At 62.9% G+C, this 115,343-nt stretch carries 98 protein-coding genes, 2 tRNA genes and 2 pseudogenes (1 of these 102 running past the window's edge); 61 read left to right on the forward strand and 41 right to left on the reverse strand.

Annotated elements, in window-relative coordinates:
- Nucleotides 1-235: 235 nt before the first annotated feature.
- Complete coding sequence (gene hutC, locus AC0L16_RS13500) at nucleotides 236-982, reverse strand: histidine utilization repressor (protein ID WP_473621299.1); 747 nt, start codon at nucleotides 980-982, stop codon at nucleotides 236-238.
- Nucleotides 979-2,331 (reverse strand): formimidoylglutamate deiminase, encoded by a 1,353-nt coding sequence (locus AC0L16_RS13505; RefSeq protein WP_473621300.1) that lies wholly within the window; start codon nucleotides 2,329-2,331, stop codon nucleotides 979-981. Before AC0L16_RS13505 ends, hutC begins: the two co-directional genes overlap by 4 nt.
- A 100-nt stretch (nucleotides 2,332-2,431) precedes the next feature.
- Here AC0L16_RS13505 and hutI point away from each other — a divergent pair, with 100 nt between their 5' ends.
- From hutI to AC0L16_RS13545, 8 genes are all read left to right on the forward strand, one after another.
- Nucleotides 2,432-3,667: an imidazolonepropionase gene (gene hutI, locus AC0L16_RS13510; RefSeq protein ID WP_473621301.1), complete on the forward strand. Its 1,236-nt coding sequence runs from the start codon at nucleotides 2,432-2,434 to the stop codon at nucleotides 3,665-3,667.
- The gene (gene hutH, locus AC0L16_RS13515) at nucleotides 3,664-5,199 is read left to right on the forward strand and encodes a histidine ammonia-lyase (RefSeq protein ID WP_473621303.1); all 1,536 of its coding nucleotides are present in this window, start codon (nucleotides 3,664-3,666) and stop codon (nucleotides 5,197-5,199) included. Before hutI ends, hutH begins: the two co-directional genes overlap by 4 nt.
- A gap of 220 nt (nucleotides 5,200-5,419) precedes the next feature.
- Nucleotides 5,420-6,238, forward strand: a complete 819-nt coding sequence (gene hutG, locus AC0L16_RS13520) for an N-formylglutamate deformylase (RefSeq protein WP_473621304.1) — start codon at nucleotides 5,420-5,422, stop codon at nucleotides 6,236-6,238.
- Between the two features lie 40 nt (nucleotides 6,239-6,278).
- On the forward strand, nucleotides 6,279-7,949 hold the full coding sequence (hutU, locus tag AC0L16_RS13525; RefSeq protein ID WP_473621305.1) for a urocanate hydratase: 1,671 nt from the start codon (nucleotides 6,279-6,281) through the stop codon (nucleotides 7,947-7,949).
- An 8-nt stretch (nucleotides 7,950-7,957) separates the two neighbouring features.
- Nucleotides 7,958-8,542 (forward strand): HutD/Ves family protein, encoded by a 585-nt coding sequence (locus AC0L16_RS13530; protein ID WP_473621306.1) that lies wholly within the window; start codon nucleotides 7,958-7,960, stop codon nucleotides 8,540-8,542.
- Between the two features lie 246 nt (nucleotides 8,543-8,788).
- A complete protein-coding gene (locus AC0L16_RS13535) occupies nucleotides 8,789-17,347 on the forward strand; it encodes a glycoside hydrolase family 94 protein (protein WP_473621307.1) in 8,559 nt (2,852 codons plus the stop codon).
- A gap of 363 nt (nucleotides 17,348-17,710) precedes the next feature.
- Nucleotides 17,711-19,483 (forward strand): glucan ABC transporter ATP-binding protein/ permease, encoded by a 1,773-nt coding sequence (locus AC0L16_RS13540; RefSeq protein ID WP_473621309.1) that lies wholly within the window; start codon nucleotides 17,711-17,713, stop codon nucleotides 19,481-19,483.
- Nucleotides 19,484-19,758: 275 nt separating this feature from the next.
- Entirely contained in the window at nucleotides 19,759-20,526 is a 768-nt protein-coding gene (locus tag AC0L16_RS13545) for a heme ABC transporter permease (RefSeq protein WP_473621311.1), read from the forward strand.
- A 91-nt stretch (nucleotides 20,527-20,617) separates the two neighbouring features.
- Here AC0L16_RS13545 and AC0L16_RS13550 read toward each other — a convergent pair whose 3' ends face one another.
- Nucleotides 20,618-21,676, reverse strand: a complete 1,059-nt coding sequence (locus AC0L16_RS13550; RefSeq protein ID WP_473621312.1) for a D-TA family PLP-dependent enzyme — start codon at nucleotides 21,674-21,676, stop codon at nucleotides 20,618-20,620.
- A gap of 151 nt (nucleotides 21,677-21,827) precedes the next feature.
- On the opposite strand from AC0L16_RS13550, the gene AC0L16_RS13555 reads away from it, so the two are divergent.
- On the forward strand, nucleotides 21,828-22,514 hold the full coding sequence (locus AC0L16_RS13555; protein WP_473621313.1) for a D-lyxose/D-mannose family sugar isomerase: 687 nt from the start codon (nucleotides 21,828-21,830) through the stop codon (nucleotides 22,512-22,514).
- Between the two features lie 42 nt (nucleotides 22,515-22,556).
- Here AC0L16_RS13555 and AC0L16_RS13560 read toward each other — a convergent pair whose 3' ends face one another.
- The 7 genes from AC0L16_RS13560 to AC0L16_RS13590 all read right to left on the reverse strand — a co-directional run bounded on the left by AC0L16_RS13560 (nucleotide 22,557) and on the right by AC0L16_RS13590 (nucleotide 28,960).
- Complete coding sequence (locus AC0L16_RS13560; protein ID WP_473621314.1) at nucleotides 22,557-22,895, reverse strand: hypothetical protein; 339 nt, start codon at nucleotides 22,893-22,895, stop codon at nucleotides 22,557-22,559.
- 18 nt (nucleotides 22,896-22,913) lie between these two features.
- Nucleotides 22,914-23,780, reverse strand: coding sequence for an RDD family protein (locus AC0L16_RS13565; protein WP_473621315.1), 867 nt, complete (start codon nucleotides 23,778-23,780; stop codon nucleotides 22,914-22,916).
- On the reverse strand, nucleotides 23,767-24,798 hold the full coding sequence (locus AC0L16_RS13570) for a stage II sporulation protein M (protein ID WP_473621316.1): 1,032 nt from the start codon (nucleotides 24,796-24,798) through the stop codon (nucleotides 23,767-23,769). Before AC0L16_RS13570 ends, AC0L16_RS13565 begins: the two co-directional genes overlap by 14 nt.
- Entirely contained in the window at nucleotides 24,795-26,105 is a 1,311-nt protein-coding gene (locus AC0L16_RS13575) for a DUF58 domain-containing protein (RefSeq protein WP_473621317.1), read from the reverse strand. The genes AC0L16_RS13570 and AC0L16_RS13575 overlap by 4 nt, the downstream gene beginning before the upstream one ends.
- The gene (locus AC0L16_RS13580; protein WP_473621318.1) at nucleotides 26,102-27,058 is read right to left on the reverse strand and encodes an AAA family ATPase; all 957 of its coding nucleotides are present in this window, start codon (nucleotides 27,056-27,058) and stop codon (nucleotides 26,102-26,104) included. Before AC0L16_RS13580 ends, AC0L16_RS13575 begins: the two co-directional genes overlap by 4 nt.
- Entirely contained in the window at nucleotides 27,045-28,076 is a 1,032-nt protein-coding gene (locus AC0L16_RS13585; RefSeq protein WP_473621319.1) for a DUF4350 domain-containing protein, read from the reverse strand. The genes AC0L16_RS13580 and AC0L16_RS13585 overlap by 14 nt, the downstream gene beginning before the upstream one ends.
- Nucleotides 28,077-28,333: 257 nt before the next feature.
- The gene (locus AC0L16_RS13590) at nucleotides 28,334-28,960 is read right to left on the reverse strand and encodes a DUF4129 domain-containing protein (protein WP_473621321.1); all 627 of its coding nucleotides are present in this window, start codon (nucleotides 28,958-28,960) and stop codon (nucleotides 28,334-28,336) included.
- Between the two features lie 152 nt (nucleotides 28,961-29,112).
- Between AC0L16_RS13590 and AC0L16_RS13595 the strand changes: the two genes are divergently transcribed.
- From AC0L16_RS13595 to AC0L16_RS13620, 6 genes and pseudogenes are all read left to right on the forward strand, one after another.
- A complete protein-coding gene (locus tag AC0L16_RS13595; protein WP_473621322.1) occupies nucleotides 29,113-29,895 on the forward strand; it encodes a hypothetical protein in 783 nt (260 codons plus the stop codon).
- Between the two features lie 331 nt (nucleotides 29,896-30,226).
- A complete protein-coding gene (gene metH / locus AC0L16_RS13600; protein WP_473621323.1) occupies nucleotides 30,227-34,036 on the forward strand; it encodes a methionine synthase in 3,810 nt (1,269 codons plus the stop codon).
- A 551-nt stretch (nucleotides 34,037-34,587) separates the two neighbouring features.
- Nucleotides 34,588-35,454 (forward strand): class I SAM-dependent methyltransferase, encoded by an 867-nt coding sequence (locus tag AC0L16_RS13605; protein ID WP_473621324.1) that lies wholly within the window; start codon nucleotides 34,588-34,590, stop codon nucleotides 35,452-35,454.
- A gap of 339 nt (nucleotides 35,455-35,793) precedes the next feature.
- Complete coding sequence (locus tag AC0L16_RS13610) at nucleotides 35,794-38,406, forward strand: bifunctional diguanylate cyclase/phosphodiesterase (RefSeq protein WP_473621463.1); 2,613 nt, start codon at nucleotides 35,794-35,796, stop codon at nucleotides 38,404-38,406.
- A 79-nt stretch (nucleotides 38,407-38,485) separates the two neighbouring features.
- Nucleotides 38,486-38,855: pseudogene (locus AC0L16_RS13615) on the forward strand (vitamin B12 dependent-methionine synthase activation domain-containing protein); the annotation flags it as partial.
- An 896-nt stretch (nucleotides 38,856-39,751) separates the two neighbouring features.
- Entirely contained in the window at nucleotides 39,752-40,036 is a 285-nt protein-coding gene (locus AC0L16_RS13620) for a hypothetical protein (RefSeq protein ID WP_473621325.1), read from the forward strand.
- 143 nt (nucleotides 40,037-40,179) lie between these two features.
- Here the strand turns inward: AC0L16_RS13620 and AC0L16_RS13625 are convergent.
- Together AC0L16_RS13625 and AC0L16_RS13630 are read right to left on the reverse strand one after the other, a co-directional pair.
- Nucleotides 40,180-40,253: transfer RNA gene (locus tag AC0L16_RS13625), tRNA-Gln, on the reverse strand.
- Nucleotides 40,254-40,352: 99 nt separating this feature from the next.
- Nucleotides 40,353-41,285, reverse strand: coding sequence for a lysylphosphatidylglycerol synthase domain-containing protein (locus tag AC0L16_RS13630; RefSeq protein ID WP_473621326.1), 933 nt, complete (start codon nucleotides 41,283-41,285; stop codon nucleotides 40,353-40,355).
- 482 nt (nucleotides 41,286-41,767) lie between these two features.
- Between AC0L16_RS13630 and AC0L16_RS13635 the strand changes: the two genes are divergently transcribed.
- Both AC0L16_RS13635 and AC0L16_RS13640 read left to right on the forward strand, forming a co-directional pair.
- Nucleotides 41,768-43,141: a Ppx/GppA phosphatase family protein gene (locus AC0L16_RS13635; RefSeq protein WP_473621327.1), complete on the forward strand. Its 1,374-nt coding sequence runs from the start codon at nucleotides 41,768-41,770 to the stop codon at nucleotides 43,139-43,141.
- A 79-nt stretch (nucleotides 43,142-43,220) separates the two neighbouring features.
- The gene (locus AC0L16_RS13640; protein WP_473621328.1) at nucleotides 43,221-43,916 is read left to right on the forward strand and encodes an RlmE family RNA methyltransferase; all 696 of its coding nucleotides are present in this window, start codon (nucleotides 43,221-43,223) and stop codon (nucleotides 43,914-43,916) included.
- A gap of 38 nt (nucleotides 43,917-43,954) precedes the next feature.
- Here the strand turns inward: AC0L16_RS13640 and AC0L16_RS13645 are convergent, their stop codons facing one another.
- Entirely contained in the window at nucleotides 43,955-45,373 is a 1,419-nt protein-coding gene (locus AC0L16_RS13645; protein WP_473621330.1) for an MFS transporter, read from the reverse strand.
- Nucleotides 45,374-45,815: 442 nt separating this feature from the next.
- Between AC0L16_RS13645 and guaB the strand changes: the two genes are divergently transcribed.
- Together guaB and AC0L16_RS13655 are read left to right on the forward strand one after the other, a co-directional pair.
- Nucleotides 45,816-47,318 (forward strand): IMP dehydrogenase, encoded by a 1,503-nt coding sequence (guaB, locus tag AC0L16_RS13650; protein WP_473621331.1) that lies wholly within the window; start codon nucleotides 45,816-45,818, stop codon nucleotides 47,316-47,318.
- A 25-nt stretch (nucleotides 47,319-47,343) separates the two neighbouring features.
- Nucleotides 47,344-47,883, forward strand: coding sequence for a hypothetical protein (locus AC0L16_RS13655; protein ID WP_473621333.1), 540 nt, complete (start codon nucleotides 47,344-47,346; stop codon nucleotides 47,881-47,883).
- 45 nt (nucleotides 47,884-47,928) lie between these two features.
- On the opposite strand, the gene rnd is transcribed toward AC0L16_RS13655, so the two are convergent.
- From rnd to AC0L16_RS13670, 3 genes are all read right to left on the reverse strand, one after another.
- A complete protein-coding gene (rnd, locus tag AC0L16_RS13660) occupies nucleotides 47,929-49,080 on the reverse strand; it encodes a ribonuclease D (protein ID WP_473621334.1) in 1,152 nt (383 codons plus the stop codon).
- Between the two features lie 97 nt (nucleotides 49,081-49,177).
- Nucleotides 49,178-50,422: an MFS transporter gene (locus AC0L16_RS13665; RefSeq protein ID WP_473621335.1), complete on the reverse strand. Its 1,245-nt coding sequence runs from the start codon at nucleotides 50,420-50,422 to the stop codon at nucleotides 49,178-49,180.
- A gap of 161 nt (nucleotides 50,423-50,583) precedes the next feature.
- Nucleotides 50,584-51,087 (reverse strand): DUF3280 domain-containing protein, encoded by a 504-nt coding sequence (locus AC0L16_RS13670; protein ID WP_473621336.1) that lies wholly within the window; start codon nucleotides 51,085-51,087, stop codon nucleotides 50,584-50,586.
- Between the two features lie 274 nt (nucleotides 51,088-51,361).
- Here AC0L16_RS13670 and aspS point away from each other — a divergent pair, with 274 nt between their 5' ends.
- Nucleotides 51,362-53,152, forward strand: coding sequence for an aspartate--tRNA ligase (gene aspS, locus AC0L16_RS13675; protein ID WP_473621465.1), 1,791 nt, complete (start codon nucleotides 51,362-51,364; stop codon nucleotides 53,150-53,152).
- A 284-nt stretch (nucleotides 53,153-53,436) separates the two neighbouring features.
- Here the strand turns inward: aspS and AC0L16_RS13680 are convergent, their stop codons facing one another.
- Nucleotides 53,437-54,627, reverse strand: a complete 1,191-nt coding sequence (locus AC0L16_RS13680) for a hypothetical protein (protein ID WP_473621338.1) — start codon at nucleotides 54,625-54,627, stop codon at nucleotides 53,437-53,439.
- Nucleotides 54,628-54,877: 250 nt separating this feature from the next.
- Here AC0L16_RS13680 and parC point away from each other — a divergent pair, with 250 nt between their 5' ends.
- Nucleotides 54,878-57,130, forward strand: coding sequence for a DNA topoisomerase IV subunit A (parC, locus tag AC0L16_RS13685; protein ID WP_473621339.1), 2,253 nt, complete (start codon nucleotides 54,878-54,880; stop codon nucleotides 57,128-57,130).
- 283 nt (nucleotides 57,131-57,413) lie between these two features.
- Entirely contained in the window at nucleotides 57,414-58,622 is a 1,209-nt protein-coding gene (locus AC0L16_RS13690) for an AI-2E family transporter (RefSeq protein ID WP_473621340.1), read from the forward strand.
- On the opposite strand, the gene AC0L16_RS13695 is transcribed toward AC0L16_RS13690, so the two are convergent.
- The 3 genes from AC0L16_RS13695 to AC0L16_RS13705 form a co-directional block, all read right to left on the reverse strand.
- The gene (locus AC0L16_RS13695; RefSeq protein WP_473621342.1) at nucleotides 58,610-59,506 is read right to left on the reverse strand and encodes a DMT family transporter; all 897 of its coding nucleotides are present in this window, start codon (nucleotides 59,504-59,506) and stop codon (nucleotides 58,610-58,612) included. The two genes, AC0L16_RS13690 and AC0L16_RS13695, sit on opposite strands and share 13 nt — an antisense overlap.
- Nucleotides 59,507-59,633: 127 nt before the next feature.
- Nucleotides 59,634-60,398 carry an arginyltransferase gene (locus tag AC0L16_RS13700; RefSeq protein ID WP_027154654.1) on the reverse strand — a complete coding sequence of 255 codons (765 nt, stop codon included), beginning with the start codon at nucleotides 60,396-60,398 and terminating at the stop codon, nucleotides 59,634-59,636.
- Between the two features lie 137 nt (nucleotides 60,399-60,535).
- The gene (locus tag AC0L16_RS13705; protein ID WP_473621343.1) at nucleotides 60,536-61,000 is read right to left on the reverse strand and encodes an RDD family protein; all 465 of its coding nucleotides are present in this window, start codon (nucleotides 60,998-61,000) and stop codon (nucleotides 60,536-60,538) included.
- A gap of 202 nt (nucleotides 61,001-61,202) precedes the next feature.
- On the opposite strand from AC0L16_RS13705, the gene sthA reads away from it, so the two are divergent.
- The gene (gene sthA / locus AC0L16_RS13710; RefSeq protein ID WP_473621344.1) at nucleotides 61,203-62,591 is read left to right on the forward strand and encodes a Si-specific NAD(P)(+) transhydrogenase; all 1,389 of its coding nucleotides are present in this window, start codon (nucleotides 61,203-61,205) and stop codon (nucleotides 62,589-62,591) included.
- A 13-nt stretch (nucleotides 62,592-62,604) separates the two neighbouring features.
- Here the strand turns inward: sthA and AC0L16_RS13715 are convergent, their stop codons facing one another.
- On the reverse strand, nucleotides 62,605-63,276 hold the full coding sequence (locus AC0L16_RS13715; protein ID WP_473621345.1) for an alpha/beta hydrolase: 672 nt from the start codon (nucleotides 63,274-63,276) through the stop codon (nucleotides 62,605-62,607).
- 203 nt (nucleotides 63,277-63,479) lie between these two features.
- On the opposite strand from AC0L16_RS13715, the gene AC0L16_RS13720 reads away from it, so the two are divergent.
- Nucleotides 63,480-64,673, forward strand: a complete 1,194-nt coding sequence (locus AC0L16_RS13720; RefSeq protein ID WP_473621346.1) for an OpgC family protein — start codon at nucleotides 63,480-63,482, stop codon at nucleotides 64,671-64,673.
- Nucleotides 64,674-64,681: 8 nt separating this feature from the next.
- Here AC0L16_RS13720 and AC0L16_RS13725 read toward each other — a convergent pair whose 3' ends face one another.
- Nucleotides 64,682-65,761 (reverse strand): LacI family DNA-binding transcriptional regulator, encoded by a 1,080-nt coding sequence (locus AC0L16_RS13725; RefSeq protein WP_473621347.1) that lies wholly within the window; start codon nucleotides 65,759-65,761, stop codon nucleotides 64,682-64,684.
- A 136-nt stretch (nucleotides 65,762-65,897) separates the two neighbouring features.
- On the opposite strand from AC0L16_RS13725, the gene AC0L16_RS13730 reads away from it, so the two are divergent.
- A complete protein-coding gene (locus AC0L16_RS13730; protein ID WP_473621348.1) occupies nucleotides 65,898-66,041 on the forward strand; it encodes a hypothetical protein in 144 nt (47 codons plus the stop codon).
- A gap of 69 nt (nucleotides 66,042-66,110) precedes the next feature.
- Nucleotides 66,111-66,275, forward strand: a complete 165-nt coding sequence (locus tag AC0L16_RS13735) for a hypothetical protein (protein ID WP_473621350.1) — start codon at nucleotides 66,111-66,113, stop codon at nucleotides 66,273-66,275.
- Nucleotides 66,276-66,307: 32 nt separating this feature from the next.
- Here AC0L16_RS13735 and AC0L16_RS13740 read toward each other — a convergent pair whose 3' ends face one another.
- Together AC0L16_RS13740 and AC0L16_RS13745 are read right to left on the reverse strand one after the other, a co-directional pair.
- On the reverse strand, nucleotides 66,308-66,682 hold the full coding sequence (locus AC0L16_RS13740) for a DUF423 domain-containing protein (RefSeq protein WP_473621351.1): 375 nt from the start codon (nucleotides 66,680-66,682) through the stop codon (nucleotides 66,308-66,310).
- 34 nt (nucleotides 66,683-66,716) lie between these two features.
- A complete protein-coding gene (locus AC0L16_RS13745; RefSeq protein ID WP_473621352.1) occupies nucleotides 66,717-67,973 on the reverse strand; it encodes a multidrug efflux MFS transporter in 1,257 nt (418 codons plus the stop codon).
- Between the two features lie 150 nt (nucleotides 67,974-68,123).
- Here AC0L16_RS13745 and AC0L16_RS13750 point away from each other — a divergent pair, with 150 nt between their 5' ends.
- Nucleotides 68,124-68,381 carry a DUF982 domain-containing protein gene (locus AC0L16_RS13750; protein WP_473621353.1) on the forward strand — a complete coding sequence of 86 codons (258 nt, stop codon included), beginning with the start codon at nucleotides 68,124-68,126 and terminating at the stop codon, nucleotides 68,379-68,381.
- A gap of 237 nt (nucleotides 68,382-68,618) precedes the next feature.
- Here the strand turns inward: AC0L16_RS13750 and AC0L16_RS13755 are convergent, their stop codons facing one another.
- Both AC0L16_RS13755 and AC0L16_RS13760 read right to left on the reverse strand, forming a co-directional pair.
- On the reverse strand, nucleotides 68,619-68,777 hold the full coding sequence (locus tag AC0L16_RS13755; RefSeq protein WP_023798419.1) for a hypothetical protein: 159 nt from the start codon (nucleotides 68,775-68,777) through the stop codon (nucleotides 68,619-68,621).
- Between the two features lie 157 nt (nucleotides 68,778-68,934).
- Nucleotides 68,935-69,978 (reverse strand): aldo/keto reductase, encoded by a 1,044-nt coding sequence (locus tag AC0L16_RS13760; RefSeq protein ID WP_473621355.1) that lies wholly within the window; start codon nucleotides 69,976-69,978, stop codon nucleotides 68,935-68,937.
- Between the two features lie 254 nt (nucleotides 69,979-70,232).
- Between AC0L16_RS13760 and ppk2 the strand changes: the two genes are divergently transcribed.
- On the forward strand, nucleotides 70,233-71,153 hold the full coding sequence (gene ppk2, locus AC0L16_RS13765) for a polyphosphate kinase 2 (RefSeq protein WP_473621356.1): 921 nt from the start codon (nucleotides 70,233-70,235) through the stop codon (nucleotides 71,151-71,153).
- 63 nt (nucleotides 71,154-71,216) lie between these two features.
- Here the strand turns inward: ppk2 and AC0L16_RS13770 are convergent, their stop codons facing one another.
- From AC0L16_RS13770 to hemB, 3 genes are all read right to left on the reverse strand, one after another.
- On the reverse strand, nucleotides 71,217-71,861 hold the full coding sequence (locus AC0L16_RS13770) for a dihydrofolate reductase family protein (RefSeq protein ID WP_473621358.1): 645 nt from the start codon (nucleotides 71,859-71,861) through the stop codon (nucleotides 71,217-71,219).
- 245 nt (nucleotides 71,862-72,106) lie between these two features.
- A complete protein-coding gene (locus AC0L16_RS13775) occupies nucleotides 72,107-72,403 on the reverse strand; it encodes a nucleotidyltransferase family protein (protein WP_473621359.1) in 297 nt (98 codons plus the stop codon).
- Nucleotides 72,404-72,451: 48 nt separating this feature from the next.
- Nucleotides 72,452-73,483, reverse strand: a complete 1,032-nt coding sequence (hemB, locus tag AC0L16_RS13780) for a porphobilinogen synthase (protein ID WP_473621360.1) — start codon at nucleotides 73,481-73,483, stop codon at nucleotides 72,452-72,454.
- A 206-nt stretch (nucleotides 73,484-73,689) separates the two neighbouring features.
- Between hemB and AC0L16_RS13785 the strand changes: the two genes are divergently transcribed.
- The 18 genes and pseudogenes from AC0L16_RS13785 to AC0L16_RS13870 all read left to right on the forward strand — a co-directional run bounded on the left by AC0L16_RS13785 (nucleotide 73,690) and on the right by AC0L16_RS13870 (nucleotide 90,797).
- Entirely contained in the window at nucleotides 73,690-74,733 is a 1,044-nt protein-coding gene (locus tag AC0L16_RS13785) for an enoyl-CoA hydratase/isomerase family protein (RefSeq protein WP_473621361.1), read from the forward strand.
- Entirely contained in the window at nucleotides 74,730-75,152 is a 423-nt protein-coding gene (locus tag AC0L16_RS13790) for a DUF6163 family protein (RefSeq protein ID WP_473621363.1), read from the forward strand. The genes AC0L16_RS13785 and AC0L16_RS13790 overlap by 4 nt, the downstream gene beginning before the upstream one ends.
- A 256-nt stretch (nucleotides 75,153-75,408) precedes the next feature.
- Complete coding sequence (gene ldtR / locus AC0L16_RS13795; RefSeq protein ID WP_027154640.1) at nucleotides 75,409-75,924, forward strand: transcriptional regulator LdtR; 516 nt, start codon at nucleotides 75,409-75,411, stop codon at nucleotides 75,922-75,924.
- A gap of 346 nt (nucleotides 75,925-76,270) precedes the next feature.
- Complete coding sequence (locus AC0L16_RS13800) at nucleotides 76,271-77,524, forward strand: L,D-transpeptidase family protein (RefSeq protein ID WP_473621364.1); 1,254 nt, start codon at nucleotides 76,271-76,273, stop codon at nucleotides 77,522-77,524.
- Between the two features lie 106 nt (nucleotides 77,525-77,630).
- Nucleotides 77,631-79,277: pseudogene (locus tag AC0L16_RS13805) on the forward strand (Na+/H+ antiporter).
- 119 nt (nucleotides 79,278-79,396) lie between these two features.
- A complete protein-coding gene (glyA, locus tag AC0L16_RS13810) occupies nucleotides 79,397-80,710 on the forward strand; it encodes a serine hydroxymethyltransferase (RefSeq protein ID WP_292544330.1) in 1,314 nt (437 codons plus the stop codon).
- 82 nt (nucleotides 80,711-80,792) lie between these two features.
- The gene (locus AC0L16_RS13815; RefSeq protein WP_473621366.1) at nucleotides 80,793-81,380 is read left to right on the forward strand and encodes a hypothetical protein; all 588 of its coding nucleotides are present in this window, start codon (nucleotides 80,793-80,795) and stop codon (nucleotides 81,378-81,380) included.
- A gap of 143 nt (nucleotides 81,381-81,523) precedes the next feature.
- Entirely contained in the window at nucleotides 81,524-82,000 is a 477-nt protein-coding gene (gene nrdR / locus AC0L16_RS13820) for a transcriptional regulator NrdR (protein WP_023798407.1), read from the forward strand.
- A gap of 2 nt (nucleotides 82,001-82,002) precedes the next feature.
- Entirely contained in the window at nucleotides 82,003-83,124 is a 1,122-nt protein-coding gene (gene ribD, locus AC0L16_RS13825; protein WP_473621367.1) for a bifunctional diaminohydroxyphosphoribosylaminopyrimidine deaminase/5-amino-6-(5-phosphoribosylamino)uracil reductase RibD, read from the forward strand.
- 117 nt (nucleotides 83,125-83,241) lie between these two features.
- Nucleotides 83,242-83,859: a riboflavin synthase gene (locus tag AC0L16_RS13830; protein ID WP_473621368.1), complete on the forward strand. Its 618-nt coding sequence runs from the start codon at nucleotides 83,242-83,244 to the stop codon at nucleotides 83,857-83,859.
- A complete protein-coding gene (locus AC0L16_RS13835; protein ID WP_441338812.1) occupies nucleotides 83,859-84,023 on the forward strand; it encodes a hypothetical protein in 165 nt (54 codons plus the stop codon). The genes AC0L16_RS13830 and AC0L16_RS13835 overlap by 1 nt, the downstream gene beginning before the upstream one ends.
- Before the next feature lie 88 nt (nucleotides 84,024-84,111).
- Entirely contained in the window at nucleotides 84,112-84,606 is a 495-nt protein-coding gene (ribH, locus tag AC0L16_RS13840; RefSeq protein WP_473621370.1) for a 6,7-dimethyl-8-ribityllumazine synthase, read from the forward strand.
- Nucleotides 84,603-85,103, forward strand: a complete 501-nt coding sequence (gene nusB / locus AC0L16_RS13845) for a transcription antitermination factor NusB (RefSeq protein WP_023798402.1) — start codon at nucleotides 84,603-84,605, stop codon at nucleotides 85,101-85,103. Before ribH ends, nusB begins: the two co-directional genes overlap by 4 nt.
- Nucleotides 85,100-86,317 (forward strand): MFS transporter, encoded by a 1,218-nt coding sequence (locus AC0L16_RS13850; RefSeq protein ID WP_473621371.1) that lies wholly within the window; start codon nucleotides 85,100-85,102, stop codon nucleotides 86,315-86,317. Before nusB ends, AC0L16_RS13850 begins: the two co-directional genes overlap by 4 nt.
- Before the next feature lie 342 nt (nucleotides 86,318-86,659).
- Nucleotides 86,660-87,571: a glycine betaine ABC transporter substrate-binding protein OsmF gene (gene osmF, locus AC0L16_RS13855; RefSeq protein ID WP_473621372.1), complete on the forward strand. Its 912-nt coding sequence runs from the start codon at nucleotides 86,660-86,662 to the stop codon at nucleotides 87,569-87,571.
- A gap of 363 nt (nucleotides 87,572-87,934) precedes the next feature.
- Nucleotides 87,935-89,101: an ABC transporter permease gene (locus tag AC0L16_RS13860; RefSeq protein ID WP_473621374.1), complete on the forward strand. Its 1,167-nt coding sequence runs from the start codon at nucleotides 87,935-87,937 to the stop codon at nucleotides 89,099-89,101.
- Nucleotides 89,098-90,036: an ABC transporter ATP-binding protein gene (locus AC0L16_RS13865; protein WP_473621376.1), complete on the forward strand. Its 939-nt coding sequence runs from the start codon at nucleotides 89,098-89,100 to the stop codon at nucleotides 90,034-90,036. The genes AC0L16_RS13860 and AC0L16_RS13865 overlap by 4 nt, the downstream gene beginning before the upstream one ends.
- Nucleotides 90,033-90,797 (forward strand): ABC transporter permease, encoded by a 765-nt coding sequence (locus AC0L16_RS13870; protein ID WP_473621377.1) that lies wholly within the window; start codon nucleotides 90,033-90,035, stop codon nucleotides 90,795-90,797. The genes AC0L16_RS13865 and AC0L16_RS13870 overlap by 4 nt, the downstream gene beginning before the upstream one ends.
- A gap of 46 nt (nucleotides 90,798-90,843) precedes the next feature.
- Here the strand turns inward: AC0L16_RS13870 and AC0L16_RS13875 are convergent, their stop codons facing one another.
- Nucleotides 90,844-91,035, reverse strand: a complete 192-nt coding sequence (locus tag AC0L16_RS13875; protein WP_473621378.1) for a type II toxin-antitoxin system HicB family antitoxin — start codon at nucleotides 91,033-91,035, stop codon at nucleotides 90,844-90,846.
- A 148-nt stretch (nucleotides 91,036-91,183) separates the two neighbouring features.
- On the opposite strand from AC0L16_RS13875, the gene AC0L16_RS13880 reads away from it, so the two are divergent.
- A complete protein-coding gene (locus AC0L16_RS13880) occupies nucleotides 91,184-91,510 on the forward strand; it encodes a hypothetical protein (RefSeq protein WP_473621380.1) in 327 nt (108 codons plus the stop codon).
- A complete protein-coding gene (locus AC0L16_RS13885; RefSeq protein ID WP_473621381.1) occupies nucleotides 91,507-93,648 on the forward strand; it encodes a sodium-translocating pyrophosphatase in 2,142 nt (713 codons plus the stop codon). Before AC0L16_RS13880 ends, AC0L16_RS13885 begins: the two co-directional genes overlap by 4 nt.
- Before the next feature lie 278 nt (nucleotides 93,649-93,926).
- Here AC0L16_RS13885 and AC0L16_RS13890 read toward each other — a convergent pair whose 3' ends face one another.
- The gene (locus AC0L16_RS13890; RefSeq protein WP_473621382.1) at nucleotides 93,927-94,472 is read right to left on the reverse strand and encodes an outer membrane protein assembly factor BamE; all 546 of its coding nucleotides are present in this window, start codon (nucleotides 94,470-94,472) and stop codon (nucleotides 93,927-93,929) included.
- 114 nt (nucleotides 94,473-94,586) lie between these two features.
- Here AC0L16_RS13890 and AC0L16_RS13895 point away from each other — a divergent pair, with 114 nt between their 5' ends.
- The 7 genes from AC0L16_RS13895 (at nucleotide 94,587) to AC0L16_RS13925 (ending at nucleotide 99,633) form a co-directional block, all read left to right on the forward strand.
- The gene (locus AC0L16_RS13895) at nucleotides 94,587-95,129 is read left to right on the forward strand and encodes a ubiquinol-cytochrome C chaperone family protein (protein ID WP_473621384.1); all 543 of its coding nucleotides are present in this window, start codon (nucleotides 94,587-94,589) and stop codon (nucleotides 95,127-95,129) included.
- 26 nt (nucleotides 95,130-95,155) lie between these two features.
- Nucleotides 95,156-95,719: a YceD family protein gene (locus tag AC0L16_RS13900; protein ID WP_473621385.1), complete on the forward strand. Its 564-nt coding sequence runs from the start codon at nucleotides 95,156-95,158 to the stop codon at nucleotides 95,717-95,719.
- Between the two features lie 131 nt (nucleotides 95,720-95,850).
- The gene (plsX, locus tag AC0L16_RS13905; RefSeq protein WP_473621387.1) at nucleotides 95,851-96,921 is read left to right on the forward strand and encodes a phosphate acyltransferase PlsX; all 1,071 of its coding nucleotides are present in this window, start codon (nucleotides 95,851-95,853) and stop codon (nucleotides 96,919-96,921) included.
- Nucleotides 96,922-96,930: 9 nt separating this feature from the next.
- Entirely contained in the window at nucleotides 96,931-97,902 is a 972-nt protein-coding gene (locus AC0L16_RS13910; protein ID WP_473621389.1) for a beta-ketoacyl-ACP synthase III, read from the forward strand.
- A 105-nt stretch (nucleotides 97,903-98,007) separates the two neighbouring features.
- Nucleotides 98,008-98,331: an integration host factor subunit alpha gene (locus tag AC0L16_RS13915; protein ID WP_473621466.1), complete on the forward strand. Its 324-nt coding sequence runs from the start codon at nucleotides 98,008-98,010 to the stop codon at nucleotides 98,329-98,331.
- Between the two features lie 195 nt (nucleotides 98,332-98,526).
- Nucleotides 98,527-99,069, forward strand: a complete 543-nt coding sequence (locus AC0L16_RS13920; RefSeq protein ID WP_473621390.1) for a MerR family transcriptional regulator — start codon at nucleotides 98,527-98,529, stop codon at nucleotides 99,067-99,069.
- A 225-nt stretch (nucleotides 99,070-99,294) separates the two neighbouring features.
- The gene (locus tag AC0L16_RS13925) at nucleotides 99,295-99,633 is read left to right on the forward strand and encodes a hypothetical protein (protein ID WP_473621392.1); all 339 of its coding nucleotides are present in this window, start codon (nucleotides 99,295-99,297) and stop codon (nucleotides 99,631-99,633) included.
- A gap of 52 nt (nucleotides 99,634-99,685) precedes the next feature.
- On the opposite strand, the gene AC0L16_RS13930 is transcribed toward AC0L16_RS13925, so the two are convergent.
- Nucleotides 99,686-99,961: a hypothetical protein gene (locus AC0L16_RS13930; RefSeq protein ID WP_473621393.1), complete on the reverse strand. Its 276-nt coding sequence runs from the start codon at nucleotides 99,959-99,961 to the stop codon at nucleotides 99,686-99,688.
- 377 nt (nucleotides 99,962-100,338) lie between these two features.
- On the reverse strand, nucleotides 100,339-100,785 hold the full coding sequence (locus AC0L16_RS13935) for a hypothetical protein (RefSeq protein ID WP_473621394.1): 447 nt from the start codon (nucleotides 100,783-100,785) through the stop codon (nucleotides 100,339-100,341).
- Nucleotides 100,786-100,884: 99 nt separating this feature from the next.
- On the opposite strand from AC0L16_RS13935, the gene AC0L16_RS13940 reads away from it, so the two are divergent.
- Nucleotides 100,885-100,961 (forward strand) — tRNA-Pro (locus tag AC0L16_RS13940).
- 432 nt (nucleotides 100,962-101,393) lie between these two features.
- Here the strand turns inward: AC0L16_RS13940 and AC0L16_RS13945 are convergent.
- Complete coding sequence (locus AC0L16_RS13945) at nucleotides 101,394-101,546, reverse strand: hypothetical protein (protein WP_473621395.1); 153 nt, start codon at nucleotides 101,544-101,546, stop codon at nucleotides 101,394-101,396.
- Between the two features lie 112 nt (nucleotides 101,547-101,658).
- Between AC0L16_RS13945 and AC0L16_RS13950 the strand changes: the two genes are divergently transcribed.
- Entirely contained in the window at nucleotides 101,659-101,838 is a 180-nt protein-coding gene (locus AC0L16_RS13950; protein ID WP_258117761.1) for a DUF3606 domain-containing protein, read from the forward strand.
- A gap of 36 nt (nucleotides 101,839-101,874) precedes the next feature.
- Here the strand turns inward: AC0L16_RS13950 and AC0L16_RS13955 are convergent, their stop codons facing one another.
- Nucleotides 101,875-102,126, reverse strand: coding sequence for a hypothetical protein (locus tag AC0L16_RS13955; RefSeq protein ID WP_473621396.1), 252 nt, complete (start codon nucleotides 102,124-102,126; stop codon nucleotides 101,875-101,877).
- A 502-nt stretch (nucleotides 102,127-102,628) separates the two neighbouring features.
- Between AC0L16_RS13955 and AC0L16_RS13960 the strand changes: the two genes are divergently transcribed.
- A complete protein-coding gene (locus tag AC0L16_RS13960; RefSeq protein WP_473621397.1) occupies nucleotides 102,629-103,030 on the forward strand; it encodes an ATP-dependent DNA ligase in 402 nt (133 codons plus the stop codon).
- A gap of 767 nt (nucleotides 103,031-103,797) precedes the next feature.
- Here AC0L16_RS13960 and AC0L16_RS13965 read toward each other — a convergent pair.
- From AC0L16_RS13965 to AC0L16_RS13980, 4 genes are all read right to left on the reverse strand, one after another.
- Nucleotides 103,798-105,051 (reverse strand): O-antigen ligase family protein, encoded by a 1,254-nt coding sequence (locus AC0L16_RS13965; RefSeq protein WP_473621399.1) that lies wholly within the window; start codon nucleotides 105,049-105,051, stop codon nucleotides 103,798-103,800.
- Complete coding sequence (locus tag AC0L16_RS13970) at nucleotides 105,048-106,583, reverse strand: undecaprenyl-phosphate glucose phosphotransferase (protein ID WP_473621401.1); 1,536 nt, start codon at nucleotides 106,581-106,583, stop codon at nucleotides 105,048-105,050. The genes AC0L16_RS13965 and AC0L16_RS13970 overlap by 4 nt, the downstream gene beginning before the upstream one ends.
- Nucleotides 106,584-106,707: 124 nt before the next feature.
- The gene (locus AC0L16_RS13975) at nucleotides 106,708-107,838 is read right to left on the reverse strand and encodes a glycosyltransferase family 4 protein (protein ID WP_473621403.1); all 1,131 of its coding nucleotides are present in this window, start codon (nucleotides 107,836-107,838) and stop codon (nucleotides 106,708-106,710) included.
- A 5-nt stretch (nucleotides 107,839-107,843) separates the two neighbouring features.
- Nucleotides 107,844-108,407, reverse strand: coding sequence for a polysaccharide biosynthesis/export family protein (locus AC0L16_RS13980; protein ID WP_473621405.1), 564 nt, complete (start codon nucleotides 108,405-108,407; stop codon nucleotides 107,844-107,846).
- Between the two features lie 360 nt (nucleotides 108,408-108,767).
- On the opposite strand from AC0L16_RS13980, the gene AC0L16_RS13985 reads away from it, so the two are divergent.
- Both AC0L16_RS13985 and AC0L16_RS13990 read left to right on the forward strand, forming a co-directional pair.
- Nucleotides 108,768-110,972 carry a GumC family protein gene (locus AC0L16_RS13985; protein WP_473621407.1) on the forward strand — a complete coding sequence of 735 codons (2,205 nt, stop codon included), beginning with the start codon at nucleotides 108,768-108,770 and terminating at the stop codon, nucleotides 110,970-110,972.
- Nucleotides 110,973-111,054: 82 nt separating this feature from the next.
- Nucleotides 111,055-111,312 (forward strand): type II toxin-antitoxin system Phd/YefM family antitoxin, encoded by a 258-nt coding sequence (locus tag AC0L16_RS13990; RefSeq protein ID WP_473621409.1) that lies wholly within the window; start codon nucleotides 111,055-111,057, stop codon nucleotides 111,310-111,312.
- Nucleotides 111,313-111,354: 42 nt separating this feature from the next.
- On the opposite strand, the gene AC0L16_RS13995 is transcribed toward AC0L16_RS13990, so the two are convergent.
- Complete coding sequence (locus AC0L16_RS13995) at nucleotides 111,355-112,566, reverse strand: GNAT family N-acetyltransferase (RefSeq protein WP_473621411.1); 1,212 nt, start codon at nucleotides 112,564-112,566, stop codon at nucleotides 111,355-111,357.
- Nucleotides 112,567-112,657: 91 nt separating this feature from the next.
- On the opposite strand from AC0L16_RS13995, the gene AC0L16_RS14000 reads away from it, so the two are divergent.
- A complete protein-coding gene (locus AC0L16_RS14000) occupies nucleotides 112,658-113,713 on the forward strand; it encodes a polysaccharide deacetylase family protein (RefSeq protein WP_473621413.1) in 1,056 nt (351 codons plus the stop codon).
- A gap of 221 nt (nucleotides 113,714-113,934) precedes the next feature.
- On the opposite strand, the gene AC0L16_RS14005 is transcribed toward AC0L16_RS14000, so the two are convergent.
- Nucleotides 113,935-115,343: the 3' portion of a CHASE2 domain-containing protein gene (locus AC0L16_RS14005; protein ID WP_473621414.1), read on the reverse strand. 457 nt of this gene lie beyond the right edge of the window; 1,409 of the gene's 1,866 nt are visible here — the last part of the coding sequence; the start codon falls outside the window, past its right edge; its stop codon occupies nucleotides 113,935-113,937.

Below are 115,343 nucleotides of genomic sequence, written 5' to 3' on the forward strand. Positions count from 1 at the left end.
TTTCGAGCCGACAGCAAAAAGGACACCATGCGTGGCAAAATGATGCGTGCAGGCTGGAACGATGCTTATCTCTTCCATCTCATGACTCAAATGCGATAGCCCTGCCCTCGAGGGGAGGGTCGCGGAGCAAATGCCGCATGGCGGCACTTTGCGGGGTGGGGTCGGTGCGACCACCCCGTCTCGCAATCTCCGCTGCGCTCCGACTGCTCGCCGACCCTCCCCTCAAGGGGGAGGGTTACCCCTGCGACGGCGTGAACCGCGCGACCAGCGTGTGGCTCTCGGCCGCATAGATGAAACGGACATGGGTGACCGGGTGCTCGGCGCTCCATGTCCGCCGCTCGACCACCAGGCAGGGGGCGCCGGCCTCGATATCGAGTGCAGCCGCACTGTGTCTGTCGGCGGCGACGGCGCGGATGCGGTGCTCGGCGGCACTCCATGGCACGCGGGCGATCAGCCACGGCCCAGGCGCAACGGCAAAAAATTCCTCGTTGGCGGCCTCGGCCACAGCGGCCAGGTTGATCAGCCGCTGTTCGTGAGCGAACGGCCGCTTGCCGGCGAAATGCCGGCATTCCAGCGCCAGCACTGGCCCGTTGGAGTCGAGTTCCAGCAAGGTGCGATCCTCGGCGCTGCTGCGCCTTTTATGTCGCGCCACACGCTCGTAGCGATAGGGCAGGCCGAGCGTCTCGACTTCGATCCTGATGTCATGGATTTCCAACACCGCGGCTTGCGACTGCGGCCGCCGGACAAAGCTGCCGGAGCGGCGGCGGCGCTCTATCAGCCCGGCCTTGGCAAGCTGCGACAGCGCCTTGTTCACCGTCATGCGCGAACATTTGTACTCGGCCGTCAATTCGTGCTCGAACGGGATGCGGTGGCCGGGCGCCCAGGCGCCGGACAGGATTCGTTCGCTGATGTCGGACAGGATGCGTTGATGCAGCGAGAGAGGCTCGCCGCCGTCCGCATCCATTGTCTGGATCATGCTCATGCCGAAAGCGCCGTCATCACCTTGCGAAAACGCTCGCCAATAGAATCGCGCCTTGCATGCCTGCCGCTGCTGACCAGTTTCTTGCCATGCACCCAGACACAATCGACCTGGGAACCGTTGGCGAAGATCCACGTGTCGAGCACTGCATCGCCCGTCTTGCCGGCAAGCGACGGGTGCTTGCCATCGAGCGAGATGAAATCGGCTGGGGCGCCAGCAGCGATCCGCGAGGGGCCTGCGCCAAGCGCAGCGCTGCCGCCGTCGAGCGCGGCATCGAACAGTGCGCGTCCGGTCGAACCGCCGGCGACCGCCAGCAGGTTGCGGGCACGGTGGGCGAGGCGCTGCGAATATTCGAGCTGCCGCAATTCGTCCGGCAGGCCGATCAGCACGTTGGAATCGGAGCCGACGCCGAAGCGGCCGCCATGCTGTTTGAACAAAGGTGCTGCAAAGGTGCCGTCGCCGAGATTGGCCTCGGTGATCGGGCAGAGGCCGGCGATTGCTCCGCTTTTCGCCATGGCCGCCGTCTCGGTTTCGGTCATGTGGGTGGCGTGGATCAGGCACCAGCGACTATCGACCCTGGCATTGGCGAGCAGCCATTCGACCGGCCGCGCCCCGGACCAGGCAAGGCAGTCCTCGACCTCCTTCACTTGCTCGGCGATATGGATGTGGATCGGTCCGCGCGGTGCCATTGTCGCGATGTTTTCCAACTGCTCAGGTGTCACGGCGCGCAGACTGTGCGGGGCGATGCCGACGACCGCGTGGTTCAAGGTGCGAACGGTTTCGTGACATTTCTCAACAAGCCGCGAGAACCGATTCATATCGTTGATGAATCGCCGCTGGCCTTCATTCGGCGCCGCGCCGCCGAAAGAGGAATGTGCATAGAAGACCGGCAGCAGCGTCAGCCCAATGCCGGCGTCGGCAGCCGCGGCGGTGATGCGGTCGGCCATTTCGGCGACGTTGGCGTAGGGCTGGCCGTCGCGGTCGTGATGCAGATAGTGAAACTCGCCGACGCGTGAGAACCCAGCCTCCAGCATCTCGACATAGAGCTGCGCGGCGACCGCCTCGACCTGATCCGGCGTCATCGACAGCGCGAAGCGATACATCACCTCGCGCCAGCTCCAGAAACTGTCGGCTGAAGGGCCGCGCAGCTCGGCTAGACCGGCCATGCCGCGCTGGAAGGCGTGGCTGTGCAGGTTCGGTATGCCTGGCAGCAGAATGGCATGGCGTTCGTCGCCGGGCTGGGATGCGGTGTTCGGCTCGACCTTGGCGATGTGGCCATCACTGACGACCATCCGGGTGTTGGAATGCCAGCCGTCGGGCAGAAGCGCCTGTTCCGCAAAGATCGCCGTCACGTTTTTCTCTCCGATCCCCTGTGTCCCGTGCAATGATACCACTTGCAGTCCGTTTCAATATGTATATACATAACCGCGGCCGATTGAAATGGAAAAGATGATGGCTGGAGAGAGCAAAAGCCGGGCAGGGGAGATCCGCCTCTGGCGCAATGCGCGTCTGGCGACCATGGCTGACGGCGCCGCCGGACTGGGTATCGTCGAAGACGGCGCGATCGCCGCGCGCGATGGCCTGATCGTCTATGCCGGCCCGGAAGCCGACATGCCGGCAGCCTTCAGCCAGAACGCCGAGATTGTCGATTGCGAAGGCCGCTGGATCACACCCGGCCTGATCGACTGCCATACTCATCTGGTCCATGCCGGCAATCGCGCCAATGAATTCGAGATGCGGCTGGCCGGCGCCACCTATGAAGAGGTCACCAAGGCCGGCGGCGGCATCGTCTCGTCGGTCAAGGCGCTGCGCGCTGCCAGCCAGCAGGAATTGGTTGCGCAGTCGCTGCCGCGCCTCGACGCGCTGATCGCTGAAGGCCTCACCACCATCGAGGTCAAGTCGGGCTACGGGCTCGATCTCGAAAACGAGAAGAAATCGCTGCGCGCCGCGCGGCTCCTGGGCGAAAACCGTCCAGTAACGGTAACAACGAGCTTCCTCGGCGCGCATGCCCTGCCGCCTGAAGCGAAAGGCGACAAGGACGCGTTTATCGATCTGGTCGCAAACGAGATTTTGCCGTCCGTCACCGCCGAGGGCCTGGCCGACGCGGTCGATGGATTTTGCGAAGGCATCGCCTTTTCGCCCGAGCAGATTTCTCGCGTGTTCGACGCGGCGAAAGCGGCAGGCCTGCCGGTAAAACTCCACGCTGACCAATTGTCCAATCTGCACGGCGCAGAACTTGCGGCGCGTTATGGCGCCCTGTCGGCCGACCATCTCGAATACACTGACGAGGCGGGTGCGGCGGCGATGGCGAGGGCCGGAACCGTGGCGACGATCCTGCCCGGCGCCTACTATTTCATCCGTGAGACCAAGAAGCCGCCGATCGGCCTGTTTCGCCAGCACGGCGTCAAAATGGCGGTCGCCACCGACTGCAATCCCGGCACCTCGCCGCTGACCTCGCTGCTGCTGACCATGAACATGGCGGCGACTTTGTTCGGTCTGACCGTTGACGAATGCCTTGCCGGTGTCACCCGCGAGGCCGCCCGCGCGCTCGGACGGCTCGGAAGAACCGGCACGCTGGAGGCTGGAAAATCAGCCGACCTGGCGATCTGGAACATCGAGCGCCCGGCCGAGCTCGTCTACCGCATGGGCTTCAACCCGCTACGTGCCCGCATCTGGAGGGGACAATGAGTGAACTCAAACTCAAGCCGGGCAACACGACGCTGGCCGACTGGCGCGAAATCTATCGTGGCGCGGTGCCGAAGCTGGACGCGGCCTGCTGGCCAAAGATCAAGGCCAGCGCCGAGGCCGTTGCCCGCATTGTAGCTAAGGGTGAGCCGGTCTATGGCATCAACACCGGTTTCGGCAAATTGGCCAGCGTCCGTATCCCCGCCGCCGATCTCGAGGTGCTTCAACGCAACATCGTGCTGTCGCATGCCGCCGGCGTCGGCGAACCGATGCCGGTCGCTGTTTGCCGGCTCATGATGGCACTGAAGCTGGCCGGCTTGGCGCAGGGCGCCTCCGGCGTACGGCCGCAGACCATTGAGCTGCTCGAAGCGATGCTCGCCAACGACGTCATTCCGGTGGTGCCGGCGCAAGGCTCGGTCGGCGCCTCCGGCGACCTTGCGCCACTGTCGCATATGACGGCGGTGATGATCGGTGTCGGCGAATGTTTTACCCCGCATGGCCGGTTCCCGGCCAAGGTCGCCTTTGTCTCGCATGGGCTGGAGCCGGTCACGCTTGGCGCCAAGGAAGGGTTGGCGCTGCTCAACGGCACACAGTTTTCGACCGCCTATGCGTTGGCCGCCTTGTTCGACGCCGAAGTGCTCTACCAGTCGGCGCTGGTCGCCGGTGCGCTTTCGACCGATGCCGCCAAGGGTTCCGACGCCCCATTCGATCCGCGCATCCATCTGCTGAGGAGGCATCCTGGCCAGATCGAGACGGCAGAGGCGCTGCGCAACCTGATGGCCGGCAGCGCCGTCCGTGAATCGCACCGGCTCGGCGACGAACGCGTGCAGGACCCGTACTGCTTGCGCTGCCAGCCGCAGGTGATGGGTGCGGCGCTCAGCGTGCTGCGCCAGGCCGCCGATACGTTGGGCACCGAGGCTAACGGCGTCACCGACAATCCGCTGATCTTCGCCGAGGACGACACCGCACTTTCCGGCGGCAATTTCCACGCCGAGCCAGTCGCCTTCGCCGCCGACATGATCGCGCTCGCCGTCTGCGAAATCGGCTCGCTGTCGGAACGGCGCATCGCCATGCTGGTCGACCCGGCGCTGTCGGGCATGCCGGCCTTCCTGACGCCGAAGCCAGGCTTGAATTCCGGCTTCATGATCCCGCAAGTGACGGCGGCGGCACTCGTCTCGGAAAACAAGCAAAAGGCCTATCCGGCCAGCGTCGATTCGATCCCGACCTCGGCCAATCAGGAAGACCACGTCTCGATGGCAGCGCATGGCGCGCGACGGCTGATCGGCATGATCGAAAATGCGACGGCCGTCATCGGCATCGAACTGCTGGCCGCCGCGCAAGGCTGCGACTTCCATGCACCGCTGGCATCGAGCGCGCCGCTCGAAGCGGTGCGCAGGCTGGTCAGGGCCGAAGTGCCGCATCTCGACAATGACCGGCATTTCCACCCCGACATGGAAAAGGCCATCGCCATGGTGCGTAGCGGCGCTGCCGTGAAGGCAGCGGGCGCGGTGGCGCTGCCGGGAATCGCGTCGTGAGAGCGCACACCTCGATAGGTCGCGATCCTTCGCGCCCCCCTCTTTCCTGCCGGACATCTCCCCCACGAGGGGGGAGATCGGCGGTCATCGACATTTTCGCCAATCTCCAACGTTGCCGGACTGAGCAAGGCGCCGCAGTTGCCAATCTCCCCCCAAGTGAGGGAGATGTCCGGCAGGACAGAGGGGGGCGACGTAGAGCGCCAAAGCAGGGAGGTCTCTCATGACTGTGCCCTCCTGGCTCACTGTAACGCCCGGCACCGCGCCGCTGCTGGTCTCGATCCCGCACACCGGCATCGATCTCGCAGGCCTTGAGAACCGGCTGGTGTCGCCTTGGCTCGGCCGCCGCGACGCCGACTGGTGGATCGACAAGCTCTATGACTTTGCCGAAGACCTCGGCGCGACGGTGGTGCATACCGCGATTTCACGCACCGTCATCGACGTCAATCGTGACCCATCTGGCGTCTCGCTCTATCCCGGCCAGGCGACGACCGGCTTGTGTCCGACCGAGACCTTCGATGGCGATCCGCTCTATCGCGAGGGTGAGGAGCCTGGACCGTCAGAGGTCGATGAACGCCGCGAAAAGTACTTTGTGCCTTACCATGCCGCCATGCAGGCCGAAATCGACAGGCTGCGCGCCGTGCACCGGAAGATCGTCCTCTATGACTGCCATTCGATCCGCTCGGTGCTGCCGCGGCTGTTTGAAGGCACGTTGCCGGTGTTTAATCTCGGCACCAATGACGGCAAGAGCGCCGATCCGGCCTTGCAGGCAATGGTCGACGAGATCCTCGCCGGAACCGGCGAGACATACGTGGTGAATGGCCGCTTCAAAGGCGGCTGGATCACGCGCCATTTCGGCCAGCCGCAAAACGGCATCCATGCGCTGCAGATGGAACTGTCCAACCGCGGCTATATGCGCGAGCCCAAAAGCAAGGGTGCGCCGGACAATTGGCCGGTGCCTTACGACCCCGCATTCGCCGCGCCGATCCGCGCCACGCTGAAGCGGATACTGGAAAGCGCGATTGCCTGGGCCGGGCGCTGACGCTTCGCCGCGCAGCTCATTCGAAAGGAAAAGTGACGCCATGACCGATCCTCGCCACAACATCCGCGAAGTCCGCAGTCCGCGTGGCAGCGAACTCAACGCCCGCACATGGCTGACTGAAGCGCCGTTGCGCATGCTGATGAACAATCTCGATCCCGACGTCGCCGAAAACCCTAACGAACTGGTCGTCTATGGCGGCATCGGCCGGGCGGCGCGCACCTGGAACGACTTTGATCGCATCGTCGCCTCTCTGAAGACGCTTGGAGACGACGAGACGCTGCTGGTGCAGTCCGGCAAGCCGGTCGGCGTGTTTCGGACCCACACCGATGCGCCGCGCGTCCTGATCGCCAATTCCAACCTCGTGCCGCACTGGGCGACATGGGAGAAATTCAACGAGCTCGATAAGAAGGGCCTGATGATGTACGGCCAGATGACGGCCGGCTCGTGGATCTACATCGGCACCCAAGGCATCGTGCAGGGCACCTACGAGACCTTCGTCGAGGCCGGCCGCCAGCATTACGGCGGCAACCTCAGGGGCAAATGGATCCTGACCGGCGGCCTCGGCGGTATGGGCGGCGCCCAGCCGTTGGCCGCGGTCATGGCCGGCGCCTGCTGCCTGGCGATCGAATGCGATCCCGACCGCATCGATTTCCGGCTGCGCACCCGCTATGTCGACGAACGCGCCGACACGCTCGACGAGGCGCTGGAAAAGATCGAGCGCTGGACCAGGGCCGGCGAGGCGAAATCGGTCGGCCTGGTCGGCAACACCGCAGACGTCGTGCCGGAACTGGTGCGGCGTGGCGTGCGCCCCGACCTGGTCACCGACCAGACGTCGGCGCATGATCCGCTCAACGGCTATCTGCCCAAAGGCTGGTCGCTCGCCGAATGGCGCGAGAAGCGCGCCAGCGACCCGAAGGCGGTCGAAAAGGCGGCGCGCGCGTCGATGCGCGAACATGTCGAGGCGATGGTGGCGTTCTGGAACGCCGGCGTGCCGACGCTCGACTATGGCAACAACATCCGCCAGGTGGCGAAGGAGGAAGGATTCGACAACGCCTTTGCCTTCCCGGGTTTCGTGCCGGCCTACATCCGGCCGCTGTTTTGTCGCGGGATCGGTCCGTTTCGCTGGGCAGCCCTCTCAGGCGATCCCGAGGACATCTACAAGACCGATGCCAAGGTGCGCGAGCTGACGCCCGGCAACACCCACCTGCACAGCTGGCTCGACATGGCGCGTGAGCGCATCGCGTTCCAGGGTCTGCCGGCGCGCATCTGCTGGGTTGGTCTCGGCGACCGCCACCGGCTCGGCCTCGCCTTCAACGAGATGGTGGCGAAAGGCGAGCTCAAGGCGCCGGTGGTCATCGGCCGCGATCATCTCGATTCAGGCTCGGTCGCCTCGCCGAACCGCGAGACGGAATCGATGAAGGACGGCTCGGACGCCGTGTCCGACTGGCCGCTGCTCAATGCGCTGCTCAACACCGCGTCCGGCGCAACCTGGGTATCGCTGCATCATGGCGGCGGCGTCGGCATGGGCTTTTCGCAACATGCCGGCATGGTCATCGTTGCCGACGGCACACGCGAAGCGGCCAAACGCCTGGAGCGGGTGCTATGGAACGACCCCGCAACCGGCGTCATGCGCCACGCCGATGCCGGCTATGACCTCGCCGTCGACTGCGCCAGGGAGCACCAGCTCAACCTGCCAGGCATCCTCGGCTGAATCGCGCCTTGCGCATTCTCCGGGCAGCCGAATACCGGTCCATGCCGTGGAAGAACGGCGGCGGGGTGACGATGGAAATCGCCGTCTCGCCCGCAGGTGCTGCGCTTGATGATTTCGACTGGCGCGTCTCCATGGCGCGCGTCGAAAGCGGTGGACCATTCTCCGAGTTTGCCGGAGTGGACCGAAGCTTGGCCGTGCTGGAAGGCGAGGGGATTGTCCTTGATATCGCCGGCCGCCCGGCGGCTACGGTGACCAAAACTTCCGCCCCGCTTTCCTTTCCGGCCGATGTGCCGACGCAAGCAGCGCTGATCACCGGTCCGATCACCGATCTCAACGTCATGACGCGGCGTGGGCGGATGACCCATGCCGTGGATCGCTTGGTGATTTCAGCCCCGACGGACATCCAGTCGGCCGATGCGACCCTCATCCTGTGTTTTGATGGCGAGATCACGGTGGCCGGCGCGGCGCCTGTCCGCATCGGACCGCGCGACGCGCTGTTGCTCGGGCCGGACGCTCTGTCACAGCGCCTGGAGCCTGCGCGACCGGCGACGCTGTTCGTGATCCGCATCGATCGCGTTGCTGCAAACGATTAACGCCTGTTTCGAAACATGATCACAACACCGCCGAAATATGCCGTAAGCTCAAGCCCAGATCACGAAAAAGCCTGAATCCTTCCGTCGATCAAGTCCCGGCGGGAGGGAGGTGGTTCGTCTGCAGGTCTTGGTGCGAAAATAAACTTTCGGCCCTTGTTTCGATGCAACCAATTCCATTTCAATCGGTTCTAGGGACATTGCCGTGGCGGTGACGCCGCTAACGCGTCCCCCCATGCGGAATTTTCAATGAAGATACAGACAGACCCCACCCAATTGGAAAAGACGAGCGCGAGCTTTCCGGCCATCACGGAAGAGCCGATACGCTCCAATTTCCTGCCGGAAGAGCGCCTGCGCACGCTGGGTGCAAGCCTCGCCAAGGGTGACGTCAAGGATCTGTTCGGCCTGGAGCCGTTCGATTTCCAGCCACGCGTCCGCGACAGCGCCAGCAAGATCCTCGAAGTCTACCGTTCGACCAATGCCGCGCAGGCGAGAGGCGAGACGATCACGCCGGCGGCGCAATGGCTGCTCGACAACAACTATCTGGTCGAGGAAACCATCTTCCAGGTCAAGCGCGACCTGCCACGCCGCTTCTATCGTCAGTTGCCGACACTGAAGCTGTCCGACGGCGCCAGCGTGCCGCGCGCGCTTGCGCTGGCCTGGACCTATGTCGCGCATTCGGACAGCTCCGTCTCGGCGGCGATGTTCAAGGCGATCGTCGAAGGCTTTCAGGCTGTCGAGCCGCTGAAGATCGGCGAGCTCTGGGCGCTGCCGTCACTGCTGCGCTTCGTTCTGATTGAAAATCTTCGCCGGATCGCGGTCCGGGTCAGTCGTACCCGGCAGATGCGCCAGATTGCCAACGAGGTCGCAGACCGCGTGCTGGCACTCGATGAAACCGCCGACCGTCAGGCGATCCTGTCGAACTACGTCGCCCATGCACAGGACACCACCTTCGCCACCCAATTGCTCTACCGCCTGCGCGACGGGTCGCAAAATGCCGGCAGGGCGCTGGAATGGCTGGAGGGCGAGCTTGAAAAGTCCGGCTCCGATGCCGAGGAAATCATCATCAGCGAGCATCGCACGCTGTCCGGCGGCAATGTAACCACCGGTAACATCATCCGCGGCCTCAGGCTTATCAACGATATCGACTGGACGGTTTGGTTCGAAGGTGTCAGCCGCATCGACACCTTGCTGCGCGAGCGCACCGATTTCGCCGCGCTCGATTTCTTCTCGCGCGACCAGTACCGGACCGCGATCGAGGAAATGGCGCGCCGCTCCGATCGTTCCGAATTCCGCGTTGCTGAAAAGGCGATCGAACTCGCCGGCCATGCCGCTGTCGCCGATACCACCGTCACCGGTCCGACCGCTCACACCGACGTCGGGTTCTTTCTGGTCGGCCCGCGCCGGCTGGAACTGGAAAAGGCGATCGGCTATCGGCCGACGGTCAGCGTCACGATCAAACGGGCGTTCGGCAAGACCGGATGGCTGGGCATTGTCGTGCCGGTGTTCGCGCTGACGGTCCTGCTTCTTGTCCTCTCCGGCAATGCCCTTGCCAGTCTCGGCCTGTCCATACCGTCGATCGTCCTGATGCTGGCGCTGTTCGCCGTGCCGGCCAGCGAAGGCGCGCTTGCCTTCTTCAACACCGTCGTATCGTTGTTCCTGAAGCCGACGCGCCTCGTCGGCTACGACTATAAACGCGACATGCCGCCGGAGGCGCGCACGCTGGTGGTGGTGCCGTCGCTGATCGGCTCGCGCGACGACGTCGAGGAGAACATCCGCAACATCGAAGTGCACCACCTGGCCAACACGGCGGACGAAATCCATTTCGCTCTGCTTTCGGACTGGCCGGACAGCAAAACCGAAATCGATGCAGCGGATATCGAGATCCTCCAATATGCTCGCGACGAGATCGCGCGGCTGAACGCCCGCTATCCCAGCGAAGGCGCGCCGCGTTTCTACGTCCTGCACCGCCGGCGGCTCTACAATCAATCCCAGGGCGCCTGGATGGGCTGGGAGCGCAAGCGCGGCAAGCTGCACGAACTGAATCTTCTGCTGCGTGGTGACAGCGACACCACCTTTCTGCCGCTGGACGTGCCGTTGCCGGAAAACGTCATCCATGTGATGACGCTGGATGCCGACACGCGCACCACCCGCGATGCCGTCGCCAGTTTGGTTGGCAAGCTTTGCCATCCGCTCAACCGCCCGCATTACGATGCGGCAAAGCGCGTCGTCAGCGCCGGCTACACCATCCTGCAGCCGCGCATCACCGCTTCGCTTACCAGCGGCGACGACGCATCCTTCTTCCAGCGGGTCTTTTCTGCCAATCGCGGCCTCGATCCCTACGTGTTTGCCGTCTCGGACATCTACCAGGACGTCTTCGGCGACGGCTCCTTCACCGGCAAGGGGCTCTATCACGTCGACGCCTTCGAGGCGGCGCTGAAGGGCCGCATCGAAGAAAACACCGTCCTCAGCCACGATCTGCTCGAAGGCGCGTTGGCGCGCGCGGCACTGGTCACTGACGTCGAACTGGTCGAGGACTATCCGACCCGCTATTCGGTCGACGCGTCGCGCCACCATCGTTGGGCGCGCGGCGACTGGCAGCTTCTGGGCTTCATTCTCAATCCGCGTTCCGCCGTGCCGGCGCTGTCGCGCTGGAAGATGGTCGACAATCTGCGCCGGTCGCTGACGCCGATCTTCTGGGTGATGGCCGCGATCGCCGGCTGGACGCTGCTGCCCTTCACCCAGGCCGCGCAATGGCAGGCGCTGCTGATCCTCACACTTTTCATGGCGCCGACATTCGACATCGTCCACGCCATCCTGCCGAAAAGCGGCGACCAGACGCCGCGCGGTCATTTCTCGGCGCTGGCGCGCGACGTCGTCTTCGGCACCGCCCTAGTGGCTCTGAAGATCGTGCTGATGGCGCATCTGGCCTGGATGATGGGCGATGCCATCATTCGCACGCTCTACCGCCTGTTCGTCAGCCGGAAGAACCTGCTCGAATGGCGCACTGCCTCGCAGGCTCACAAGAACGGTGACAACGATCTCGGCTCCTATTACGGCATCATGTACGGCGCGGTGATCGTTGGCCTCGTCGGCCTCGCCATCCCTGTTGTAGCCGATTCCACCGGAGCTTTCGTGGCCTTCTTCTTCGCGCTGTTCTGGATCGGCTCGCCGGCCTTCGCCTTCTTTATCAGCCGCTCGGCCGAAACCGAGGACCGTTTGCGCATATCGGCGGCCGACATCCATGCGCTGCGCACGATTGCGCGGCGCACATGGCACTATTTCGAGACCTTCGTGACGGCCGAGCATCACAATCTGCCGCCTGACAATTTCCAGGAAAGTCCGGCGCCCGTCGTGGCGCCCCGCACCTCACCGACCAATATCGGCGTCTATCTCCTGTCAGTGGTTTCGGCCCGCGATTTCGGCTGGATCAGCCTGTCCGACGCCACCACCCGCATCGACGCGACGATGTCGACGATCGAGAGCATGCCGCGTGAGCGCGGCCATCTCTTCAACTGGTATGACACGACGACGCTGAAGCCGCTCTATCCGCTGTACATTTCCGCAGTCGATAGCGGCAATCTCGCTGGTCATCTGGTGGCGGTGGCGGCAGCCTGTGCCGAATGGGCGGAAGCGCCTGCAGTCCACCTTCAGGGCGACTTCGAGGGTATCCTCGATACGGTGACGATCCTCGACGAAAGCCTAGCGGAGTTGCCTGACGACCGCCGTCAGTTGCGGCCGCTGCGCCAGCGACTTGCCGATCGCCTCGACGGCATGCGACGCGCGGTCGAATCGATCAAGGCACAGCCCGAGATGGCGTCGATCCGCACCATCAACCTGGCCGTTCTGGCCGGCGAGATCCGCAAGCTCGCCATCGCTATCCATACCGAGGCCGCATCGACGCAGAGCGACACCATCGCCGACTGGGCGGCGAGACTGGAAGCCACCTGCGAAGCGCATGTCCATGACGCCCATAGCGACGACAATGCCGTCGAGGCGCTGCGGGCCAAGCTTCTGTCGTTGCGCGAGCGCACGCGCCGCTTTGCCTTCGAGATGGATTTCTCCTTCCTCATGCGCAAGGAACGCAAGCTTCTGTCGATCGGCTACCGGGTCGAGGAGCATCAGCTCGACGAAAGTTGCTACGACCTGCTGGCTTCCGAGGCGCGGCTGACCAGCCTATTTGCCATAGCCAAGGGCGATCTGCCGACGGAGCACTGGTTCCACCTCGGCCGGCCGATCGTCGAGATCGGGTTCAAGGGCGCGCTGATGTCCTGGTCCGGCTCGATGTTCGAGTATTTGATGCCGCCGCTGGTGATGAAGGAACCGCAAGGCAGCATCCTCAACCAGACCAGCAAGCTCATCATCAAGCGCCAGATCCAGTACGGCCGCTCGAAGAACGTGCCCTGGGGGATTTCGGAAGCGGCCTACAACGCCCGCGATCGCGAACTGACCTACCAGTACACCAATTTCGGCGTGCCTGGGCTGGGCCTGAAGCGAGGTCTTGGCCAGAACACGGTGATTGCCCCTTATGCGACCGTGCTGGCGGCGCAGTTCACCCCGCGTGAATCGGTGCAGAACCTGGCCAGGCTGAGGCGGCTCGGCGCCCTTGGCCGGCACGGCTTCTACGATGCGGTCGATTTCACGCCGCAGCGCGTGCCGGAGGGCACTGACCATGTCGTGGTGCTGAACTACATGGCCCACCATTCCGGCATGTCGATCGCCGCGGTCGCCGACGCCATCTTCGAAGGACGCCTGCGCGACCGCTTCCACAGCGATCCGGTGATCGAGTCTGCCGAGTTGCTGCTGCAGGAAAGGGCGCCGCGCGACATCCCGACCGCCACCGTCAGAACCGAGGCCGACGAACGGTCGAAGGACGAAACGGAAGCCGAGAGCCCCGATACGCGCATCGTGCTCAACCCGCTCAAGGCGCTGCGTTCGACCAGCGTCATGTCCAATGGCCGCTACTCGGTCATGGTTACTGCGACCGGCTCCGGCTACAGTCGCTGGGGCGAGCTTGCTGTCACACGCTGGCAGCCGGATCCGACCGAGGATCGGCTTGGCTCCTATATCTTCCTGCGCGATTCCGGCACCGGCGACTGGTGGTCGGCCACCGCCGAGCCGAAGCGTGCCATCCACGAAGAGGTGCGGACGCTGTTCTCCGACGACAAGGCGAGCTTCGTCAAGTCAGTGGGATCACTGCGTTCGGAGGTCGAATGCATCGTCATTTCGGAGGGCAATGGCGAAGGCCGGCGGGTGACGCTCTACAATGACGGCTCGGTCGACCGGCATATCGAAGTGACCTCGTTCGCGGAACTGGTGCTGGGCTCCGAAGCATCCGACAACGCGCATCCGGCGTTCTCGAAAATGTTCGTGGAAACCGAAATCGCTTCGAATAACGCAGCGATCTTCGCCACCAGACGTAAGCGGGAAACGGACGAGCCTGATGTCGCCATGGTGCATTTCGTCACCGACCCGTCTGGGTCGACGCGCGACGCCGAGGCCGAAACCGACCGGCGCGCCTTCATAGGCCGCGGCCGCACCATTACCGAGGCCGCCGCCTTTGATCCAGGCGCCAAGCTTGGCGGCCATTCCGGCTTCACGCTGGATCCGGTCGCAGCACTTCGCCGACAGGTGCGCGTGCCGGCCAACAAGAAGATATCGCTGACCTTCTGGACTGCCGTCGGCGCCAACCGTGCCGAACTCGAAGAAGCCATTGCGCGGCTTGATCATCCGGAAGCCTTCGCGCGCCAGGCGATGCTCGCCTGGACCCGCTCGCAGGTGCAGACCCGGCATCTCGGTCTCAGCCTTGCCGATGCCGCCAATGTGCAGAACCTGGCGCGCTACCTGATCTATCCGGATCCGTTCCTGCGGCTTCCGGCCGAATCGATCGCTTCCGGGCTCGGTAGGCAATCGGGCCTATGGCCGACCAGCATATCCGGCGATTTTCCGATTTTCCTGGTCAGGATCGGCGATGTCGCCGATCTCGAAATCGTTGCTCAGGCGCTCCGCTTCCAGGAATACATGCGCGCCCGCGGCATGATGATCGACTTTGTCGTCGTCAACGAGCAGGCTTCGTCCTACGTGCAGGACCTGCAACGGGCGGTGGAGACGCTGTGCGAAAACAGCCGCCTGCGCGGTAAGGAGCTAGGACCCCGACAGCACATCTTCGCGGTGCGCCGCGACCTCATGGACGAGGCGACCTACAAGACGCTGCTGGCCACCGCGCGCGTCGTTCTGCACACGCGCAACGGCACCATCTTCGATCAGATCGAGCGCGCCGAGGCCGCTGCGCTGCAAGCGCGGGACGCCTTGCAGCCGGCGGGTGCAGCAGCGCTTCGTGAACCGTCTCTGCCGGCGCCACAGACGTGGACCCAAGCCCCGTTCGAAGGCAGTGCCGACGGCAGCGGGCTCAACCAATGGAACGGTTTTGGCGGCTTCGACGGCGACGGACGCCACTATGTCGTGCGCCTTGCTGGCCGGCGCACGACGCCGCAGCCCTGGATCAACGTCGTCTCCAACGCCTCGTTCGGTTTCCACGTTTCGGCTGAAGGCGCTGCCTTCACCTGGAGCCGGAACAGCCGCGACTATCAACTGACGCCGTGGGCGAACGACCCAGTCACCAACCGGCCAGGCGAGGGCATTTATATTTACGACCATGCCAGCGGCCGGGCGTTCTCGCCGCTGGCCGCCGTCGTCCGCGATCCCGCCATGACCTACGAAACATGGCACGGGCAGGGGTTTTCGACCTTCCGTTCGAAGCGCGGGCCGCTGTCGATGGACCTTACCCATGTGGTGGATTCCGTCGATCCGGTGAAAATCTCCCGGTTGCGCATCCAGAATTCCGGATCGGCGCCGGCGCGACTGCGCGTCTATGCCTATGCGGAATGGGTTCTTGGCAGCCATCGTTCGCGCACGGCGGCGACCATCGTTCCGTCCAGGGATGCCGCGACGGGCGCGTTGCTGGCGCAAAATCCCTACGGGCTCGATTTCAGCGAGCGGGTCGCCTTCCTGGCCGCCGACGGCGCGGCGCACTCGGTGACGGCCGACCGCGGCGAGTTCATTGGCCGCCACGGCACCAGCGAACTCCCGCAAGCCGTGCTCAGCGGCGCAAGCCTGTCGGGCCGCGTCGAGGCGGGCGACGATCCTTGTGCGGCAATTGCACGCGACGTCGACATTCCCGCCGGCGGCGACGTGACGCTGCTCTGGCTGCTCGGCGATGCGGCCTCTGCCGAGGAAGCCAGCGCGCTGGTACAGCATCATTGCAGCAAGGATTTCGATCAGCGGCTGGCTGACAATGAACGCACCTGGCGAGGGTTTCTCGACACCATCCAGGTCGAGACGCCGGACAGGGCGCTCAACGCGATGGTCAACCATTGGCTGCCCTATCAGAGCCTTGCCTGCCGCATCCGCGCCCGCTCGGCGTTTTACCAGGCGAGCGGCGCCTTTGGCTTCCGCGATCAGTTGCAGGACACGCTGGCTCTGCTTGTCCATGATCCGAAACTGGCGCGCGACCAGATCCTCAACGCGGCGCGGCGGCAATTCCCCGAAGGCGACGTGCAGCATTGGTGGCTGCCGCGAACCGAGGCAGGCGTCCGCACCATGATTTCCGACGACGTGGTCTGGCTCGCCCATGCCACGGCACACTACTTGCTGGTGACCGGCGATACCGCGATCCTCAGGGAACAACTGCCCTTCATCGAAGGGCCGCCGCTGGAAGAAGGCGAGCACGACGCGTTTTTCACGCCGGAGATATCGAAGAGGACTGCTTCACTCTACGATCATTGCGCGCGCGCACTTGACCTTGCCATCAAGCGCAGCAGCCCCGCCGGACTGCCGCTGATCCTCGGCGGTGACTGGAACGACGGCATGAACCGTGTCGGCGAGCGCGGCAAGGGCGAGAGCGTCTGGCTGGGTTGGTTCCTGCTGAAGACGCTGGGCGACTTTGCAGCTGTCGCCAAGGCGGAAGGCGACGCCAAGCGCGCGCAAGCCTGGACAAAACACGCCAGCGTGCTGAAGCGGGCGCTGGAAAGCACGGCCTGGGACGGTGAATGGTATCGTCGCGGCAGCTTCGACGACGGCACGCCGCTGGGGTCGCGCAGCTCGCAGGAATGCAAGATCGACTCGATTGCCCAGTCGTGGAGCGTGCTGTCGGGCGAGGGCGATCCGGCGCGATCGACGACGGCGATGCAGCAGGCGATGAAAATGCTCGTCGACGACGAGCTCAACATCGTCAAGCTTTTCACCCCGCCCTTTTCCAGGACGGAACAGAACCCAGGCTACATCAAGAGCTACCCGCCGGGTGTCCGTGAAAACGGCGGCCAGTACACCCACGCGGCGACGTGGTTCGTCATTGCGCTCGCCGAAATGGGGCGCGTCGACGACGCCTACCGCTGCTTCTCGATGCTCAACCCGGTCAACCATGCGCTCGACGAGGCCGCTGCCGAGCACTACCGCGTCGAGCCTTATGTCGTCGCGGCAGACGTCTACGCCGGGCAAGGCAAGGGCGGCCGCGGCGGCTGGACCTGGTATACCGGCTCGGCCGGCTGGCTTTATCGCGCGGCGGTCGAAGGCATCCTCGGCATCGAGCGCAGGGGCGAGCGCATCCAGTTCAGGCCGAAACTGCCCAGCCATTGGGATGGCTATGCGGCAACGCTCAAGGTGCTGGGGGCCGAGCTCAGGGTTCAGGTTGTCCGCGACAAGAAGGCCAAAGCCGTCTCGCTCGAGGTAAATGGTAAAAAGACGAAGGCTTCGTCTTTCGAACCGAAAGCCGGCGACAAGTCCGATCTGGTCGTCAGGATACCGGCGTAGCTTCGAGGATTTGGAGCGTCTTTGTACATCTTGATGATGTGCGTTATTTAAAGTTGCTCGAGAAATTCTATTGCGCATGAGATTTCCCAAAAGCCGATGCAGGCTTTTGGGATTCGTACATGCCCAGTTGCTGATTAAAATTTCGGCAGTGCTTCCAGCCTGCCACGATTTTGCCGCAAGGCTGACATTTTATCTTTCTTCTCAAACCGTTAGGTGATCACGACAGATTTCGCAGCGTCGCCATCTTTTGTTCGCGAATTGGGAACTGAAGGGGTACGAGGGCATTGTTTCGCGACACGTCAACGAGTACGAGTCAGAAAATGATGCAGTGCACAATAACAACAATTTGCCGGAGTAGCTGAAGTGTCCCTTCTGCAAATCTACTGGAGAGCGCTCGGTTATCTCGCTGCCGACAGAAAACGCGTCGCGTTTATCTGTGGGGCGAATGTCGCGCTTGCGATTATCGCCATCCTTGAGCCGATCATGTTCGGACGGGTGATCGATGCCATTTCGGACGGCGGCTCGGTCTTTTCGACGCTCGGCCTATGGGCCGGTATCGGCGTCTTCAACGTCATCGCCTTCGTTCTGGTGGCGCGCGGCGCGGACCGTTTTGCCCACGCCAGGCGCAGCGAGGTCCTTTGCCAGTCGTTCGAGCGCGTGATCACCATGCCGCTTGCCTGGCATCATCAGCGCGGCACCTCCAATTCCCTGCATACGCTGCTGCGCGCGGTCGAGACCTTGTTCAGCCTCTGGCTCGAGTTCATGAGGCAGCATTTGTCCACCGTTGTCGCGCTGGTTCTGCTGGTGCCGACGGCGCTCAGCATGGATATTCGCATGTCGATGGTCCTGCTGGCGCTGGGCGCGCTCTACGTCGGAATCGGCCGGCTGGTGATGCGTCGTACCAGGGAAGGCCAGGCGTCCGTGGAGCGGCACTTTCACCAGGTGTTCGCGCATGTGAGCGACTCGGTCAGCAATGTCGCCGTGCTGCAGAGCTACAATCGCATCGGCCACGAGACCGACGCCTTGAAGCGCTATGTCAAGAATCTGCTTGATGCCCAGTATCCGGTGCTCGACTGGTGGGCGTTGGCCAACGCTCTGCACCGTCTGTCGTCGACCATTTCGATGATGGTCGTGCTGTTGATCGGCTCCTATCTGGTCATGCATGGCCAATTGCGTATCGGTGACGTCATCGCGTTTACCGGCTTTGCCACGCTGCTGATCGCCCGGCTCGACCAGATGTCGGCCTTCGCCAACCAGATTTCGGAAGCCAGGGCCAAGCTCGAGGAATTTTATCGGCTTGAGGACTCCGCGGCCGACGCCGCCGAGCCGGACGGGTTGCGTGACCTGGTCAACGTCACTGGTCATGTGCGTTTTGAAAACGTCAATTTCGAATTCGCCAATTCGGGGCAGGGCGTGAACGACGTGTCGTTCGAGGTCCGCGCCGGCCAGACCGTGGCCATCGTCGGCCCGACGGGCGCAGGCAAGACCACGCTCATCAATCTTTTGCAGCGGGTCTTTTCGCCGTCCAGCGGCCGTATCCTGATTGATGGCATCGATACCCGCACGGTGACCCGCAAGTCGCTGCGCCACTCGATCGCCACCGTGTTCCAGGATGCGGGCCTGCTCAACCGCTCGATCGAGGACAATATCCGCGTCGGGCGCGCCGAGGCGACCTATGATGAGGTCCACGCCGCCGCCAATGCCGCTGCCGCGCAGGATTTCATCCTGTCGAAGAGCAACGGCTACGATACGGTCGTCGGCGAACGCGGCGGACAGCTTTCGGGCGGCGAGCGCCAGCGTATCGCAATCGCGCGCGCCGTGCTGAAGGATTCGCCGATCCTGGTGCTTGACGAAGCGACCAGCGCGCTTGACGTCGAGACGGAAGATCGCGTCAAGGAAGCGATCGACGAATTGCGGCGCGGCCGCACCACCTTCATCATCGCCCACCGCCTGACCACTGTTCGCGATGCCGATCTGGTCGTTTTCATGGACAAGGGCAAGGTGGTCGAAATGGGTGGCTTCGCCGAATTGTCGATGCGCAATGGCCGCTTCGCCAGCCTGTTGCGCGCCGGCGGCCTGCTCAACGACGAGGAAGTCCGCCGCCTCAGCCGCACCATCACGGACGCGGCCGCCTGAGCTGCCAGGCCCGCCCTTCTCCCCTTGTGGGAGAAGGTGGCCGAGCGAAGCTCGGTCGGGTGAGGGGTGTTCCAGCTTGGCGCAACCCTCCATCCAGAATCGAAATTCAGGCGCAAGGCAGATAGGATCTTTGCGCCTCACTCCTTCCAGCACCCCTCATCCGGCTCGGCGCTAACGCGCCGATCCACCTTCTCCCACAAGGGGAGAAGGGAACGCGCACCCGCGCCACGGTGCTGTAGTTGCCCCAAACGCGTCGCCGGTTTATGTAAAGCCGCATGAGTGACCTGACTTCACGCCTCAGCGGCTGGATGGATTTCGCCAACCCGACGCGGTTTGTCGGGTTGGCCGACAAGGTGGTGCCGTGGCTGGCAACCATCGCCACACTCCTCCTGACCGCCGGGCTCTACATGAGCTTCACGGCGCCGGAGGATTTCCAGCAAGGCATCACCGTACGTATCATGTACATCCATGTGCCCTTCGCATGGCTGGCCATGATGTGTTTCACGCTGATGGCGGTTTCCGCATTGGGCACGCTGGTATGGCGCCATCCGCTGGCCGATGTCGCGCTGAAATCGGCGGCACCCATCGGCGCCGTCTTTACAGCGCTCGCGCTGATCACCGGTTCGATCTGGGGCAAGCCGATGTGGGGCACCTGGTGGGTGTGGGATGCGCGGCTGACCTCGGTGTTCGTGCTGTTCCTGATGTATCTCGGCATCATCGCGCTGACGCGGGCCCTCGACGATGCGGCGCGCGCCGCCTGGGCCGCCGCAATCATCACCCTGGTCGGCTTCATCAACATCCCGATCATCAAATTTTCGGTCGACTGGTGGAACACGCTGCATCAGCCGGCTTCGGTGTTCCGGCTTGGCGGGCCGACCATCGATCCCAGCCTGTTGCGGCCGTTGCTGGTGATGGCTATGGGCTTTACCGTGCTGTTCTTCGCGCTGCATCTGATGGCGATGCGCACGGAAATCCGACGTCGCCGGGTCATTTCCATGCGCCGTGTCGCGGCGAGGCAGGCAGAACGGCAATCAGCTGACTAATTTGAGATTTGCCCGGCACTTCGCGGGCTCAGGGCGTTCGAAGCTCGAAAAGCCAAGCAATTGGCTTTCCGTCCGCTCCGCGGACCGCTTCTCACCCCATGCGGCCGCGCGCTGCCACCGGCAGCGTCTCCAGCACCCGTTCTCCGGCGATCAGGTGGACCTCGTCGAACAGATTGGTGACGACGCAGCAATGGTCGGGCACGACGCGCACGCGCTCGCCGATACGCAGCCGGGCGTCGCCGGAAAGCGTGACGTTGCCGTGCTCTTCGCTGAGGCTGGTGACGGTAGCGCGCGGAACGCCCAGCAATTCGCCGAAATCGGCCAGCCCCAGCGTGTCGCTGGACAAGGCCTTGCTGCCGGCATCGAGGATGGCCCGTGTCGGCGTCGGATGGCTGACCACCGTTGACAGCACCGTCAGCGCGCAATCGTCGAGGCTTCCGACGCCCTTGGCGACCTGGTATCGGTCGAGATAGATGTAGGTGCCGGGGCGGTACTCGGTGATAACGGAAGCCTCGCTCGAGCGCCACATATCCGGCGTGCCGCCGCTGGAGATGCGTTGGCAGGCGAGGCCGGATGCGGCGAGCGCCTGACGCGCACCGGCGAGCCACGCCTCAGCCTCGGCAGCGCGGCCTGCCGCCGGATAGGTCATCAGCCCGCCGAAGGCGAGCCCCCTGGCCTTGTCGATCTCTCTGGCCAATGCGACCGCCTCGCTGGCCGACTGGACGCCGCAGCGGCCCATGCCGGTGTCGCATTCCACCAGTACCTGTAGCGGCTGGCCTTGATCGGCGAAGGTTGCGTCGAGCCCGTTAAGCGTTTCCAGGCTGTCTGATGTAACCGACAGCGTCACACGTCCGTGCAGCGCCTTGAGGCGCTCCAGCTTGGCCCTGCCCAGAATGTTGTAAGGCAGAAAAATGTCGGTGAGGCCGGCATCGGCCATCACCTCGGCTTCACCGATCTTCTGGCAGGTGATGCCGACGGCGCCCGCAGCGATCTGCTTCTTTGCCCAGTAAGGCAGTTTGTGGGTCTTGATGTGCGGCCTGAGCTTCAGCCCTTGGCGGTCGGCGTGGGCCTGCGCCCGCGCGATGTTGGCTTCGGCACGGTCGACGTCGATCAGGATCGCCGGCGTATCGAGTTCGTCTATGCTCAGCATGGAATTGCCACCATCAGGAAACTGGTTGCCGTTATGAACTTGATCGGACCGGATGTCATGAGGCCAACTCATGCAGTTTACGTCGACACCGGATCGGCGTTCGGCTATTCGGTTTGGAGATCGCCTAGGCCGACTGGAAGGAACCACGACCATGAAACGCTCCGCAATCAACGACATCATCCGCGACGCCGATGCCTTCATCCGTTCGTTCGGCTACATCATGCCACCCTTCGCCTATTGGACCCCGGAACAGATGAAGGCGCGTCGGCAGGATTCGTCGGCCATCTTCTCCTCCCGGCTCGGCTGGGACATCACCGACTACGGCCAGGGCAAGTTCGACGAGCTCGGCCTCTTCCTGTTCACCGTTCGCAACGGTCGCTACGAGGACATGAAGAAGGGCATGGGCATGCTCTATGCCGAAAAGATCATGATCTCGCGCAAGGATCAGCTGTCGCCGATGCATCGCCACAACATCAAGGCCGAAGACATCATCAATCGTGGTGGTGGCAAGCTGGTGCTGGAACTATTCATGCACGATCGCGATGGCGGCATCGATCCGACGGCCGAAGTATCGGTGCCCGTCGACGGAACCATCCACAGGCTGCCGGCGGGCGGGCTGCTGAAGCTCGATCCCGGCGAGAGCGTCACGCTTTTGCCTGGCGTCTGGCATGCGTTCTGGGCCGAGGGCAAGGATGTGCTGATCGGCGAGGTGTCGACCGTCAACGACGATCTCACCGACAATGTCTTCCGCGAACCGATCGGCCGCTTCGCCGACATCGACGAGGACGTCGCGCCGCTGCACCTCTTGGTGTCGGACTACGTGAAGTGGGTGGGGTAGAGTTCACCGCTTGAGAACCGGGCGATGGCTAGTCTTCCCAGTTCAATTGCTGAAAGAATGTCCAGATACACTGATCGTACTGTCACTGTGCTCACTCGTGCTGTGCAGTGAGAGTACGATATCCACCACCGGCGGCGCTTCTATTCTAGCAATTATAAAACGCGCGCCATCGTCCAGGATCTCGATCCCCCAACTTACTTTGCAGTTTTCTCCCGCTTGTTGAAGTCGGCAGGAAGAATCGTCGAATTGTTCCCTCATCGATTCGTCGTTCGGAAAAGGTGCATCAGTAAGTCTGCTAAACTCGTCCCAGGATCCAGACACTGCTGCCTGAATAGCGCGCTCAATTCGGGATTCTTCAGCCTCGCTAATTTTGCGCTGCATCGCCTCCGGCCTCTCCAGCTACCGCTGATACTTGTCCGCCTTTCGCTTGCCCAGCAGCATCTTGCGTTCGAGATGCGCCCTCAGATCCCCGTAATACGCGGTCAGGAACGGGCGGGCATCATGCGCCTGCGGCGTTGAGCCGATCTTGCGTCCGATCGTCTCAGCCACCGCCCGCAGCGCGAAATAGTCGTCGCGGCGCAGCACTTCTTCCAGCTTGTGCAGTTCGGCGATGCCATAGGCATCGAGCTGCGCGTGGCTGAACTGAAAAGTCCTGGCGACCGGATCTTTTCGTGCCGACAAATCCTCCATCAGCGTGCGCTTAGGCGCCTCGACGACCCATGTTCCCGCCAGGAGGTCGCCGATCCGCAACCGGTCACGATTGAAAAGCGGGAACAAGGCGAACAGCAGCGCCCATACCAATCCGAAGACTGTCGTCAGCGTATCGGCGACGCCCATTCCACTGCGTCCGGCGATAATCGACAGCGGCAGAAAGACTTCGATCTCGCGCATCAGATTGCGGGCGATGACCTGATCGACCGACAGGCCGGCTCCGTTGCGTGACGCCACCCTGATGCCGATGATCCGCTTGCCGGGGGTCGACGCGCGCCGGCCCGCCTCGAAGGCGATGAAATAGACGTTTCGCAGAAAAAAGATCGCGATGATCCAGACGATGAAAAGCGGCTGCAATTTATCAGTGCCGAAACCTGTTACCCCGAACAGCGCAACAATCGTGACGGCGATTGCAGCCGTGGCGATAAACACGACATCGAGCAGGAAAGCGGCAGCCCGCGTGCCGGCGTCGGCCAGCTTTATCTGAAGGTCGACACCTTCAGGCGTGATCAGCGAGCGCCTTGTCGCCAGCGCGGCGCGTCTAGCGGTCGCCATTGCGCACCACCTGGAACAGGTAGAAATAGCCGATCCACAGTGCGAGCATGCCGCTGCCAATGGCATAGCGGGTGCCGTCGCTGGTGATCGTCTGCCTGCCGATGCCCTCGAGCAATCCGGCAAACAGCAGCATGACCGAAACGCCGACCATCGCGGTCGCTGCGATGCGTCCGGCATGGGCGGCTGCCGTCATGCGGGTCAACTCGCCGGGAAAGGCGATGCGCGTGCCGATCCGCATGCCGGCAGCGCCGGCCAGTGCGATGGCGAACAATTCGGTGGTGCCGTGAATGGCCAGCCAGCCGCCAAGTTCCATGCCAAGCCCCTTTGCCCAATAGACCTGGAACAGCGCACCCAGCATGCAGCCGTTGAACAGCATCAGCAACACCGTCGGCACGGCGAAAGCAAATCCAAGCGCGAAGGCGAGGATTGCGACCTGGACGTTGTGGGTGAAAAGATAAGCGGCAAAGCCTGAGAGAAAGCCATTGTCGCCATCATAAAGCATGCTGCGCAGCATCTCGGCCGAAGCGTCGGGACCGCGGCCGGCAGCCAGGCCTGACGGGATGATCGCGTCGAACCAGCCCTTGTCGGACGCTACCAACCAGGCGCCGGCGCCGATGCCGACAAACATCAGCGCCACCGACACCAGCGTCTCGCGCCACAAATCACGGATCGCACCGGGCCAGTCGTGCAGGAAGAAATCGCCAACACGCTGCCGCAGCCCGCGGCGTGCCCCATAGAGATAAAAATATCCCCGCAGCGACAGGGATTCGAGATAGGCGATCAGCGCGCTGTCGAGGGATGTCGCTCTCGCCACCGAAAGCGAAGACAATGCCGAACGGTAGAGCAACGGCAGCGACAGCAACTCTTCTTCCGACAGTGTTCGCGGCGCGCGTTTCTCGACGCGGGCGAGTAGCGCCTCGAACGCCTTCCAGTCGGCCTCGCGCTCCCGACGGAAGCTGGCCAGCGACTGGCGCACGGCATCGCCGGGTCGAGCATCGCCGGGAACTGGCGCGCTCACAACAGATCCTCGCGCTTGACCTGCAGGTAGCGCTCGACCAGCGCCGGCCCCAGCCTTTGATGGTCGGCTTCGATCACATGCGCGCCGAGCAGCCGCAACCGCCCGATGACGACCTGCCTTTCGCGCAAAAGCCCGCCGGCGACGACGGCGCGGGCGACATCCTCGCCTGATGAAGGTGGCATGTCGGCCAAGCTCTCCAATTCGACATCCCTGATCATCATGAACAACACCAGATGCCGCTCGGTGAGCCGGCCGACGGTGCGCAGCATCAATTCTGCGCTGATCGGATCGACGAAGTCGGTGAAGATGATGACCAGCGAGCGCCGGTCGAGCCGCGCCGCAAGCGTGGTCAGCGCCAGGGTGAAATTGGTCTCCTCGTTGGAATAGTCGATCTCAACCGCCCGCTTCTGGATCATCGCGAAGCTGGCCGAGCCGCGCACCGCGCCGCTGGCGACGCGCGGCCGCGCATCGAAGCTGAACAGGCTGACCATGTCGCCGCCCTTGAGCGCAATGAACGCCGACAGCATGGCTGCCGCCACCGCCCGGTCCACCTTCGGCAGGCCGTCGACCGGCTCGCACATCAGGCGTCCGCTGTCGATGGCCAGCACGATGTTGTTGTTCTCCTCGATACGGAACTCGCGCGCCAGAAGCCTGCCGTGGCGGGCGCTGCGCTTCCAGTCGATCATCCGCCGGCCCATGCCGGGCTGATAATCCTTGAGCGCCTCGAATTCCCGGCCCTGGCCGGCCCGGCGCTGCGCATGCCCGTCGGGCAGGGCGTTGCGCTGCAGCAGCGTGATCGCCTGGTCGCGGGCGCTGCGGACGTCGGGCAACACTGCCACCTTGCTTTCCATCGGCAGGACCACCTGGTTCCAGACCAGTCCGAACGGCCCGCGCCAGCGCAGCCACAGACGATCGAAGCTGGCGATGCCGCGCCGCAGCGCCTGGAACCGCAGGTCGAGCGATCCGCCGTCCCCTGTGGCAGCCATGGGACCACCGGTTCCGCCCATCGGTACCAGGCGTTCATCATGACCGACGCGCGCCTCCAGGGTCCGCGTCCGGCCTGAAAAACGGGTGGCGACATGGACGGTGAATTGGCCGCCGACGCCGACCTGCGGCGGAGCGTGGAGGTTTGCGGTCAGCGATGCCCGCCCGCGTCCTGCCGCGGCTTCCACCGCCAGGAAGGCGAGCAGCAGGCAGATCCACAGCAATCCGAGATACCAGAGCGATGGCAGCGCCAGCGCGACCAGGAAGGCCGGCACCGCGCCTGCCGCCGCCGTCCACACCGCTCGGCCGCTGGGATAGATCAACGCGGCGCTTCCGTCTGGTCGACCAGGTCGGAGACGATCTGCTCGACCAGCCGGCCATCGATCTGCGCGGCCGGCGACAGGATGACGCGATGGCGCAGCGCCGGCACCGCCAGCGCCTTGATGTCGTCTGGGATCACATAAGCGCGCCCGTCCAGCGCCGCCCGTGCTCGTGCCGCCCTGGCCAGCATGGCGCCCGCGCGCGGACTGGCCCCGACTTCCAGGTCCGGGCTTTCGCGTGTGGCACGCACCAACGCCGCGATGTAGCCGACGACGTCGTCGACGAGGGTGACGGAGCCGACGGTTTCGAGTGCCTTCTCCAGCGTCTTGCGATCCGTCTGAGCCTTGATGCCGTATTGCGCGATGTCGTGCGAGGCGGAGCCGCCGCCGTGGTGGATGATGATGGCCCGTTCCTCCTCAGGACCGGGATAGCTGACCCGGTGCTTGAACAGGAAACGGTCGAGCTGTGCCTCGGGCAGAGGGTAGACACCCTGATGCTCGATCGGGTTCTGGGTCGCGACCACCATGAAGTTGCGGCCCAGCGAATGCGTGGTGCCGTCGAAGGTGACCGCATGTTCCTGCATAGCCTCCAGAAGTGCTGCCTGTGTCTTGGGCGGCGTGCGGTTGATCTCGTCGGCAAGCAAAAGATCGCAGAAGATCGGACCGCGCGTCAGCGTGAACTGTCCAGTCTGGAAATTGTAGATGTTCGATCCGACGATATCGCCAGGCATCAGGTCCGGCGTGAACTGGATGCGCCCGTAGGCGACACCCAGAGCCTGCGCGAAGCACCGCGCGGTCATTGTCTTGGCCGTGCCCGGAGGGCCTTCCAGCAGGATATGCCCGCCGGCGAACAGGGCGGTCAGCATCAGGTCGACCGTGTCGTGCTGTCCGGTGATCGCCTTGGCCACTTCTTCCCTGATCCGTGTCGCCAGGGCCTTCACATCATCGACGTTCACCGAGCCTCCTTGCCGTCCAATCGTGCAGCCGCTCGGCTGCCTCGTGCATTTGCGTCAGGTTTTTCGCCTCGCCGGCGGCTTGCGCCCGCGCGGTGAATCCGCTGACTTCGTCCTTATCGCGAGAATCGAGCCAGCGGTCGAGCGCTTCGCCTTGCAGCCCCTGCGGCGCTCCCAGCAGTGCGCCGGCGCGCACCCGCATCAAGGCCGCGTAACGGCCTCCCAGTTCCTCGAGCCGCCCGGCGCGCCGCAACAGCATCGCCGTCGTATCCACCAGCGCACCCTTGCCGAAGGCAATGGCGCGCTGCTCGGCGCGCGGCGGGCCGAAACGGCCGAGGCCGCGCAGGAAAGCCAGCGCCGCCGCGGCCAGGGTCGTCAGTGTCAGCGCCAGAAACGGCGGTTCGACCAGGAGCTTGGCAAGGTCGTATTTTCGCCCCGCGCCATGCAGCGTGAGATCGAACATGACCGGTTGTGCGCGGGCTCTCTTATCTGGATTTTCGGATGCGGCGTCGCCGAGTTGGTCAGGGTCGGGCAGTTTGAAATTGGACCAGGACGGACTGATTCCGGATTGAAGCCGGCTGATCAGATCGAGCGCGGCTGCCGCCTTGTCGGGATTCCCAATCGCGGCGTTGTTGATCAGGTCGGGGTCAGTCAGGACATAAAAGGGCTTGCCGTCCACTTCGGTGAGCACAGCCTTGTTGTTGCCGGCTGCTATGATTGGATGCTCGTCCGCCACCCACTGCAATTCATCGGGGACGGCAACAAGCTGGCCCTCGATGTCGAGTTGCTGCACCGTGCTTTGGCCGACGCCGATCTTTGCATTGGCGATCCGGCCGAGCCATTGGTTCACCACGGGATCGGGCAATCGCCCGAATTTCATCTTCCAACCTTCGTGCTCTTCCAGCGGCAGGGTTTGCCATTTGGGCAGCACGAAGAGGGTATTCAGGTCCTGCCGAAGTTCGAGGATGTGGTCGAGCGCGGCGGGATCGCTCTCTGGCGAAATGGTGACGATCAGCAGCATGTCGGTGCCGAGATCCTGATCGGTCCGCGCCATGGCTGGCGTCTCGCCGGTGAGCCGCAACCATTCCGCCAGGCCGGCATAGCCGACGCCGCTTTTCGACAGCGGCGTGGCGCTGCCATTGCCGGGTTGCCGGAAGTCGGGCGCATAGGTGGACAGCAGGAAGAAACCCGCTGCCGCAAGCAGGCTGGCGAAAATGCCCCAAAACAGCGTTCTTCGATTGAACGGTTCCTGTGCCGCTGGTTCGACCGTCGCAGCGCTCATATCCAGGCATCCCGGAAGACGAACCGCTCATAGGCGCCGCGTGCTTGCCGCCAGCCTTCGGCGCCGACCGGCCGGCGCGCGAACAATGCGGCTTCGACGATGCGTGCGATCTCGGTAAACGCCGCGCGGGCCTTAGCGGGAACCGAAGCAGCAGCGGCGATGTCGCGCGCCGTGAGCGACGGGCGCAAAAAATCCGGTAGCCGGCCGGCAATATCGGCGACGCTGCGCCGAAGCAGGAGATGGACAGCTTCGTCATAGTCGCCTCTCGCGGCCAACGCGTCGGCTTCCGACAGCAGGATCTGCGCGGCGCCGGCGTCGGGACGCCATGCTTCCTCCGCCTCGGTTTCGCGCCGCGCGCGCTGCCAGGGCAGGCGCCAGGCGATGCCTTTCATTTCGAGAAAGACCAGGAACAGGATGATCGCGGCGCCTGATAGCACCGCCCCCCAGAACAGATAGATCATGTAGGGACCGAGCGACGACAGCAGGTCCAGCAGCGGCTTCAGCCAGTCAGGCGGCTGGGGCGGCACATAGGCCGGCAACTCGAACTGGATCGACTTGTCCGAGATCAACTGCTCATGCGCTTTTGCCAGCCATTCGGCTTCCGCTGTGCCTGGCTGTGCCACTGCCAACTGTCCCCTGCAACCTGTGGTTCCCATTCGACACTGGCAATGCACAACGGCAATTGCAAGTGGGCTAGACGTCGATCTCCATTGTTGGCACATTTGATGCGGGGATCACCAGCCGATATGCGGCGATTGAGTGAGGGGACGTAATCATGGTTTCAACGACACTGGAACGACCGGACAAGTTTCGCATCGGCAGGGTTTTCAACGACAGCTTTGCTGTCATCAGCCGCAATATCGGTCTGTACCTTGGACTCGCGCTGCTGTTCTCAGGTCTGCCGGCGATAGTTCTCCGACTCTGGACCGAATCGACCTTGAGCGGGACTGCACTGGGCGACCCAACCGCGGTGGCCGATCCTAGTATGATGCTTTGGAATTCTTCCGTCGGCATTGCCGCCGGATTAATATCCTTTATCCTGTCGCTGCTGCTCCAGTCGGCACTCGTGCGGGCGACGATCGAGGATTTGAACGGCAAACGGCCGTCCTTTGGCGACTGCATCCAGATAGCCATCCGCTATTTGCTCCCAACCCTGGGGATCGGCCTGCTCGTAGTGCTGGGGGCGGGCCTTGCTTCATTAGCTCTGCTGGTCCCCGGAATCATGTTGTGGCTTGGTTGGTCGGTGGCTATTCCAGTTCTGATACAGGAGCGCCTAGGTGTGCTCGGCAGCATGTCGCGCAGCCGCGTCCTGACCAAGGGCAGCCGCTGGGCGCTATTTGGTCTTTTCCTTATCCTTATGATCATCACGATGGTCATTCAGTCGGTGATGGCGGCTATCGTTCTCCTGCTAGACGGAATTGTCGCCGATGTGGCGGCAACCATGCTGTCGACCGTGGTTTCTATGGTGCTGTCGGTAGCCACGGCGGTCAGCTATGTCGAACTGCGTCAGGTCAAGGAAGGCACCAGCGTCGACGAGTTGGCGGAGATCTTCTCCTGACGCGAGCTACCACATCATGAACGAAGCGACGTCCGCATCGGAGACCTTGCCTGCCGTCGCATCGGCGGTTGCCTGATCGACGATGGCAGCCCTCTCTCGCCGATGTCCACAACGATTACCCGGTGCTGCTGTCGGAAATGACCCCGACGAGCCGAGCGACCTGTTCGGGATGCTGCTCAGGGCGGCATCGGCGAAGACTGCGCAGCCGGCGTTGTAGTGCCGGCGGGTAGCATTCCCGGCGGCAGGGGTGACAGCAGCAGACAAATCCCGTATACTCACATAAAGATGTCTTTATGTCGCTTGAGTGCGACCGTCGCCCTGAGGACGAAATATGTCGCAAAACCCATCATCGCTGGACGACCTGTTCGGCCCCGTCGCGGCCAAGCCCGACGGTTCGGAAGTGCTTGCTGCGCTGACGGCGGCGGCGCGCGAACGCATCCTCATCCTCGATGGCGCCATGGGCACGCAGATCCAGGGCCTGGGCTTCGACGAGAACCACTTCCGTGGCGACAAGTTCGCCGAGTGCGCCTGCCATCAGCAGGGCAACAACGACCTGCTGATCCTGACGCAGCCCAAGGCGATCGAGGAGATTCACTATCAATACGCCATCGCCGGGGCGGACATCCTTGAAACCAACACCTTCTCCTCGACCTCCATCGCCCAGGCGGATTACGGCATGGAGGATGCGGTCTACGCGCTGAACCGCGACGGTGCACGGCTGGTGCGCAGGGCAGCGGTGCGGGCAGAGCAGGAGGACGGCAAGCGTCGTTTCGTTGCCGGTGCGCTGGGGCCGACCAACCGCACCGCCTCGATGTCGCCGGACGTCAATAATCCCGGCTACCGCGCCGTGACGTTCGACGACTTGCGCCTTGCCTATGGTGAGCAGCTGCGCGGTCTCATTGACGGCGGCGCCGACATCATCCTGATCGAGACCATTTTTGATACGCTGAATGCCAAGGCGGCAATCTTCGCGGCTGAAGAGATCTTCCTCGAGAAGGACGTGCGTCTGCCGGTGATGATTTCCGGCACGATCACCGACCTGTCCGGCCGCACGCTGTCGGGCCAGACGCCGACGGCTTTCTGGCATTCGGTCCGCCACGCCAACCCGTTCACCATAGGACTCAATTGCGCGCTGGGCGCCAAAGCCATGCGCGCGCATCTGGACGAAATATCCGGCGTCGCCGACACCTTTGTTTGCGCCTATCCGAATGCCGGCCTGCCAAATGAATTCGGCCAATATGACGAAAGTCCGGAGTTCATGGCCGCGCAGATCGAGGATTTCGCTCGCGACGGCCTGGTCAATATCGTCGGTGGCTGCTGCGGCTCGACGCCCGACCACATCCGCGCCATCGCACAGGTCGTGAAGAAACATCCGCCGCGCGCTGTTCCCGACATCGAGCCGAAGATGCGCCTTTCGGGGCTCGAGCCGTTCACGCTGACCGACGAGATTCCGTTCGTCAATGTCGGCGAGCGTACCAACGTCACCGGCTCGGCGAAATTCAGGAAGCTGATCACCGCGGGCGACTATGCCGCCGCGCTCGAAATCGCCCGCGACCAGGTCGCCAACGGCGCGCAGATCATCGACATCAATATGGACGAAGGCCTGATCGATTCGAAGCAGGCAATGGTCTGTTATCTCAACCTGATCGCCGCCGAGCCGGACATCGCCCGCGTTCCGGTGATGATCGACAGTTCCAAATGGGAGATCATCGAAGCCGGCCTGAAATGCGTGCAGGGCAAGCCGCTGGTGAACTCCATCTCGATGAAGGAGGGCGAGGAGGCTTTTCTGCACCATGCGAAGCTCGTCCGCGCCTATGGCGCGGCGGTGGTCGTCATGGCCTTCGACGAGGACGGCCAGGCCGACACCCAGGCGCGCAAGGTCGAAATCTGCACCCGCGCCTACAGACTGTTGACCGAGCAGGCCGGTTTCCCGCCCGAGGACATCGTTTTCGATCCGAACATCTTCGCCATCGCCACCGGCATCGATGAGCACAACAATTACGGCGTCGACTTCATCGAAGCCGCCAGGCAGATCACCGCGACGCTTCCGCATGTCCACATATCGGGCGGCGTGTCGAACCTCTCCTTCTCGTTTCGCGGCAACGAGCCGGTGCGCGAGGCCATGCATGCCGTGTTCCTCTACCATGCCATCCAGGCCGGCATGGACATGGGCATCGTCAACGCCGGACAGCTTGCCGTCTATGACACCATCGATCCCGAACTGCGCGAAGCCTGCGAGGACGTCGTCAACAACCGTCAGCCGAAGGGCGGCGGCACCGCGACCGAACGCCTGCTGGAACTCGCCGAACGTTTTAGGGGCACGGCGGGCAAGGAAGCGCAGGAACGCGATCTCGCCTGGCGCGACTGGCCGGTCGAGCAGCGCATTTCGCACGCACTGGTCAACGGCATCACCGAATTCATCGACCAGGACACGGACGAGGCGCGGCGCGCCGCCGAGCGTCCGCTGCATGTCATCGAAGGTCCTCTGATGGCAGGCATGAATGTCGTCGGCGATCTGTTCGGGGCGGGAAAGATGTTCCTGCCGCAAGTGGTGAAATCCGCCCGCGTCATGAAGCAGGCCGTTGCCGGCCTGCTGCCGCACATGGAGGCGGAGAAACTGGCGAATGCCGCCAAAGGCGTCGACACCGGCGAGCGCCAGACCGCCGGCAAGATCCTGATGGCGACGGTGAAGGGCGATGTCCACGACATCGGCAAGAACATCGTCGGCGTGGTTCTCGCCTGCAACAATTACGAGATCATCGACCTCGGCGTCATGGTGCCGGCGGCAAAGATCCTGCAGACGGCGCGCGAGCTAAAGGTCGACATCATCGGCCTGTCCGGCCTGATCACGCCCTCGCTCGACGAGATGGCGCACATGGCCGCCGAGATGGAGCGCGAGGGTTTTGACATTCCGCTGTTGATCGGCGGTGCTACGACCAGCCGCGTGCATACCGCAGTAAAGATCCATCCGCGCTATATCGGAGGCCAGACGGTCTATGTCGCCGATGCCAGCCGCGCGGTCGGCGTGGTGTCGGCACTTCTGTCGAACCAGACCAAGGGCGGTTATGTCGACAACGTTCGTGCCGAGTACAAGAAGGTTGCCGATGCGCATGCGCGCAGCGAAGCCGACAAGCAGCGCCTGCCGCTGGCCAAGGCGCGGGCCAACGCCCACCGGATCGAGTGGTCGGCCTACGCGCCGCCAAAACCGTCCTTCCTCGGCCTGAAAACCTTCGAAGCCTGGGATTTGGCCGAGCTCGCGCGCTATATCGACTGGACGCCGTTCTTCCAGACCTGGGAGCTGAAGGGGCGTTTTCCCAAAATCCTCGACGACGAGGCGCAAGGGCCGGCGGCACGCCAGCTCTTCGAGGACGCCCAGGCGATGCTGAAAATGATCATCGCGGAAAAATGGTTCGCGCCGAGGGGCGTCATCGGCTTCTGGCCGGCGAATACCGTCGGCGACGACATCAGGCTGTTCACCGATGATTCCAGGTCGCAGGAGCTGGCGACCTTCTTCACGCTGCGCCAGCAGCTGACCAAGCGCGACGGCAAGGCGAACGTCGCGCTGTCGGATTTCGTCGCGCCGTTGGACAGCGGCAAGGCCGACTATCTCGGCGGCTTCATCGTCACCGCCGGCATCGAGGAAGCGGCGATCGCCGAGCGCTTCGAACGTGCCAATGACGACTACTCGTCGATCATGGTCAAGGCGCTTGCCGACCGTTTCGCCGAGGCCTTCGCCGAGCGTTTGCACGAACGCGTGCGCAAGGATTTTTGGGCCTATGCACCGGACGAGGATCTGGCGCCGGACGAGCTGATCGGCGAACCCTATCGCGGCATTCGCCCGGCGCCCGGTTATCCGGCGCAGCCCGACCACACCGAGAAAGCGACGCTGTTCCGCCTGCTCGACGGCGAGCGCAACGCCGGCGTCAGCCTGACTGAAAACTTTGCGATGTGGCCGGGCTCCTCCGTGTCCGGCATCTACCTGTCGCATCCCGAAAGCTATTATTTCGGCGTGGCCAAGGTCGAGCGCGACCAGGTCGAGGACTATGCGCGCCGCAAGGCCATGCCGCTAGCCGAGGTCGAGCGCTGGCTCGGCCCTATTCTCAACTATGTGCCGACCCCCTTCGCTGAAGCCGCGCAGTAAGGCAGCAGCTTTTGACCTTGCCATCGCCGCCGATGACCAGGTGCATCGCTTCGAGGTGCACGAGCTGCTCGTCACAGTCAGAGACGACGTGGCGTTCTGCCATAGCCTATGCCACGTCAGAAGCAAAAGAACCAACGGGGAGAAGGCCGACTATTGGGTGCGGGAGCGGAAGATGAGCGACCGCTGGATGATGACGCACGAACACATATCCATGCCGATCGATCTCCGAACAATGCAGGCACAGCCGGAGTTTCAGTCGTAGCTCCGCGGACGTTTCGCACGACAACAAATTTCTTCCGGCGCTGCCCGTCGACCGACCTCGCCAAGAGGCTGCGCCGAAATCGCTGACCCAATCGATCGGGCCGGTGAAGCGCGAGGCTTGCGTAAAGGGCAAAGGTGGGTCGTATCGCAGCACCCTGCGCACACGCGGTTTCAGTTCAGCCCCGGTGGTGCACCGTACCGCCTCGGATTGACGCGCGACACTTTAGCTGCAAGGTATATTAACGTTCTGTTTACCATATATTGGTCTCAGCAGGGACTTGGGGGGCAATTTGGAACCGTTTCTGGGGGCGAACCGCCTTAATTGGGATGATCGGGCCGAACTGCATTCGACCGACACAACGGGCAGCTACCACATAGAAAATGTGCTGGCTGGCGGATCCAATCTCTATGAGCTGGAAACACGCGAGGTCGGTGACATTGTCGGCAAGGATATCGTCCATTTGCAATGCCATATCGGGCTCGACACGATCAGCTTGAAGAATCTGGGCGCCGGCAGCGTGACCGGCCTCGACTTTTCACCGACGGCGATCGCAGCGGCGCGGGATTTCGCTGCAAAGGCAGGCACTGACGTGCGCTTCGTGGAGGCGCCACTGTTCGAGGCAGTCGAAGCACTCGGCCGGACCTTTGACATCGCTTATGTTACCTGGGGTTCGGTAAACTGGCTTGACGACGTGTTCCGCTGGGCGCGGGTGGTTGCCGATCTCCTGCGACCCGGCGGCCGGCTCTATCTCGCCGAGGGCCATCCGTTGATGTTCCAGTGCGACCGCAAGGCTGCGGCGCTGGAGTTCAAGCATGACTGGCGAACGCCAATAGCCCGACCACTCGCATGGAACGAGGAACTCACCTATACCGGCGACGACCGTATCCTGAAACATCCGCGCTACTATGAGTGGATTCATCCGGTCAGCGACGTGGTGAACGCGCTGATTTCAGCTGGGCTGACGCTGGATTTTCTCAATGAGCATGACACGGTTTCGTGGCAGCACTTTTCATTTGCCGTGAGGGCCGGCAGGGATATGTACGGCTTGCCAGAGAACTCTCCCAAGATTCCAATGGCCTATTCCATTGGCGCGACGAAGCGTAGCGTCGGCAAGATACCCTACCTGGTTACCGCCAAGGCGATTGAGGGCCACTAATGCATGTCGCGCAAAAGTGTGCAGCGGTTTTGCGATAACGACATTCATAAAGACAAAAACTTAACGCGGTCGCATGATTCCATTCAGCCGCGACGCGCTTTAAGTCGTCAGCCAGAGCCGCAGGTCCGTGTCAGCCACTCGGGCCACCTCCGGCGGTTGGAAGGTGCAAAAATTTTAGGACCCGTGAAGGTCAAAATTAAACATTGATAGCTAATATACCTTGGTCGGGTTGGCCCAGAACCTGAATAGCATCTGAGGAATCGCCTATTGGCTCTTTTCCGCGCTAGGTTCGGCGGCATCAAGAAGGCCGTTTTCTCGTCGGCAAATATTCCGGCGGCAATGGCGGTGATCGTTATTGCCGTTGGCGCAGCGTTCGCGGACCACCAGAACAAAGTCGTCTCGGATCAAGCCGCCCGAGCGGATGTCCTAGCCAAGGTCAATCTTATCCGCGCCAAGCTTGAAGGCAACATCAATGGAAACCTTCAACTGGTGCAGGGACTGGTCGCGGCGGTCGTGACTGAGCCTTATATGGGACAGCAACGCTTCGCCTCGCTGGCGAGCAACCTGTTTGGCAGGGACTCGCAATTGAAGAATATTGCCGGCGCGCCCGATCTGGTCATTTCTCTGATGTACCCGATGGACGGCAACGAGAAGGCGATAGGCCTCGATTACCGCAAGGACGAGCGGCAGCGTGTGGCCGCGCTAAGGGCGCGAGACGAGCGCGAGCTAGTTCTTGCCGGTCCCGTCGACTTGAGGCAGGGAGGGCAGGGCTTCGTCGGCCGTATTCCGGTCTTTGTACGCAGTGCGGGCAACACCGAAAGGTTTTGGGGCATCATTTCAGCCGTTGTCGACGTTCAGCGCCTTTATAAGGCGAGCGGTCTGCTTGACGATGATCTCGGGATTGACGTAGCGCTGATCGGTAAGGACGCTCTCGGTCCAAGTGGCGAGCAATTCTTCGGCAATGAGCGCGTCGCCAAAAGCAATCCGGTGACAGCCGAGGTTCTGCTTCCGTCCGGTTCGTGGCGGATCGCAGCCATTCCCAAAAACGGCTGGCCTTCGACGCCCGACAACGCGTGGTTCTTGCGGGCCATCATGGCGGTGGCCGGGGCGTTGGTTGTGATCCCGTTCCTGGTTACGGGTCGCCTGATTGGCGAGAGACAGCGCAACTATGCGGAATTGAGTCGATTGTCGAGGCGCCTGGAACTCGCTCTGGAAGCGTCGGCTATTGGCGTTTGGGAACACGATCTCGCGACCAACGGACTTACGTGGGACGACCGCGTCAATGAAATATACGGCAAATCAACTGGGGAGCGCCGCGGCTACCTGGACTGGGCGGGAGCGATCCACCCGGATGATTTGGCTGGCGCCAACGCCGATTTCGACCGCGCGACGGCCAGCGGCGGGCCATATTTGTCGGAATACCGGATTATTCGGCCGGATGGCGAGATTCGCCATGTCCGATCCAAGGCGATAATTTACCGGGCCGCAGACGACACCCCAAAAATGATTGGCGCCGAATGGGATGTGACAGCCGATGTCCTGCTGAACAAGGACCTGGTTCGCGCAAAACAGCTTTCCGAGTCGAAAAATGCAGAACTCGAGTCGGCCAAGGCGCGCATAGAGCACATTGCGCTCCACGATTCACTGACCGGTTTGCCCAACCGGCGTTACCTCGACCAAGTGCTGGAAGATTACGCGGCAAACGCCAGGCGGACCGGCGGGTATGCGGCACTGCTCCACATTGATCTGGATCGGTTCAAGCACATCAACGATACGCTTGGCCACGCCGCAGGCGACGCAATGCTTGTTCACGCCTCGACCGTCCTCCGATCCAAGGTCGATGGTGACGGATTCGTCGCTCGGATCGGAGGAGATGAATTCATCGTCCTGTGCGTGGTGCATGACGATATCGAGCAACTGGCGCTGCTCGCTGACCGCGTCATCAGCCAGATGCGAGAACCGGTCTACTATCAGGGCCATCGATGCCGTTTTGGCGTGAGCGTGGGAATTGCGGTCGATAACGGAAAAGATGTCGAAGCCAAACACCTGCTGGTCAACGCTGACATCGCGCTTTACCGAGCAAAGAGTCGTGGGCGCAATCGATACGAATTCTTCACCGAGGCGATGCAAAGCGAGATCGTCGACACCAAACGGATCGCCGACGAAATTCTCGGCGGCCTTGAGCGCAACGAGTTCATTCCCTTCTACCAGCCGCAATTTGACGCGAAAACGCTTGAAATTGTTGGGGTTGAGGCGCTGGCGCGATGGCGGCATCCGGAGAAGGGTATTTTGGCGCCCGACGTCTTCCTAAGAATTGCGGAAGAATTGAATGTCGTCTCGATCATCGATCGAAACATATTAGAGCAATCGCTTTTGGATCTCGAAGGGTGGTCTGCTGCGAATCTTCACATTCCGCGGGTGTCGGTCAACGTTTCGGCACGCCGCCTTCAGGATGAGGAACTCATAAAGAGTCTCAGGGAACTGAATATCAAGAAGGGAACAGTTGCCTTCGAGCTCGTTGAGTCAATTTTCCTCGACGAGAATGATGATTTTGTTACCTGGAATCTTGAGCAGATAAAAGACCTCGGCATTGACATAGAAATAGACGATTTTGGCACGGGCTACGCCTCTATAGTCAGCTTGCTCAAGCTGCAGCCTCGCCGGTTAAAGATAGATCGCCAACTGGTCACCCCAATTGTCAAATCGCCGCAACGAAGGCAGGTGGTCTCGTCGATCATCGAAATCGGCAAATCCCTGGGTATCGAGGTCGTAGCGGAGGGTGTCGAGACGATGGAGCACGCACAGACACTCAAGAGCTTGGGCTGCGACATACTGCAGGGTCATGCCTTCGGGCAGGCGTTGGATGCCGACGGATTAAAGGCCTTTGTTCGATCTCGGCGCCTGCGCACGGAACGGGTTTTGGATGAACCGCTCCGGTTGGGTAGAGTATAAGCGCATACGCCTCACCTCACGGAGTAGCGCTGCGCTTGAGTCACAGGAGATTGGCCGATCACGGCAGAGGAGTTCTGGGGCCTATGCACCCGATGAGACCCGGCCCCGGACGAGCTGATCGGCGAACCCTATCTCGGCATCCGCCCGGCGCCGGCTATCGACGCAGCCCGATCACACCGAGAACGCGACGCTGTTCCGTCTGCTCGACGGCGGGCGCAATGCCGGCGTCAGCTTAGCTTAACCGAGAGTTTGCGATGTGGCCGGGCTCCTTCGTGTCCGGCGTCTACCTGTCGCATCCCGAAAGCTATTATTTCGGCGTCGCCAAGGTCGAACGCGACCAGGTCGAGGACTATGCGCGCCGCAAGCGCATGCCGCTCGCCGGGGTCGAGCGCTGGCTCGGCCCGATATTCAACTATGTGCCGGCGCAAGGGCTTGACGCAGCCGCGTGAGGCGGGAAATTACGGTGCGTACCTGATGGGGCGAGGAGCCCCATGAATCATCAAAGGGCGTCGGAGGATCGTCGGTCGACCTCCTCAAACGCCGCTGCGAACCCGTTCCGAATTGGTCAGGGCTTCGCCAAGGCGGCCTACGGCTTGTTTCAGTGCCTTTTCCGCGGAATCCGTCAGCGATTTGGCGCCTCCCTCGCAAACGGCGCTAGCATCGCCTTGCGCGTTGCCTCTAGCGGAGACGGCCCAGCGGCTTGGTTGCGAGGGGGACTGGCAGCTGGAGGCCGCTGGGCCTTGACCACCAGCGAGCATAAGAGGAGGCGCTGTGGTGGCCTGACCAAAACTTGCGCTCAAGGCAACGGAATAGCATCATTCGAACGAACACTGTGAGGGAACCTATTGTTCTGTCGGCAGCGGCTCATGGTCAGAAGCTGCATGGTGGAGCACCTGACCGAGGTCACCATGTCGAAAGTCTGGCCACAGACGGGGCAGAACTGGAAATGCCCTGCTTCGTCGTTGGCTGGCGGCCCGTGGCGCCTGCCCTTGATGCCGGTTGCCGGGGTTGTTGGTTCGATCTCGTCTCACGTTGGTCAACACCGCGCTTTTGATAGGACGGCCCGACAGCCTGTCGGGGGTGACCAGCGGGCCGCCGGGCCTAACCGGCGTGAGGGGATTGAGAGCGGCGCCGGCTGGGGAGGCATTCTAATCCCCTTCATGCGCTACTGCTAAGATAGTAAGGCGGATGCGGTATGCGAGATCCTTCTCCCATTGCAGGTGCCGGCTACCCCCAATCTCCAAGTTGATCAAACGACAGTTGCTCCCTAGCCTGCAAAAATTGCAGGTGTCAGCAACGCCGGGTGTTGGAACCCGGCAATTGGGGGCAATTGGGGAGACGCATCATGACCGATCCCATCATGGACTTAGTCGAAACGGCCATCATCCCCGATGTCTTCATTTCCGGGATGGCCGACATGGAAAATTTGGGAGACGGGAATTTCCGGTGCATATTTTACAGCCGGCAGCGAGCGATCTACGAGCGTGGAAAGTTCGAACACGTGATTGTGTGCCGCCTCGTCATGTCGGCTGGCGCGGCTCATGCGATGCTGAAACAAATCGCACATGCCGTTGAACGAGAATCGGATAACGCAGATTCCATCGGCTTTCCTGGCGGGGCACTTCAATGACAAGCCTTCGTCTGCACCCCGCCATCGCCTAAAGGAAATTAACGAGCCCCTGCTTGAAGTGCCACCCTTCCTTCGGGCTTGCGCCGCGTCGGTGTTCTACGATGGCGGGCTGATAAACGGCAAAAAAGTCTAATGAAATCAAGTGGCTGGGGAACCTGGATTCGAACCAGGACTAACGGAGTCAGAGTCCGTGGGTCTACCGTTAACCTATTCCCCAGCAGGCGCGGTTGAAGAAAACCGCGCGGGCAGGGCGACGATGGCGCCGCGCGTGCCTTGTAGCCGCCGCCGGAAAATAGTCAAGCCTGCCGAAGGCATTTCAATTCCCACCCCGCCCAAGCTGCGAGTGCTCAAAATACAGCACCACGCCAAGCGCTATCACCAGCGGGATGATAAGGTAGAAGAGCCGGAACACCAGCAGTGCTGCCAGCACGCCGACCGGGTCCATATGCGACAGGCCGGCCAGGAAGACGACCTCGAATACGCCGAGCCCGCCCGGCGCGTGCGAGATCTGGGCGACCGAGAACGATACCAGGAAGACGCCGAGCACGACGAAATAGCCGGGATTTCCTGATACCGGCAGGGCGAAGAAGATGATCGCCGCCGCCGCCAAAAGCTCGATCGGGCCGATCAGCAATTGCCGCGCGACAATTGGCAGCGCCGGATAATGGACCTGGAAGCTGCCGATCTTCAGCGGCCTGAGATGCAGCCAGCTGCCGAAGACATAGGCCGCCACCACGAGCAGCATCGCGAGCCCCGCCGCCTGCGAAAGCCGATGATGCGGCGTGCCGGAAAAACGGTCGACGATCTCCGGCGCGAGCACCAGCACGATGCCTGAAACCAACACCGTAGACAGGACGAAGGTGATCCAGCAGATCGCCACCAGAACGCCGACGTCCTGTCCGGTCAGCCCCTTGGTTCCGTAAGCGCGGTAGCGGATCACCGCGCCTGAAAATACCGAGCCGCCGATATTGTGCGACAGCGCGTAGGTGGTGAAGGAGCACAGGGTGACGAACAGCCACGACACTCGTTTGCCGATATGCAGGAGCGCGATGTGATCGTAGCCGGCCAGCGACGCATAGGCGATGACCGAGCTCAACGCGGCGAGCACCCAGCCGCGGGCAGGGATGGCGACGATGCCGTCCCAGACGTCGTCGAGCGAAATGCCGCGCAGTTCGTGCAGCAGCAACCATAGCGATAAAACGACCGCCGCAACGCCGACGACCGGCCAGAAATAACGCCTCCAGTTCATGGCGTGACGATCATGCGTTGCAGCCCCGTTGCCCTTTCGGTTCGCGACAGGAAAACTGCCCGCGATTTCGGATGTTTCATCCCCGCCATTTCAGAAATGCCCTATCGAAGCCGGCTATTCAACTGCGAAGGCACGTTGCTGCCGCTGCGCCTTCCCTTCTCCCCTTGTGGGGCCCGAAGGGCGAGGCCCGTGACTCGCCCCTGGCGGTGGATCGGCGCGTAGCGCCGAGACGGAAGAGGGGGTGTTGGAAGTAATGAGACCTTGCCAAGCTGGAACACCCCTCATCCGTCGCCTTCGGCGACACCTTCTCCCACAAGGGGAGAAGGGATCACCAGGGTCGCCGCCTTTCATGCTGCCGACAAAATTCGGCCCTGCGCTCTTGGTGATCCGGCCCGGCGCTGCTAGTCTGGTGGCAACTTAGAACACATGAAAGCGCCTGCTGCGTCCGGTCTCCGGTTCGCGCGGCGCCGGAAGGAACTGAAGTGGAAGACCACGACACCGGCGCCGGCGCGCCGGAAGTGGGCGTGTCCAGGGCTTCGCCGCCGCCTTCGGGCCAGGCAAGCCCACCCGCCGGCTGGCACAATGGCCGCCCGGTGCAGCCTTGGTCCGGTCACGGACAGGCAGGCGACGCGTCCCAGCATCAGAATGGCCAGAAGGCCAAGACCAGGAAGCGGCGCAAACGTCGGCGCGGCCGCAAGGTTTTCGCGCGCGACGACGCTCGCCTCGCGGCGGCCGGAGTGGCGGCGGCTGCCGTCAGCGCTCCGGCCAGCCGCTCGCCCGCGGCGATCGTCGCGCCCTTGCCGTCGGTTGCGCCAGGCAGGCCGGAGCCGGATGCTCGCCGCCCGCCGCTGCAGGAACTGCCGGTGTTTGCGGCACTCGATCTCGGCACCAACAATTGCCGGCTGCTGGTGGCGGTGCCGACGCGCCACGGCCAGTTCCGCGTCATCGACGCTTTCTCGCGCATCGTCAGGCTGGGCGAGGGCCTCACCGCCAATGGCCGGCTCGGGCAGCCGGCGATGGACCGTGCGGTCGAGGCGCTGAAGATCTGCGGTGACAAATTGCGCAGCCGCAAGATCAGGAAGGCAAGGCTGATCGCCACCGAAGCCTGCCGGACGGCAGCGAACGGCGCCGAGTTCCTCGACCGCGTCGAGCGCGAGGCGGGGTTAAGACTCGAGATCATCGACCGCCAGACCGAGGCGCGGCTGGCGGTGTCGGGCTGTGGCTCGCTGGTCGACCGCGACACGCAAGGCGTCGTCCTGTTCGACATCGGCGGCGGCTCCTCGGAAATCGCGCTGATCGATCTCACCGGCCACCGCTCGCCGAGGCTCGCCAACCACATCGTCTCCTGGACGTCGCTGCCGGTCGGCGTCGTCTCGCTGGCCGAGCGCTTCGGCGGCCGCGCCGTCACCCGTGAGATCTTTGCCGCCATGGTCGAGGATGTGGCTGTGCGCCTGCACGCGTTCGACGGGCGAGACCGGCTGAGCCATGTGCTCGCCAGCCCGAAATTCCACCTGCTCGGCACCTCGGGCACGGTGACGACGCTGGCCGGCGTTCACCTCGACCTGGACCGCTACGACCGCCGTCGCGTCGACGGACTGTGGATGGACCGCGACAGCGTCGACCGCATGGTCGAAAAACTGGTCGGCTGGGATTTTCAGCAGCGCGTCGCCAATCCTTGCATCGGCGCCGATCGCGCCGATCTGGTGCTGGCCGGCTGCGCCATCCTGGAAGCGATCCGCGCGGTGTGGCCGTCGGAGCGGCTGCGCGTCGCCGACCGCGGCCTGCGCGAGGGCATATTGAGCGAATTGATGGCCGACGACGGTGTCTGGCGCAACAATGGGCGTGGGGGAGCATGATCCCGAACCGCAAGACCGCGTCAGCGAAAAGTGGCAACCGGTTTTTGCTGGAGATCACGCTCAAACAAGAAGTCAGGCAATGACCAAGAAACCGGAAAAACCAGGCTCTGCCGGCATTCGCGTGCTGAAGACGCGGATCAAGAAGAAAAGCGGCCTGAAGGAATCGTCGCGCCGCTGGCTGCAGCGCCACATCAACGACCCTTACGTCCAGCGCTCCAAGGCCGACGGCTACCGCTCGCGCGCGGCCTACAAGCTGATCGAGATCGACGACAAGCACCATCTGCTCAAGCCCGGCATGAAAGTCATCGACCTTGGCGCGGCACCCGGCGGCTGGTGCCAGGTTGCCGCCGCGCGCACGAAATCGACGGCCGAACGCCCGCATGTCATCGGCATCGACTATCTGGAGATGGACGCGGTGCCCGGCGCGCCGGTGCTGTTGATGGATTTTCTCGACCCGCAGGCGCCGGAAAAGCTCGCCGAAACGCTCGGCGGCCAACCGGACATCGTTTTGTCCGACATGGCCGCACCCACCACCGGCCATCGCCGGACCGATCACATCCGCACCATGTATCTGTGCGAGGTGGCCGCCGATTTCGCCCTGTCGGTGCTGAAGCCGGGCGGCCATTTCCTCGCCAAGACTTTCCAAGGCGGCGCCGAGAACGAATTGCTCGCCAGGCTCAAGCAGAATTTCCGCTCGGTCCACCACGTCAAACCGCCGGCCTCGCGCGACGAGTCGGTGGAGCTTTATCTGCTGGCGAAGGATTTTAAGGGTTAGGCTGCCTCAGCTTTTTAACGCTGGAGGGACAGCACACCTCAACTCCCCGGTGGACCCACGCCCAGGGTCTTCGGCGCCGTCAGCCCGCCATGTCCCGATACGGCGTTGCCGGCATCGGGCGCCAGGCGCATGAACGACAGCGAAGCGGCCGCGGACACGGCCGCGACAATGGAGAACGCGATGTGGAAGTCGCCCAGCGTCAGCGGCCCGCCATGGATTGTCGTCGACACTTCCAGGATGCCGCCGGCCAGCGCCACGCCGAGCGCGATCGACAGTTGCTGGAACACCGCGGCGATCGGTGTTGCCCGGCTGGCGTCGGCGGTCGAAATCTCGGCATAGGCAAGCGCGTTGATGCCGGTGAAGAACATCGAGCGGATGAAGCCGCCGGCGAGCAGGGCGGCGAGGATCAGCAGATAGGGCGTCTCGGGCGTGAGCAGGCTGTTGATGGCAATCGACGCCGCCGCGATCAACGAGCCGAAGATCAGCACGCGGCGGAACCCGGCGACCCTGAAGATCAGCGCGGTGACGAATTTCATGCCGATCGCGCCGATCGCCGCCACGAAGGTGATCATCCCCGATTGGAACGGCGTCAGCCCGAAGCCGATCTGGAACATCAGCGGCAACAGGAAGGGCACCGCGCCGATGCCGATGCGGAACAGTCCGCCGCCGAGGACCGAGGCGCGGAACACCTGGTTGCGGAACAGCTCGAGCGCCAGCAGCGGATTTATGGCGCGGCGCGCATGCCGGAGGTAAAGCACGGCTGAAACCAGCCCGACAGCCACGGTGAGGAAGCCGGCAATCGGCGGCAAGGCCGGCAGGCTGACCACCGACAGGCCGAAAACGATGCCTGATGCCGCCATGCCGCTCAGCACGAAGCCGATGAAGTCGAGCGGCGGCGTCGGCGCCGCTTCGGTCTCCGGCAGGAAGCGCGTGGCCAGCCAGATGCCGATCAGCACGATCGGCACATTGATCAGGAAGATCCAGTGCCAGCTGAAATAGGTGGTGATGAAACCGCCGAGCGGCGGCCCGACGAGCGGCCCGAGCAATGCCGGAACGGTCAGCCACGACATCGCGGCGACGAGTTCGCTTTTCGGCGTGGCGCGCACCAGCACAAGCCGTCCCACCGGCGTCATCATGGCGCCGCCAATGCCTTGCAGGAAGCGTGAGACCACGAAAGCCTGCAGCGAATTGGACATCGCGCAAGCCACCGAACCGACGATGAACACGGCGATTGCGGCGCGAAACACGGTCTTGGCGCCAAAACGGTCGGCCATCCAGCCGCTGATCGGAATGAACACCGCCAGCGACACCAGATAGGCGGTCAGCGCCAGCTTGAGCGCCACCGGGCTGGTCTGGAGGTCGACGGCGATCGCCGGCAGCGACGTTGCGATAACGGTCGAGTCCATGTTTTCCATGAAAAGGGCGACCGCCAGGATAAGCGGAATGGTGCGGTTCATGGAGCACGTCCGGATTCGAATGTTGCCGCCGATTGCCTAGTCCGGGGGGGCAAGCCGACACGCAGGGCGGTTACCATGGGTTGCGTTGGATGTCGCCTTAACTTGCTGTCACATTTGCGTTGCCGTCGCAAAGCAAGACAGATGTGCTAATCACTTCTGAGGGGCGGCGCAAACCTGAAGCGATTGCCCTGAAGCCCGAATCTCTTCCGCTGCTAGCTCTGCCCAAGCAACAGTCAATCAGAGCAGAGCTGCGGTGAATGCCGGTCGCCATCTGTCACCGCGAAAGGCATTAAGCTGAGTACGCAGCGCTGTCGTGCACAAGCAATCGGCTTTTCAACGGCGACGGGACGTGTTACGAGCCAGCGCCAATCCTGAAAGGGAAGAAGACGAGTCGGCGCTGTCCATCCGGTCCAGCGCTTTTCATGCATTCCGAGGGCTGGCCATGGCAAAGATTATCGAAACGTCCACGGGCGCATTGGCGCTGACCTTTGACGACGTGCTGCTGCAGCCGGGTCATTCCGAGGTCATGCCCGGCGAAACCGATATCCGCACCCGCATTGCCGGCGACATCGACCTCAACGTGCCGATCCTGTCCGCCGCCATGGATACCGTCACCGAGGCGCGTCTTGCCATCGCCATGGCCCAGGCCGGCGGCATCGGCGTCATCCACCGCAATTTCTCGCCGGCCGAACAGGCCGAGCAGGTGCGGCAAGTCAAGAAATTCGAATCCGGCATGGTGGTGAACCCCGTCACCATCGGCCCCGATGCGACGCTCGCCGACGCCTTGGGGCTGATGCGCACCTACAGCATCTCGGGCATTCCGGTGGTCGAGAATGGCGGCGCCGGCGGGCACACGGTCGGCCGGCTGGTCGGCATCCTGACCAACCGCGACGTGCGCTTCGCCTCCGACCCGGCGCAGAAAGTCTACGAGCTGATGACCCGTGAGAACCTGATCACGGTCAAGGAGAACGTCGATCAGGACGAGGCCAAGCGGCTCCTGCACCAGCACCGCATCGAAAAGCTGGTCGTGGTCGATAGCGGCGGCAATTGCGTCGGATTGATCACCGTCAAGGACATCGAGAAGTCGCAGCTCAACCCGCACGCCACCAAGGACGTGCAGGGGCGCTTGCGCGCGGCGGCCGCCACCAGCGTCGGCGATGACGGTTTTGAGCGCGCCGAGCGGCTCATCGATGCCGGCGTCGACCTTTTGGTGATCGACACCGCGCATGGTCACTCGCAACGCGTGCTCGATGCGGTGACGCGGGCCAAGAAACTGTCCAATTCGGTTCGCATCCTGGCCGGCAACGTCGCCACTTCAGAAGGCACGCTGGCGCTGATCGACGCCGGCGCCGACGCCGTCAAGGTCGGCATCGGGCCGGGTTCCATCTGCACCACCCGCATCGTCGCCGGCGTCGGAACGCCACAGCTTTCGGCGATCATGTCGGCGGTCGAGACGGCGCAGAAATCGGGCGTCTCGGTCATCGCCGATGGCGGCATCAAATATTCCGGCGATCTCGCCAAGGCGCTCGCCGCCGGCGCCAGTGCCGCCATGATCGGGTCGCTGCTGGCCGGCACCGACGAGAGCCCGGGCGAAGTCTATCTGCACCAGGGCCGCTCGTTCAAAGCCTATCGCGGCATGGGCTCGGTCGGCGCCATGGCGCGTGGCTCCGCCGACCGCTATTTCCAGGCCGAGGTTCGCGACACGCTGAAACTGGTGCCGGAAGGCATCGAAGGGCAGGTGCCTTACAAAGGACCTGTGTCCGGCGTGCTGCACCAGCTTGCCGGCGGCCTGAAAGCCGCTATGGGTTATGTCGGCGGGCGCGACCTTGCCGATTTCCGCGATCGCGCCACCTTTGTACGCATATCCAACGCCGGACTTCGTGAAAGCCACGCCCATGACGTCACGATCACCCGCGAAAGCCCGAATTACCCCGGCGGAGCCTAACCAGTTCGCACGAAGCCTGGCGGCAATGATGCTGCGGCTGTCGCGCCACGCTGCCGCGCTCTGTTTTGTCTGCGCGGCGGTTTTCGTCGCCATGACGGCGATGGAGTTCCTCTATTTCCGCCAGCTGAGCGGCGGCCTGCCGTCGCTCGATTTGCGCTGGACCGGTTTCACCCCGGATGAGGGCATGGCCTGGCTGACGGCACTCGGCCGCCGCAGCAGCGAGATCATTCTGGTCTGGCACTATCTGACATTCGACCTGCTGTTTCCGGCGCTGCTGTCTCTGACATTGGTCAGCCTGATCCTGGCCACGGGGCGACGGCTGAAGAGCTTCCGGGCTCTGTCTGCACAGCTTCAGTCGCTGTTCGCGCTCGTCCTGGTGTTGCCCTACACGCTTGCCGATTATGCGCAGAACATCGCGGTGGCCCGCATGCTCTCCGATTTCCTGTCGGCCAATCCGGATTCGCTGTCCTTCGCCTCGGCGCTGATCGTCACCAAATTCGCGCTTCTGGCGGTACCGGTGATCGTCATCGCGGTTTTCCACCTGATCGATCAGAAACAGCACTGATCAACCTTCTCCCACAACAAGCAAGGGGAGAAGGTGTAGCATATGCTACAAATCGAACAGCGCGATCTTGCGCTTGTCGAACTTGATGGCGAGTTCGCCGCGCACCAGTTTGAGCGCCGCATCGCCGAACACGGCGCGTCGCCAGCCTTGCAAGGCCGGCACGTCCGCGTCCTCGCCCTCGGCGGCGATGCGGTCGATGTCGTCGCTCGAGGCCAGCACCTTCGAAGCGACGCCCTCCTTTTCTGCGACGATCCGCAACAGCACTTTCAGCAATTCAGCGGCGGCATTGGAGCCTTCGGGCGGCTGAAAACTCTTCGGCAGCTTCGGCATCTCTTCCCTGGGCAAGGCAAGCGCGCTGTTGACCGCGCCAAGCAGCGCCGTTGCCGTCGCCGAGCGTTCCCAGCCTTTCGGCGTGGTGCGCAGCTTGCCGAGTGCTGCCGCATCGCGCGGCGCCTGCTGCGCCACCTCGTAGATGGCGTCGTCCTTGAGCACCCGGCCGCGCGGCACGTCGCGTTCGCGCGCCTCACGCTCGCGCCATGCCGCCACCGCTTGCACGATCGCCAGCTCCTGCGGCTTGCGCAGCCGCATCTTCAGCCGCTTCCAGGCGTCCTCCGGATGCGGATCGTAGGTTTCGCGGGCGGTCAGCACGTCCATCTCCTCGTTCAGCCAGTGGGCGCGGTTTTCCCGCACCAGCTCGGCGCTGAGGTGCTGGTAGACCTCGATCAGATGGGTGACGTCGGCAAGCGCGTAGTCGAGTTGTTTTTCGGAAAGCGGCCGGTGGCGCCAGTCGGTGAAACGTGAGGACTTGTCGAGCCGGGCGCCGGTGATTTTTTGGACGAGCTGGTCATAGGAGACGCTGTCGCCGAAGCCGCAAACCATCGCCGCCACCTGGGTGTCAAACACCGGATGCGGCACCAGATCGCCGAGATGAACGATGATTTCGATGTCCTGGCGCGCCGCATGGAAGACTTTGACGACCGCCTCGTTGGCCATCAGCCTGAAGAACGGCTTCAGGTCGATGTCGGGTGACAGCGGATCGATCAGCGCCGTCACCCCGGGCGCCGCCATCTGGATCAGGCAGAGAATCGGCCAAAAGGTCGTCTCGCGAATGAATTCGGTGTCGACGGTGACGAAATCCGACTTTTCGAACGCGGCGAGAGCGGTCTCGAGTTCTTTTTGGGTAGTGATGACGTGCATCAAATCGCTTTTGGCAAAGTGTAAGGTCTCCTTCAATTTCAGCCGCGCGTGCTTTCGTCAAGCCGCTGTCGGGGTTTCAACACCCAGCTGGTCGTCATCATTGCTTGGTAGGGCCGTCGGAATCATCGTTGCGCTTGGCCAGCCGGGCGAACACCGTCGAAGTGCGCAAGAGGCCGATGAAACGGCTGCGATGGCCGGCCGGCACGCCCGATCGCACCTGCATCCGGTACAGGATGACGACGAAGAAGATGGCATAGACGGTGGCGGTGAACACGAACAGCGCGCTTGGCCCAAAATACTGCATCGCCGTCGAGGCGGCGAACGGCCCGCCAATGGCGCCGAAGGAATAGAACAGCATCAGCGCCGCGTTGATCAGCACGAACTCGCCCTTGTCGGCGCGGTCGTTGGAATGCGCCGCCGACAGCGAATAGAGCGGCATGGCGAATGAGCCGAAGATGAAGACGATCACGAAGTTGAGGGACGGGTCGCTGCGCGCCCAAAACACCAGCGCCAGCGATGCCAGCAGCGCGCAGCACGTCGTTATCAGCAGCACGGAACGCCGGTCCCAGCGGTCGGACAGATAGCCGAGCGGATATTGGATGATGGCGCCGCCGAAGATGCCGACGCTGACGAAGGTGACGACGTCGGTGACCGACATGCCGATCTGTTCGGCATAGACCGGCGACAAGGTGCGAAATGCGCTGTTGGTGACGCCGACGGCAATGCAGCCGAAGCAACCGAGCGGCGAGATCCGCCAGACGCGGGCGAGGTCGAGCTTGACGTCTTCGGGCGGGGTCGGGTTGGAGCGATCGCCAAGCGACACCGGCACCAGCGAGAGCGTGATCATGATCGACATGACGGCGAAGATGGCGAAACCGCTGGCGCCGACGATCGGGATCAGGAACTGTGCGCCGGTGACCGAACCGATGTCGACCATCCGGTAGATGGCCAGCACCCGCGCGCGGTCCCTGTTGGCGGCCCCGGAATTGAGCCAGGCTTCCATGATGGTGAACAGGCCGGCGAAGCAGAAGCCGCCGGCGAGGCGCAATGCGCACCACATGACCGGGTCGACGACCAGCACCAGAAGCAATGTCCCGGCGGAAGCGATCGCCGCCAGCGCGGAAAAGGCGCGGACATGGCCGACGGCCTTCATGATGTGGGTGACGGCGAGGCAGCCGAGCAGGAAGCCGGCGAAATAGAACGTCCCCATCAGGCCGATGGTCGAGGCCGAAAATCCCTCCTGCGCCCCGCGCAATGCGATCAAGGTGCTCTGCAGGCCGTTGCCGCCGAGCAGGATGCCGGCGGCAATAAGGAGCGGGATCAGCGGGCGCATGGAGGACATGAAGGAAGGCCTGTCGTTGATCCTTCTTGAACCATCGCCCACGCCAATACCAGCGGCAATTGCCGGCGGTTAGCGGGCCAGCGCCGGCTATCAATGTCTCAGTTTGATTTTAGCTGGGAATCCTTCGCGCTGCCGATGGCGCACTCGGGTGGCTTGCCGCCCTACCGAAGAATTCTGTTTGTCATCAGCCATTTCACGGAGCGGGGCCACGCGTAATTCGCACCCATGCGCAGATCGGTAAAACCCTGCGAAACAGGGTTCCCGGTTTCAGCGTCGAGGATGCGAATGAACATCGTATGCTCTGTTCGGCTGACGCGCGTTACGACGCCCAGCAAGGCAAGAGACGCGCCGTGCTGTTTGGCGATTTTGCTTTCACAGCCGCCGCAATTGCGCAATCCGTGTGGCGCCACAGCCTGCTCATCCCCGGCTGGCACATCAACCACTGTAAAACGCCCGGACTGGGAGAGCATGTCCTTCGCCATTTGTGCCGACTCGGACAGATAGCGTCTATCGTGTTCATCCGGCGGAATTATTCCTGCGCCAGCGCTCTTGTCTTCCAATTCGAAAGGGAACACCTCGATGGACATCGGCTTTGTCTGTGCGTGTGCAAATGTGCAGGTGCCGACAAGCAGCATCACCAGGGCAGTCAATGTGCGAATGCGCATGGTAGTCCTCCCGTCAATATGAGGGCCATTGTACAATGAGGGCCATTGTACACGGCTTGACCACCTAATCACGATCAGGCGGAGGAAATTCTACACTTTGACTGTGGTGTGGAGTTTTCACACACCTCGGGCGAATGCCGAAGTTCGAATCAAGATGCTGCCCGCGTGCGCCGCCTGCCTTGACAAAGGCGGCCTCTCATGTGCTTTTCGCGCAAATTTTCGGGCCGGGCCATCATGCCTTGGCCGCAATCAACATCCGGACTTACCAATGACAATGCATCGTTACCGCAGCCATACCTGTGCCCAGTTGAGGAAGAGCGACGTCGGCTCTTCCGTTCGCCTGTCGGGCTGGGTGCATCGCGTGCGCGATCATGGCGGCCTGCTGTTCATCGATTTGCGCGACCACTATGGCCTGACCCAGATCGTCGCCGACCCGGATTCGCCGGCTTTCAAGATTGCCGAGACCGTGCGCGGCGAATGGGTCATCCGCGTCGACGGCGAGGTCAAGGCCCGTCTGGCGGAGACCGCGAACGCCAATTTGCCGACCGGCGAAATCGAGGTTTTCGCGCGCGAGATCGAAGTCCTGTCGGCGGCCAAGGAACTGCCACTGCCGGTGTTCGGCGAGCCGGACTATCCCGAGGACATCCGTCTCAAATACCGCTTCCTCGATTTGCGCCGCGACACGCTGCACAAGAACATCGTGGCGCGAACGAAGATCATCGCCGAGATGCGCAAGCGCATGGGCGAGGTCGGCTTCACCGAATTCTCGACGCCGATCCTGACCGCTTCGTCGCCCGAAGGGGCGCGTGATTTCCTGGTGCCGTCACGTATCCATCCCGGCACTTTTTACGCGCTGCCGCAGGCGCCGCAGATATACAAGCAATTGATCATGGTGTCGGGCTTCGACCGTTACTTCCAGATCGCGCCTTGCTTTCGCGACGAGGACCCGCGCGCCGACCGCCTGCCGGGCGAATTCTACCAGCTCGACCTGGAGATGAGCTTCGTCGAGCAGGACGACGTTCTGGCAACAATGGAACCGGTCATGCGGGGCGTGTTCGAGACCTTTGCCGTCGGCAAGCCGGTGACGCAGGAGTTTCCGCGCATCGCCTATGACGTCGCCATGCGCAAATACGGCACCGACAAGCCGGACCTGCGCAACCCGATCGAGATGCAGGCGGTCTCCGAACATTTCCGCGAGTCCGGCTTCAAGGTGTTCGCCAACATCCTTGCCAACGACCCGAAGGCCGAGGTCTGGGCCATTCCGGCCAGGACCGGTGGTTCGCGGGCTTTCTGCGACCGGATGAATTCCTGGGCGCAAGGCGAGGGCCAGCCGGGCCTCGGCTACATCTTCTGGCGCAAGGAGGGCGAAAAGCTCGAAGGCGCCGGTCCGCTCGCCAAGAACATCGGCGAGGAGCGCACCGAGGCAATCCGCCTCCAGCTCGGGCTTGCCGATGGCGACGCCGCCTTCTTCGTCGCCGGCGACCCGAAAAAGTTCGTCTCGTTCGCGGGCGCGGCGCGCACCCGCGCCGGCGAGGAGCTGAACCTGGTCGATCGCGACCGTTTCGAACTATGCTGGATCGTCGACTTTCCCTTCTTCGAATGGAACGAGGACGAGAAAAAGATCGATTTCGCCCACAACCCGTTCTCGATGCCGCAGGGCGGCATCGATGCGCTCAACGGCGAGGATTTGCTCGGCATCAAGGCGTTCCAGTATGACATGGTCTGCAATGGTTTCGAGATCGCTAGCGGAGGCATCCGCAACCATTTGCCGGAAACTATGGTCAAGGCATTCGAGACTGTCGGGCTCAATCGCGAGACGGTCGAGGAGCGCTTCGGTGGCCTCTACCGCGCCTTCCAGTACGGCGCACCGCCGCATGGCGGCATGGCGGCCGGCATCGACCGCGTCGTCATGCTGCTGGTCGGTGCCAGGAACCTGCGTGAAGTGACGATGTTCCCGATGAACCAGCAGGCCTATGATCTGTTGATGAGCGCTCCGTCACAAGCCAGCCCACAGCAGCTTCGCGAATTGTCGCTGCGCGTCGCCATGACCAAGAAAGAGGGTTAAAAACCTCCCGCAACCGACTCTAAAGGCTATCGGTTTGCGCTGCCCCTCATTGCCCGTGCCCGTCCTCCGCAGCAGCTGCGCTGCAGCTGCGGAGGGTGGACCGGGCATTTCTCCCCGTATAGTGACGGGGAGAAAGACACTGTCACAAATGATTTCGCCAACTGCCCGCGTTGCAAGATGGGCGCTAACATCGCGCCCACTTCCCTTCTCCCCGTCACTATGCGGGGAGAAGGTGCCGGCAGGCGGATGAGGGGCGGCGCCGACGCTCCCCAGGGCCGCTCCAATCAGTCCTCGTTCGCCTTGACCGTCACGCCCAGCGTCTTCGTCAAGTCCACCGGATTGGACATGGCGCCTGCCATGATCAGCGCGAACGGCACCGCTGCCGGCGGCTCGGCCAGGATCTCGATGCTCTGCGGATCGTCGAGATATTTGCCGACCGCAGCCGACACCTGCGCCGTCAATTCCGGATTGTTGAGCTGCGCCATGCCGAAAGGCACGACCGCCTTGGCCTGGTTGGCGATGTCCTTGCCGGACATGCCTTGTTGTTTGCCGACATAGTCCAGCACCTTGTTGGTCAGCGAATCATCGTCGAAGCGAATCGATGCGCTGTTGAACGAAAGCTGCTGCAAGACGCCAAGCATGGCCATGCCTTGCGCCGAATTGTCGGCGCCTTCGGGCTGCGCCGCCATCTTCTTCTGCATCTCCTGCAGCGACTTGATGACGTCGAGCGTGTAGCCGCCGAAACCGAAGGTCATGCCGAGCGTTCCGGCATTGTCGACGGAGATGTCGTATTTCGACAGCTCCATCTTGCCGTCCGCAGGCTGCCAGCTGCCCTCCATGGCAAGGTTTCCGGTGATGTTCTGGTAGCCGAGCGCGTTGATCACCTCCTTGGACTTCGGGTCCTCGACCAGCGTCAGGTCGGCATTGAACTTTTCCGTGGTGCCGGAAAACGCCATCGCCTTGCCGTCGGCCGGCGGGGTGATTTCGATGGCGAGCCCGTCCATCGAGAAGGCGGTCTTGTCGGCGACCTTGACCGTCATTTTGTCGAGCTCGGCCGATTCATACATCATCATTGAACCCAGCGGGCCTGTGGCGCCGTCGGCGGGAATGGTCATGTCGTGGATGATAAACGGGCTGAGGTCGAGCGTGACGCCGTCTTCGCTGTGCTGGAATGCCGAAGTCGAGACAGTTTCGATCTCATAACCGCCATTGGCTTCGGTCACGCCTTCGAGTTTGATGTCGCCGATCTTGAGCGCTTCCTTTTCGGCCGCCGGTTTGAGGGCCACGCCTTGCAGCACCATGCTGGAGGCATCGCCCGTCACCCCGGTCCAGGAGATGTCGACGCCCTGGGCGGCGAGAGCCGCCTTCAGCCGGTCGGCGACCGCCGCATCCTGCGCGAAGGCCGCATTCAGCGGCAGCGTCATCAGCAAGGTCGAAAAAGCGAGTTTGTTGAGTGTCGAGCGTCTGATCGTCATCGCGGTTCCCTGAGAGTGTGCTGAAGTTTTTTCAATTAGTTGCGCCGTCACCCTTCGTGACGAACTGGACGGGAAAAAGGCGTTCCACCGCACAATGGTCGAAAACCACGGCGAAAGGCAAATCCGATCCATTGCCATAGAAGCGGGATGTAACCGAGTGATGTTGCTGGCGTCCAGTTCGTATTGCGCAAGAGGCTGCGCCATTCAGGCGCCTCTTGCCGCGAATCATCCGCTCGGCTAGTCCCAGCCCATGGGAAAAAGGCTTTTGCCGCCTGGCGATGGCGGTGGCGACAACATCGAGCCGGTCGATCTGAAGAAAGCGCTGGAAGAGCGCTATCTCGCCTATGCGCTGTCGACCATCATGCACCGTGCGCTGCCGGATGTGCGCGACGGGCTGAAGCCGGTCCATCGCCGCATCATGCATGCCATGCGGTTGCTCAGGCTCAACCCCGACCAGGGCTTCGCCAAATGCGCCCGCATCGTCGGCGAGGTGATGGGCAAGTTCCATCCGCATGGCGACCAGTCGATCTACGACGCGCTGGTGCGGCTGGCGCAGGATTTTTCGATGCGCTATCCCCTGGTCGACGGCCAGGGCAATTTCGGCAATATCGACGGCGATAACGCCGCCGCCATGCGCTACACCGAAGCGCGCATGACCGATGTGGCGACTGAGCTGCTGTCCGGCATCACCGAGGATGCGGTCGACTACCGGCCGACCTACAATGAGGAGGACGAGGAGCCGGTCGTGCTGCCCGGTGCCTTCCCCAACCTGCTCGCCAACGGCTCGTCCGGCATTGCCGTCGGCATGGCGACTTCGATCCCGCCGCACAATGCCGCCGAGCTCTGCGACGCCGCCCTGCATCTGATCGAGCACCCCGATGCGCCGGTGACGACGTTGATGGATTTCGTCCAAGGTCCGGATTTCCCGACCGGCGGCATCATCGTCGACAGCCGCGCTTCGATCCTCGAAGCCTACGAGACCGGTCGCGGTGGGTTCCGCGTCAGGGCGAAATGGAGCCAGGAGGACCAGGGCAGGGGCACCTGGAGCATCGTCGTCACCGAAATCCCCTACGGCGTCCAGAAGGCGCGGTTGATCGAAAAGATCGCCGAGCTGCTGATGGCGCGTAAATTGCCGCTGCTCGAAGACATCCGCGACGAGAGTGCCGAGGATATCCGCGTCGTTTTGGTCCCGAAGAGCCGTTCGGTCGATCCCGGCATCCTGATGGAATCGCTGTTCAAGCTGACCGAGCTCGAAAGCCGCTTTCCGCTCAACATGAACGTCCTGTCGCGCGGCAAGATACCCAACGTGCTGTCGCTGAAAGGCGTGCTCAAGGAATGGCTGGAGCACCGCCGCGAGGTGCTGATCCGCCGCTCCAGGCATCGCCTCGGCGAGATCGAAAGGCGGCTGGAGATCCTCGCCGGCTATCTGATCGCCTATCTCAACATCGACGAGGTGATCAGGATCATCCGCGAGGAGGACGAGCCCAAGCAAGTGATGATGGCGCGCTGGTCGCTCACCGACAACCAGGCCGAAGCCATCCTCAACATGCGGCTGCGCGCCCTGCGCAAGCTCGAGGAATTCGAGATCCGCAAGGAATTCGACGGTCTCACCACCGAGAAGAAGCAGATCGAGGCGCTGCTCGCGTCCGACGCCAGGCAGTGGTCGACGATCAAGTGGGAAGTCTCCAGCATCCGCGAGAAATTCGGACCGGAGACCGCGCTCGGCAAGCGCCGCACCCAGTTCGCCGACGCCCCCGAACATGACCTGACCGACATAGCCCATGCCATGATCGAGCGCGAGCCGGTCACCGTGGTCGTTTCGGAAAAGGGCTGGCTCAGGGCGATGAAAGGTCACCTGACCGACCATTCGTTGCTGACCTTCAAGGAGGGCGACAGCCTCAAGCTCGCCTTCCACGCCCAGACCACCGACAAGGTGCTGGTCTTCACCACCGGCGGCAAGTTCTACACGATCGGCGCTGACCGGCTGCCGGGCGGGCGCGGCCATGGCGAACCGATCCGCATCATCGTCGACATGGACAACGACCAGGACATCGTCACCGCCTTTGTCCATGATCCCAAGCGCAAGCTGCTGCTGGTGTCGCACGACGGTAACGGCTTCATCGTGCCGGAAGAGGAAGTCGTCGCAAACACCCGCAAGGGCAAGCAGGTGATGAACGTCAAGGCGCCCGACGAGGCCCAGCGCTGCATGCCGGTCGCCGGCGACCATCTCGCCATCGTCGGCGAGAACCGCAAGATGCTGGTCTTCCCGCTCGCCGAGATCCCTGAGATGGGGCGCGGCAAGGGCATTCGCCTGCAGAAATACAAGGATGGCGGCGTCCTCGACCTCAAGACCTTCACGCTCGCAAGCGGTCTCTCCTGGCAGGATTCTGCCGACCGCACCTTCACCAAATCACGTGAAGAGCTGGTCGAATGGATCGGTGCTCGAGCCTCGGCCGGACGCATGGTGCCGAAGGGATTCCCGAGAACGGGGAAATTCGGGTAAGGCTGCTAATCTCCCCCAAGTGGGACCCTTGACGGGGAGATGTCGCCGAAGGCGACAGAGGGGGGTCGGAACGTTCAGGCGCGACGCGACCTCTTATTGCGACAGAGGAGCTGGAGCTTCACGCGCGGCGACCCCCTCTGGCCTGCCGGCCATCTCCCCCTCAAGGGGGGAGATTAGCGCCTCCATCCAAACATTTGGAATGTCGTCACGATTGCTGCACTATCATGGTGCATAAGCATCGCTACATAAGGCGCGGACACACGCGTTTGGGAGAAATGGGCATTTGAAAGAAGCCAGGGTTCGGAAACCGGAAGGGCAGCAGCGCCTCTTCGGCCTGTCGACGCCGGTCAGATCCGCCGTCATTCCGCCGCTGTCGGCGGCGCGGTGGCTTCTGGTGCTGATCGTCGCCGCCGGGGTCTATTTCTTTCATGGTTTCCTGGTTCCGGTGCTGGCCGCTCTCGTCATCGCCTTTGCCAGCTGGCCGCTCTATCGGCGGCTGCTCGCTGCCGTCGGCGGCAACCGCACGATCGCCGCGACATTGGCGATCCTGTTCATCCTCACCTTCCTGGTGGTGCCGATCGCCCTCGCCGGCGCCTACGCCAGCAACGAAGTCCGCGAATGGGTCGGCTGGGCGATCGAGACCAACCGCGAAGGCGCGGTGACGCCGCACTGGATTGCCACGCTGCCCGTGGTCGGCGACTGGCTGAACGAGCAGTGGACGCGCAATCTCGGCCATCCCGGCGGCATCGGCGAACTGATCCAGCTGATCAGCGGCGCCAACATCGGCAGCATCTACCGCGGCGTGCTGGCCGCCGGCGGCAGCGCCTTCGGCCTTCTGCTGGCGCTGCTGTTCATGATGATCGCGCTGTTCTTTGCCTATCGCGACGGCGAGCATTTCGCCGGGCAGGTCGACCGTCTCGGCGAACGCATTCTGCCGACCAGGTGGGAGCGGATTTCACGCGTCGTGCCGGCGACGATTTCCTCGACGGTGACCGGCATGACTATTATCGCCATCGGCGAGGGGGTGGTGCTGGGCGTGGCCTACTGGCTGGCCGGCGTGCCGTCGCCGGTGACGCTCGGCGCCCTGACCGGCATCATGGCGCTGATCCCCGGCGGGGCACCGCTGTCCTTCACGCTTGTTTCGATCTATCTCGCCGCCAGCGGCTCGCCGATGGCCGGTTTGGCGCTGTTCATCTGGGGGGCTGTCGAACTGTTCATCGTCGACAAGACATTGCGGCCGAAGCTGGTCGGCGGCCCGATAAAGCTGCCGTTCCTGCCGACCTTTTTCGGCCTGGTCGGCGGCGTCAAGACGATGGGCTTTCTTGGCCTGTTCATCGGTCCGGTGCTGATGGCGTTGCTGGTCGCGATCTGGCGCGAATGGCTGCGCGAGGTGGAATTGGCCGATGAGCTTGCCCCCGCAGCACCGGCGGAACTCGAAGGGGCGCCGCCGCAGATCGAAATCGTTGCCGAGAAGAAGTCTCAGGCCGGGTGACGGACGGCAAGGGTGGCGCGGCGCTTTCGCCCCTCATGCAGCTGCCATAGCGAATGGGCGACCAGCGTGACGATCAGGATCGCGCCGCCGATCAGGCTGTTGCGCGACGGCGTCTCGGCAAAGATCATCCACATCCAGACCGGCGCCAGCACGGTTTCGAGCAGATAGAACATCGCCACTTCCGGCCCCGAAATATATTTCGGCCCGTTGGCGAGGCAGAAGAACGAGATCGGCATGATGACGGCGCCGTTGAAGATGATCCACCATGGCGCGTTCACCTGGAACCCTCCGCCCGAAACCATGAACGCTGCGACGGCCAGGGGCGGGATCACGCCGATGAGCGAAGTGAACCCCATGTCCTTGCCGCTGGCGCGCGAGATGGTGATGGCCAGCGCGATGAAGAAAGCCGAGCACAGCGCCATGAGGTCACCGAACAGGTGGCCGGTGCCGACCGAATCGCCGACGATGATCGCGACGCCGACGATCATGACCAGCATCGCGATCACGGTGACCAGTCGCGGCCGCTCTTTCAGGAGCAGCCAGGACAGCAGCGCCGCGAACACGGTGTTGAAAGCCAGGATGAAGACCAGATTGGCGGTCGTGGTGTGATAGATGCTGGTGACGAAGGTGACCGAGGTCAGCCCGTAGCATAGGGCGACGACGAGCCCCGACCAGCCGGGGATGAGCTGCGGCGCGTTCCGGCTCAGCGAGCGCCAGACAGCCCAGATGATCAGCGCCGCGACCAAGGTGGTGCCGGTGCGCAGCAGGAGGATGGTCCATGCGCCGCCGTCGGCGAGCCGGATCAGTGGAATGTCGATGGTCAGCGTCAGCCCGCCAATGGCGGTGATGAGAAGGCCTTTTTGATGATCGTTGTGGGACGACATGGCAGTTCTCGCAATGAATTTGGAGGCAGGCGCAAATCGGCCCAGCGTCTGGCGTTTCAGCCAAGCAGCCGAAAACCAGAAGCATCCTCCTTGAAGCAGTTTTAAGGATGATTGGCGAAAGAGCGGATCAGCGCGAAACCGCTTCGTGGTCGTAGCGTTCCCAGCCTTTCGGGCCGAGATGCTCCTGCGGCATGAAGCGCATCTTATAGTTCATCTTGCGCGAGCCGTTGACCCAGTAGCCGAGATAGACATGGGGCAAGCCCATCGCCCTTGCGCGGGCGATGTGATCGAGGATCATGAAGGTGCCGAGCGAGCGGTCCTCGAAGTCCGGATTGAAGTAGGAATAAACCATCGACAGGCCATCGGCCATCTTGTCGGTGAGAGCGACTGCGATCAGCTCGCCCTGGCCCTTGCCGGTGATGAAGCTGTCGGGGCCGCGGCGCCGGTATTCGATGACCTTGGTGTCGACATGCGTGTCCTCGACCATCATGGCGTAGTCGAGCACCGTCATGTCGGACATGCCGCCGCGGCGATGGCGGGCATCGAGATAGCTGCGGAACAGCGAATACTGCTCGGTGGATGGTTGCGCGTCGTGCATGGCGCCGATGAGGTCTGAATTGTGCTGTATCACCCGCTTCATGTTGCGGCTGGCAGTGAATTCCTGGGCCAGGATGCGCACCGAAACGCAGGCGCGGCAGGTCTCGCAGGCCGGCCGGTAGGCGATGTTCTGCGATCGCCGGAAGCCGCCTTGCGTCAACAGGTCGTTCATTTCCGATGCCTTGTCCCCGACCAGATGCGTGAACACCTTGCGCTCGAACTGGCCCTCAAGATACGGGCATGGCGACGGCGCGGTCAGGAAGAACTGCGGCGACTGGGTTGGATGCTGCGTCATCGACCCTTGGAAACACTCCTGCGAATCATCATACCTTTGGCGCGCACGGCGAAAAATTCAACAGGATTGTGAAAGCGTGGCTATCGGACGCCTTCACTTTGCACATAAATGCTCGCGGGGACTGGTGAAAAGCTGTTTCAGCGGTCACTGCGGCTGACCACCGTGCCGAGCAGCAGGTCGTGCAGCGTGCGCTTGCGGTCGGCAAACAGCGACACCAGAAGGACCAGTGGCGTCAGGATGACGTTGCCGGCCCAGAACAGCACCGAATGCACCACCGCCGTCATCCCGTCGATGCGGGTGCCGTCGAGACGGTCGAGCCGGATCCCCATCATCTTCATGCCTGTCGTGGCCTGGTCGGCGCTGCCGAGCGTGTTCCAGATGTAGAGGATGGCGATGACCGGCGCGAGGATGGAAAACAACATCCAGCCAAGGCCTAGCGTCAAAATCCCGAGGAAGAACACCAGGATCGCGAACGGAATGGTGAGCAGTGCGACGATGCAATAATCGATGATGAAGGCGAGGACACGCCGCGTGCGCACGCCGTCATAGGCCCTGACATCATCGAGCCTGCTGATTTCGCCGTCGAGAACGCGCGCGTTCATGTCATTTCCTCGTCAATCAGGCCCGGGATAGGGTGCGGGCCGCCTGATGTTGAAATGGTGAAGTCCTGCGGCGGAATCAAGATCGAGCCTTTTTCGGCCTGCGACTGGAGGCAACGCCGAATGCAGCCGTGATCGGTTGAATTTGCAGCGCCGATGGCGTTAGTTTGCTGCAGCGCAACAAAGTGCGGCGGGCGAGGGCGACATGGACTATGACATGCTGGTGATCGGCAGCGGGCCTTCGGGGCGCCGCGCCGCGGTGCAGTCGGCCAAGCTCGGCAAATCCGTGCTGGTGGCCGACAGGGGCCGGCGCCTTGGCGGCGTGTCCGTGCATACCGGCACCATTCCGTCGAAGACCCTGCGGGAAACCGTGCTCAACCTCTCGGGCTGGCGCGAGCGCGGCTTCTACGGGCGCGGCTACCGGGTCAAGCAGGATATTTCGGTCGGCGATCTGATCGAACGCCTGCACAAGACGCTCGATCACGAGGTCGAGGTGCTGCAGCACCAGTTCATGCGCAACACGGTCAAGAGCGCGCGCGCCACAGTCAAGTTTCTCGGTCCCAACAGAGCCAGCCTGACGACGGATACCGGCGACTACAGCGAAGTCGGTTTTGCGCATGCGCTGATCGCTGTCGGCACCCGCCCGCACCGGCCGCGCGACGTGCCCTTCGACACGATCCGTGTCTTCGACAGCGACGAGATGCTGGAGCTGGAGCGCCTGCCGCGGACGCTGACGGTGATCGGCGCCGGCGTCATCGGCGTCGAATACGCGACGATCTTTTCGGCGCTCGACGTGCCGGTCACGCTGGTCGAGCCGCGCGACTCCATCCTCGATTTCGTCGACCGCGAGATCGTCGATGATTTCATCCATCAGATGCGCGACCGCGGCATGACGATCCGGCTCGGCAGTGCGATCAAGGAGATCGCCTCGAAACCCGACCATGCCGAGGTGACGCTTGCCGACGGCCGCAGCATACGCTCGGAGATGGTGCTTTATGCGGCGGGGCGCACCGGCAATGTCGGCGCGCTCGGCCTCGATGTGGTCGGCATCGAGGCCGACTCCCGGGGCCGCATCAAGGTCGACCCGCAGAGCTTCCGGACCAGCGCGCCGAACATCTATGCCGCCGGCGACGTCATCGGCTTTCCGAGCCTCGCCTCGACCTCGATGGAACAGGGCAGGGTGGCCGCCTGCCATGCCTTCGGCGTGCCGTTGCCGCCGCCGCCGGAAACCTTTCCCTATGGCATCTACGCCGTGCCGGAAATCTCGACCGTCGGCCAGTCCGAGGAGCAGGTGCGCGAGGGCGGCGGCGCCTACGAGGTCGGCGTGGCGCGCTTCCGCGAGACCTCGCGCGGCCATATCATGGGCGTCAACACCGGCTTCCTGAAGCTTCTGTTCTCGATCGAAACGCGCCGGCTGCTCGGCGCGCATATCGTCGGCGAGGGCGCGACCGAACTGATCCATATCGGCCAGGCGGTGATCAATCTCGGTGGCACCGTCGATTTCTTCGTCAACAACACCTTCAACTATCCGACGCTGGCCGAAGCCTACAAGATCGCCGGGCTGGACGCCTGGAACCGGATGGGGCGGGCATAGGGCGACGGGCTCATCAATTCGCCTGCGCGATCGCGGTTGCCGGGCCCGCCAGCCACTGCCTGACGATTTCAGCATCCCGGTCGCCGATTTCATGCCCGGAGGCGATGGTGTGGGCGTCGACCGCGGCGCCGTGCGATTCGAGCAATGCGACCAACGCCGGCGCGAAAGGCGCGTAGGTCAGATCATCTGCGCCGGCGATGATCAGCACGCGCGCTTTGGACAGATCGGCCGGGGGCACGTCGTCGAGAACCGGCATCGGGCGCAGCAACGCTGCCCGTTCGATGTGGCCCGAATGCAGCAGCATCACGCTCGAAACCAGATTGGCGCCGTTCGAATAGCCGAGGAAAATCGTCCGGGCGAGATCGAGACCATGGCGCTTCGCGGCTGCGGTGATGAAGCCGGCGAAAGCGTCCGCCTCGGTGCGGATGCTCTCCTGTTCGAAGCGCGTCGGCGTGATCCGCGCGAACCAGCGGAAACCGTCCTCCTGGGCGATACGGCCACGCACCGTCACCAACACCGCATGCGGTGCGATTTGCCGCGCCAGCGCCACCAGCGTCGTCTCGTCGACGCCGGATCCGTGCAGCAGGAAAAGGCATTCGCCGCTCGCATCCACGGGCCGATAAAGTCGGTAGAAAAACGGCAGGTCGCGCCGCAAAAAGCCGTCTTCCGGAGGTTTTTCGGCCATATTGCATCCTTTTGATTTCGTGTGGTTTTTATTCATTTGCCGGCTTCAAAACGGAATATTTTCGGACTCCTTCAAAGTTGATTGAACCGGGCGCATTTCAGTCCGTTTGTTTGCCGATATGCTCCTGCGGGAGGAATCGAAGCGGTGCGTCCGGCGGTCGCATCGATCGCGGCATGAACAACCAGCTTTGAGGCCTTTTATCGATGACCATGCCAATTTCACCGGATCGCGGCATGCGTATCCCGGATCGCGACACGCGTATTGACGTGTTCCGCGCCCTCGCTCTGCTGATCATATTTGTCGACCATGTCCCTGGCACGGTTTTCGAGACCCTGAGCTACAAAAATTTCGGCTTTTCGGATGCCGCCGAGGCCTTCGTGCTGATCTCCGGCATGTCCGTCGCGCTCGCCTACGGCTCAAAATTCCAGTCCGGAGACCGGCTCCTGGCGACATTGAAATTGTGGCGCCGCGCCGGAGTGCTCTATGTCGCCCACATCGTCACGACGATGGCGGTGCTGGCCATCTTCTGCGCGGCGGCGGTGTTCGCGAAACGGCCGGACATGCTGACGCTGATCAACATCGAGCCATTGATCAGGGACCCGCAACATGTGGTGATCGGCATCGTCACGCTTGGCCATCAGCTTGGCTACACCAACATCCTGCCGGTATATGCGGTGCTGCTGCTGATGGCGCCCACCTTCCTGCTGTTCATCAGCTACCGGCCTTTCACGGCGCTCGCCCTGTCCGGAACTCTGTGGCTGGTTGCCGGGATCTACCAGATCGCCCCGCCGAATTACCCTGAGCCCGGCTTCTGGTTCCTCAATCCACTGTCGTGGCAGTTCCTCTTCAACATCGGCCTGGCGAGCATGCTGCACATCAGGCGCGGCGGCGCCATTCCGGTCAATCGCTGGCTGGTCGGCGCGTCGGCGGTCTATGTCGCGACGGCATTGGTCTGGGTGCACAGCCCGCTATGGGGGCACGTGTCGTGGCTGAACCTGCCCGTGGTGCTGACCGGCTTCGACAAGACGTTCCTGTCGCTGCCGAGGCTGCTGCACATCCTGGCGGTGAGCTATCTGATCGTGGCGTTTCCTTCGGTCTCCAACCTGTTCCGCACCAGCCGCGACCATCCGCTCGCCATATTCGGCAAGCGATCGCTGCCGGTTTTCATCGCCGGCACGGTGATCGCCATGGCGGCGCAGGTGATGAAGCTGATCAACCCGGGTGGATTTGCCTATGACAGCCTGCTGATCGCCGCCGGCATCGCCATGCAGTTCGCGCTCGCCTATTATCTCGAATGGCTGTCGGCTATTGGCGGCAACAGCAAGCCGGTCCGCAGCGAGGCGCTGCCGGTCCATGCATCCTTCGGCGTGGGCATGGCAGCAGGCATGAATCGATAGCGTCGGGCTCAGGCTGTCTTGGGCGGTCCCGAAGATGCCCTGACGACAAGCTCGACGCCAAGCGTCTCGCGCCGCACCGTGCCGTCGAAATCGAGGATCGTTCGCGCCGCCCGGCGGCCGATCTCGGCGATTGGCTGCGCGACCGTGGTCAGCGGAGGATCGCAAAGTGCGGCGTCAGGCACGCCGTCGAATCCGACGACGGAGACGTCGCCGGGAACCGCAATGCCACGCGCGGCCAACCATTCGATCGCGACCATGGCGATCCGGTCCGACATCGCCAGGATGGCGGTCGGCGGCGCTGCCGAGGCGAAGATCGTTTCGAGGCCGGCCCTTGTGCTGGCTTCGTCGTTTTCGGTCTCGTATACCGGTATCCCGGCGGTATCGACGCCATACCGGGAAAACGCCTCGAAATAGCCGACGAGGCGATCGCGCGTGCCCGTGTAGAGGGCCGTCCGGACCTTCTCCGGCGAGACAAGGCCGGTGCTGCCGTCGGCGAAAGGCAGCGCTAGCACGGCAAAGCGGCGATGGCCGAGCTCGGCGAGATGCTGCGCCGCCAGGCGGGCGCCGGCGACATTGTCGACGCCGATCGCCGAAACAGTGTCGTCGTCGAAGCCGAGCTCAAGCGCGACAAACGGGAGTTTGCGTTCGCGCGTCAGTTCGACAAGCCGTGAGCCGCCCTCGATGCAGAACAGGATGAAGCCGTCGACCAGCGCGCTCTGGATGTTCCAGGCAAGTTTTTCCTCGTTGCCGGCCGATACCAGCGCTATTCCCGCGCGGGTGGCGTCGCATGCTTCCGAGATGCCGGCCATCATCGCGCGGGCAAAGGGATCGTCGAAGAAATAGGACAGCGGCTCGGTCGTGGCGACGCCGATCGCGTTGACCTTGCCGGCGCGCAGCAGCCGGCCCTTCGGGTCGGGGCCGGCATAGCCCATCGCCTCGGCCGCCGCCTTGACCCGTTCGCGGACTTCCTCGCGTACGATCTCCGGACGGCTGAACACGTTGGAGGCGGTACCGTGCGAGACCCCGGCGGCCTTGGCGATGTCTGCCAGCCGGATGGGTCTGGTATTGCTTTCGCTTGATGATGCCATTTTTCTGCTCCAGCTTGCTATCTAGCATCTTTGTTGGATCGATTCAAATCTTGCTTGACATCAGCGGGGTCCAGGCCTAGCTTTGAATCGATCCAATTGAGTGTCGTCATTGGATCGATTCAGGAAGGAGCGAGCCATGCACCCCGTCAATTATCTGTTCGAAGACATCTATCGCAACGACTGGAGCATAATTTCGAAGGCGGTGACCCGGACGCGTCGCGGCAGCGCCAGCCCGTGGATCCGCGATCTGCGTTTTCTCGTGGAGCGTAAGCGGAGCTGATCGGCAGCGCCTTTTTTATGCCTGTCGATTGGATCGATTCAATTCTCAAATCGAAGAGGAAACCAAGCCATGCACCCGATCAACCATCTGTTCGAAGAGATCTATCGCAACTATTGGGGCATCTCGCCGGCCATCGACAGGCCGGAGCAGCGGCGCCTGGCCAAGCCGGCGGCACGCAATCGCGACCTGCCGGTCCGGCCCGAGCGCCGGCAAAAGTGGCCATCGTCTGACTGACCGTCGTTTGGCGGAAACCGAATCCGGCCGCCTCAGGAGCGCGGCCGCTTCAGCGCCGAGGCCGCAACCGCCAGCCAGCCGGCGATGATCAAGGTGCCGCCGATCGGCGCCGACATCGAAAAAAGCCGCGAGCCGAGGAAGTCGCGGGCAAGCAGATCGCCGCAGAACAAGGCGATCCCGACGAGAAGAATAAGGCTTGCGAGACGCAGCATCCGGTTTGCGCTAACGAGGCCGACGGCCAGAAAGACCGGTGCATGCATGAGCAGGAACGACGCGACCGTGCCGACGAAAGCGCCGCCCAGATGTGCCGCCGCGGCAGAAAGCGCCACACCGGCCGCGCCGCACAGGCCGCCGACGAAAACGAGGATGCGGCCGATGCCGCCTGCTGGGTGGTCAGCTGTGCTCATGTCTTGGACTCCGTGAAGTGGCCCGCAAACCGTGTCAGGATTTGTCCGCCCGCACCAGCATGTCGCGTGCGCGGCGCGTCTGGACCAGCCAGTTATACGCCGCTCCGCTCGCCATCAGCACCGACGTGCCGAGAAATACCGCCTGCATGCCGAAATGACCGCCGATGAAGCCGCCGAGCAGCGGCCCGGCGACCTGTCCGACATATTGCGCCGAGATCGACAGACCGAGCACATTGCCGCCGACGCCGTCCGGGACATTGTGGCGGATGACGCTGGTGATGCAGGGCAGGAGGCCGCCAAGCGCCAGCCCCATCAGGAAACGCAGGCCAACGAGCTGCCAGCCCTGCGTGACGAAAGCCTGCGGGATCAGCAGCAGCGCCGAGACGGCAAGCGCCGCTATGATGACGTTCCAGTGGCCGATGCGGTCGGCGAGCCTGCCGAGACGCGAGGCCGACAGGATGGCGCCAAGTGCCGCCGCCGACATGACGACACCGGACATCAGCGTGACCCGGCTTTGGTCCTCGATGATCTGTTGCACATAGACCGCGATGATCGGCTCGATCGACATGGTGGCGAAACTCATCAGCATGCCGGTCACCAGCATTGCGACGACCGGGCGCTTGTCCGGGATTTGCGACCAGCCGCCTTTCGCCTTCTCAGTCGATGCTGATTTGTCGGTTGCCGGGCGAGGGTTCTCCTTGATGAGAAAAGTCGTTGCCAGAAACGCCAGGAAAATGACGCCGCCGGCGAGCAGGAAGGTGGCGCGGATGCCGATCAAGGGCGGCAGCGCGCCGCCGAGCAAGGGACCGACGAGGGCGCCGCCGGTGATGCCGGCCGACAGCACGCCGAGCGCCCAGCCCGACCGCTCCTTCGGCGTCTGCATGGCGACGAGAATGGTCGAGCCCGAGGAATAGCCACCGGCGAAACCGATCAACAGGCGTAGCAGCACCAATTGCCAGACGGTCTCGACCATGCCGGTCAGCGACATGCAGACGGCCATGCCGAAACTGGCGCGCACCAGCATCAGCTTGCGGCCGTAGCGGTCGCCAAGCCGTCCCCACAGCGGCGCGACCAGCGCGGCGGCGAAGAAGGTCGCGCCATAGGCGACGCCGGACCACTGCACAACAGCCGCGTGGCCCTCGGCGCCCAGCTGCTCTACGTAAAGCGGCAGGAAGGGCAGAAGCAAGGTCATGGCGACAAGCGTGCTGAACGAGCCGGCAAAGCACACGGCGAGATTGCGGCGCCAATGGATGTTGTGGGCGCCTTGGGTGGCAAGGGTGGCGTGCGGCATGTCTGTCCTGTCCGGCAGTCTCTCGACGGGCATCATTGCACAAGAACCGGCGCGGCCTGCATGCCAGGAGATTTGCCAGCGTCGCGGCTTGATTGCGGTGGCAACCACTTTCGCGCTCGCTTCGCGAGCGGCGATGGCGTAAGAGCGGCGATGGAAAACAACCGATTTGAAACACCCGTGACCGTCAAGGGCGCGGCGGGAAGCACTCAGCTCTTGCGGACCGCCCGCGAGGCTTCCGATTACCTCCTCAACAGCTGGCCCGGCAAGCGCAGTCAAAAACATCGCGAAGCGCTGCAGGCCTGCCATGATGCGCTGGCCGGCGACAAACCGGCAATGATCGCAAGGCGTGCTTTCATCGCCGCCGCCCGCGAAGTGAATGTTTTCGTCAGCGACAAGTCGCCGGCCTGAAGACGCAGCGCCTCGCGGGCCCGATGCGCTTTTACCAAAGGGCAATCGCTTCAGGTTTGCGCTGCCCCTCATTGCCCTGACGGGCATTTCACCCCGTATAGTGACGGGAAGAAAGCGGCCTGCACCAAGGGTTTCGCCAATCTCGAGCGTTGCAGAAAGCGAGCCAAGGTGCGGCCAACTCCCTTCTGCCGTCACAGCTCCCTTCTGCTGTCACTATGAAGCGATTGTCCTGCAGTTCTACTCTGCGGTTTCCGTTTCGGTCTCGGATGTGGTCTCGTCTTCCGGCTTCGAACGTTCCTTGGCTGCGACCTTGGCCGCTTGCTTTTCCGCCTTCTTGGCAGCCTTCTGCCGGTCGCGTTCCTTGCGTTCCTGGCCGTAATTCGGTGCTCGCGCCATATCTCTTCCTTTCGCAATCCAAAGGGTTATTAGCCCTGCCTAGGAGCATTGGCCTACAAACACAACACCACAAAGGGCGATCGGCTCCATAGATAGCCGGCAGGCCGGCTGAACACGGTACCGCCCGCGGCGACCTTCGACTTGATCCGGATCGTTGTCAGATGTCTTCCCGGTCAAGAACCAGATCGGCCGGACCAAACCGGTCTTTTGCCGTGAACTGCTGGTGCCAATAGGGGTAGAGAACCGGCGGGCGGCTCACAGCGTCGAGGCGTGCGCGCTCATCGCTGGTCAGCACCAGGCTGGCGGCGGCGATATTGTCCTTGAACTGCGCTTCGGTCCGTCCGCCGATCACCAGCGAACTGACCGCGGGCCGGCCGAGCAGCCAGGCTAGCGCCACCTGCGCCGCCGAAACGCCATGGTTCTCGCCGATATGGGCAAGCACGTCGACGATCCGCCACAGCCGGTCCTCGTCACGGATCGGCGGTTCGGTCCAGCCGCTGAGCTGGCGGGCGGTGGCCTGGTCGCGGTGGTATTTGCCGGACAGCAGTCCACCGGCGAGCGGGCTCCACACCAGCACGCCAAGCCCCTGGTCGACGGAGATCGGCAGCAGTTCATATTCGGCTTCGCGCGCCTCCAGCGTGTAGTGGATCTGCTGGGTGACGAAGCGCGGCTGGTGCTGGCGGTCGCTGATCCCCAGCGCCTTCATCACTTGCCAGCCGGAATAGTTGGAACAGCCGACATAGCGGATCTTGCCCTGGCTGACGAGCGTGTCGAGCGCGGCGATGGTCTCCTCGAGCGGCGTCGTGCCGTCCCATTCGTGCAGGAAATAGATGTCGATGACGTCGGTCCTGAGGCGCCTCAGGCTCTTCTCGCACTCGCGGATCAGATGATAGCGCGACAGGCCCTCATCGTTGGGGCCGTTGCCGATCCGCATGCGCGCCTTGGAGGCGATCAGCACATCGCCCTTGCGTTTGCCGCCGAGCGCTTCGCCGATGATCTCTTCCGAAAGCCCGTTCGAATAGACATTGGCGGTGTCGATGAGATTGATGCCGGCATCGATGCAGAGGTCGATCATCCGGCGCGCCTCGTCGAGATCAGTCCTGCCGACCGCTGAAAATGCGCCGGCGCCGCCAAAAGTCATGGTGCCCATGGTCAGCGTCGAAACCTTCAGTCCGGAACGGCCGAGTGTGCGGTATTGCATGTCAGATCCTCGCAATTGCGTTGAGAAGGGGTGCTCTGAAGGCTGCCCGGGGAACCTGGCATTTGTAGGACAATTCGAGCCGTTTGTCGTGCATGCCAGGGAGGCTGATCGATCACATCTCACGGAGTTGCGCGACCGGCGCGCGGGCCGGCTGCAATAAAACCGTCATTGCCGGCCTGTATGCAAGTCGGCTCAAGGTATTCGAACTTGGCCGGCAGGCCGACGCCGACACTGGCGTGCACGGAGCAGCATAAATGACCGAAGCAAAACAGAATTCTCCCGCCAAGGATTGGCTGGAAGCGGAACTGGCCGACACGCTCGACGAAGACTACGAGCTGGAGATGTCGGAGCCGGCGTCGTCGCTGGAGATCGCGAAGATCTACAAGAACGCGCATCCGCCCTCGATGGATCGCCTGCAATATTTTCGCGACCTGATCACGCTGCAATCCGAATTGATCAAGCTGCAGTCCTGGGTGGCTTACACCAGGAAGAAGCTGGTGGTGGTTTTCGAAGGCCGCGATTCGGCCGGCAAGGGCGGCGTCATCAAGCGCATCACCCAGCGGCTCAATCCGCGCATCTGCCGCGTCGTCGCACTTCCGGCGCCGACCGAGCGCGAGAAGTCGCAATGGTATTTCCAGCGCTATGTGCCGCATCTGCCGGCAGGCGGCGAGATCGTGCTGTTCGATCGCTCCTGGTACAACCGCTCCGGCGTCGAGCGTGTGATGGGCTTTGCCGAGCCGGACCAGGTCGAGGAGTTTTTTCGCGACGTGCCGGAGTTCGAGCGCATGCTGGTCCGCTCCGGCATCACGCTGGTCAAATACTGGTTCTCCATCACCGACGAGGAACAGCAGATGCGCTTCCAGATGCGCATCCATGATCCGATGAAGCAGTGGAAGCTGTCGCCGATGGACCTGCAGTCGCGCGTGCGCTGGGAACAGTACACCAAGGCCAAGGAAGAGACGTTCGCCCGCACCAACATCTCCGAAGCCCCCTGGTTCATCGTCGAGGGCAACGACAAGAAGCGGGCGCGGCTGAACTGCATCGATCATCTCCTCAAGCAGATGCCCTATGAGGAGGTGCCGCACGAGGAGATCACGCTACCTGACCGCGTCTTTAATCCCGAATATGAGCGCCAGGTGCTGCCGCGCGAGCTGTATGTTCCGGAGAAGTATTGAGTCAGCGCTCCCGGGAGAATGGGGCCTGCACCGAGGCTTTCGCCACCAGAGCAACGAAACGTCCTAATCGCGCTCGATGATGACATGCATGGCATTCGGCGTCGCGACCTGCTCGCTGCAGCGGTAGCCGAGCTTGACCATGTCGATGCCGGCAAAAAGGTTCTCGCCTGAGCCGAGCAGCATCGGCGATATCGCCAGATGCATGTCGTCGATGAGCTTTTCCCTGAGATATTGCCGGATCGTGGCGACGCCGCCGCCGAGCCGGACATCCTTGCCGTCAGCCGCTGCTTTCGCCTTTTCCAGCGCTGAGTGGATGCCGTCGGTCACGAAATGGAAGGTCGTGCCGCCCTCCATGACGATAGGTTCTCGCGGATGGTGCGTGAGCACGAAAACCGGCACATGGTAGGGCGGATTGACTCCCCACCAGCCCTTCCAGGTGTCATCGGGCCAAGGCCCGCGGATCGGCCCGAACATGTTGCGGCCCATGATCCACGCGCCGACGTTTTCGAAGCTGCGCGTTACGAACGCGTCGTCGGTATCCGTGGACCCGTCATCTTCGCCGGACATGTTGCGGAAGGTTCGGGTGCCAAACATCCATGTGTGCAGGGCTTCCCCGCCGACGCCCAGCGGCTCTTTCAGGTCCTGGTCGGGACCGGCGCCGAAGCCGTCGATAGACAGGGTGAATGCGTTGACGCGAAGCTTTGACATGAGGGCCTCCCTCTAAACCAGTTGTGAAATGCAAGCAGTTTCTTTTAGCTGGACTGATTGCATTTTGCAAGCGGTATTTCGCCGCCGAGCATAAGCGGCTCGTTTGGCCAGCATCAGGGCAAAGACGGGTAGTTGCAGCTGCAGTTACTTGCGCCGCGATGCCTCGAGGATGCGCTCGACAGCTAATACGGAGCGGAGCGCCGCTATGATCTCGGCTAGGATCGGCTCGATCCGGCGGACTGCCATCAGAATACGCGCACGGCCGATTGTTCGATCTCGGCCTTCAACATAGGATGAAGGCTGTCGCGTGTGGTGATGTCAATTTCCGTTGACATCTTCTCTTCCAGAAATTGCTTGATCCCGACCAGGTCGATCAGAGAAAAGCGCCGCGCCGGATCATAGTCGATGAACAGATCAAGATCACTGTCCGGATGCGCATCGTCCCGCGCCGCCGACCCGAACACATACAGCGAAGTCGCGCCCATGCCTTTGATGGCATCTTCGTTTCTCTGCAACCGTTCGATGACCTCGTTCCTGCTCATGGGTCCATTCTATCGGATTGCAGCAAAATCCCAAAACGACACGAGTGCCTACCCCTTCAGCATCGCCGCCACCTCGGGCGCGAAATAGGTAAGAATACCGTCGCAGCCGGCGCGCTTGAAGGCGAGCAGTGATTCCAGCATTGCCTTGTCGCCGTCGATCCAGCCATTGGCGGCGGCCGCCTTGATCATCGAATATTCGCCCGACACCTGATAGGCGAAGGTCGGCATCCGGAATTCGTCCTTCAGCCTGCGGATGATGTCGAGATAGGGCAGGCCGGGCTTGACCATCAGCATGTCGGCGCCCTCGGCGAGGTCCTGCTCGGCCTCGCGCACGGCCTCGTCGGAATTGGCGTGGTCGAGATAATAGGTCTTCTTGTCGCCCTTGAGCAGGCCGGCGGTGCCGACCGCCTCGCGATAGGGTCCGTAGAAGGCGGAGGCGAATTTCGTCGCGTAGGACATGATCGCCACATCCTGAAAACCATTGGCGTCGAGCGCATCGCGGATGGCGCCGATGCGGCCATCCATCATGTCGGAAGGGGCAATGATGTCGGCGCCGGCCGAAGCCTGGATGACGGCAGCCGCGGTGACCTGCTCCACGGTCTGGTCGTTGACGATGATGCCGTCGCGCAAGATGCCGTCATGGCCGTGAGAGGTGAAGGGATCGAGCGCCGCATCGGTGATGATGCCGATCTCGGGCACCGCGTGCTTGATGGCGCGCGTGGCGCGGTTGATGACGTTTTCCGGATCGAGGATGTGCGAGCCGGTCTGGTCGCGCAGGCCGAGCTCGACATTGGGAAAGGTGGCGATCGCCGGAATGCCGAGCTTTGCCGCGCGCTCGGCCTCCTTGACGGCAAGGTCGAGCGACAGGCGGAAGACACCAGGCATGGCGGCGATCGGTTCACGGATATTTTTCCCGTCGACGACAAAGATCGGCCAGATCAGATCATCGACGGAGAGCCGGTTCTCCTGGACGAGGCGGCGCGACCAGTCGGCCTTGCGCATGCGGCGCAAACGGCGGCTGCCGGTGATCTCGTCGACGCTGCGCGCGCCGGCAGGCTTTGCTGGGGTGAATTTGTTCATCGCCAAAACTCCGGATTGGCGGCTTTTAACACGAGCCCCCGCCGCTGACCAATGCGCACGATAGTGCCAGGCACAAGCTGGATACCGGTATACGAGTTCCGGCTGACCGTTGTTGCCGGACAGGATTGCGCCTTGGCATTGACGCGCCCATGCGCCACGCTTTAGCACTTCAGTCCCGGCGGCGCGGGGGAAGGGATTCTCAGGCGATGGATTTTGGCGGCGGCAACGAGATCCGCTTCGAACGACTGGGCCGCGCCGGCGTCGTCACGCTGACGCGGCCGCAGGCGCTCAATGCCGTCACCCATCGCATGGTCAAGGCGCTCGACAAGGCGCTGCGCGCCTGGGAGCGCGACGATGGTGTCGATGTTGTCGTCGTCAAGGCCGAGGGCAGGGCGTTTTCGGCCGGCGGCGACATCCTTCACATCTACGAGGCCGGCCGGGCGGGGAAACCGCCGGTCGATTTTTTTGCCGACGAATACCGGCTGAACGCCCGCATCGCACGGTTCGAGAAACCCTATGTTGCGCTGATCGACGGCATCGTCATGGGCGGCGGCGTCGGCATCTCGTTCCACGGCTCGCATCGGCTGTTGACCGAGAACGCCCAGTTCGCCATGCCGGAAGTCGGCATCGGCTTCTTCCCGGATGTCGGCGCCAGTCATCTGCTGCCGGACCTCGGCGGCAGCTTCGGCATGTATCTGGCCTTGACCGGAAACCGCATCCGCTATGGCGACGCTTTGTGGTCGGGCCTGGCGACGCACACGATCAAGGCCCAGGACCAGGACGGTCTTCTCGACCGGCTGGTTGCGACAGGCGACCCTGAAGCGGCGCTGCGCGGCTTTTCCGTCCCGGCCCGGCGCGAAACGGACAGTCCGACGCTGGAAGCCATCGCCCGCCATTTCGCGCAGCCGTCGCTGAGCGACGTCATCGGCAGTCTGGAGCGCGCCGCACCTGCAGACGCGTTCGCAGCCAAGACGCTGGCGACGATCCGAACCCGCTCGCCGACCAGCCTGCATGTCGCCTGGCGCGAGATCAGCGCCGGGCTAACGCTGTCGATGGACGAGTGCATGCGGATGGAGTTCCGCATCCTCAACCGCATGCTTGCCGGCCACGATTTCTACGAAGGCATCCGCGCTGCCATCATCGACAAAGGCTCGACGCCGCAATGGCGGCCGGCAGGAATCGACGACGTCAGTGCTGCCGACGTCGACGCCTATTTCGCTCCGCTCGGCGAACGGGAACTCAAGCTGTGAGCGAGGTCACGTCGAGACGCGTCGTGCTCCAACCCTCGACGGTCGAAGTCATCTTCGCCTGGTTTCAGCGCGTCATCTCTGGCTACTGTCTGTTGTTAGGGATTTTGTACTGGATCCGGCTGATCGGCTTCTATCCCGGCTCGTTGTGGCGCTTCGACCTGATGCCGGTGCATTGGCAGGTGGCGACGGTGACTCTCGCCGTGTTCTTTCCCTTCGCCGCAGCCGGTCTGTGGATGCTGGCCTCCTGGGGGCCGGTGATCTGGTTCATCTGTGCGGCGACCGAGGCCGTCATGTATGCTGGCTTTCCCGAGCTCTTCGGTCACCGGCCGCTGATCGTCGCCTCGCATGCGGCGGTGGCGCTGCTCTACATCGTCTTTCGCGTGATGATCTGGATGCAGAAGCGCCGGAGCCGGCAATAGAGCATCGGATCGATGCTCAACAAGAATAACCCACGCGTCCGGTTGGACGGGGCAAATTACCGCCCGGATTCATTGGCTAAATCTTTAGGTTAATCGTCCTTGTTCGGGTGACCCTTCGTTAAGCCTCTTTCGAAACCTATTTCCGGTAAGCTCTTGTTAGCCCTAGCGTTTAAGTCGAATTTTATGAGTATTCGATAGTGTCGCGATCAAGGTGAAAAACAAAAAATCACCAGGCGACAAACGAGAGGCAAAGACAATGATCAATTCCCGTCCGGCGGCGAAGACCGCCAACGTATCCGATGACCGCCGCGAGGCGATCCGTTCGCTGTACATGGAGTCGCTGCAACTGGTGGAACGGCTGCACCGCCGCCTGCTTGACGTGATCAAGGACGAATTCGACCGCAACGGCCGTTCCGATATCAACGCAATCCAGGCGCTGCTGCTCTTCAACATCGGCAATTCGGAACTGACCGCTGGCGAGCTGCGCTCACGCGGCTATTATCTCGGCTCGAACGTCTCCTACAATCTGAAGAAGCTGGTCGATCTCGGCTTCATCAACCACCAGCGCTCGCGTATCGACCGCCGTTCGGTGCGGGTCTCGCTGACACCGAAGGGCAGTGAGGTGGCGGAAGTCGTCGCCGGCCTCTACGAGCGCCATGTCGGCTCGATCGAGCAGGTCGGCGGCATCAACACGGAAGAATTCAAGCAAATGAACCGCGCCCTGCAGCGCCTCGACCGCTTCTGGAACGACACCATCGCCTACCGGATGTAAGCATGTCCGTCGCATGAGGGGGAACCGCGCCGCAGGCGCGGTCGGGGCGCGATGCAAAAGACCGGTGCCGAAAAGCATCGGTCTTTGCGTTTCGTGAGGCCAGCCGATCCAAATCGCGGTCAGGGTCACGTTGCCGCCATATTCCCGGTGGAAGCGAGAATGCGGGTGATGTTGCGGCGGGAGCCAAACCTTCTCCCCGCCAACCGCCTATCTGAAAGCGCGTCGCGCCGGCGCGTTCTCGCCCAGAAGCATAGCATGGTTGGCTAATTGTTAAGGGCGCCGACCTAGAATGCGGGCGGCCTAGCGTGCGGGCGGATCGCCCGGTGAAAAAATATCTGGAGCGTACATGAGAACCAGTCGCCGTTTCTTCCTTTCCGGAGCCTCCGCGTTGGCCGCGACGATGGTTGCCGGTGGCGCCAGCGCGCAGGACGTGATCGCGGATATCTTAAAATCCTCGGGCCGCGGCAACTGGAACGACCAGTTCGACGCCCGCGCCAGCGAGGGCGGAAAGGTGGCCTCGACGCTGCCGATCGTCAGCCTGCAGACCGTTGCGTACACCGAGCAGGCTATCGCGCAGTACCAGAATATTGTTGCGCAGGGCGGCTGGGAGCGGGTCCCGGACACCAAGAAATTGCAACTCGGCGTCATCGATCCCGACGTGGTGCCATTGCGCAGGCGCTTGATGGTTTCGGGCGACCTGGCGCAGAGCGCCGGCCTTTCAGAGGCCTTCGATTCCTATGTCGATGCGGCGGTCAAGCGCTTCCAGGCGCGTCATGGCCTGCCTTCCGACGGGACCCTGGGCCAATATAGCTATGCGGCGATGAATGTCTCGGCGCAGGTCCGGCTTGGCCAGTTGCAGACCAATCTGCAGCGGCTGAACGAACGCGCTGGCACGCTGGGCAACCGCTATGTATTGGTCGATATCCCTGGCGCCCAGATCGAAGCGGTCGAGAACGACCGCGTCGTGCTGCGCCACACCGCCGTTGTCGGCAAGATCGATCGCCAGACGCCGATCGTCGATTCCAAGATCAACGAGATCATCGTCAATCCTTACTGGAACGCGCCGGTCTCGATCGTGCGCAAGGACATCATTCCGCTGATGCGGAAGGACCCCAACTATCTCATGGACAGCAAGATCCGGCTGTTCGCACCGGATGGCAGCGAGGTCGATCCGCTGACCGTCGACTGGTCGACCGACGACGCGGAGAAATACCGCTTTCGCCAGGATCCGGGCGCCGGCAATGCCATGGCCTCGGTCAAGATCAATTTCCCGAGTCCGGACGGCGTCTATATGCACGACACGCCGCAGCAGAGCCTGTTCGGCAAGATGATGCGCTTCGATTCCTCGGGCTGCGTGCGCGTCCAGAACGTGCGCGACCTCGTCACCTGGATCCTGCGCGACACGCCGGGCTGGAGCCGCCAGCATTTCGAGGCGGCGATCAAGAGCGGCGAGAACATCCCGGTGCAGGTCACCAATCCGGTGCCGGTCTTTTTCCTCTACATCTCGGCCTGGTCGACGGGGCCTGGCGTCGTGCAGTTCCGCGACGACATCTACGGGCTTGACGGAGCCAACGAGCTGCAGATCACCTCTGCGCTCTAAGCTACTGATTTTTTAGCTGAAAAGGCCGCCGGTGAGGGCGGCCTTTTTGTATCCGGCTGGGGCGCGCTTTGCGCCGGGTCAGGAAAGCGCTGTTCGGTACAGGGCCATGCAAGTCGCCATCTTCATCCTGGTCGTGCTCGTCTTCGTCGCCGTTTCCGGCGCGCTGGCACGGCTGGTGCGGGTGCCGTTGCCGGTGCTGCAGATTGCCATGGGTGCCGCACTCGACTGGCCGATGCGTGGCATCCATGTCGAGATCGATCCCGAGCTTTTCCTGCTGGTGTTCATTCCGCCGCTGCTGTTCAGCGATGCCTATGGCGCGCCGAAGCGCGAATTGCTGGCACTGCGCCGGCCGATACTGGACCTTGCCATCGGGCTGGTGTTCTTCACCATCGTCGGCCTCGGTTAGGCCTTGCACTGGCTGGTGCCAAGCGTTCCGCTCGTCGTCGCATTCGCGCTTGCCGCGGTGCTGTCGCCGACCGACGCCGTGGCCGTGTCCTCGATCATCGACAAGAATGTGGTTCCGGCGCGGCTGATGCACATTCTGGAAGGCGAGTCGCTGCTCAACGATGCGTCGGGGCTGGTCATGTTCCGTTTCGCGGTAGCGGCAGTGTTGACCGGCAGCTTTTCCTTCGCCGCGGCCACTCTGACTTTCGTCTACGCCGCGGCAGTCGGCATCCTGGCCGGCGTGGCAGCACTGCTCGTTGCCGCCAAGGCGCTGCAATTGCTGAACCGCATCGGCGGCGTACCGGCCGAGGCGCAGGTGCTGGTCATGATCCTGCTGCCCTTCGTCGCCTATCTCGGCGCTGAGCATGTCGGGGCTTCGGGCATCCTGGCTGCGGTCACCGCCGGTGTGCTGACCGGCGGCTCAGGAATTTTCCGTTTCCTCGGTGTTTCGGCGCGTATCCAGACGATGTCGCTGTGGACGACGCTGTCTTTCGTCTTCAACGGCGCGCTCTTCATCCTGCTCGGCCTGCAGTTTCCCGACATCATCGGCAATGTGCCGCCCGAACTCAGTGGCCGCTATCCGGTCATCCAGCCGATCCTGACGGTGTTGGCGCTGACGCTGTGCCTGATCGCTCTGCGCTTCCTGTGGATATGGATTGGCGATATCGCGGCCCACGTCGTGGCGCGATTGCGCAAGCGCAAGGCCGAGTCGTTCGGGCTGCGTGTCCGGCTCGCCGGCTCGGTGGCCGGCGTGCGCGGCGCGATAACACTGGCGGGCATCCTGTCGCTGCCGCTGGCGATGCCGGACGGCTCGCACTTTCCGGCCCGCGACGCGGTGATCTTCCTGGCCGCCGGCGTCATCATCTGCTCTCTGGCTATCGCCAGCCTTGCGCTGCCTCGGATCGCGCGCGGGCTGGTCGAGCCGGGCGAGGATCCAGGTGCTGCCGAGGAGCGCCTGGCGCGTGTCGGTGCGGCCAAGGCCGCCATCGCCCGCATCGAGAGTATCGCCGGAGCCGAAGACGGGGATGAAGGCGAGGTGCCCGGCGCCCGGCTTGCTGCGGCCGACAGCATTGTCGCCGGCTACAGGCGCCGCATCGCCGCCTCCGACGAGGCTGACGAAGCGCGCGCTGAAGCCCGCGAAGCCGGACGGCTGGAGCTCGAAATGAGGCTCGCCGGCATCAAGGCCGAGCGCGCCGCGGTGCTCGCCATGTTTCGCAGCCGAGAGATCAATGATCATACGAAGCAGGCGCTGTTGACCGAGATCACGCTTACAGAAGCCTTGCTGAACGGCCGACAGGCAAGGAAATAGACGAGCTCTTCGCCTCGCTGCCGCAATCCGACCAGCAAATTTCGCGCTGCAAACGTGGCGGGGCGAAAGCAACTGTGTTAATGGCGCGGCAGAGCCCCCGAACGACAAGGATCTCAAGCATGGCAACAGCAGCGGCAGTGTCGAACAAATTCGAATCCTTCTTCGAAACCACGCTTGCCGATGCCGATCCGGAGATTTTCGGCGCGATCCGCAACGAACTCGGCCGCCAGCGCCACGAGATCGAGCTGATCGCTTCGGAAAACATCGTCTCCCGCGCCGTGCTGGAAGCGCAGGGGTCGATCATGACCAACAAATACGCCGAGGGCTATCCCGGCAAGCGCTACTATGGCGGCTGCCAGTTCGTCGACGTGGCCGAGGAACTGGCCATCGAGCGCGCCAAAAAACTGTTCGGCTGCAACTTCGCCAATGTCCAGCCGAATTCCGGCAGCCAGATGAACCAGGCGGTCTTTTTGGCGCTGCTGCAGCCCGGCGACACCTTCATGGGGCTCGACCTCAATTCCGGTGGCCACCTGACGCACGGTTCGCCGGTCAACATGAGCGGCAAATGGTTCAAGGTCGTTTCCTACGGGGTGCGCAGGGACGATCACCTGCTCGACATGGACGCGATCGAGAAGACCGCCCACGAGACCAGGCCGAAGCTGATCCTGGCCGGCGGCACTGCCTATTCGCGCGTCTGGGACTGGAAGCGTTTTCGCGAGATCGCCGACTCGATCGGGGCCTATCTGATGGTCGACATGGCCCACATCGCCGGCCTGGTCGCCGGCGGCGTGCATCCGTCGCCGCTGCCATATGCCCATGTGGTCACCACCACCACGCACAAATCGCTGCGCGGCCCGCGCGGCGGCATGATCTTGTGCAATGACGAGGACATCGCCAAGAAGATGAACTCGGCGGTGTTTCCAGGCCTGCAGGGCGGTCCGCTGATGCATGTCATCGCCGCCAAGGCGGTGGCCTTCGGCGAAGCGCTGAAGCCAAGCTTCAAGATCTATGCCGAGAGCGTTGCCGCCAATGCCAAGGCGCTGGCCTCCAGCCTGCAGGAAACCGGTCTCGACATCGTCTCCGGCGGCACCGACAACCATCTGATGCTGGTCGACCTGCGGCCCAAGAACGCCACCGGCAAGCGTGCCGAGGCAGCGCTTGGCCGCGCCAACATCACCTGCAACAAGAACGGCATCCCTTTCGATCCCGAAAAGCCGTTCGTCACCTCGGGCGTGCGCCTCGGCACGCCGGCCGGCACCACGCGCGGTTTCGGCCAGGCCGAGTTCCGCGAGATCGGCAAGCTGATCGCCGAGGTGCTGGACGGGCTCAAGGCCGCGAATTCCGATGAGGGCAATGCAGCCGTCGAAGCAGCGGTGAAGGCGAAGGTGGCCGCGTTGACGGATCGTTTTCCGCTCTATCCCTATCTCGGTTGATCTCACGCAAAGTGTCGTCCCTTATCGGCCGGACGAAAAGCACTTTTTCAGCGGGGACAGAGTCCGGACAGGAGCCTTGACGATGATGCAGATTTTCCGTGTCGCTGGCTTTGGCGCGCTTGGCGTGTTGGTCGCATTGACCACCTTGCCGTCCGCCGCCCTGGCACAGTCTGCGCCCACCCCAGCCGCACCGAAGACCGAAACCTTCGGCCAGTGGTCCACCACTGTCGACGAGATCGATGCCGGTGAGGATCTGCGCAAAACCTGCGTCGCCTCGACCGCCTTTCTCGACGCGAGCGGTACCAGCGGCACGCTCACGCTTGCCATCTCCAATGGTGATGCACTGCCGCCCAATGGCTATCCGACCCTTGTCATCGCCATGAAGAACAAGGACTTGCCGACTGGCGAGAACATTCCGGCGGTGTTCGGCGATGGCAACGGCAAGGTCAAGGCGACCGTCGATGCCATGGCCGGTGCCGGTGGAAAATGGATGTTGAACAACAAGCCCGAGACCAGCCTGGCGCTGCTGCGTGCCATGCGCCGCGCCAGCGCGCTCGATGTCATATTCGCCGACACGCCGGTCGCGACCGTATCGATGGACGGCTTCACCAAGGTCTATCGCAGCCTCGGCGTGTCATGTGGGTTCCCGACTGCTGACGTCGCGCCGTAATCGGCCGGTATTGCCGTTGATGCTGGCAATTTTCCTCGCGCCTCGCTATCTCTGAGGCGCGAGAGATCACCCCGATAGTTTGCCATCGCGGCAAAAACCTCTAAGCCTTTCGCTCCACGAGAATCGCGAACACAAGGCTGTCCATGCGCTGTCCCTATTGCCAGTCCGAAGATACGCAGGTGAAGGATTCGCGCCCCGCCGAAGATGGTGCGGCGATCCGCAGGCGGCGCGTCTGCCCCGATTGCGGCGGCCGCTTCACCACCTTCGAACGCGTGCAGTTGCGCGACCTCGTGGTGGTGAAGAAATCCGGACGCAAGGTGCCGTTCGACCGCGACAAGCTGCTGCGCTCGGTCGAGATCGCCGTGCGCAAGCGCAATGTCGATCCCGAGCGCATCGACCGCGCGGTGACCGGCATCGTGCGCCAGCTCGAAAGCTCCGGCGAGACCGAGGTCGCCTCGGGCGAGGTCGGCCGCCTGGTGATGGAGGCGCTGAAGTCGCTCGACGATGTCGCCTATGTGCGCTTCGCCTCGGTCTATCGCAATTTTCGCGAGGCCAAGGATTTTCACGACGTGCTGGGTGAGCTCAAAGGCGACGAGCTCAAGGAAGAGGACGCCGGCTGAGCATGGCAAGGCGCAGCCAAGCCGAGCTAGAGGTTCTTGATCGCCGCTTCATGGCGGCGACACTGAGGCTGTCGCGGAAAAACGCCGGGCGGACCTCGACCAACCCTTCCGTCGGCACGCTGATCGTGCGCGACGACGGCGCCGGGCCGATGATCGTCGGCACCGGCGTCACCGCTGTCGGCGGCCGGCCGCATGCCGAGACCGAGGCGCTGGCCGAGGCCGGCGAGCTCGCACGCGGCGCCACCGCCTATGTCACATTGGAGCCCTGCGCCCACCATGGCCGCACCCCGCCTTGCGCCAGTGCACTGGTCAATGCCGGCGTCGCGCGCGTGGTTGGCGCTGCGAGCGACCCCGATCCACGCGTGTCCGGCAACGGCTATGCGATCCTGCGTGCCGCCGGTGTCGAAGTGGTCGAAAAGGTGCTGGTGGCAGAAGCCGCCGAGCAGATGGCCGGCTATCTCATTCGATCTTTGAAAAAACGTCCGGAAGTAATCCTGAAACTTGCGCTTTCCAGCGACGGTAAGATCGGCATGGAAGGCGCGGGGCAGGTCTCGATCACCGGCGACATCGCCCGGCGCGAAGTCTATCTGATGCGCGCCGAAGCCGACGGCGTATTGATCGGCATCGGCACCGCGCTTGAGGACGATCCGGCGCTGACGGTGCGGTTGCCGGGGCTGGAGAACCGCTCGCCGGCGCGCATCGTGCTCGACCGCCAGATCAGGCTGCCAGAGACGTCGAAACTGGTCGCCGGCGTCGACCGGGTTCCGCTCTATGTCGCCGCCTGTGCCGAAGCCGACCCGCACCGGCGGGCCGCGCTCGAACGAGCCGGCGCGCGCTTCATCGGCACCGAGACGTATGAAGGCGATATTGCGCTGCCGGAACTGCTCGAGGATCTGGCAGCGCTCGGCATGGCCAGCGTGCTGGTCGAGGGCGGCGCCAAGGTGGCAAGGACCTTCCTCGCCGAGGGGCTGGTCGACCGCATCGTGCTGTTCCAGGGCCAGCAGCCGATCGGCAAGCGCGGCATTGCATCGCCCATCGACGCCAACCATATCCCGGCAGGATTTCGCAAATTGCGCGACATGCGTTTCGGCGAAGACAGCTATGCCGAGTGGATAGGACCATGATCCCAAAGAGTGGGAACCGGTTTTTGGAAAAGATCATGGCCAAACAAGAAGCCATGATCCAAAAAAGTGGGAACCGGTTTTTGGACAAGACCATGGTCAACTGAAAGACAGGATCTGATGTTTACCGGGATTGTCACCGATGTCGGCACCGTCGCTGCCGTCAAGCCGCTGAGAGAGGGCGTCGGCTTGCGCATCGACACCGCCTATGACCCGCAGACCATCACCATCGGCGCTTCTATTTCGTGCGGCGGCGTCTGCCTGACGGTGACGGCACTGCCGGAAAGCGGCTCCAACGCGCGCTGGTTCGAGGTCGAGGCCTGGGAAGAGGCACTCAGGCTGACGACGGCGATGGGCTGGAAACCCGGCACCAGGATCAATCTGGAGCGGCCGCTGAAGATCGGCGACGAACTCGGCGGCCACATCGTTTCAGGCCATGTCGACGGCATGGCCGAGATCGTTGCGCGCAAGGAGGAGGGCGATGCCGTGCGCTTCACGCTGGAAGCGCCGCGCGATCTGGCCAGATTCATCGCACCCAAGGGCTCCGTCGCGCTCGACGGCACCTCGCTCACCGTCAACAAGGTCGAAGGCACCCGCTTCGACGTGCTCTTGATCCATCACTCGCTGACCGTGACCACCTGGGGCGAACGCGATGTCGGTGACCGCGTCAATCTGGAGATCGACACCATGGCCCGCTACGCGGCGCGCCTGGCGGAGGCCGCGAAAGAGGGGCTTTGATGAACAAGGGCAGAAGGACCTCCAAACAGGAAGAGCAACTGACGCGCGAAGCTTTGGCCGATGTTGACGCCGGTGATGTGATTGATCACCACGTCGTGCAGGCTTGGGCTTTGAGCCTTGTTCCCAGTGATCCGCGTCAGACGCCGCGCCGGAAAACAAAATAGTTTCGGCAGACCTCGCGCATCTCCACCAATCTTCTGCTTGCGATCAAACCGGCTTCGGCCTAAGTCACCGGCGATCCCGGAGACATCTATGGCTGGCACATCCCAACACGGCAAAGCGTTCATTCGCCCGAAGAAGAAGGTCCACCTTCTTGTCATCGAGGCACGCTTCCATGACGACCTTGCCGATGCGCTGCTCGAAGGCGCGACAAGCGCGCTCGAGGAAGCGGGCGCGACATACGACGTCGTCACCGTTCCGGGCTCGCTCGAAATTCCCGCAGTGATTTCCTTCGCCCTCGACGGCGCCGCCGAAGGCGGGCCGAGCTATGACGGCTTTGTCGCCCTCGGCACCGTCGTGCGCGGTGACACCTATCATTTCGACATCGTCGCCAATGAATCGAGCCGTGCCCTGATGGACCTGTCCGTCCAGGAAGCGGTCTGCATCGGCAACGGCATCCTGACCACCGAAAACGACGAGCAGGCCTGGACGCGGGCCAGGCGTTCGGAAGGCGACAAGGGCGGCTTTGCCGCGCGTGCGGCGCTGACCATGATTGCCCTCAAGCAACAGTTGGGAGAGCGATCGTGAGCGAGCCCGCATCGCCCGGCCAGCCCGCGGTGCGCCACGCCAACAAGCGCGGTGCAGCCCGTCTGGCCGCCGTGCAGGCGCTCTACCAGATGGATGTGGCCGGCAGCGGCGTCTTCGAGATCACCGCCGAATATGAGGCGTTCAGGCTCGGCAAGGAAGTCGACGGCGCGCTCTATCGCGAGGCCGACGCGCAATGGTTTCGCGCCATCCTCGCCGGCGTCGTCGAGAACCAGAAGACCATCGATCCGATCATCCGCCAGGCGCTGACCGAGGACTGGCCGTTGTCCAGGCTTGATTCGACGCTGCGCGCCATATTGCGCGCCGGCGTCTACGAGCTGATGAAGCGCGAGGACGTGCCGGTGGCTGTCATCGTCTCGGAATATGTCGATATCGCCAAGGCGTTTTACGAAGAAGACGAGCCGAAGCTGGTCAACGCGGTGCTCGATCGCGTGTCGCGCCGGGTGCGCGGCGAAGGGCGTGGCAAGGACGCTTCATGACGGCCATCCATATCGCCGAGGCCGGCAGGGAAGCGCGCCGCACGGCGCTCATCCTTGCCGCTTCGCAGGCGATCATCGGCTCGGCCGCACCCATCGCCATTTCCGTGGGTGGGTTGGCAGGGCACTATCTGCTCGGAACCGACAAGTCGCTGGCGACGGCGCCGATCACCGGCTTCAACGTCGGCGTGGCGCTCGGCGCCCTGCCGGCCGCCGCCATCATCCGCCGGCTCGGCCAGCGCGATGGCTTCATGACCGGCACGATCGTCACTGCGCTCGGCGGTCTGGTCGCCACGCTGGCGCTGTTCCAGGCCAGCTTCTGGCTGTTCGCCTTCGGCCTGCTGGTGATCGGCATCGGCGGTGCCTTCGTCCAGCAATTCCGCTTCGCCGCCGCCGACAACGCGCCGCCTGAATTCAAGGCGCGCGCCATCTCCTTTGTGCTGGCCGGCGGCATCGTCACCGCCATCCTTGGGCCGCAAATCGTCATTTTCACCCGCGAATTGTTTGCGCCGGTGATGTTTGCCGGGTCGTTTGCCTCCATCCTGGTGCTGGCGGCGGTCGGCGCTGCCATCCTGTCGTTGCTGCGCATCCCGGCCAAGGCGACGGGCAAAGCGGAAATCGCCGACAACGACGCGCGGCCGCTCGCCGAGATCGTCACCAGGCCGCGTTTCGTTGCGGCGCTGTTTTGCGCCGTCGGCAGCTATGCGCTGATGAGCTTCGTCATGACCGGCGCGCCGCTCGCCATGGTCGGCTGCGGCCTGTCGACGGACGACGCCACGCTCGGCATTTCCTGGCATGTCATGGCGATGTTCGCGCCGAGCTTCTTCACCGGCTCGCTGATCTATCGCTTCGGCGCCGAACGGATTGTCGCAACCGGCCTTGTGCTGCTGATCGGTTGCGCGGTGGTGGCGCTGTCGGGCCTGGCACTGTGGCAGTTCTGGACGGCGCTGATCCTGCTCGGCCTTGGCTGGAATTTCGGCTTCATCGGCGCCACCGCCATGGTCGCCGACAGCTACCGGCCATCCGAAAAGGCCAAGGTCCAGGGTTTTCACGACTTCGTCCTGTTCGGCTCCGTCGCCTTCGCCTCGCTGATGTCGGGCGCGGTCTACAACGCCTGGGGGTGGGAGATGCTGAACTGGATCATCTTCCCGGTGACGGTGCTGTGCTTCGTGGCGCTAGGCGTGCTGAAGATGACCGCGCGGCCGACCAGCGGATGACCCCGAACCGAAGGTTCGGAAGGATCATGTGCAAAATCAAAGTGCTACAGCGTCGTTTGCGCGTCCAAGTGGACGCGCGGCGCTCTAATGAAGTGTGCAGCGGTTTTGCGATAACGCCATGCGTAAAAACAACAACCTAAAGGGCGTCGCATGAGGCCGGCCAAACGCGACGCGCTTTAGTGACATGACGCTGTCGGGATCAGACAGCAGCCGATGCAGCCGCGCCGGAACAAAAATATTGCGCCCTTCCCACTTCTTATGAAACCGTGTGCCCCGACGGGGCATTGAAGCCATGCTCATATGCGGCAGCCGTAATCCGGTTCTCAGCAAGGGATTTGTGAAATGTTTTCCGTCAAGGTTCTGGCCGGCGCGGCACTGGCGCTCGGCATCGCCGCAGCCTCGGCGAGCGCTCAGGTGGTCGTGTCGTCGAAGATCGACACCGAAGGCGGCGTGCTCGGCAACATCATCCAGCTGGTGCTGAACGCCAACAACATCCAGACCACCGATCGCATCCAGCTCGGCGGCACCCCTGTGGTGCGCAAGGCGATCACCGCCGGCGAGATCGACATCTATCCGGAATACACCGGCAACGCCGCCTTCTTCTTCGAAAAGGCCGACGATCTCGTGTGGAAGGATGCCGCCAAGGGCTATGAAACGGCCAAGAAGCTCGACTACGACGCCAACAAGATCGTCTGGCTGTCGCCGTCGCCGGCCAACAACACCTGGGCGATTGCGCTGCGCAAGGATGTCGCCGAGACCAACAAGCTGGCGACGCTGTCCGACTTCGGCAAATATGTCTCTGGCGGCGGCCAGGTGGTGCTGGCGGCCTCGGCCGAATTCGTCAATTCGGCTGCCGCGCTGCCGGCTTTCCAGACCACCTATGGCTTCACGCTTAAGCCGGACCAGCTGATCACGCTCTCCGGCGGCGATACGGCGGCGACCATCGCAGCTGCGGCGAACCAGACCAACGGCGCCAACGCTGCCATGGTCTACGGCACCGATGGCGGCATCGCGCCGTCCGGCCTGGTCGTGCTCGAAGACGACAAGGGCGTGCAGCCGGTCTACCAGCCGGCGCCGATCATCCGCGAGGCGGTGCTGAAGCAGCATCCCGAAATCGAGACGCTGCTGAAGCCGGTCTTCGCCAAGCTAGACCTCGTCACCCTGCAGGAACTGAACGGCCGCGTTCAGGTCGGCGGCGAGCCGGTCAAGGGCGTCGCCGAAGACTTTTTGAGGAAGAACGGGTTTTTGAAGTAGGCAGCCCGTTTTGAAAATGACGCCGGTGCGAGGCGCCCCTCTCTGGCCTGCCGGCCATGTCTGCTTCAAAGGCTTCGAGCGGTCGGCGGAAGTGCCGATCTCCCCCTTTGCGGGGGAGATGTCCGGTAGGACAGAGGGGGGTGCTGTCCCGCCGGCCTGTCAACCGATCGTAGCCACGCCCTTTGTCAGGGTTCCTTTCAAGCAGGTCCGAAAGCCGGCGATCCTTCCCACCCCCCTCTGCCCTGCCGGGCATCTCCCCCGCAAGGGGGGAGATCGGATGTCACTTTTGCTTTCGCCAATCTCGAAGGCTGCTGGACGGGCGCTTTTCACGAAGTTGCCAATCCGCCCGCTCCGGGGGCTCCGATGACTCTCCGCTTCGACAAGCTCGGCGTGGTCATCGCCGCGATCGTTGCCTATGCCGCCTTCGCGGCGCCCTTTGCCACCTTGCGCGCCAATCGCATCGTGCCAGGCGAGGCGCGCTCGATTCTTGAGGCGCTGCCGCCGACGCTGGGGCCGCTGCTGCTTGCGGTCGTCGTCGTTGCGGCGGTCGTCGCCTTGCTGAAAACGCCGCTGATCCTGCGCCTGGCCGCCAGCGTGGTCGCGCTTGCGGCACTGGCGCTGCTGATCGGCGTCGCCGGCAGCTTCCTGACGCCTGAGGGCAACAGCTTTGCCCGCATCTCGCCGGCTTCCGGTTTCTGGCTGCTCATCTTCGCCTTTACGCTTTTGCTCGCCGATGTGCTGACGAGGCTGAACCTGTCGCCATCGGCTCGGATCGCCGTGCTCGTCGTCGCGGCAGCGGCGATCGGCATGCTGCTGGTCTCGGGCAGTTGGAACAGTCTTTCGATCCTCAAGGAATATGCCAACCGTGCCGACAGTTTTTGGGCGGAAGGCTCCAAGCATGTGACGCTGGCGCTGGGCTCGCTGGCGGCAGCGGTACTCGTCGGCCTGCCGCTCGGCATCTTCTGCCACCGCGTCGAAAAATTGCGGGCCGGCGTGCTCAACGTGCTGAACATCATCCAGACCATTCCCTCGATCGCGCTGTTCGGCCTGTTGATCGCGCCGCTCGGCTGGGTCGCCACGCATGTGCCCGGCGCGGCCGCCCTCGGCATTCGCGGCATCGGCACCGCGCCCGCCTTCGTCGCCCTGTTCCTCTATTCGCTGCTTCCGGTGGTGGCCAACACCGTGGTCGGTCTTGCCGGCGTGTCGCGCGCCGCCAACGATGCCGCACGCGGCATGGGCATGACCGAGCGCCAGCGCCTGTTCGGCGTCGAATTTCCACTGGCGTTCCCGGTGATCCTCACCGGCATCCGCATCGTGCTGGTCCAGAACATCGGCCTTGCCACCATTGCCGCGCTGATCGGCGGCGGCGGTTTTGGCGTGTTTGTGTTCCAGGGCGTTGGCCAGACGGCGATGGACCTGGTGCTGCTCGGCGCCGTGCCGACGGTGGCGCTGGCCTTTGCTGCCGCCATCATCCTCGACGCGGTGATCGAAATGACCTCCACCAGGAGACGCGAGGCACAACCGGCATGATCGAGATCGAAGGCATTACCAAGCGCTATGACGCAACGACCGTCGTCGACGACGTGTCGATGGTGATCGAGCCGCGCACCATCGCCGTCATCGTCGGCACCTCCGGCTCCGGCAAGACGACGCTGCTGCGTATGATCAACCGGCTGGTCGAGCCGACCTCCGGCGTGATCAGGCTCGACGGCGCCGACAACCGCTCGCTGCCCGGTTACGAGCTGCGCCGCAGCATCGGCTACGCCATCCAGGGCCATGGGCTGTTTCCGCATCGCACGGTGGCGCAGAACATCGCCACCGTGCCGGTGCTGCTCGGCTGGGACGCGGCCCGCATCAAGCGCCGTGTCGACGAGTTGATGACGCTCTACCAGCTCGATCCCCAGGCGTTCGGGCCACGCTATCCGCACGAGCTCTCCGGCGGCCAGCAGCAGCGTGTCGGCGTCGCCAGGGCGCTTGCCGCCGAGCCGAACGTGCTGTTGATGGACGAGCCGTTCGGCGCGCTCGACCCGATCATCCGCAACAAGGCGCAGGAGGATCTTCTGGCGATCCAGAAGCGCTTCGGCACCACCATCATCCTCGTCACCCATGACATGGAAGAGGCGGTGCATATGGGCGACAAGATCGCGGTGATGGATGCCGGCAAGCTGGTGCAATATGCCAGGCCCGCCGAGATCCTGGCGAAGCCGGCCAGCGCCTTCGTCGAGACCCTGGTCGGCGCCAGCGAAAAACCGTTCAGGCTGCTGTCGCTCGGCCGGGTGCGCGACGCGGTGGAGACGGGCGCCGCCGAAGGCGAGGCGATCCCCGGCGACGCCAGCCAGCGCGATGCCCTGGCCGAACTGTTGTGGTCGGGCCGCCCGGCTCTGCCGGTGACAGGGGCCGACGGCAAGCCGCTCGGCCGCGTCACCGTGGACGGGCTGGTGAAACGCGCGGCAAGGCCGGCATGAAAGAGGCCGGTGTAAAAGCCTGGCTTCCGTCACTGCTCAGGCTTGCCCTGGTGGTGCTGCTCATTGCGTTCGTGACCAATCCGGGTTGGTTCGAGCCGCTGCTGAAGCCGCTGACCGAGAGCAACGCGCCGGCAATCTACAACCAGGGCAGCCTGTTGACGCTGACGCTGCTGCATCTGAGGACCGTGCTGATCGCGACGGTGGCGGCAACCATCGTTGCCGTGGCGCTGGCTATCCTGGTCACTCGGCCGGCCGGCGTCGAATTCCTGCCGCTGTCGCGCAGCCTGGTCAATATCGGCCAGACCTTTCCGCCGGTGGCGGTGCTGGCTCTGGCCGTGCCGGCCGTCGGCTTTGGCGAGAAGCCGACACTGATCGCGCTGTTTCTTTACGGCCTGCTGCCGATCTTCGAGAACGCGCTGACCGGGCTGACGACGCTGCCGGCCAATGTGGTCGAGGCTGCGCGCGGCGCCGGCATGACCGGTTGGCAAAGGCTGGTCAAGGTCGAGCTGCCGCTCAGCGCGCCGATCATTCTCGGCGGTATCCGGCTTTCGGTGGTCATCAGCCTCGCCACCGCGACGATCGGCTCGACCGTGGCGGCCAGGACGCTGGGCGAGGTGATCATCGCCGGTCTGTTGTCCAACAATCTCGCCTTCGTCCTGCAGGGCGGCCTGATCGTCGCCGTCCTTGCCGTGCTGATCTATGACGGGCTGTCGGCGATCGAGCGCTACACCGCACGCCGCATGGGGCGGGAGACGGCGTAGATAACAACTCAGATATCGCGTTCGCTCATCTCGGCGGAAATGGATTTCAAACAGCGATTTCCATGACCCGGCCGGGTTCTGAAGTGAAAGATAGCGGCTCTACCGAGAGACAGCCTTCACGCAAGTTCTCGACAAGCTCGTCCAAGGTTTCACCCTGGGTCGCGCAGCCGGGAATTGCCGGCACTTCGGCCCAGTAGCCACCTTCTTCGGCTTCGTGAATGATCGCCTTGAACTTCATCGGTCATCTCCAACTCCATCCCGAAGATAGGCTGCCCCCGATATTTGCAAAGCTGCATGAGCGCTGTCCATCTGCAAGTTCTGCCTGGCTGTTCAGGCTCACGCCAAGGTGGCAGTCCAACATCTGAAACGGCCAGCAGAACGCTTTCATGCTCTACATGACCATGCTGGCGGTGCTGATCTTCGTGGTCGAGCCGGACGGCGACCTGCGCAAAGGCAGACGACCGCCAGCCGATTTCAATCGAACTAATCGGGTGGGCGGCACTGCCGAGCGTGTTTCCGCCCATTGCTTTGGCGAAAGCTGGGGCTTTTGGGCGAAAGCCGGGCAAAAACCGAACAATATCTTGACGTTCGCACCCCTGTTTCGCATAAGCCGATGCGAGGGGAGCGGATTCCGCGCGCGGAATCCGCTCCCCGTCTCAACGGCCCAGGGAGGGGTTCTTTTGGGTCATCAATCGAGGAAAATCCGGCAATGACCATAATTTTAGCTGTCATCGCCTGCGGTCTGCTTTCAGTCCTTTACGCCATCTGGGCGACAAAATCGGTCCTCGCGGCCGATCAGGGCAATGCACGCATGCAGGAAATCTCCGCGGCCATCCGCGAAGGCGCGCAGGCCTATCTGGCGCGCCAGTACACCACCATCGCCATCGTCGGCGTCGTGGTCCTGCTGCTCGCCTGGTGGCTGCTTTCGATCACCGCCGCCATCGGCTTCCTGATCGGCGCCGTTCTGTCGGGCGCCGCCGGCTTCATCGGCATGCACGTCTCGGTGCGCGCCAATGTGCGCACCGCGCAGGCGGCTTCCAACAGCCTCGCAGCCGGCCTCGAGATCGCCTTCAAGTCGGGCGCCATCACCGGCATGCTGGTCGCTGGCCTGGCCTTGCTCGGTGTCTCGATCTATTACCTGATCCTCACCCAATTCGTGGGCCTTCAGCCCAACGACCGCGTCGTCATCGACTCGCTGGTTTCGCTCGGCTTCGGCGCCTCGCTGATCTCGATCTTTGCCCGTCTCGGCGGCGGCATCTTCACCAAGGGCGCCGACGTCGGCGGCGATCTCGTCGGCAAGGTCGAAGCCGGCATTCCCGAAGACGATCCGCGCAACCCGGCCACCATCGCCGATAATGTCGGCGACAATGTCGGCGACTGCGCCGGCATGGCTGCCGACCTGTTCGAGACCTATGCGGTGACCGTGGTCGCCACCATGGTCCTCGCCGCCATCTTCTTCGGCGGCACCGCCGTTCTCAGCGCCACGATGCTCTATCCGCTGGCCATCTGCGGCGCCTGCATCCTGACCTCCATCGTCGGCACCTTCTTCGTCAAGCTCGGCTCTAACGGCTCGATCATGGGCGCGCTCTATAAGGGCCTGATCGTCACCGGCCTGCTGTCGATCGTCGGCCTCGGCATCGCCACCTCGACAACGCTGGGCTGGGGCGAGATCGGCACGGTCGCCGGTATGGCCATCACCGGCACGAACCTGTTCATCTGCGGCCTGATCGGCCTTCTGGTGACCGGTCTCATCGTGGTGATCACCGAATACTACACCGGCACCGACAAGCGCCCGGTGAACTCCATCGCCCAGGCTTCGGTTACCGGTCACGGCACCAACGTCATCCAGGGCCTTGCGGTCTCGCTGGAATCGACGGCACTTCCGGCGATCGTCATCGTCGGCGGCATCATATCGACCTACCAACTCGCCGGCCTTTACGGCACGGCGATCGCAGTCACCACGATGCTCGGCCTTGCCGGCATGATCGTTGCGCTCGACGCCTTCGGCCCGGTCACCGACAATGCTGGCGGCATTGCCGAAATGGCCGGCTTGCCCAAGGAAGTGCGCCAGTCGACCGACGCGCTCGATGCCGTCGGCAACACGACCAAGGCGGTGACCAAGGGTTACGCCATCGGTTCGGCCGGTCTCGGCGCGCTGGTGCTGTTTGCGGCCTACTCCAACGACCTGAAGTTCTTTGCCGCCAATGGCGACAAATACCCTTACTTCCAGGGCATGGGCGAAGTCTCTTTCGACCTCTCCAACCCTTACGTCGTCGCCGGTCTGATCTTCGGCGGTCTGATTCCGTATCTGTTCGGCGGCATCGCCATGACGGCTGTCGGCCGTGCGGCGGGCGCCATCGTCGAGGAGGTGCGCAAGCAGTTCCGCGAGGATCCGGGCATCATGGCCGGCACCTCGAAGCCGAACTATGCGCGTGCGGTCGATCTTCTGACCAAGGCGGCGATCCGGGAAATGATCATTCCGTCGCTGCTGCCGGTGCTGGCACCGCTGGTCGTCTATTTCGGCGTGCTGCTGATCTCGGGCTCGAAGGCGTCCGCCTTTGCAGCACTTGGCGCCTCGCTGCTCGGCGTCATCGTCAACGGCCTGTTCGTCGCCATCTCGATGACCTCTGGCGGCGGCGCCTGGGACAATGCGAAAAAATCGTTCGAGGACGGCTTTACCGACAAGGACGGCGTCAAGCATCTCAAGGGCTCCGAGGCGCACAAGGCCTCGGTGACCGGCGACACGGTCGGCGATCCCTACAAGGACACCGCCGGTCCGGCAGTCAACCCGGCGATCAAGATCACCAACATCGTCGCCTTGCTGCTGCTGGCGGTGCTCGCGCACGGCTGAGGCCGCTTGGCCTTCCGGGGCCGAAATCCACAACCCGCGGGAGCGATCCCGCGGGTTGTTCAATTTTGGACATTCAGCGTTGGCAATGACGACCGTGACGGGTCCAAGTTCGCGTTGAGATTGGCCTGCGGCCTGCGACAATGGCTGCTGTCTCAAAAACGCGGCCGCTGTCTCAAAACAAAAACCCGCGGGATCGCTCCCGCGGGTTTTCGGTCGCCTGAGATGTTGCTGCTTCCCCAGATGCAAAACAAAAGAAGGGAAGCAAAAGAAAAGGAGGATCAGGTGCCGGGCGAGGCGGCGCCTCCGCCACCGGGGAGGCCGGGCGCCAGCTTGCTGGCGCCGCCGATGATCTGGCTGAGGAAGTTCTGGTCCTTGCCGCCGGTCGGCGTGGTCCGCGAGATGAAGTCGAACACCTTGCCGTCCTTCAGGCCGTAATTGGCGATCTGGGTAACGCGCCCGTCCTCGCCGAAATAGACGGCCAGCACCTTCTGGTCGACCAGCCTCGGCTTGTCGAAGGCGACGTACCGCTTGCGCGTCTGTGAGATGTAGTAGAAGGCCTCGTTGTCGAAAGTCGCCTTGGTCGACGGGGTGCCGAGCGCCAGAAGCACCTGTTCGCGGCTCGAGCCGACCGGCACCAGGTCGATCGCCTGCTGGTCGATGACGTAGCCCTGCGTCAGCGTCTCGCTGGGATTGAGATCACCGATCATCTTCGACGAGTTGCAGGCGCAAAGCGCCGAAGCAACCACCAGCAGCGAGATCGCGCCGGCGGATCTCGGAAAAGCGGACCTGGGCAGAAAAGTCGACTTGATTTTCAGCGCGCGCAACTACAACTCCATTAGCTGGCCGCAACTTGCGCTGGGCCGCAAAACCGGTAAACCAGCTTGCTCGCCGATGCAACAAGGCCAATTCAACAAACGGTCCCCGGGAGACCACCCTCAATGTTCCAGCGCCTTTTTGGTCGCGAACGTCACGCCAACCGCGCTATCACCGAGGCGCTTTACGCACAAATCGTGGCAGCGGCGCGGCAAACCGTGTTTTATTCAGACTGGAATGTCCCGGACACGCCGCTTGGCCGCTTCGAGATGCTGTCGCTGCACATGTTCCTGTTCCAGCACCGGCTGCGCGGCGAGGGCGGTGTTGCCGGGGAGGTCGCGCAGGTGCTGATCGACGAATTCTTCATGGATGTCGAGCATTCGCTGCGGGAACTCGGCATCGGCGACGTCGGCGTGCCGAAGCGCATGAAGAAACTGGCGAAGATGTTCTATGGCCGCACCGCCGCCTATGACGATGCGCTGGAACGAAACGACCATGACGCCCTAGTCGCGGCCCTTGCCCGCAATGTCAGGCCCGATGCCGGCACCTGGCCGCAGGCGATGCATCTGGCCGGCTACGTCGCCGATGCCTCCAGACGACTCGCCGAACAGCCGACCGAATCGATTGTTTCCGGCACTGTGGCATTCCCCGTGGCCAAGCCTATTTAAGAAAAATAAGACTATCTAAGGAAAAGATGAAACACCCCGATTCCCAAAGCCCTGATCGCCAGAGCCCCGTGTCCTTCGTGGCCAATGTCGCCCGGCTGCCGCAAAAGGGACTGCCGGTGCTGATCGAGGCCGACGCCGCGCAGCGCGCCGCGCTGGCAGGCGAGCACGAGTTGCTGTCGGTCGAGAACTACCGCGCCGAACTGCTGGTGGCGCCATGGAAGCGCAACGGCGTCAAGGTCAGCGGCCGCGTCGAGGCCGCTATCACCCAGGCCTGCATCGTCACCCTGGACCCGATCGAGGCGCATATCGACGAGGCGGTCGACGCACTGTTCCTGCCGGAGCAGTCGAAGCTCGGGCGGCAGGGTTTCGAGGGCGGCGGCGAGATAATGCTCGATGCCGAAGGGCCGGACAGCCCCGAAACTTTTTCCGGCAATTCGATCGATGTCGGGGCGCTCGCCGAACAGTTCTTTGGACTGGCGATCGATCCCTATCCGCGCAAGCAAGGCGTTTCGATGGAGGCTGCCGACGATGCCGGGACTGCGGAAAGCGAATTCCAGCAAAAGCTGCGTTCCCTGCTGGGGAAATCCTGAAAACCCGACCCAATCGGAGAAAGCCGGTTGTGCGGCAGCCCAAAAACGCTATTTTCGCCGAACCTTCGCGAGCCCCAAACCCGTTGCCAGCGCCAGGCGCTCGCTCAAGCAAACTGTGAGATGAACACCGCGTGATCAGGATTTCCATCGATGCCATGGGCGGCGATCACGGACCAAGCGTGGTCATCCCGGCGCTCATGACGGTCGCGACCCGGCGTCCCGACATCCGCTTCGTCATCTATGGTCGCGAGGAGGCAGTGCGCCCCGAACTCGCAAAGCTGCCCAAACTGGCGGAAGTGAGCGAGTTCATCCACTGCGAGGTAGCAGTCCGGATGGACGACAAGCCGAGCCAGGCGCTGCGCCATGGCCGCTGGAAGTCGTCGATGTGGAAAGCGGTCGAGGCGGTCAAGGCAGGCACTGCCGACGCCTGCATCTCGGCCGGCAACACCGGCGCGCTGATGGCGATGTCGAGATTCTGCCTCCGCACCATGGCGACCATCGACCGTCCGGCGATCGCGGCGCTCTGGCCGACATTGCGCGGCGAAAGCGTGGTGCTGGACGTCGGCGCCACCATCGGCGCGGATGCGCATCAACTGGTTGATTTTGCCATTCTGGGCACTGGCATGGCGCGCTCGGTTTTCGGCATCGAACGGCCGAGCGTCGGTCTGCTCAATGTCGGCGTCGAGGAGATCAAGGGCCAGGAAGAGGTCAAGGAGGCGGGCCGCATGTTGCGCGAGGCCAACATGGCCTCGATGAACTACCATGGTTTCGTCGAGGGCGACGACATCGGCAAGGGCACGGTCGACGTGGTCGTCACCGAAGGATTTGCCGGCAACATCGCGCTGAAGACGGCGGAAGGCACGGTACGACAGATCGCCGGTTACCTGCGCGCCGCGATGGACCGCACGCTGATGGCCAGGATCGGCTATGTATTCGCCAAAGGCGCCTTCGATCGCCTGCGCGAAAAGATGGATGTCGGCCGCTCCAACGGCGGGGTTTTCCTGGGTCTGAACGGCGTCGTGGTGAAAAGCCACGGCGGCGCCGATTCGGACGGCTTCGCGGCGGCGATCGAGCTTGGTTACGACATGGTGCGCAACAATCTGCTCGATCGCATCGAAGCCGATCTAGATCTATTCCATGCGCGCAATCCGCATACCCAGACATCCAGGAAATCCGACGTCGTTGCCGACGCAGAGGAATAGGAAAGAGCCTTGATCAGATCAGTCGTGCGCGGCACAGGCGCCGCGCTGCCCCGCCGCATCATGAAGAATGCCGATTTCGAAGGCATGGTCGAGACGTCAGACGAATGGATCGCCCAGCGCACCGGCATCCGCCAGCGCCATATCGCGGCCGACGACGAGACGACGGCTTCGCTCGGCGAGGCGGCGGCGCGCGCAGCACTCGACAATGCCGGCCTGACGCCGGCCGACATCGACCTGATCGTGCTGGCGACCTCGACGCCCAACAACACCTTTCCGGCGACCGCCGTCGACATCCAGAACCGGCTCGGCATGCATCACGGCTTCGCCTTCGACATGCAGGCGGTGTGCTCGGGCTTCGTCTACGCGGTGACGACGGCCGACCTCTATATCCGCGGCGGCCTGGCCAAACGCGTGCTGGTGATCGGCTCCGAAACCTTTTCGCGCATCCTCGACTGGAGCGATCGCTCGACCTGCGTGCTGTTTGGCGACGGCGCCGGCGCGATGGTGCTGGAAGCAGGCGAGGGGGCAGGCGGCATTGCCGACCACGGCGTGCTGGCGGCCAGCCTGCGCTCCGACGGGGCTCACAAGGACAAGCTGTTCGTCGACGGTGGAGCGTCGACCACCGGAACGGTGGGCCATCTCAGGATGGAAGGCCGCGAAGTGTTCAAGCACGCGGTCGGCATGATCACCGACGTCATCGAGGCGACGTTCTCAGCTGCCGGGATCACCGTTGAGGATCTCGACTGGTTCGTGCCGCATCAGGCCAATAAGCGGATTATCGACGCTTCCGCCAAGAAGCTCGGGATAGCAGAAGAAAAGGTGGTGGTTACCGTCGATTTGCACGGTAACACCTCGGCTGCTTCGGTGCCGCTGGCTCTCTCGGTGGCGGTCGCCGACGGCCGCATCAAGAAGGGTGATCTGGTGCTGATCGAGGCGATGGGCGGCGGCTTCACCTGGGGCGCGGTCCTGGTTCGCTGGTAAGTGCCGAACGGACAGGTTCGGTCCTTGACCTTGCCGGATCAATTACTTAGGCTCTATCTTTGCTTATATAGAGTTATGTTTTTTGAGCTGATGGGGACGGTTCGCATGGGGGGAAAGACACTTACGCGCGCCGATCTTGCTGAAGCCGTTTATCGCAAGGTTGGCTTGTCGCGTACTGAATCGGCCGAGCTCGTCGAAGCGGTTCTGGACGAGATCTGCGAGGCGATCGTTCGCGGCGAGACGGTGAAATTGTCGTCGTTCGCAACCTTCCATGTCCGCTCCAAGAACGAGCGCATCGGGCGCAATCCCAAAACCGGCGAGGAAGTGCCGATCCTGCCGCGCCGCGTGATGACCTTCAAATCGTCGAATGTGCTGAAGAACCGCATTCTGCGCGCGCACCAGATCGGCAAGGCCAAGGGCAGCAAATAGCGCCCGCGCTTCAAGGCCTGGTTGAAAACGGTCGCCTGCTTTGACGCCGGGCTTGAATATTGTTTCATAAACCGCTGAAATAAGGCTCGATTCGGCAGAACAAGCCGGATCGGAATGACTCTTTGTTGAGCATGATCCTGGCCGAAAACCGATTCCGACTTTTCGGGACCATGCTCCAGCGTGAGGATTTCGCACATGGACAAGAGCCCCGACGCTTTCCGCACCATCAGTGAGGTCGCAGAAGATCTCGACCTGCCGCAGCATGTGCTTCGTTTTTGGGAAACGCGTTTCAACCAGATCAAGCCGATGAAGCGCGGCGGCGGCCGCCGCTACTACCGGCCGCAGGATGTCGAACTGATCAAGGGCATCCGCCACATGCTCTACGATCAGGGATACACGATCAAGGGTGTGCAGAAGCTGTTGCGCGAGAACGGCAATCATTTTTTGGTCGCCATCGGCAATGGCGACATGGCGGCCGTCGAGGCGATCTCGCAGCGCCGGCAGGCCGATGCGGTGCCGCTGACGCCGGCGGCCCAGCCGCGCGGCGCCGATGACGAGATGCTGGTCGGCGAGCCCAAGGTGAAACCCAGCCGGCGCTTTTTCGGCCTGGGCAAGTCCGACGACGAAGGCCCGGTGCAGCCGGGCACGTCGAAACTCTCGCGTGACAATCGCGCTTTGCTGCAGGAGGCGCTGTTCGACCTTCTGGAATGCAAGCGCCTGCTCGATCAGGTGCGCTAGCCCATGACCCCGAAAAATGCGCAAATTAAAAAATGCTGCAGACTCCTTGCGCCTCCGATAGGACGCGCGGCGCTGTAGTGCATGTTGGGATAAGGACTGCATAGAACTTCAAACGGGTCGCATGAATCCTTTCCGATGCGACGCTTCGGGCCCCCACTCGGTCGCGGCAAAAACCGGAACCGGTTTTGCGATCATGCGTTCCTTCGCAAAAGAAGGAAGCCTGTCATGGTATCATTTTCGACCCTCTCCGACATCGATCTTGAAAAACAGGTCGCGGCTCTCTCCAGGGAACTGGCGGCGTTGAGGAAAGCCGTTTCCAGGCGCGGCAGCGCCTATTACGAGGACGGGCGTGACACCGCGTCGGACTATTACTTGGACCTCGCCGAGCGCTTGAGTGACGCGCTACCTGCGATCAGAAGGCATGGCAGGGTGATAGAGAAGACAGCCCGCGATCATCCCGCGACAGCGGCCGCAGTCGGTCTGGTTGTGGTCGGGCTCGTCGCCAGCCTGTTCCTCAGCCGTCAGCAGAAAACGTCGCGAACGAGATCGAGATCGGCACGTTGAGACAAGAAAATGGCGGCGCCGACGGCCGCCATTTTCGTTGACTAAAAGTCGATCAGCGCGCGAACTTGAGCTTGTTCTTCGGGCTGACCTGTGCGGTCTGGCTGCATTTGCCGTAGACGGTGCCGTTGGAGTCGGTGGCGTCCGTATAAGTACCCTTGCAGTCGAGCTGCAGCACCAGGCAGTGACCCGCGCCCTTGCAAACCGCGCCGCCGCCGCTCGGATGCGTGCCGTTGGCGAAGGCCGAGCTCGGCAGTGAAATCGAGCCGAAGGACGAGACGACGATGGCAGCGGCGAGCGACAGGCGCTTGACATTCGAGATGTTGGTCATTTGAGCATTTCCTTCTCTTGATCGAGGATCGCCGTCAGGGCGTCCTTCCGGTTGGGACCGCCTTGGTGGCTCCCATGCCGTGTTGGTGCGGCCCGGAGAGAAAAGGTTCACGCGTCGGTTCAAGAAAATTCGCACCCCCCTGACGCGTTCTGCATGCTCAGGCTCCCGCCGCTGAGATTCGATCCGCTCAAAACGGCTGACGGGCCAGCGACAGCGGCTTGAAAGGGGAGCGGCTCAGAACCGTCGAACAATTCGGCGATCGCCAGTCAAAGACCCCGATCGGGATGACGGTCCCGCGCCGGTGCCGCCGAGGCCTGTGCCGGGCTGCTGCCGATCGGAATCACGATGCCGTGACGGCGTTTTTGGCGCTTGGCAAATCACCATCGAGAGGGCATTCTCTGCGCCGTCTCAGGCAACTTCTTGATTTGATCAAACTCTTTAAATCCACGGAGTTGCCAAATGCCCCAAATAGCAACAAGCGAAGCATTTTCCGAACTGTCGGCGACCGAAGCTGCGCCCGACCACAGCGCCCTCAAGGCCATCCGAGAAACCAGGGGATACAGCATGGAAGAGCTGTCCCTGACGTGCGGCCTGTCGGTCGACGAAATCGCGGACATCGAGAACGGCAGGAATGCCGATTTGTCGAAGCTTAGGCGAATAGCCTCAGCGCTCCGGCTTCCGGAAAACGCGCTGATCGATACAGCCGCGCTGACACAATCCGTGGAAAATCGACGGCCCGTCTCATAACAGCGACGCCAGAGGATCAAGCCAGACAAACGAGTGTGATTCTGGATTTGAAGTTCCTGAATGCTGACGACGTCCAACGGAGCAGGAACTTCAAATCCACGATGCCGGGTATCGGCACGACGGCCGCCGAATTCGGTTGACCCGAACCGGGTTATCACGATACATCGCGACCGGTCCGGAGTGTAGCGCAGCCCGGTAGCGCACTTGACTGGGGGTCAAGGGGTCGTCGGTTCGAATCCGGCCACTCCGACCATTAAATCCTTGAGATCCCTAGTTTTTATTGAAGGCGCTTCTGGCGCCTTTTCCATTTTCGGAACGAAAGGCGCTCAAATCGCCCGTTTTCGGAACCCGGAGTCCCGAAAAGTGCCGAAGTGAAAGCCCGAATGTTCTGCATTCCTGCGCCTCGGCTACTCCGAACCTAGCCTGCGTAATTCCTCTAAGAAACCCGAAATGCATATCCTTTCTATTGTGCTCGCCACCACCCTGGACGCGCGTTTTCCGTGCGTCGCCAGGTTCGATGCAGAGATTCCGCCTCGAGCGTCATCCACGAAGCCCCCTATGACCACTTCCCACGCCGTCACCATCGGCGACGGCACCGTTCAAGTTCGCCGCATAAGTTGGAACGGATTCTGGAAGATCAGGCCAGACTTGAAGCCGCGAATGACGATGAGCAAGCGCCCTATGGCTACTCGCCGAACTCTGCATCGTCGCTTGCCGTCGGGCGATGCTCGTCATCGACAGGCGGCGATAGCAACGCTTCGGCTTCGGCGCGGCCGTATTCTCTACCAATTTGGAATGCGGCGTAGAGGGCGCCTGCAACGAGCAACGGTCTGAGCATAGTTGTCTCTCTTAGGCGGTAGAAATCATGCGGCCGGCAGATAGTTACACATGGGTGGAACCTCAACGTGCGACACTCGTTGCCACTGACCGTGGAGCAAGGAGGCGCAGAGGTGGCCCGAAAGAAATCGACCGATACGAGCCGGGTCAAGAAAGGTGCAGAGCTTGAGGTTGAGCACTTGACGGAGGTCACAGACGTGACGCCGAAACAGGCGCGAGCCCTGCTTCGCAAGCACGGAGCCGACTGGCAAAAGCTAAGGGAAGAAGCCGAGATCCAGAAGGAAGACGATTAGGGGCCTTCCGATCCTTGGCTGGCGCGTTTGATTTTTCTACCGTCCCGCACTTTGCGGAAACGGATTGCCCGGCCTGGCCAGTTCACCACCACCCCGGCGTATGGCTTCATGGGGAAATCCAATGTCTTTCAACCACTCGATCGACTTGCGCTCGAGGCCGGTATCGCCGTTAACCGACAATCGTAGAAAGCCCGAGGGCGTCATATCGGCGCCGTAGACCGTCTTTGGCTTTTTCGCTGCAACATCCCCCATGGCTCGGAAGATGCCGGTTTCGAGCCGCGAGCGCAAGACGGGCTTCCGTCCGGACAAGGCGAGGCCCTGTTCCATCAAAGTCTAACGACTGAGAAAACGCACCGTAAAGCACGTGCGGTAACAGATGATTCAACCGATGCTGGTACTTTGAAGGAGTGTGGTAGCGGCTCCGACAGTGGCGCGGGAAGGCGAATTGCCGGAGCCGCCAGCGCAGCCCGTTTGGGGGTTTGACCGCGCCGTCCTATTCTGGGACAGCGCGGTCAAAGATTAGTTAAAATTTTCCGGAACTAATTAAGAACATGCTAATTGAATCGCGGTTTTGCGAGTCAATGCATGCGTTTGAAGTTTGTCCCGCCACTACTGCCGACCTTGGTTGAGAAGCCTCCCGAGGTGGCGTGTGGCTTCATGAGGTCAAATTCGACGGCTACCGGTCGCAAATGATCGTTGACGAAAGCGGCACGCGCATTTTCACCCGCCGTGGCTTGGGCTGGACGGCGAAAATACCGCGACCCTGGCCGCCGCATCGAAGTCACTCGCTGTGGACAGTGCCATCATCGACGGTGAGATCATCGTGCCCAATGATGCCGGCCTGTCGGATTTCGCGGCTTTGCGCAAGGCCATCACGCGGCGCCAGCACGATCTCTACCTTGTTGCCTTCAATCTGCTGCACCTCAATGGCCACGACCTGCGCGACATGGCGCTCCAAGTGCGCCGCGACATCCTGACCGGCATCATCCCGCCTGATATCCGCATCCAGTTCAGCCAGGCGCTCGGGGGCGACGCCAATGCGATCTATTACCTGATCGACCTGGCCGGCCTTGAGGGAATGGTGTCCAAGCGTCGAGACACTCAGTATCGCAGCGGCCCGTCGACCAACTGGCTGAAGACGAAATGCTACACTGTCGGGGAATTCGAACTGCTCGGCGACCTTCGAAAGTGAAGGGCTCGAAACGCGGGAACCTTTCATCCGCGAACCGCTTTGTGTGCATGTCCCAAGCCGTGCAACCACCCATATTGCCAAAGGGTAGCCCAGATCGGGACGTCAACTGTGAAGTCGCCTTGGAAGCCGCATTTGCAGCCTTGGTGACTGCGTCGGAAGCGAAGGGGTGGACGCCGCGCGAAACGGCTGCAGCCCTACTGAAAATCGCAACGGAGCATGCCAAGCGGTTCAGGCTTGTGCCGGCTGAGCCGCCAAGGTGGCGAACGCGAAGAGGTATGTTGATCGCGGGTGCCGCGCTCGTGTTTTTGCTGTATGCGGCCATCGTTTGGTGGATGCTTAGATGACGATCAACGTTTCGCCCTGGATACGGCCGTGGCGGCGGTCGTAGTGATGGCGTTGCCGCCTATACGTTGGATTGCGCGACGCTCGCCTAAGTTCATCCGGCCAGCGCCATGCCGACGGGCTATGCCTATGCCCATCGCCAGCCCTGCAGCGAGTTCCCGCCATGTTCGACGGCAATGGCTAAGACCACCACTCGCTACGCCCACGAGCTGGACGAAGAGGTGGCCGCAGCGATGGAGTTGCTACAAAACGCTGCCGCGAAGTCCCGAAAAAAGTCACGAATTAGGAAGGCGAAAACGGCGTAACGCGATGACTTTAAACAAAAGTCCGCGTTGCGCCCAATTTCCTCGGGGTCAAGGGGTCAACGGCTCGACTCCGGCCACGCCGGCCATTTTAAAACACCTGGGCTTGCACCCAGAAATCCATCATGCCGCCGGCGCTGACGCCGCCGCCGGCCGCAACTGCCGCTGGTGGCGGGATTCCAATGCGATCGCGCCCCAGATCAGCCCGAGCAGCAGATAGACGTGGCGCCAGTGATCAATGTCGATGAAGGTGCCCAGCGCGATATTGCCGATGAAGGCGACATAGGCGCACAGCAGGTAGGGCTGCCACGGCCTGTCGCGCAGGAGAATGCGGAAGCCGGCTGCTATCGTCCAGCAGGTCAGCGTCAGGAACGAGACGAAGCCGAGCCAGCCATAGTCCATCAGCATTTTTAGCCAGATGTCGTGTGTGTCCTCGCCGAAAATCGTGCCGAAGACGAGCGGGCCGATGCCGAGCGGATGCTCAAGCGCCATCTGGAAACCGAAGATATAGCGGGCGAAACGGCCGAGGCGGGCAGTATCGTAGCTCTGTTCCAGCTGGGCGCGGCTGGAGAACATTTCTGAAACACCCGGCAGTTGCAGGACGACGAGCATCGCGATGACCAGCAGCGAGATGGCGGCGATGGTCATGACGACGACACGCAGCCGGAATTTTCCGCTGGCGCTCTGCAGGAACAGGGCGCCGGTGAGCAGGATCGCCGAAACGCCGAACATGCCCCAGGCGCCGCGCGAGAACGAGAAGAAAATGCCGGCCGTGATGATCAGCAGTGGCATCGCCAGCAACGGCATGCGCGAGACGGGGCCTGTCAGCAGGAGATGGAGCAGGTACATGCCGGGCAGCACCAGGAACGGCCCGAACACGTTCGGATCCTGGAAGGCGCCGGTGGCGCGGTCGTATCTGGTGAAGATCTCCGCCCCCGGAAAGGCATGGAAATAGCCGGCTATCCCAAGCAGCGAGGTCAGCACCGCCGACATCGCATAGGCCCGGAAGATCACCCGGTAGAGATTGGGCTGGACCGATGTCACCGAGGCGAAGAACACTGCGGTAAACGCAAGGAACAGCGACACGGCGAGATAGAGCGGGGTGCCGGCAATATCCGACATCTGGGTCATCGCGATCATGCCGCCGATGTTCATGACCACCAGCAGCACCAGCAGCGGCGCCGCCGCGCGCGATATGCGCAGGCCGAACAAGGCCCACACTGCCATCAGCCCAACCATGTAGAGGTCGTATGGCGCCGGCTCGGCGATGACGAAGCCGGACAGGAAGACGCCGAGAAAAACCGCGCCCGACGCAATCAGCGCGATCAGCTTGGCGTTGACCGCAGCCGGCGGCAGTTCATGCGCGACTGCGCTCAATAGGCATTTTCCGTATTGACCAGCCGGATCGGTGTCAGGAACAGGATCCTCAGATCGAACAGCAGCGACCAGTTCTCGATATAGTACAGGTCGTACTCCGTCCGCATGCGGATCTTCTCGTTGGTATCCATCTCGCCGCGCCAGCCATTGATCTGCGCCCAGCCGGTGACGCCGGGCTTGACCTTGTGGCGTGCGAAATAGCCGTCGACCACCTCATTGTAGAGAAGGTTGTGCGACTGGGCGGCAATGGCGTGCGGGCGCGGGCCGACCAGCGACAGCGAACCGAAAAGTGAATTGAAGAACTGCGGCAACTCGTCGATCGAGGTCTTGCGGATAAAGCGGCCGACGCGGGTGACGCGCGGGTCGTTCCTGGTCACCGTCTGCCTGGCGGTCGGGTCCGCCTTGTCAGTGTACATCGAACGGAACTTGTAGACCTCGATGATCTCGTTGTTAAAACCATGCCGCTTCTGGTGGAACAGCACTGGTCCCTTGCTGTCGAGCTTGATGGCGATCGCTGTCGCCAGCATGACCGGCGAGAACACCATGATGCCGATGATCGAGAAGACGATGTCGAAGGCGCGCTTGGCGACCGAATCCCAGTTGTTGATCGGCCTGTCGAAGATGTCGAGCATCGGCACCGAGCCGATGTAGGAATAGGCGCGTGGCCGGAATCGCAGCGCGTTCGAATGCGCCGAGAGCCGGATGTCGACAGGCAGCACCCACAGCTTCTTCAAAAGTTGCAGGACGCGCGATTCGGCGGTCAGCGGCAGTGATACGATCAGCATGTCGATACGGGCGATGCGGGCGAACTCGATGAGCTCGGAAACGGTGCCGAGTTTTGGATAGCCGGCGACGATGGGTGGTGAGCGCTTGTCGCCGCGGTCGTCGAAGATGCCGCAGATGCGGATGTCGTTGTAGGGCTGCTTTTCGACGGAGCGGATCAGGACCTCCGCCGCCGTGCCGCCGCCGACGATGACGGCGCGGCGCTCCATGCGCCCGTCGCGCGCCCAGCGCCGGATCAGCTTCGACATCAGCAGTCTCAGGCAGAAGATCAGCATGAAGCCGACGACGAACCAGGTGCCGAAAACCAGGCGCGAAAAATCTTGCGACATCTTCACGGCGAATGCCGTCAGCGCCATCAAGGCGAAGGTGCCGGCCCAGACCACCAGCAGACGGCCGAAATTGGCAAGCGGCCGCATAAACGAGACGATCTGGTAGCAGTCGGCGACGTCGAGCAGCACCACGGCGAGGGACGAGGCGGCGGCGATCGCCAGCGGATATTGCCAGGCGAGATGGTTGAAGAAGCCGACATAGTAAAAATAGATGCACAGGCCCGACAGAAACAGCAGTGCGAATTCGACCATGCGCAAGACGCCGCTGACCATGATCGGCGACATGGTGTCGCGCCGGTATTGCGACGCGACCTGACGGGCGACGTCGTTCATGTCGCCGGGGCTATCGCCACCGGCCGGGCCGTTGAAATTGCGCACCGCGTCTTTCGAAAAGCCGCGTGCGGGATCCGTGTCGCTCATGGTGCATCCGCAAAGCTTCACGCAAGTGAATAGCGAATGAGAGCTAAGAAACCCTTGAAACAACAAATAGGTTTTGGAGAAGCTTTGAAGTTAACGCCCTTTTGGGGTTACCGCCCATTTCGGGTTAGCGCCTGAGCGCCGCGAAATAGGCCGTCTCGATCGCGGCGGCCATCACGTCGGCGCCGAATCGCGCCTTGAGGTCGGCGGTATCGGGCATCAGCCCGCCATAGGCATTGGGGTCGGCCAGCGCCGCGCTCATCTTGTCGGCAAGTTCGCGCGGATCGGGCCGGATCAGGGCAGGGGAACCGGCGCCAAAAATTTCCGGGATGCCGCCGACGCCGGTGGCGATCATCGATTTGCCGGCGGCGAGCGTCTCCAGCACGATGTAGGGCATGGCTTCCGCGCGCGAGGGCACGACAACCAGTTCGGCCAGCGCGAAGGCTTTGCGCGCCGGCATCGGCGGCAGGAAGCGCATATGGCCTTCGAGCCCGAGCCGCTTCACTTGCGCATTGTAGCGCGGCAGGTCGTCGCCGTCGCCGACCATCACCGCTTTCACCGGGCGGCCGAGCCGCGCTCCGGCAAGAACCAGCGCATCGATGAAGATGTCCGGTCCCTTGAGGTCGCGCATCATGCCGATATAGAGGGCATCGGCCGCATTCGGCTCGGTTCGCACCGGCTCGAACTCGGCGGCGCTCAGGCCGTTGTAGACAAGGTTGTTCGGGATCGGCGGTTCGCCGACCTTCCTGCGATATGTCTGCCTTTCATAGTCGGAGACAAACAGAAGATAGTCGGTGAAGCGCGCCATGAACCGCTCGAGCGCGAAGAACAGCTTCCCCGTGGCGGTGGTCTCGTCATAGTGAAGAGAGCCGCCGTGAGGCGAATAAAAGCGGGCTACGCGAAACCTTGATACCCGCAACAATGAGCCGAACAGGCGGGCATAGGCGCCACCCTTGGCGCCGTGCCCGTGGAGCACGTCCGGCCGCAATTCCTTGATGATCCCAAATGTGCGCCAGGCCGAGGCGAGGTCGCCCGGTCCGACATGCCGTTGCATCGGCGTGCGATGGATGCCGAGCGCCATTGTGCCTTTCATCTGTTCGAACAAATGTTCCTCGAAGTCGCCGCCCGTCCTCGAATCGCAGACGATGCCGACGGCATGCCCGGCGGCGACCTGCGCCTCGGTCAGGTCGCGCACGTGACGAAAAATCCCTCCGACAGGTGAGCGAAAGCAGTGGACGATCCTGAGTGTGTCCGCCACGTGGTCTAGAACAGGCGTTCGCGAACATAGACCGTGTCGCCGGGCAGAAGCGGGTCGGAGGTGGCAACGCGACCGGTCATGACCTTGCCGTTGATTTCGCGGGTGATGTCGACGCTTTCCTGGTTGGCGCGCGGGCTGAAACCGCCGGCGATGGCAATCGCCTTTTGCACGGTCAGGCCGGGAACATAGGAGTACTGGCCCGCAGCACCGACCTCTCCCATGATGAAGATCGGCCGGTAGCGGTCGATCTCGACCGAAACGTCCGGATCACGGAGATAACCCTGGCGTAATTTGTCGGCGATCTCGCCTTCGAGTTGCTGTGCGGTGTGGCCGCGCGCCGGTACGGCGCCGACGAGCGGGATGGACAGATAGCCGGATTGGTCGACGCTGTAGACGTTGGTCAATTCTTCCTGCTCGAACACGGTGACGCGGACCCGGTCGCCGGCGCCGAGGCGATAGGGATGATCGAGCATTTTATGAAAGGCGGCCGGCGCCGGCCGGTAGCTGGAGCAACCGGCAAGCAATGACACGGCGAGCAGCGCACGGAACAGGGGAGCAGTGCTTTTCATGACCGGACATGCACCTTCGACTGGCCGCCGCTGCACCGCGGCAAACTCTGGAGATCGAGGCCCGTTATCATTCGGTTAGGGTTAATGGCCGGTAAAGGCGGGCGGCCCAAGCGACGGCAACCGACCAGAGACGGCCCGGTTCCGGTGCTTTAGCTGCCGCGTGCGCGTAAAACCTGACAGGTGCTTACCGCAATATTAACGGCTGAGTTACCATATTTGTTTACGGTGTATGCTGACCAATGCATGTCGCCCAAAAGTGCGCAGCGGTTTTGGGACAACGACATGCATGAAAACAAGAGCTTGAAGCGCGTCGCATGAATCCGTTCAATGCGACGCGCTTCAAGCACCGGAGCAGGATGCATGTCCGTTCAATCCGCGGCCGCAGATGTCGACGTCGATCTCAGGCAGCTCTTCGCCAGCCTTGCGAGGAATTGGCTGCGCATTCTTGCCGTCGCGCTAGTCGTAACCGGCCTGGCGTTCGCGCTCACCTGGCTCGCCACGCCGCATTACCGGGCCGAAACCCGGCTTTTGATCGAGACGCGCGAATCGGTCTACACGCGCCCTGACGGCACCAATGACAACGACAAGCCGATTCTCGACGAGGAAGGCGTGACCAGCCAGGTCGAGGTCATTTCCTCGACCGACATCCTCAAGCAGGTGGCATCGAAGCTGAACCTGTCGCGGCTTCCCGAGTTCGACGAGACGGCGGATATGCCGGCGTTGAGCCGTCTGCTTGTCGTCGCCGGCCTGAAGAGCGACCCCAACGAGATTCCGCCGGAAGAACGCGTGCTGACGAAGATGCGCGAGAGGCTCAACGTCTATCGCGTTGAAAAATCTCGCGTTATCGTCATCGAATTCTCCTCGGAGGATCCCCGGCTCGCCGCCGAAATTCCGAACGCCATCGCCGACGCCTACATCTCCGTCCAGGGCAATGCCAATATCGAATCGAATTCCGCCGCAACCGACTGGCTGGCGCCGGAGATCGCCGACCTGTCGAAGCGGGTGAAGGATGCCGAGGCCAAGGTGGCAAGCTACCGCGCCAAGTCCGATCTATTGATGGGCGGCAACAATTCGGTTTTGGCCACCCAGCAGCTTTCCGAACTGTCCAGCGAATTGTCGCGGGTGCGGGCCAATCGCGCCTCGGCGGCAGCGACTGCAGACAGCGTGCGCAGGGCGCTGCAGAATGGCGGCTCGCTGGATGCGGTACCGGAGGTGCTGTCGTCCGGACTCATCCAGCGCCTGCGCGAGCGGCAGGTCGAGCTCAAGACCAACATCGCCGACCTTTCCACCTCCTTGCTCGACAATCATCCGCGCATAAGGGCGCTGAGGTCGCAGCTTGCCGATCTCGACCGCCAGATCCGCAACGAGGCGGAAAAGATCATGACAGGGCTGATGACGCAGGCGCAGACCGCCGAGGCCCGTGAAAACCAGCTTGTCGCCGACGTCAACACGCTGAAGGCCGCATCGGCGCGCGCCGGCGACCAGCAGGTCGAACTGGACGCGCTGCAGCGCGAAGCGACCGCCCAGCGCCAGCTGCTCGAATCCTACCTGACCCGCTACCGCGAGGCCTCCTCGCGCAAGGACAGCAACTATCTGCCGGTCGACGCCCGTGTCTTTTCCCACGCGGTGGCGCCGTCGGGACCCTATTTCCCAAAAATCCTGCCGATCGCCGGTGCGGCCTTCGTCGGCTCGCTGCTGGTCATGGCGATCGTGACGCTTTTGCAAGAGCTGTTTTCGGGTCGCGCCATGCGGCCGGCGGCCGGCGCCCGCTTCGAGCGGATCGAACAGGTCGCGATGCCGGTTGCCCACGAACCGTCCAATCACGGGCCGCCCAATCAGGAACCGGCCGATATCGAAGACCCTAGGGATCGGACGGCGCAAGTCCAGGCAGAGCCGCAAGCGGCTGCCGCGGCGCCTGCAACTGGCCCGGCAACTGGCGACGACGTCGGGCCGGCGCGCCGCAGCCTTGGCGAGGTCGAAATCGACAAGGCGGTGGAGAAACTGATCACAACCGGTGCGGCGCGCGCCATATTCGTGTCGCCGGAAGGCGACGAGGCGGCCGCCTCGGCGGTGCTGGTGGCGCGTGAGGTTTCCGACGCCGGCCTGCGCGTGCTCCTGCTCGATCTCACCGCTTCGGGCGCCGCCTCGCGGCCGACGCTGGACAGCAGGCTTTTCCCGGGCATCACCGATCTGCTTGCCTCCGAAGCGCAGTTCAGCGACGTGATCCATGCCGATCTCTATTCGGACTGCCACGTCATTCCCGTCGGCAACGCCGATCCGGTTCGCGCCATGCGCGCCGCCGACCGGCTGCCGATCATCATGCAGTCGCTGACCACCGCCTACGATCTGGTCGTGGTCGAATGCGGACCCACCGACGCGCAAGGCATCAGCCGCCTTGTCGGCGAGGGCACTGAGGTCTTCCTTTCGATGCTGGAGCCGAACGACGAGGTGGCGCAGGCCGCGGTCGAGCTGATCGAGAGCGGCTATCCCGAGCTGACGCTGGTGACGCCGGTCGGCCATCAGACGCCAGGGACGCCGCTACCCGGACGGCGCTCCGCCGCCTGAGACGGTTCGTTGCTTCCATGTCGATTCAGGGTGTCATGCATTATACGTATAATGCATGACTTCTGGATCAGATGGCAGGAAAATGATCAAAGTCAACGCGGCCGAGTTTCAGCGCAATATTGGACGTTATCAGGACATGGCGCTCAGCCAGCCCGTGGTGGTCACCCGCAACGGTCGGGAGCGCACCGTGATGATCTCGACTGAGGAATATCATCGTCTCAAGCGCCGCGACCGACGGGTGTTGAGCCTCGATGACTTCGATGATGCCGATATCGCGGCCTTTGAGGCGACCAGCGCCCCGGAATCGTCGAAAGCTTTCGATCACGAGCTAGACCAGTAGCTGCGTGGCGCTTTCCGTCCCGGGTCTGGCCATTCGCTATAGCTAACCGTCGTCCATTGCTGGCACAGCCTGTCCGGCCGTCTTGCGGCGCAGCATCTTGGTCAGCCTCCAGATCGTCGGGCTGTTCTTGACGAAGGCTTTCAGGCGCGCGCCTTGCCGCAGGACAAACACCAGCGCGCGGCCCTTCAGCGTCAGCGGAATCAGGACCTCGAAATGCTGGGTCTCGATATCGCACCACAGCCGCTTGTAGGGTTCGTCGCCGACCGAGAAATCATAGACATCGAACCCCCTCTCGCAGGCTTCCTCGATGTTGTCGAAGAACAGGAAGTCGCCGGGGCTGGCATGGGCAAGGTCGTCGTCGGCGATCGCTCCGAACTCGCAGACCAGGCGTTTTCCCGAGCGGCTCGATCCGGTGACGGCGCGAAGCTTGCCGGCGACTTCGAGCCCATGCAGCACGAAGGACGGCTCGCAAAGCGCTTCGACGAACAACGCGCGGAAGAAAGCACGAACCTCGGCCTCACCGAAGACGTTGGCGATGCCCATCTTGCGGAAGCGGAACTCCTTCATCTCGAAAAACGCATCGAGCAGCCTGTTCACCTCGTCCGCCGTCCGCGCCTCGATGCGGCGGTGGCTGCCGACGGCCTCTAACTTGCGCGCCTGCGAGCGGTGCCTCTTGCGCCTGCGCTTGCCGCTGGCGCGGGAGAGCAGCGCATCGAACCCTCCCGCCAGGTCGACGGCCAGCGACAGGTTGGGGCTGGGAAAATGGGGGAGGGATAGAAGCGGATTGGCAATGCCGTCGAGGTCGGGCAGCAGCCGTTCCAGCGCGACGAGGTCGATGTCCGGCCGCGCCTTCGCGATCGCCGCCAGCATCGAGCGGATAGAAGCAGCATCCGCCTTGGTCAGCCAGGACGGGTCGGCGGCGGCGAAATTGCCGTTGGCATGGCGGCCGCCCATGAAACGGGCGACGCGTAACGGACCGCGGCTGGTGACTTCCAGCGCCAACGAAAAAACCGGCCGGCCGTCAGCGCTCAGCATCACCAAGACGGTGTCCGCTTCGGCATATCTGGCCCAGTTCAGGATCCAGGCCGGGCTCTGCGCCGGCGCGAACAGCGCCGAACCGCAGAACTCGGCATAGGCCGCAAGTGCCGCACCGTCGGCGACCGACAGGCCGGCATGATCCGCAGGCACCGCGCGCGGCGCCGCCTCCATTGCCTCGAGCCGATTGCCGTCAAATGACGCGGTGGCGTCAACCATACCTCAATCCTTTAGGGCGTATTCACCGCGATTGGGGGCGCGCATAGGCGCATTCCGTGCTTGGATGAGCCTAGGCGCAAAAGGTGAATGAATGATCGACGGGGGCGAGGCGATCCGGAAGCTGGCGCTCAACGTCGTGCGCTATACCGGTCTTGCCCCGCTGGCCAAGCCGTTCGTCGGCGGCATCGGCGCCATCCTGATGCTGCATCGGGTCACCGCCACGCCGGAAAAGCCTGATAGTGTCAACCGGCATCTCAACATCGCGCCCGAGTTCCTCGACGCTGTCATCGCCGACATGAAGGCGCACTTCTATGCGTTCGTCACCCTGGACGAGGCGATCGAGCGCATCAAGGCTGGCGGCAAGGGTGGCCAGTTCGCGGCGATCACCGCCGACGACGCCTACCGCGACAACATGACGGAGGCGCTGCCGGTGCTGGAAAAGCACGGCGCGCCGGTCACCATCTATGTCGCGCCGGGGCTGATAAACGGCGCCGCCGATCTATGGTGGGAGGTGGTCGAGGACATCGTCAGCGCGCGGAACCGGCTGGTTTTGACGACACCGAACGGTCCGGTGACGATCGATTGCGCGACCCCGGGCAAGAAAATCCAGGCCTTTGCGCGCCTGCACGACCATCTGACGCTGGAGGTCCGCGAGGAGGACCAGCGCGCGGTGCTGCGCGAATTGGCGCAGTCGAACGGTATCGAGTTGGGCGCGCGCCAGAGCATGTTGATGAACTGGGACGAGATCCGCGCCATGGCAGGGCATCCGCTGGTGACGATCGGCGCGCACACCGTCAATCATCGCAACCTGAAGCGGCTTTCCGAAGCCGATGCGCGGCACGAGGTCGATGACGTCAGGCGCATATTGCAGGCCGAGCTTGGCGAGGCGCCGCGCCATTTCGCCTATCCCTATGGCTATGCCAGCGCCGTTGGCGATCGCGAAGTCGGCTTTGCCCGCGACGCCGGCTATGCCTCGGCGGTGACGACACGCCACGGCGTGCTGCGCGCCGAACATGCCGGTTTCCTGCAGGCGCTGCCGCGCATTTCGGTCAACGGCCGCTATCAGAGCGTTGCCCATATCCGCACGATGCTGTCGGGCGTGACGACGCCGCTGGCCAATGCCGGCAAGATGCTTGTCACCATCTAGTGGTTTGACACTCCGGTGGACGGCAAGAACCGACTCCTTGCGGTTGCCCCTGATGGGAGGTCAAGGACACGTCGTGACCCGAAGCTGCCTTCCAACAATGCGGATTTTTTCAGAATCTCCCGTTCGGGTGGCCTAGGCCTCAGGCAGGATTTGAAGTGTCGCGGCCAAACGGGCGCCATTCAGACATTCCGGTACCATCATTGTTCACGGGGCCTGGTATCCTACAGCGTCTGCGCACTCTGCCACAGCCAGATTGCGAGCGAGCCTGAACGCCCGCGGACCTGTGCTTCCACAGGTCCTCTTAGACCACCAGATTTGAACAACTCGCAGTCGCGGCCGGCGACTTGCAGCATTTTGTCGCTCACTGCGACTTCGGCATTTTGGTCGGCCGCGATCTCCATCAAGCGACTGGCGACGTTAACCGTATCACCCGTAGTCGCGATGTGCTGACGGCCTTTGCCACCGAGTCTCGACGCAACGATTGTTCCGTAATGCGCTCCGATCTTGAAGCCGAGCCTAGATGCAGTTGATGCGGGCAACGAGACGAGCCAGTTGTTGGTACGGCTGGAGAGCGCTGCGCAGCAGCGGGCAGCATTGAAGGCATCATCTGTCGCTGCTTCCGGTAGACCGAACACGATCATGGCTCCGTCACCCATGAAATTCGTGACAACGCCACCGCAGCTTGTCACCTCTTCGTCCACCAATGCATGGAACGTGTTCAAAAGTTCGCGTGTGGCGTTCGGCCCCAATGTTTCGCTCAGTCCGGTGAAACCGGACAGGTCAATGAATATGATGGCGGCGTCCCCCCGGACAGGTTCCAGGAGAAAGTCGCCATGCTTCGCGAGCCACTCCGCAAAGCCCGGGGCCTGAACTCGTTGAAGCAATTCGCTCTGCGTGGCGAAATACTGGGCCTGGTTCCTGCCCAACCAAAGCTGCGCGGCCCCGAACAAAATAGCTGGCGGAACGGCGGCAGCCATCGGCAACGCCGCGCTCAGCCAGATATGGTGTGAGAATGCGGTCATATTGACCACGAACCAGATCACGACCACGCCGACGATCGCCGCAAGGCCGATGGCGTTGCGACGCCATGCCAACAGCCCCACAAGAACCACTGGCAGCACCACTGCAAAGCCGGCATCTGCAAGGCGAACGTACTGATCTCGCACTATGCCGTCGCCGGTCATCAGATGGGCAATGGCCGTCGACATGACCTCGACGCCTGGGAGCACGGGATCAAACGGTGTCGGGAAAACATCGCCGGTGCCGGTTGCAGTTGCACCGATCACAACAATTCGATCCCGAATAATGCCGCCATCGACTTGGCCCCCCAGCACCGTCGTGGCGCTGATCGTGCGGATCGTGCCGCGGGGGCCATAGAATGTCAGAGGGAGTATGTGACCAATGTCCGTCCGAATCCGCTGTCCGCCCAGAGATAGATAGTCGGGCGCAATTCCCGGATCCTCTCCCACCGCCATGGCGGCAACGCGCAGGGAGAAAGACGCTTCCGTCCGATCTCCGGCCCGAAACAGCAACGGGACGAACCGAGGCGTTCCCGTCCAGTCGGTAACCACGTTCACAACGCCGACAGCGGCGATATCCGAGAACGCTTTCAGGGGCCACAGAAACCGCT

Source organism: Mesorhizobium sp. WSM4848, assembly GCF_055811375.1.

Bases quoted from the DNA above. Each gene is read 5' to 3' on its own strand.
- sthA (WP_473621344.1), top strand. From the start codon at position 61,203: ATGGACTATGACATGCTGGTGATCGGCAGCGGGCCTTCGGGGCGCCGC.
- AC0L16_RS13970 (WP_473621401.1), bottom strand. From the start codon at position 106,583: ATGAGCGACACGGATCCCGCACGCGGCTTTTCGAAAGACGCGGTGCGC.
- AC0L16_RS13705 (WP_473621343.1), bottom strand. From the start codon at position 61,000: ATGAACGCGCGCGTTCTCGACGGCGAAATCAGCAGGCTCGATGATGTC.
- ribH (WP_473621370.1), top strand. From the start codon at position 84,112: ATGGCTGGCACATCCCAACACGGCAAAGCGTTCATTCGCCCGAAGAAG.
- AC0L16_RS13720 (WP_473621346.1), top strand. From the start codon at position 63,480: ATGACCATGCCAATTTCACCGGATCGCGGCATGCGTATCCCGGATCGC.
- AC0L16_RS13920 (WP_473621390.1), top strand. From the start codon at position 98,527: ATGGACAAGAGCCCCGACGCTTTCCGCACCATCAGTGAGGTCGCAGAA.
- AC0L16_RS13655 (WP_473621333.1), top strand. From the start codon at position 47,344: ATGATGCTGCGGCTGTCGCGCCACGCTGCCGCGCTCTGTTTTGTCTGC.
- AC0L16_RS13620 (WP_473621325.1), top strand. From the start codon at position 39,752: ATGACCGATCCCATCATGGACTTAGTCGAAACGGCCATCATCCCCGAT.
- hutI (WP_473621301.1), top strand. From the start codon at position 2,432: ATGGCTGGAGAGAGCAAAAGCCGGGCAGGGGAGATCCGCCTCTGGCGC.
- AC0L16_RS13830 (WP_473621368.1), top strand. From the start codon at position 83,242: ATGTTTACCGGGATTGTCACCGATGTCGGCACCGTCGCTGCCGTCAAG.
- hutU (WP_473621305.1), top strand. From the start codon at position 6,279: ATGACCGATCCTCGCCACAACATCCGCGAAGTCCGCAGTCCGCGTGGC.
- AC0L16_RS13555 (WP_473621313.1), top strand. From the start codon at position 21,828: ATGAAACGCTCCGCAATCAACGACATCATCCGCGACGCCGATGCCTTC.
- AC0L16_RS13990 (WP_473621409.1), top strand. From the start codon at position 111,055: ATGATCAAAGTCAACGCGGCCGAGTTTCAGCGCAATATTGGACGTTAT.
- hutG (WP_473621304.1), top strand. From the start codon at position 5,420: ATGACTGTGCCCTCCTGGCTCACTGTAACGCCCGGCACCGCGCCGCTG.
- AC0L16_RS13785 (WP_473621361.1), top strand. From the start codon at position 73,690: ATGGATTTTGGCGGCGGCAACGAGATCCGCTTCGAACGACTGGGCCGC.
- AC0L16_RS13775 (WP_473621359.1), bottom strand. From the start codon at position 72,403: ATGAGCAGGAACGAGGTCATCGAACGGTTGCAGAGAAACGAAGATGCC.
- AC0L16_RS13835 (WP_441338812.1), top strand. From the start codon at position 83,859: ATGAACAAGGGCAGAAGGACCTCCAAACAGGAAGAGCAACTGACGCGC.
- AC0L16_RS13900 (WP_473621385.1), top strand. From the start codon at position 95,156: ATGAAACACCCCGATTCCCAAAGCCCTGATCGCCAGAGCCCCGTGTCC.
- AC0L16_RS13670 (WP_473621336.1), bottom strand. From the start codon at position 51,087: ATGCGCATTCGCACATTGACTGCCCTGGTGATGCTGCTTGTCGGCACC.
- AC0L16_RS13730 (WP_473621348.1), top strand. From the start codon at position 65,898: ATGCACCCCGTCAATTATCTGTTCGAAGACATCTATCGCAACGACTGG.
- rnd (WP_473621334.1), bottom strand. From the start codon at position 49,080: ATGCACGTCATCACTACCCAAAAAGAACTCGAGACCGCTCTCGCCGCG.
- AC0L16_RS13860 (WP_473621374.1), top strand. From the start codon at position 87,935: ATGACTCTCCGCTTCGACAAGCTCGGCGTGGTCATCGCCGCGATCGTT.
- hutH (WP_473621303.1), top strand. From the start codon at position 3,664: ATGAGTGAACTCAAACTCAAGCCGGGCAACACGACGCTGGCCGACTGG.
- osmF (WP_473621372.1), top strand. From the start codon at position 86,660: ATGTTTTCCGTCAAGGTTCTGGCCGGCGCGGCACTGGCGCTCGGCATC.
- AC0L16_RS13800 (WP_473621364.1), top strand. From the start codon at position 76,271: ATGAGAACCAGTCGCCGTTTCTTCCTTTCCGGAGCCTCCGCGTTGGCC.
- ribD (WP_473621367.1), top strand. From the start codon at position 82,003: ATGGCAAGGCGCAGCCAAGCCGAGCTAGAGGTTCTTGATCGCCGCTTC.
- AC0L16_RS13895 (WP_473621384.1), top strand. From the start codon at position 94,587: ATGTTCCAGCGCCTTTTTGGTCGCGAACGTCACGCCAACCGCGCTATC.
- hutC (WP_473621299.1), bottom strand. From the start codon at position 982: ATGAGCATGATCCAGACAATGGATGCGGACGGCGGCGAGCCTCTCTCG.
- AC0L16_RS13945 (WP_473621395.1), bottom strand. From the start codon at position 101,546: ATGCTCAGACCGTTGCTCGTTGCAGGCGCCCTCTACGCCGCATTCCAA.
- glyA (WP_292544330.1), top strand. From the start codon at position 79,397: ATGGCAACAGCAGCGGCAGTGTCGAACAAATTCGAATCCTTCTTCGAA.
- AC0L16_RS13885 (WP_473621381.1), top strand. From the start codon at position 91,507: ATGACCATAATTTTAGCTGTCATCGCCTGCGGTCTGCTTTCAGTCCTT.
- AC0L16_RS13750 (WP_473621353.1), top strand. From the start codon at position 68,124: ATGGAAAACAACCGATTTGAAACACCCGTGACCGTCAAGGGCGCGGCG.
- AC0L16_RS13585 (WP_473621319.1), bottom strand. From the start codon at position 28,076: ATGCTGCTGATCGTCACCATTTCGCCAGAGAGCGATCCCGCCGCGCTC.
- AC0L16_RS13560 (WP_473621314.1), bottom strand. From the start codon at position 22,895: ATGCAGCGCAAAATTAGCGAGGCTGAAGAATCCCGAATTGAGCGCGCT.
- AC0L16_RS13770 (WP_473621358.1), bottom strand. From the start codon at position 71,861: ATGTCAAAGCTTCGCGTCAACGCATTCACCCTGTCTATCGACGGCTTC.
- AC0L16_RS13740 (WP_473621351.1), bottom strand. From the start codon at position 66,682: ATGAGCACAGCTGACCACCCAGCAGGCGGCATCGGCCGCATCCTCGTT.
- metH (WP_473621323.1), top strand. From the start codon at position 30,227: ATGTCGCAAAACCCATCATCGCTGGACGACCTGTTCGGCCCCGTCGCG.
- AC0L16_RS13545 (WP_473621311.1), top strand. From the start codon at position 19,759: ATGAGTGACCTGACTTCACGCCTCAGCGGCTGGATGGATTTCGCCAAC.
- ppk2 (WP_473621356.1), top strand. From the start codon at position 70,233: ATGACCGAAGCAAAACAGAATTCTCCCGCCAAGGATTGGCTGGAAGCG.
- AC0L16_RS13865 (WP_473621376.1), top strand. From the start codon at position 89,098: ATGATCGAGATCGAAGGCATTACCAAGCGCTATGACGCAACGACCGTC.
- AC0L16_RS13645 (WP_473621330.1), bottom strand. From the start codon at position 45,373: ATGAACCGCACCATTCCGCTTATCCTGGCGGTCGCCCTTTTCATGGAA.
- AC0L16_RS13850 (WP_473621371.1), top strand. From the start codon at position 85,100: ATGACGGCCATCCATATCGCCGAGGCCGGCAGGGAAGCGCGCCGCACG.
- AC0L16_RS13695 (WP_473621342.1), bottom strand. From the start codon at position 59,506: ATGTCGTCCCACAACGATCATCAAAAAGGCCTTCTCATCACCGCCATT.
- AC0L16_RS13565 (WP_473621315.1), bottom strand. From the start codon at position 23,780: ATGGCGACCGCTAGACGCGCCGCGCTGGCGACAAGGCGCTCGCTGATC.
- AC0L16_RS13755 (WP_023798419.1), bottom strand. From the start codon at position 68,777: ATGGCGCGAGCACCGAATTACGGCCAGGAACGCAAGGAACGCGACCGG.
- AC0L16_RS13725 (WP_473621347.1), bottom strand. From the start codon at position 65,761: ATGGCATCATCAAGCGAAAGCAATACCAGACCCATCCGGCTGGCAGAC.
- aspS (WP_473621465.1), top strand. From the start codon at position 51,362: ATGCATCGTTACCGCAGCCATACCTGTGCCCAGTTGAGGAAGAGCGAC.
- AC0L16_RS13875 (WP_473621378.1), bottom strand. From the start codon at position 91,035: ATGAAGTTCAAGGCGATCATTCACGAAGCCGAAGAAGGTGGCTACTGG.
- parC (WP_473621339.1), top strand. From the start codon at position 54,878: ATGGGAAAAAGGCTTTTGCCGCCTGGCGATGGCGGTGGCGACAACATC.
- AC0L16_RS13550 (WP_473621312.1), bottom strand. From the start codon at position 21,676: ATGCTGAGCATAGACGAACTCGATACGCCGGCGATCCTGATCGACGTC.
- AC0L16_RS13980 (WP_473621405.1), bottom strand. From the start codon at position 108,407: ATGAAAAGCACTGCTCCCCTGTTCCGTGCGCTGCTCGCCGTGTCATTG.
- AC0L16_RS13630 (WP_473621326.1), bottom strand. From the start codon at position 41,285: ATGAACTGGAGGCGTTATTTCTGGCCGGTCGTCGGCGTTGCGGCGGTC.
- AC0L16_RS13640 (WP_473621328.1), top strand. From the start codon at position 43,221: ATGACCAAGAAACCGGAAAAACCAGGCTCTGCCGGCATTCGCGTGCTG.
- guaB (WP_473621331.1), top strand. From the start codon at position 45,816: ATGGCAAAGATTATCGAAACGTCCACGGGCGCATTGGCGCTGACCTTT.
- AC0L16_RS14000 (WP_473621413.1), top strand. From the start codon at position 112,658: ATGATCGACGGGGGCGAGGCGATCCGGAAGCTGGCGCTCAACGTCGTG.
- AC0L16_RS13595 (WP_473621322.1), top strand. From the start codon at position 29,113: ATGGTTTCAACGACACTGGAACGACCGGACAAGTTTCGCATCGGCAGG.
- AC0L16_RS13610 (WP_473621463.1), top strand. From the start codon at position 35,794: ATGGCGGTGATCGTTATTGCCGTTGGCGCAGCGTTCGCGGACCACCAG.
- AC0L16_RS13535 (WP_473621307.1), top strand. From the start codon at position 8,789: ATGAAGATACAGACAGACCCCACCCAATTGGAAAAGACGAGCGCGAGC.
- ldtR (WP_027154640.1), top strand. From the start codon at position 75,409: ATGATCAATTCCCGTCCGGCGGCGAAGACCGCCAACGTATCCGATGAC.
- AC0L16_RS13925 (WP_473621392.1), top strand. From the start codon at position 99,295: ATGGTATCATTTTCGACCCTCTCCGACATCGATCTTGAAAAACAGGTC.
- AC0L16_RS13700 (WP_027154654.1), bottom strand. From the start codon at position 60,398: ATGACGCAGCATCCAACCCAGTCGCCGCAGTTCTTCCTGACCGCGCCG.
- AC0L16_RS13870 (WP_473621377.1), top strand. From the start codon at position 90,033: ATGAAAGAGGCCGGTGTAAAAGCCTGGCTTCCGTCACTGCTCAGGCTT.
- AC0L16_RS13930 (WP_473621393.1), bottom strand. From the start codon at position 99,961: ATGACCAACATCTCGAATGTCAAGCGCCTGTCGCTCGCCGCTGCCATC.
- AC0L16_RS13760 (WP_473621355.1), bottom strand. From the start codon at position 69,978: ATGCAATACCGCACACTCGGCCGTTCCGGACTGAAGGTTTCGACGCTG.
- AC0L16_RS13680 (WP_473621338.1), bottom strand. From the start codon at position 54,627: ATGACGATCAGACGCTCGACACTCAACAAACTCGCTTTTTCGACCTTG.
- nrdR (WP_023798407.1), top strand. From the start codon at position 81,524: ATGCGCTGTCCCTATTGCCAGTCCGAAGATACGCAGGTGAAGGATTCG.
- AC0L16_RS13880 (WP_473621380.1), top strand. From the start codon at position 91,184: ATGCTCTACATGACCATGCTGGCGGTGCTGATCTTCGTGGTCGAGCCG.
- AC0L16_RS13815 (WP_473621366.1), top strand. From the start codon at position 80,793: ATGATGCAGATTTTCCGTGTCGCTGGCTTTGGCGCGCTTGGCGTGTTG.
- AC0L16_RS13665 (WP_473621335.1), bottom strand. From the start codon at position 50,422: ATGTCCTCCATGCGCCCGCTGATCCCGCTCCTTATTGCCGCCGGCATC.
- AC0L16_RS13915 (WP_473621466.1), top strand. From the start codon at position 98,008: ATGGGGGGAAAGACACTTACGCGCGCCGATCTTGCTGAAGCCGTTTAT.
- hemB (WP_473621360.1), bottom strand. From the start codon at position 73,483: ATGAACAAATTCACCCCAGCAAAGCCTGCCGGCGCGCGCAGCGTCGAC.
- AC0L16_RS13745 (WP_473621352.1), bottom strand. From the start codon at position 67,973: ATGCCGCACGCCACCCTTGCCACCCAAGGCGCCCACAACATCCATTGG.
- AC0L16_RS13995 (WP_473621411.1), bottom strand. From the start codon at position 112,566: ATGGTTGACGCCACCGCGTCATTTGACGGCAATCGGCTCGAGGCAATG.
- AC0L16_RS13985 (WP_473621407.1), top strand. From the start codon at position 108,768: ATGTCCGTTCAATCCGCGGCCGCAGATGTCGACGTCGATCTCAGGCAG.
- AC0L16_RS13715 (WP_473621345.1), bottom strand. From the start codon at position 63,276: ATGGCCGAAAAACCTCCGGAAGACGGCTTTTTGCGGCGCGACCTGCCG.
- AC0L16_RS13735 (WP_473621350.1), top strand. From the start codon at position 66,111: ATGCACCCGATCAACCATCTGTTCGAAGAGATCTATCGCAACTATTGG.